This is a genomic window from Microbacterium sp. FW305-3-2-15-F-LB2 (assembly GCF_058787255.1).
Window position 1 is genome coordinate 615377 of the sequence record NZ_JBYSZO010000001.1, and the last position, 111155, is coordinate 726531.

Here is a 111155-nt window from a genome sequence, read left to right on the forward strand (position 1 = left end):
CGGCCCCCGCGATGAGGAGCGGCGGGAGGCGCCGCTCGCGGACCGCGACGGAGTAGAGAGCGATCGGCGCGGCGATCGTCATGGCATCCACCACGAGTCCGGGCAGAACCAGCGCAAACGCCACCCAGGGCAGCCGCCGGCGGACCAAGAGTCCGAGCACCGCGATGGCGGCCAGGGCGATTTCGAAGGGCGTCCAGCGCGGGAGAAGAACGATGACGTCGACCACCGCCGCCGCGGCGAGCGCCACGTCGGTCACGACCGCGAACCACCTGCTGCCGGTGACCTCCGCCAGCCGATCGCGCGCGACGCGGGTCACTTCCGGTCGCCGCCCCGGCGGGCGCGCTCCGCGATGAGGGCTGCTTCGAGACGCGTCGATACAGACAGCTTCGCGAGGATGGCGCTCACGTGGTCCTTGACCGTCGCTCCGCTGAGATGGAGGCGTTTGCCGATCTCCGCGTTGGACTCGCCGGTGGGGAGGTGCTGCAACACGTCCCGCTCTCGTTCGGTGAGCAGCGCCACGCGTTCCACGGCGTCCGGGTCGGGGGCTCCGACGTACCCTTCGACGAGCGTGCGCGAGACCTGCGGGGAGAGCACCACGCCGCCGGCGGCGAGGGAACGCACCATCGCGGCGAGATGTTCTGGAGGGGTGTCCTTGACCAGGAACCCGGACGCGCCGTCGTGGAGCGCGCGGGCGATGTGGTCGTCCGTGTCGAACGTGGTGAGGATGCCGATGACGGGGCGGTCGGGGTCGTCGCGGAGATCGGCGAGCACATCCAGGCCGCTGCGCCCCGGCATCCGGATGTCGAGGAGGACGACGTCCGGGCGTTCGCGACGGATGGCTTCCACGGCCTGATCGCCGTCGACCGCGGCCACCACCTCGATGTCGTCGGCGGCGCCGAGGATCAGTTCGAAGCCGGAACGGACGAGGGCCTCGTCATCGACGACTACCACGCGGATCACGTCTGTCACACTACGACGGCGCGTGCCGTGCCGTCCCTGTGTGAACGGCGAAGGGGACGCCGTGTGCGCGGCGTCCCCTTCCTGCGAGCGGTGTCAGTCGTCCGAGACGGTGACCGTAACGTCGATGTTGCCGCGCGTGGCGTTCGAGTACGGGCAGACCTGGTGAGCTTCGTCGGCGAGCTGCTGGGCGAGGTCGTGCTCGACGCCCGGAAGCACGACCTCGAGCAGGACGGCGAGCTGATACCCGCCCTGGCCGTTCGGGCCGATCTGGACGCGCCCGCCCACCGAGGAGTCCTCGAGCTTGACCTTGTGGCCGCGGGCGACGGCGTGGAGAGCGCTGTGGAAGCACGCGGCATACCCGGCGGCGAAGAGCTGCTCGGGGTTGGTGCCGTTGCCGGAGCCGCCCATCTCCTTAGGGACGGCGACGTCCAGGTCGAGGTCGCCGGCGACGACGTGGCCGTTACGGCCTTCCCCGGTCGAGAGGGATTCGGCGGTGTAGAGGACGTCCATGGGTGAGGTTCCTTTCTCGAGGACGAACGGATGCCGGGAGGCACACGTGGGCAGGGACGGGCGCGCGGTGCGCCGGTCGATCAGGAGGCGAGTGTGCGCCCGCCGACCGCGTCCACCACGGTCTGCGGGTGGTCGCGGAGGTCGCGCATCGCGGCCGTCAGCTGCTGCAGGGCGCTGATCAGCTCGCGGGCGCTGTCGGCGTCGGTGAGGCCCGATCCGACCGCGATGCAGCGGGGGACGTGGGCGAGCTCTTCGCGCATCTCCCGTCCGCGCGAGGTGAGCGAGACGGTGACGACGCGCTCGTCGTCGGCGCGACGCTCTCGCGTGATGTAACCCGCGGACTCCATGCGGGCGAGCATGGGCGAGAGCGTGCCGGAGTCGAGCTGCAGGGCGTCGCCCAGGCCGCTGACGGTCTGGGCACCGTCGTTCCACAGCGTGACGAGGGCGAGGTACTGCGGGTAGGTGAGGTCCCACGGGTCGAGGAGCACGCGGTACGCCTGCGTCGTGGTGCGGCTGGCGGCGTAGAGGGCGAAGCACACGAGGGAGTCGACGGCGGGCATGGCAAAAGAGTTGCACACAATTCAATTGTGCACAACATGAATCAACGATCGCCCCCGAAGTCAACCCCTGCCGACGGCCGTTGGTTCGATCCGACCATGGGTCGCATGACCCCCCGCAGCGACGCGAGCGCCGTCTCTCCGTCGGGCTTCCTCCCCGACGCAGACCGCGACGTCCTCGCCATCAACGGGCACCACTTCGACCTCGGGATCCCCGGCCTCCCGGGTCTCGCCGACTCGGCCTGACGTACCCCGTCGTCAGTCCTCGGTGCGTACGATCGCGCCGTCCGTCGCTGCCACGGCGACCTCGCCGCCGTCGACGAATTCGATCGTCCACGCGGCGGCACCGCCATCGCGATCGAGCGCGACCTCGTCGACGCTGCGGTTCCCGTCGTAGGCTGCGGCGGCGATGCGGATCGCGTCCGCCAGCGGCGTCGACGCCGCGCTCAGGGCCGCGCGATCGTCCGCGTCGAGATCCCCGCCTTCGTGCCGACCCGCCACGGTGGGGCCGGCAGGCTCGACCTCGACCTCGACGTCGCGATCACCGACGGCGACGCGAATCCGGGACGTCCCTCCTTCGGTCTCCAGGGCGAAGGCGCGGCCGCCGGCATCCGACTCCGCCAGGACGACCGCGGCGATCGTCGACTCGTACCCCTCGTCGCCCGGGGTGCCCGAACCTGGCGAGGGGGCGCATGAGGCGAGGGCGAGGGCGAGTCCGAGCGCCGAGAGCCCGGCGGCGAGAACGCGGAGGGATGCCATGGCGCGAGGCTAGCGACCCGCGTGCGACCGCTCCCGGTCGTTGCGCCGGAGTCGCTGATGTGCCAGCCGTTCGACCCGGGGGTTAGCAATTCGTCCCGCGATCGTCAACCGCGGTCTCCGCTCCAGGTCGGCGTCCAAACATGGCGGACATGAGCGAGATCACCGCACACCACGGACTGCTGACCGACATCGACCTCCACGTCGACGACACCGGCGGGGCCGGCCGCCCCGTCGTCCTCATCCACGGCTGGCCCCTCTCGGGCGAATCGTGGGCCCACCAGGTCCCCGCCCTCGAGGCTGCGGGCTACCGCGTCGTCACGTACGATCGCCGCGGTTTCGGGCGGAGTGACAAGCCCCGCACCGGATACGACTACGACACGTTCGCCGACGACCTGCACGCGGTCCTGGAGGAGCTCGATCTGCGCGATGCGACGCTCGTCGGATTCTCCATGGGCGGTGGCGAGGTCGCCCGCTACCTCACGCGCCACGGTGCCGACCGCGTCCGCAGCGTCGTCTTCGCCGCGGCCGTCCCGCCGTACCTCGCCCAGACCGAGGACAACCCCGAGGGGCCGCTCGACAAGGACACCGCCGACGGCATGGAGAAGGGCCTCAAGGAGGACGAGAAGGCCTTCTATCACCAGTTCACGACCGACTTCTTCTCGGTCGACGGAACGCTCGCCGTCCCGGCCTCCGAGCAGGCCGAGGCCGAGCGGCTGGCGAACCAGGCCGACCACCACGCGGCGCTGAAGGCCATGGAGGCCTTCGCGACGACGGACTTCCGCGACGACCTGAACAACGTCACGGTTCCGGCGCTCATCCTTCACGGCGACAGCGACGGGACCGTCCCGTTCGAAGGCTCGGGCAAGCGCACGCACGAGGCCATCCCCGGGAGCGAGCTGCACGTGGTGACGGGGGCTCCGCACGGCGTCAACGTCAGCCACGCCGACGAGTTCAACCGCGTGCTGCGGGACTTCCTGCAGCGCTGACCGCCCCTGTCCGCCGCGTCCTCGACCTCGCCCGCGACCCCGCGGAGGACGCCTCCCGCACCCCCGGCACTTCGGTACCGGGGGTGCGGCCGTGCGAGGAGGGCGGATGCCGGCCCCCCGCCGGCCGGCCCGCGTTTGGCCGTCGCATCCCGATGCCGTAAGCTAACCCTTTGGTGCCCGCCTCACTGCGAGCGGGTTACCCGAACGTGAGCCCTCCACCGGCCCAGTTCCCCGGTCATCGACCGGAGAACCGACCACCGGAGCGGGATTCACGAACTCCTCCGTTCGATCAAGAAAGCAGCACTACTGTGACGCGCACTTTCACCCCCAAGGCCGCTGAGGTCACGCGCGAGTGGGTCGTTATCGACGCCACCGACGTCGTCCTCGGCCGCCTGGCCTCGCACGCGGCGGTCCTCCTCCGCGGCAAGCACAAGCCGACCTTCGCCAACCACATCGACTCCGGCGACTTCGTCATCGTGATCAACGCCGAAAAGGTCGCGCTCACGGGTCAGAAGCTCCAGAAGAAGATGGCCTACCGTCACTCGGGCTACCCGGGCGGTCTGAAGTCGGTCAGCTACGAGGAGCTCCTCGAGAAGAACCCCGTCCGCGCGGTCGAGAAGGCCATCCGCGGCATGCTGCCCAAGAACAGCCTCGGCGCGGCGCAGCTCAAGAAGCTCAAGGTTTACCGCGGCGCCGAGCACCCCCACGGTGCCCAGCAGCCCACCGCGTACACCTTCGACCAGGTCGCCCAGTAAGCGCCGCCGGATAAGGACGAAACAGTGTCGAACATCGACCCCAGCAACTACAGCACCGAGACGCCGGCCGAGCAGACCGTCGTCGCGGCCGAGCGCCCCGTTCTCTCGGTCCCCGGCGCAGCCGTCGGCCGCCGCAAGCAGGCCATCGCCCGCGTGCGCCTGGTCCCCGGCTCCGGCACGATCACGGTCAACGGCCGCACGATCGAGGACTACTTCCCGAACAAGCTCCACCAGCAGCTCATCAATGACCCGTTCACGGTCCTCGAGCTCGCCGGCGCGTACGACGTCATCGCTCGCATCTCCGGCGGCGGCCCCTCGGGTCAGGCCGGCGCGCTGCGCCTGGGCATCGCCCGCGCGCTCAACGAGATCGACGTCGAGAACAACCGTCCGGGTCTGAAGAAGGCCGGCTTCCTCTCGCGCGATGCTCGCGTGAAGGAGCGCAAGAAGGCCGGTCTCAAGAAGGCCCGCAAGGCGCCTCAGTACTCCAAGCGCTGAGTTCGACGCTCCGGATGCCTCTTTTCGGCACGGACGGGGTGCGGGGGCTGGCCAACGGCCTCCTCACCGCCGAACTCGCGCTGCACCTGGCCCAGGCGACCGCTGTCGTCCTGGGCCAGGGCCGTTCGGCGGAGGCGCGAAAGGCCGAAGGCCGTCGCCTCACCGCCGTCATCGCGCGCGACCCGCGGGTCTCGGGGGAGTTTCTCTCCGCCGCGGTCGCCGCGGGCCTGGCCTCGTCGGGCGTCGACGTGCTCGACGCAGGCGTCATCCCGACCCCCGCGACCGCGTTCCTGATCGCCGACCGCGACGCCGACTTCGGCGTGATGGTCTCGGCCTCGCACAACCCCGCGCCCGACAACGGGATCAAGATCTTCGCCCGTGGCGGCACCAAGCTCCCCGACATCGTCGAAGAGCGCATCGAGCGTGCCCTCGAGTGGGAGCGGCTGCAGCCGACGGGTGCCGGCGTGGGGCGGATCCGCCGCTTCGCCGATGCCGAAGACCGCTACGTGGTGCACCTGCTCGGATCTCTGCCGCACCGGCTCGACGGCATCCACGTGGTTCTCGACTGCGCGCACGGCGCAGCCGCGGGTGTCTCGCCCGAGACGTTCCGCGACGCCGGTGCGACCGTCACCGTGATCGGTGCCGATCCCGACGGTCTCAACATCAATGACGGCGTCGGCTCGACGCACCTCGAGGTGCTGTCCGAAGCCGTCGTGCGTCTCGGCGCCGACGTGGGTATCGCTCACGACGGCGACGCCGACCGGTGCCTCGCGGTGGACGCGCAGGGCAACGTCGTCGACGGCGATCAGATCATGGCGATCCTCGCCGTGGCCATGAAGGAGCGCGGCGCCCTCGCGCACGACACCCTCGTGGCGACGGTCATGAGCAATCTCGGACTCCACCGCGCGATGGCCGAGCACGGCATTCAGGTGAAGCAGACGGCGGTCGGCGACCGCTATGTGCTGGAAGCCATGGACGAGGGCGGATACTCCCTCGGCGGTGAGCAGTCCGGGCACGTGATCATGAGCGAGTTCGCCACGACCGGCGACGGTCTGCTCACGGGCCTGCACATCGTGGCGGAGATGGCCCGGCAGAAGAAGACGATGGCCGAGCTCGCCGCCATCATGACGGTGTACCCGCAGGTGCTGATCAACGTCCGCGGAGTCGATCGCGACCGCGTGTCCGACGATGTCGTGCAGGAAGCGGTTCGCTCCGCGGCGGCCGAGCTCGGCGACTCCGGTCGTGTGCTGTTGCGCGCGTCGGGAACCGAGCCGCTCGTGCGCGTCATGGTCGAGGCCGCGTCCGAGGACGTCGCCCGCGCCCACGCCGACCGGCTCGCCGAGGTCGTGCGGGAGCGCCTGGCCCTCTGACCCACGGCCCCCAAACCAGAGGATGCCGCGGCCGCGGCACTGAGGAGGGTCAGTACTCCAGCGACTCGATGTAGCGCAGGAGCACGCCCTCGCGCAGCGCCCAGGGGGAGACCTCGAGCTCGTCGACGTCCATCGCCTTCATCGCCCGCTCCACGACGATCGCGGCCGCGACGATCTGGAAGGTGCGGTCCGCCGTGATTCCGGGGAGGGCTTCGCGCGCGTCCGCGGGGATGCGCGCCAGTCGCGGGATCCAGTCCTTCAGTTCTCTGCGGGGCAGCACCATGCGGTCGATTCCCGACCACCCCGGAACCGGATACCCGGCGAGCTTCGCCAGCGACCGGATCGCCTTCGATGACCCGATGACGTGGTCCGGGCGCGGGAGGGCGGAGAACCGTTGGGCGACCGGCGCGAGGACGGATGCCGCGTGCCGGCGCAGCGTATCGATCTCGTGCTCGCCGGGCGGGTCGTGGGGGAGGAACTGCACCGTGGAGCGCCCGGCGCCCAACGGCACCGACTCGGCGAGCTCGGGCAGTTCGTCGGCGCCGCCGGCGATCTCGAGCGACCCGCCGCCGATGTCGAAGAGGAGGATCTGGCCCGCCGACCAGCCGAACCAGCGCCGCACCGCGAGATAGGTGTACCGAGCCTCCGTCTCGCCACCGAGCACCTGCAGCGGTTGGCCGAGGACATCCTCGATGAGAGCGATGACCCGCTCGCCGTTGGTGGCCTCGCGCACCGCCGAGGTCGCCGTGGCGAGCAGTTCGTCCACGCCCTCCGCGCGCGCCTTCTCGCGCGCCTGGGTCACGGCATCCACGAGTCCCTGGACGCCCTCGTCCGAGATCGAGCCGTCGGGTTCGAGGTAGCGCATGAGGCGCAGCACCGAACGATGCGACGTCGTCGCGGTGGGCCGTCCGCCGGCCCGCGCGTTCGCGACCAGCAGGTGGACGGTGTTGGAACCGATGTCGAGTACCCCGAGTCGCACGCTCCGAGCGTAGTGGGAGGCCACGGGTAGCATGGGCGGGTGTCCGCCGCCGAGACCGCCGTGCCCGCGCCGTCGCTGAGCCCCTATCGTCAGATCGACCGTGCCGACTGGGCCCGCATGGCCGGGGGCATCGAGCAGCCGCTGACCGAGACCGAGGTGGTGCAGCTCCGCGGTATCGGTGACCGGCTCGACCTGCGCGAGGTCGCCGAGGTCTACCTGCCGCTGAGTCGACTGCTGAGCCTCTACGCCCGCGCCACGCGTCGGCTCGGCGCCGACACGAGCGAGTTCCTGGGCGAACCGGATGCCACGACCCCCTTCGTCATCGGGGTCGCCGGGTCGGTGGCGGTGGGGAAGTCCACGATCGCGCGGTTGCTGCGCGAGTTGATGAGCCGCTGGCCGGACACTCCGCGCGTCGCGCTCGTGACCACGGACGGATTCCTCTACCCCAATGCCGAGCTCAAGCGGCGGGGACTGATGGATCGCAAGGGCTTCCCCGAGTCGTACGACCGCCGGGCGCTGGTGGAGTTCCTCAGCGAAGTCAAGTCCGGAGCCGAAGAGGTGCGGGCGCCGTTCTACTCGCACGTGCGGTACGACATCATGCCCGACGCCCACGTCACCGTGCACCGTCCCGACGTCGTCATCGTCGAGGGGCTCAACGTCCTGCAGCCTCCGCCGACGCCGAACGACGTCGCGGTCAGCGACCTCTTCGACTTCTCGATCTACGTCGATGCCGAGGCCGCGCACATCGAGCGGTGGTACGTCGAACGGTTCCTCGCGCTGCGCGACAACGCGTTCACGAACCCCACGTCGTTCTTCCGCGTCTTCGCCGACATCAGCGACGAGGAGGCGGTGTCGCGCGCGCTCGGGTTCTGGCGCGATATCAACCTTCCGAACCTCGAGGAGAACGTGCTGCCCACCCGCCACCGCGCGAAACTGGTGCTCCAGAAGGGCGCAGACCACACCGTCGAATCGGTGCTGCTGCGCAAGCTCTGACGCCCCCGGCCCACGGGGGATCCCCCAGGCACGGCCCCGTAGACTCGGAGGCTATGTGCGGAATCATCGGATACGTGGGTCCTCGTCAGAGCCAGGACATCCTGCTGGCGGGCCTGTCACGGCTGGAGTACCGGGGATATGACTCCGCCGGCATCGCCGTGATCGACGGCGACGGCGGCCTCGGCATGCGTAAGCGCGCCGGCAAGCTGTCCGTTCTGCGGGACGACCTGGCATCCACGCCCCTCGCCGACGGCACCACGGGCATCGGACACACACGCTGGGCGACGCACGGTGGACCCACCGACGCCAACGCGCACCCGCACCTGGCGGACGACGACAAGCTCGCCGTCATCCACAACGGCATCATCGAGAACTTCGCCGAGCTCAAGAGCGAGCTGGTCGGCGAGGGCATCACGTTCCGCAGCGAGACCGACACCGAGGTCGCCGCCGCCATGATCGGGCGCGAGTACGCCCGCACGGGCGATCTGGTCGCGGCATTCCGCGCCGTCGTGTCCCGTCTCGAGGGGGCCTACACGCTGCTCGCGATGCACAAGGACCACCCCGGCCTCGTCGTCGGTGCCCGCCGCAACTCGCCGCTCGTGATCGGCCTGGGCGAGGGGGAGAACTTCCTCGGCTCCGACGTCGCCGCGTTCGTCGAGCACACCCGCAAGGCCCTCGCGATCGGTCAGGACGAGATCGTCGCGATCACGCCCGAGGGTGTCGAGGTCACCGACTTCTCCGGCGCCGCGGTCGAGGTCGAAGCCTTCGACGTCACCTGGGACGCGTCGGCCGCCGAAAAGGGCGGATGGTCGTCGTTCATGGCCAAGGAGGTCTCGGAAGAGCCCGAGGCCGTCGCCAACACCATCCGCGGCCGGATCCACGAGGGCCGTGTGGAGATCCCCGAGCTGGACGGCATGGACGAGTTCCTCGCCGACATCGACCGCATCCTCGTCATCGCGTGCGGCACCGCCGCGTACGCCGGCATGGTGGGCAAGTACGCGCTCGAGAAATGGACGCGCGTCCCCGTCGACGTCGAGCTCGCGCACGAGTTCCGTTACCGCGACCCGGTGCTCTCGCCCCGGACGCTCGTTGTCTCGATCAGCCAGTCCGGCGAGACGATGGACACGCTCATGGCCGTGAAGTACGCCCGCTCGCGCGGCGCGAAGACGCTGTCGATCTGCAACACGCAGGGCGCGACGATTCCGCGCGAGTCGGATGCCATCGTCTACACGCACGCCGGCCCCGAGGTCGCGGTCGCCTCGACGAAGGCCTTCGTCGCGCAGATCACGGCGCTCTATCTCCTCGCGCTGCACGTCGGCCGCGTGCGCGGCGCCGTCGACCCGGTCGTCGCCGTCGAGGCCGTGACCGAACTCGAGGCCGTCCCCGGCAAGATCGCGCGCGTGCTCGAGACCGAGCAGGCCCGCATCGAGCAGCTCGCGCACTGGATGGCCGACACCCGATCGGTGCTGTTCCTCGGCCGTAACGTCGGGTACCCGATCGCGCTCGAGGGCGCCCTCAAGCTCAAGGAGCTGGCGTACATCCACGCCGAGGGCTTCGCGGCCGGCGAGCTCAAGCACGGCCCGATCGCCCTCATCGAGCCCGGCCAGCCGGTGTTCGTCGTCGTGCCGTCGCCGCGCGGGTCGGGCGAGATGCACAAGAAGGTCGTGTCGAACATCGAGGAGATCCGCGCCCGCGGCGCCCGCGTCATCGCGATCGCGGAAGAGGGCGACGTGGCGGTGCTCCCGGCCGCCGACGAGGTGCTGCGCATCCCGCTCGCCGCGCCGATGTTCGAGCCGCTGCTCGCCGTGGTGCCGCTGCACATCTTCGCCATGGGCCTCGCCGAGGCCAAGGGCCTCGACGTCGACCAGCCGCGCAACCTCGCGAAGTCGGTCACGGTCGAGTAATCCGCGGGCTTTTCGGGGTCGGATGCCACGGGCATCCGGCCCCTCGCCGTTTCGCCGGGCGACGGCCGGCACCGGCAGAATGGACGGGATGCCAGGGAGGGAGGGCGCATGATCGTCGGAATCGGCGTCGACCTCGTCGACGTGCCGCGCTTCGAGCAGCAGCTCGCGCGCACGCCCCGGCTGCTCACCCGCCTGTTCGCGCCCGCCGAGCGGCTGCTGAAGCCCCGGTCGCTCGCCGCGCGGTACGCCGCGAAGGAGGCGCTGATCAAGGCCCTCGGCGGCTCCGACGGCGTGTACTGGACCGACATCGAGGTGACGCCCGAGCCCTCGGGGCGTCCGACGTTCACGCTCACCGGCGAGACCGCGGCGACCGTGGCCGCGAGGGGGATCACGGCGCTGCACCTCTCGATGTCGCACGACGCCGCGCTCGCGACGGCGTACGTCATCGCGGAGGCCGGACCGGCTGCACCCGAGGCGGGGCCCGCCGAACCGATCCGGGAGGAGCGCGCATGAGAATGGCATCCGGAGTGCTCCGCGAAGCGTTGATCGACGTCGACGCGATCACCGAGAACGTGCGGCACCTGCGCCGACTGACCGGCGTCGAGGTCATCGCCGTGGTCAAGGCCGAAGGCTACGGGCACGGCGCGCACCGTGCGGCGGTCGCGGCGCTGCGCGGCGGCGCGACGCGGATCGGCGTCTCCGATATCGACGAGGCGCTGGCGCTGCGACGCCGGGGCCTCCGCGCACCGGTCTTCGCGTGGTTGCACGCGCCGGGGGCGTCCTTCGTCGAGGCCGTGCGGGAGGACGTCGAGCTCGGGATCTCCGACATCGACCAACTGCTGCGGGCCGGGGAGGCGGCTCAGGGCGGCCGTCCCGCCGCCGTGCACCTGAAGATCGAGACGGGGCTGTCGCGCAACGGCATCCCGCCCGCCGACTGGCGCGTGGTGTTCTCCGAGGCCGCACGCCTCGAGCGGATCGGTCGTCTGCGGGTCGTGGGGCTGTTCTCGCACCTGTCGAACACGAGCGAGGCCGACGACCGCGCGGCCCTGGCGAAGTTCGAGGAGGGTGTCGTGCTCGCGGCCGCGGCCGGGCTCACCCCGCCGCTCCGGCACATCGCCGCGACCCACGCCGCGATCGCCCTTCCCGAGGCGCGGCTGAACGCCGTGCGCATCGGCATCGGCATCTACGGCATCTCACCGTTCCACGACCGCAGCTCGGCCGACCTCGGCCTGCGTCCCGCGATGACGCTGCGCGGGGCCGTCGCCGCGGTACGCCGCGTCCCGGCCGGCACGGGGGTGTCGTACGGCTACGCCTACCGCACCGAGACCGACACCACTCTCGCGCTCGTGCCCCTCGGGTACGCCGACGGCGTTCCGCGGCAGGCGTCGGGTCGTGGACCCGTGTCGATCAACGGCCGCCGCTTCACGGTGGCCGGGCGCATCGCGATGGACCAGTTCGTCGTCGACGTCGGAGATCACCCGGTCGCCGTGGGAGACGAGGCCGTGCTGTTCGGCGATCCGACGCTGGGCGTGCCCGCGGCGCGTGATTGGGCGGATGCCGCGGACACGATCGACTACGAGATCGTGACCCGCATCGGTCCGCGGGTGCCGCGACGGGAGGTGGGCGCGTGAGCGTTCCCGATGAGCTGCTGGGTGAGCGCGAGATCGCCGGACCCGCCGACATGGAGGAGCTCGGACGCGCGCTGGGCCACGCCCTCGAACCCGGTGACGTGGTGGTGCTCACCGGTCCGCTCGGCGCCGGCAAGACGACCTTGACCCGCGGGATCGGCGAGGGGCTCGGCATCCGGGGTCCGGTCCAGAGTCCGACGTTCGTCATCGCTCGGACGCACCCGTCGCTCGTCGGCGGGGCACCCCTGGTGCACGTGGATGCCTATCGGCTGGGCGCCGCCGTCGAGCTCGACGACCTCGACATCGATGTGGAGCACTCGGTCGTGATCGTGGAGTGGGGCCGCGGTGTCGCCGACCACCTCGCCGACTCCTGGTGGGAGATCGAGATCTCGCGTCAGACCGGCGGTCGAGGTGTGGACAACGCGTGCGGCGAGATCGCCCCGCACACTCTCGACCTGGACGCCGACGCCCCTCGGACGGTGACCATCTCGCGTCGCCCCTGACGCCTCAGGTCGGCTGCCGGTCGCGCCGCGAGGGCGAACGGCGGTCGGGCTCGGCGGTCCACACGTCGCGCAGGGCGCGCAGGGTCTCGTACGCCTGCTCGACGTGGGCGAAGTGCCCGCTGTCCTCCAGCACTGTCTCGCGATACCCGGGGATGCGCCGGCGGGCGTCGCGCGCGTCCTGACGCCCGGCGAACACGTCGTGCCGGCCGCGTACGGCGCGAACCGGTGCGGTGATCCGCTTCCACGCGGCGTCGTCGTGGGTCCGGGCGGCACGGGCGGCGGCGAGGAAGGCCGCGGGCCGGATCTCGTCCGCCAGAGCGTCGGAGACCGCGGTGTCGACACGATCCGGATGCCGGAACAGCGGGCGCGCGAACAGCCGCAGGGCGCCGATGCGACGCAGTCCTCGAAGGAGGGGACGCGCGAGGGGACCGATACCGCGGAGGATGCCCATCGCGGCGACCATGCCGCCGAATGCCGGGAGCACGGTCCACCCGGAGACGGGCCGGCGCATCACAGCGCGCACCGCCGCACCGGTGGGGGAGACGAGCCCCACGGCCACGGTCTGCGCGGGGAACGCCGCGGCGACATCGAGGGCGACGACGGCGCCGAGGGAATGGCCCACGACGCGCCAGCGCGGATACCCCAGGGCGCGGGCGACCGCGACCACCGCTTCGGCGGCATCGGTGGGGCCGGGGACGGGACCGGGCGACTCGCCCCACCCCGGCAGGTCGATCGCGATGACGTCGTCGAGGGGGATGCCGAGCCGTTCGGCGGCGCTGAGCAGTGGCATCCACGTCCGCCACGATCCGGCGGCGCCGTGGAGGAGCACCGTCGCAACGGCTCCGGCAGAGCTCCGACCGGCGTGCACGACGATCGGGCCCGCGGCCGTCGGCACCACCACGCGGCGCAGCTGTCGTTCCATACCCCTTCTTCGGAGCCGAGGGCCTCGCCGGATGCCCTTGGTCCGGGCTGTTCCCCACCCATGTCCCACTTATGGCCGGTGGGGGCCGCCGGAAGTCGCCGAAAGTGGGACATGCACCGCCAGAAGGGGGACGAGGTACGCCGGACGGGCGGTCGGGCCCCCCACCCATGTCCCACTTATGGCTGGTGGGGGCCGCCTGAAGTGGCCGAAAGTGGGACATGCACCCCCAGAAGGGGGACGAGGTACGCCGGACGGGCCGTCGGCGGCACCGGTGTCGGGCGCCCCGGATACCCTGGAACGGTGATCCTCGGCATCGACACCTCCCTCGGCACCGCCGTGGCGGCGATCGCGCGCGACGGCGAGATCCTCGCCGACGAGCAGAGCGCGAACCCGCTCGGGCACGCCGAGGTCATCGGCGATCTGCTGAGCCGAGCCGTTCGCGTGGCCCCGCACCCGACGCACATCGCGATCGGCATGGGTCCGGGTCCCTTCACCGGTCTTCGCGTCGGGATCGCGACCGCGCGCGCGTTCGCCCTCGGGCGTGGCATCCCGGTCGTCCCCGTCCCGAGCCACGACGGCATCGCGCTCGGCATCCTGCTCTCCGATGCGCTCACCGGCACCGACACCCCGCGCTTCGCCGTCGTCACCGACGCACGGCGAAAGGAGTTCGCGTACAGCGTCTTCGACGGTATCGACGACGACGGACTCCCCGTGCGGATCACGGATGCCATGCTCAGCCCCCGCGACGATCTCGATGCCCGGCTCGCCGAGGCCGGAGCGGTGCGGTACGACGCCACGAGCGTCTCCGCCGCCATGATCGCGCTCGCGGCGGCCCGGGCGCTCGACGCCGGCCGCGTCCTCGCCGGATCCGAGCCGTTGTATCTGCGCAGCCCCGACGTCGTGGCCGCGCATGCGCCGAAGCGGGTGAGCGCGTGACGACGCGCGCCGCGACCCTCGACGACCTCGACGCGATCATGGCGCTCGAGCACGCCTCGTTCCCCACCGACGCGTGGAGTCCGGCGATGATGCGCGAAGAGCTGGCGTCTCCGCACGGTTGGTATGTCGTGGCGGAGGAGGCGGGGCGCCTCGTCGGGTACGCGGGGCTGCGGGCCGTGCGCGGGGCGAGGGATGCCGACATCCAGACCATCACGATCGCCGAGACCGCGCGCGGACGCGGGAGAGGCCGCGCCCTGCTGACGGAACTTCTCGCCGAGGCCGAGCGCCGCGGGGTGCACGAGGTGTTCCTCGAGGTCCGCGCCGACAACCCCGTCGCGCAGACGCTGTATGCCTCGGAGGGCTTCGCCGAGATCGGCCGTCGCCCGCGGTACTACCAGCCCGACGACGTCGACGCGATCGTCATGCAACTCGACCTGCGGGCGTGGACCGCGCGCCGCACGCCCGATGACGCGGCGACGACCGGAAAGGGATGGTGCTGATGGACGCGCCCCTCGTCCTGGGTATCGAGACCAGCTGCGACGAAACCGGCATCGGTATCGTCCGCGGCCGTCAGCTGCTCAGCAACACGATCGCCTCGAGCATGGACGAGCACGCCCGCTACGGCGGCGTCGTCCCCGAGGTCGCAGCCCGGGCGCACCTCGAGGCGCTCCAGCCCTCGATCGACGCGGCGCTCGCCGAGGCCGGGGTGACCCTCGCAGAGATCGACGCCGTGGCCGTCACGAGCGGTCCCGGACTCGCCGGTGCCCTGATGGTCGGCGTCGGAGCGGCGAAGGGTCTCGCGGTCGCCCTCGACAAACCGCTCTACGCCGTGAACCACCTCGTCGGACACATCGCCGCCGACATCCTCGATGCCGAGGCGGGGGAGCTGGACTACCCCACGGTCGCGCTCCTCGTGAGCGGCGGACACACCTCGCTGTTGCTCGTCCGCGACCTCACCAGCGACGTCGAACTGCTCGGCGAGACGATGGACGACGCCGCCGGCGAGGCGTTCGACAAGGTCGCCCGTCTGCTGAAGCTGCCGTACCCGGGCGGTCCCGAGATCGACCGCGCCGCCGCCGACGGCGACCCCACCGCGATCCGCTTCCCGCGCGGGCTCTCGCGCGCCTCCGACATGGCATCCCACCGGTACGACTTCTCGTTCTCGGGCTTGAAGACCGCGGTCGCGCGCTGGGTCGAGCAGCACGAGGCAGCGGGCGAGCCGGTGCCCGTCGCCGACGTTGCGGCGTCGTTCCGCGAGGCCGTGGTCGATGTGCTCGTCACGAAGGCGCTGGACGCCTGCGAGCGGTACGGCGTGCCGCGCCTGCTCCTGGGCGGTGGCGTGATCGCCAACAAGCGCCTGCGCGACGTCGCGATCGAGCGCGCCGCCGCCGCGGGCGTGGCCGTGCGGATTCCGCCGCTGCGGCTGTGCACCGACAACGGCGCCATGATCGCCGCGCTCGCCGCCGAGCTCATCGCGTCGGGCCGCCGCCCGTCGACCCTGGCGTTCGGCGCCGACTCCACCTTGCCGGTGACCGAGATCCAGGTCGCCGAGGATCCGGATGCCACGGCCCCCGGCCCCGTTCCCGTCGGGGCCGCCTCGTGAGCGAGCCGGAGCCGCTGAGCCGACGGGAGCGCGCGGCGGGCGAGAGCGCGCCGATCCCCACCGCCGCGGAACAGATCGCGGCCGGCGACGCTTTCGACGGCGAGCGCTTGCCGACGGCCCAGCTCGAGCGCGCGGCGTTCGGCGAGCACGTTCTGCCGTGGAGCCCCCCGACGCCGACGGCGCCGCCCTCCGTCGCACCGTGGGCCCTGGCCGTTGCGATCACGGCACTCGTCGCCTCGCTGTTCGCGGGCGTGCTGCTCCCGCTCGGCGTGATCGCGCTCGTCATGTCGGTCATCTCGCTGCGTCGCGCGCACGACAGCCGGAGGGTGGCGATCTGGGCTCTCGCGCTCGCCGTCCTCTCGATCGTCTTCAGCGCCGGATGGCTCCTGTGGGCGCTGCCGCAGCTGTCGCCGGTCTAAGCCCCTTCCACGGCGCTCGCGCTCATCAGATCGCTGACGATGTCCCGGATGCCGGGACGCTCACCGGTGCGCCCGACCACCCGCGGGCCGGGGGTCGGCCCCGGCACGGTGTGGCCCCCGCCGCGCACGACGTGGAGGGTCACCGGAGCACGGCCCTCCTGTCGGTAGGCGACAGTGTCGATCGCCGCACGCCCGGGCGCCGGGGCGGGGCCGTGGTCGGTGGACGGCGCGTCGGCGATGTCGTTGCGGCGCGCGAAGTACTCGGCGGTGGCCGTGGCCGACAGGGAGGCGCCGCCGACGCGGAACAGCGCGCGCGCCCACCACGCCATCGGTCCGCCCTCGAACGGGACGATGGGGTCCGCGGTTCCGGCCACGATCGCGATCGGCACGGGGCGAGGCGTCGGCGCGCCGAAATCACCGAGGAAGTTCTCTCGCTCGGGCATCGTGGCCGCGACGATCGCCGCTCCCGCGAGCAGGTCGTCCGCCTCGTGCAGCAGGCGAATCACCATCTGGCCCCCGTTCGAGTACCCGACCCCGATGACCCTCGCGGTGTCGATGCCGTGGCTGCGGGCGAGGGATCGGACGACATCGCGGGCGAAGGCGACGTCGTCGATGTTCTCGCGGCGCGCGGGGAACGCGCTCGCCGCGCGCGCGTCGTTCCAGTTGCCGCGGTAGCCGTCGAGATACGCGATCACGGCGCGACCCTCGTCGGCGAGACCGTCCAGGGTGCCGCCGGTGAAGCGGCGGTGGATGTCGCCGCTCTGGCGCGACCCATGGAAGACGAGGACGACAGGGCGAGCGGGCGGGCCGTCGGGGTCACCGACCACGACGAAGGTGCGCGTCCGGCCGGCGACCGAGATGGTGTGGGTCATGCGAAGTCCTCCTCACCCCGGGCGCCTCGCCACGGGGTCGGGGCGAGCGTATAGATTGACATCGTGTCAAGGTCAAGGCGGTGGGTATGAGGATCGGCGAGGTCAGTCGGCGCAGCGGCGTCAGCCCGCGCTCGCTGCGGTACTACGAGCAGCTCGGGCTCATCGACTCCGAACGTGAATCCAATGGCTACCGCCGCTACGACGACGTCGCGGTCGAGCGGGCGGTCGTGATCCACATGCTCTTCGAGATGGACTTCTCGCGCGAGATCGTCACGTCCGTGCTCGCGTGCACCGGCGACGCCCCCGCCGAGGCTCACGATGCGCTCGCCGTCCAGCTCGCCCGCGTGCGCGAGGATCTCTCCACGCGCATCGAGACGCTGATGGCGACCCGGCACCGCATCGATGATTTCCTCGCCGCCCGCGCCGCGGAGACCGCGGCCTGAGGACGCGGTCCGGGCTTCGGCGAGCGTCTGCTTCAGCGCCCGCGCGTCACCCCACGCGGTCGGCCAGCAGCGCCACGCGGCGGCCACGGACGCGCGTCACGAGCAAAGTCGCCGACTCGTCGCCGCGCAGCGAGAGGCGCGTCCGCAGTGCGGCGGGGTCGATGTCGACCCCGCGCTTCTTGATCTCGAGCGTTCCGATGCTGCGATCGCGCAGGGCGCGCGCGAGCTTCTTCGTGTCCGCGGGGAGCTCTTCGCGTACGCGGAACGACGACACGAAGGGGCTCGTCAGAGCCGCGTCAGAGGTCAGGTACGCGATGCCCGGGGCCACCATGCCGGCCTCGAGCGATCGCGCGACCTCGCCGATCAGGCGCGCGCGGATCACGGCGCCGTCGGGTTCGTGGACGTACGCACCGAGCTCGCGGGGCTCGACGTCGGGAGCATCCGAGGGTGCCGTCAGTTCCCAGGCGTCGTCGCCGCGCACGACGAGCGCAGCGCGGCGGACGTTGTCGCGCGCGAGGCTCCCCGCCCAGAGGACGAGTTCGATCGTCGAACCGTCGGCGCTGATCCACTGCGCTTCGACGTCGTCCGGGATGAGCTCACGGTCGAACGCCGGCCCGAGCTTCACGCCGCCGGGCCGGTCGCGGAGCAGCTCGAACACCCACTCGAGTGACGGCGACCACTGGTCGGCCGATACGCGCCGGGTCTCGCCGTGGCCGGCGGTGCGCCTCGCGGGGTCCAGCCAGACCGCATCCACGCCGCTCAGGTCGGCATCCTCCGCTCGACCGTGGGCGACCGTGACGGCGTCGCCGAAGGGGGCGAGGTTGTAGGCGGCGATCGCGGCCGTGACCTCATCGGCGTCGACCGCGTGCACCCGGATGCCGAGCCCCGCGAGGCCCAGTGCGTCACCGCCGATGCCACAGCCGAGGTCGGCCACCGAGCTCACGTCGGCGGCCCGGAACCGACCCGCGTGCCGTGCCGCGATCGGCAGGCGCGTCGCCTGTTCGAGCCCCGCGCGGGTGAAGAGCATCCGGTCGGCGAAAGGACCGAATTTCGCGCCCGCGCGCACGCGCAGCCGGGCTTGGCTCACGACGGCCGCGACGAGGTCGGGGGAGTGGCCCGCCGCGCGCAGCCGCGACACCGCGCGGGCGGCGTCGTCGGTGGTCGTGAGCGGTCCCACTTCGTCGAGCAGGGTGAGCCCGTCGGGCGTGAGCAGGGCGGTCAGCTCGGCGATCTCCACCGGGCCAGCCTAGGTGTCGAAACTGTTGGCACTCGCGTTGCATGAGTGCCAGCACTTCTCTACACTCGGATTAGCACTCTCCTGGTGTGGGTGCTAACGAGTCTTCTGTAACGAGAAAGAAGAGGTAGACCGTGTCGGTTTCCATCAAGCCGCTCGAGGACCGCATCGTCATCAAGCAGGTCGAGGCTGAGCAGACCACCGCGAGTGGTCTCGTCATCCCCGACACCGCCAAGGAGAAGCCGCAGGAGGGCGAGGTTGTCGCCGTCGGACCCGGCCGTATCGACGACAACGGCAACCGTGTCCCCCTCGACGTCACCGTCGGCGACCGCGTTCTGTACAGCAAGTACGGCGGCACCGAGGTCAAGTTCGGCGCCGACGAGTACCTGGTGCTCTCGGCTCGCGACGTCCTCGCGGTGGTCGTTCGCTGATCGCGTTGCGATTTCCTCAGAGCCCCGGATGCCTCGGCACCCGGGGTTCTGCTTTGTCCAGCGGCGTCTTACGCCCCGTGACCGACCGCGGGGGGCTCTGGTCCGGGGCTGAATACGCTGGTTCGGTGACCGCCGATCTCGCTGTGCGACTGACCGAGACCCTTCCCGCCGGACGCGTCATCGATGACCCCGCCCTCGTCGCGGCGCACGCGACGGACGCCTCGCGTCTTCCGGCCCCGCGGGCCGCTCTGGTGGTGCAGCCGCGCACCGCGGAGGAGGTCTCGGCCGTCCTCCGCGTCGCGAACACGACCGGGACCCCGGTCGTTCCCCAGGGCGCGCGCACGGGGCTCGTCGGCGGCTCGGCCGCGATCGAGGGAGCCATCCTCCTCGATCTGTCGGGGATGGATGCCATCCTCGCCATCGACGCGGTCGAGGGCACGGCCACGGTTCAGCCCGGCGTGGTCGTCGCGGATCTCCAGCGCGCGGCGGCCGAGCGGGGGCTCTTCTACGCCCCCGATCCGGCATCGGCCGAGTGGGCGACGATCGGCGGCACGATCGCGACGAACGCCGGTGGCATGCGGTGCATCCGGTACGGCGTGACCGGAGACGCGGTGCTGTCGCTCCAGGTCGTCCTGGCCGACGGCTCGATCGAACGCACGCGCCCCGCCACGGTGAAGGGCGTCGCGGGCCTCGACCTGACGAGCCTCGTCGTGGGCTCGGAGGGAACCCTCGCGGTCGTGACCGAGGCGACGCTCCGGCTCCTCCCCGCACCGGGACCCGCCCGCGGCGTCCTGGGCCTGTTCCCCTCGACAGCGGCAGCGCTCGCGGCCGCCGCGGCATTGACGACCGGACCCCGCCTCCCCTCGACGCTGGAGTTCCTCGATGACACGGCGCTCCGCGGCATCCGCATCGCCCGTCCCGACATGGATCTCGACCCGGCGGCGCGGTCATGGCTGCTCGCGATCACGGACGCGGTCGAGGGAGCCGATCGCGACCTCGACCACTTCGTTGCCACCTTCCGCGCGCATGGTGCGGTCTCGGTCGATCGCGCCGACGACGAAGAGCAGCTGGACCGGCTCCTCGCCGCTCGCCGCGCTCTCAACCCCGGGCTGCTCGCGCTGCGCGGCGCCGCCACGCACGGCGACCTCGCGGTGCCACGGTCGCGTCTGGCGGCCTTCGCCGAGGAGGCCGAGCGCATCGCGGAAGAGCGGGGCGTCGAGATCAGCCTGGCCGGGCACGTCGGCGACGGGAATCTGCATCCCACGGTGGTCTACGACGCTGCCGATCCGGTCGCTACCGCCGCGGCGCACCGGGCCGCGGCCGACCTGCTGCAGCTCGCGCAGCACCTCGGCGGCACCGTCGCGGGCGAGCACGGCGTGGGCACGCTGAAGCTCGACGACCTCGACGGGGAGCTGTCGAGCCGCCTGCGGGGTCTGCAGCGCGAGATCAAGCGGGTGTTCGACCCCCGCGGCATCCTGAACCCGGGGCGGAAGCTCTAGCGCACCAGGTCCGCGGCGGACGTCAGCGCCGCGAGGCGATCGATCAGCTCCTGCAGCGTGGCGTCGTCCACGACCAGCCCGAGGCGAACGTGCCCGCGCCCGCCGGCGCCGAAGCCGTCGCCGGGCGCGATCCCGATCCGCGCCTCTTCTCGCACACGCCGAGCGAACGCGACGGCGTCCGTGCCCTCGGGCAGACGCACCCACACGAAGAACGTCCCCCGCGGCTCGATCACGTCCCACCCGATGCCGCGCAGACCCGTGATGACGAGGTCGCGGCGCCGTCGGTACACCTCGACCAGATCGGCGGCGGCTCCCTGGTCGCCGAGCAGTGCTTCGGCCGCGGCCTCCTGCGTCGCGCCGAACATCGTGCTGAAGGCGTGCGCCTGGTAGCGGCGCATGGCCGAGATGAGGGAGGCGTTCCCGGCGGCGAAGCCGACGCGCCATCCCGCCATGCTGTAGGTCTTCGACAGTGTCTGCACCTCGACAGTGCGGCCCTCCGGACCGTCGATCGCCAGGGCCGACAGCGGCCGTTCGCCGAACCCCAGCGAGGCGTAGGCGAAGTCGTGCACGAACGCCGCGCCGACCCGCTCCGCGAAGCCGATGGCGGCGGTGAACGTCGCCGGCGTCGCCAACGCTCCGGTCGGGTTGTTCGGGTAGTTCAGGAGGAGCAGTCGCGCGTCATCGACGTGGTCGAGGGCGGCGAAGTCGGGCTGATAGTCGGGTTCGGTGAGGGTCACCGTCTCCGCCCGTGCCTGCGCGAGGTCGATGGCCGACGTGTACAGCGGGTATCCCGGGTCGGGGAGGACGACGGTCGCGCCCGGGTCGGCGAGACCCAGGACCGCGGCCATCAGAGCCTCGTGGGAGCCGTGGAAGATGCCCACCTGCGCATCGGGGTCGAGCTCGAGCCCGTGGTCGTCGCGGTAGCGGCGCACGACGCCCTCCCGCAGCGAGCGCCGTCCGGCGTACGACGGGTAGCGGTGGTTGACGGGATCGTCGACGAAACGCTGCATCGCGCGCACGATGCGCTCGGGCGTCGGAAGGTCGGGGTTGCCCTTCGAGACGTCGATGAACCGCGGCCCGGGAAGCGCCGAGAGTCGGGCGTTCTCGGCATCCATCGCGCCCCAGAAGTTCGGGGGCAGGGCCGCGACGCGGGCGGCGGGCGCGAAGTCGACCATGCTCACCGCCGCCGGAAACGTCGCGCCAGCGAAGACCCGATCGCCTGGATCCCCTGCACGAGCACGATCAGCGTGACGCAGGTGATCACCATCGCGAATCCGTCGTAGCGCTGGTAGCCGTACGAGAGCGCCAGGTCACCGATGCCGCCGGCTCCGACGGTCCCCGCCATGGCGGTGGCGTCGATCAGACCGACGGTGGCGATCGTGATGGCCAGGATGAGCGAGCCACGCGCCTCCGGAAGAAGGAACCGCCAGAAGATCTGCAGAGGGGACGCACCCATCGAGCGCGCCGCCTCGACGACGCCGGCCGGGACCTCGAGCAGGGAGTTCTCGACCAGCCGGCCGATGTACGGCGCGATCATCACGGTCAGGGGGACGATCGCCGCCCAGACGCCGATGCTCGTTCCCACCAGGAGCCGGGTGAAGGGAAGGATCGCGACGAGCAGGATGATGAACGGCAGCGAACGGATGAGGTTGACCACGGCGCCCAGGACCAGGTTCACGGGCGTGTTCTGCAGCACACCGCCCCGACGCGTCAGGGCGAGGATCGCGCCCAGGGCGATACCGAGGATCGACCCCAGAACGAGCGAGACCCCGAGCATCTGCAGCGTCTCGCCGAGAGCGCGCAGATAGATCTCGGGGGTGACGAGTGTCCACTTGCCGCCGTTCACGCCACGACCTCCTCGAGCTCGACGACCCGCTCGGAGAGGTAGCGGTGGGCCTCGCGCATCTTCTCGGGACTGCCGGTGACCTTGATGATGAGTTGCCCCACGGTGTGATCCTGGATCTGGGTCATGTCCGCGTGGAGCATGTTCACGTCCACGCCGACATCCCGGATCAGGCCCGTGATGAGCGGCTGCTCGACCTCGGCATCCAGGAGGAGCATGCGCCAGAGTCCCTCGCCGCCGAGCTGGTCGACGACACGGCGCGGCAACCCGCGCGGGACGATCGTGTCGACGAAGTCACGCGTCGCCGCCGCACGGGGGCGGACGAACGTGTCCAGCACGCTCCCGTGCTCGACCACCTCACCGTCGGCCATCACGGCCACCTCGTGAGCGAGATCCTTGATGACGTCCATCTCGTGGGTCACGACGAGGATCGTCGTGCCGTACTCGCGGTTGATCCGACGCAGCAGGTCGAGGATCTGCGCGGTCGTCGAGGGGTCCAGGGCGCTCGTGGACTCGTCCGAGAGCAGGATCTTCGGGTTGCGGGCCAGCGCCCGCGCGATCCCGACGCGCTGCTTCTGACCGCCCGACAGATCGCCGGGGTGGCTCCCGGCCTTGCCGCTGAGCCCCACGAAGTCGAGTACCTCGTCGGCGCGACGGCGGGCGTCGGCGGGCGAGACGCCGTCCAGCCGCAGGGGGAGGGCGACGTTGTCGCGGGCGGAGAGGGTCTCCAGCAGGTTGAACTGCTGGAAGATCATGCCGGTGTTCTTCTGTGCCGCGCGGAGTTCCCGCCCGCGCAGCGAGGAGATGTCGAGATCGTCGACCAGCACTCGCCCCGACGTCGGCTTCTCCAAGCCGTTCACCGTGCGGATGAGCGTGGACTTCCCCGCTCCGCTGTATCCGATGACGCCGAAGATCGTTCCGGGGGCGACCTGAAGGGAGACATCCCGGAGGGCCGTCGTGGTGACGGCCCTCCGGGTGTAGCTCTTGGTCACCGCGTCGAAGACGATGCCTCCGCCCGCGGCGCCGCTCACTCGAACCAGGCCGGGAGCTGGTAGCCGGCGTATTGGGGGTTCGCCTTGATGAAGTCGATGAACTCCTGCGACTGGTACGCGGCTTTGATCGCCTGCGCCCACGGGGTGTCGACGTCAACCGAGCGCACGGTGACGACGTTCGAGAACTGCACTGGCTGGTCCTCGACGGCCAGGGCCTTGTCGTAGTCCAGGCCACCCGAGACGATGAAGTTGCCCTGGATGGTCGCGTAGTCGACGTCCTGGAGGGCCGGGACCTGCTGAGCGTTCTCGATGGGCGTGATGTTCAGGTTCTTCGGGTTCGACGTGATGATCGACAGGTCGGCGGTGTTGGGGTCATCGACGTCGTCGAAGTCGATCCAGCCGACATCGCGCAGGATCAACAGCCCGCGGTAGAGGTTGGCCGGGGAGTTCGGGACGGTGACGGTGGACCCGTCGGCGACGTCGGCGAGAGACGTCTTCTTGCCGCCGAACAGCGCCATGCGCGGCGTCGGCACCTGGACCAGGGCGGCGTTGTCGATGCTCTCCTGTTTGTTGACGAAGTCCATGTACACCGGGTGTTGCATGATGTTCGCGTCGATCTCGCCGGAGTTCACGGCGACATTGACGACGATGCCGTCGGTGAAGTCGACCGGTTCGACGGTGTAGCCCTCGGACTCGAGGATGGGCTGGATGCCACCCTGGAACATCTCCTCGTACGGGCCGGGGTTGAAGCCGATCTTCAGCGCGGTCTTGTCCGTGGATGCCTCCGTCGGGGACGAGGTGGACGAAGCGCCGCACGCGGCGAGGCTCACCGCGAGAAGGGTCGCGGTCAGGGCGGCCGCTGCGGTACGGGCGATACTCATGGATCCTCCGGGACTCGGATGGTGCAGGGCGGTGCTGCGCTCGGTGCGCGAGAAGTGAGGGGATGTCGGCGCGAGGCGACTCCGTGACGCTAGCGAGCGGGCGCGACCGCAAGCGAAACGCGGCGTCACACGGGGCAACACTCGCCGCGGACGATCACCGCGAAAGCGTGACGCACTCGACACATACGCGACTTGTCCGACAAGTATGGTGGTGTCGACGAAAGGGAGGACCCCGCCCGTGAAAGCCCTGGACCCGACGGCGCCGCTCGCGGTGAATGTCATGCCCCACGACGCACGCCACGTCGTCGCCCGCGCGGTCGAGGCGGATCGACGGGGAATTCCCCGCTTCGTCCTGCCGGACGCGGGCCGGTCCACGCGCGATCCCTGGGTGACGCTAGGCGCGGCGGGCGCGATGACGGATGCCATCCGCCTCGGCGCGATCACGAATCCGCTGACTCGTCGGCCCGAGGTGACCGCCGGCGCGCTGCAGACACTCGCCGAGCTCACCGGTGGGCGCGCGTTCGTGATCCTCGCCGTCGGCGGTGCGGTGCAACTCGCGGGGATGGGTGTGCCGCGCCCGGCGGATATCGAGACTCTCGCGGAGGCGGCGGCGCTCGTGCGCGCCGCCGACGCGGGGGAGGTCTGGGTGGCGACCAAGGGGCCGCGAACGATCCGCGCCGTGTCCGGGACCGCCGACGTCATCCTGCTGTCGGGAATCCCGTTCCCCCTGATCGCCGAGGTCGCCGCCCGGACGCGGGAGATCACCGGCGCGAGGGTCGCCTTCACGCTGCACCACTTCTTCGACGCCGCTTCGCGGGCGGCATCCGGGGAGAGGCTGGTCTACGAGATGACGAACATGCGTCCCGAGTATGCGGCGGCCGGCGGTGTGGATGAGGCTCTGCGCGCGGACGTGCTCGCGACCCTCCGCACAGCGGGTCCCCTGGCGGCGGGCGCCCGCATCCCCGACGACGTACTCGGCCGGTTCGCTCTCGGTCCCGACCACCCCGACCCGGTCGGGAGTTCCGCCGAGCTCGCGGCGGCTTTCGGGGTCGATGAGCTCGTGCTGCCCGAGGCCTCGATCTTCCGGTCCGCATGATCCGCGCGACGTGGCTCCACGCGAACGGTCTCGACGCCTGGTGGGGGCACACGCACGCGCTCGCGCGCCGCGGTGCGGAAGACCACTTCAGCTCCGCACTCCACGCGCGCGCGTGGAGCGACCTCGGCGAGGGCGAGCGCTGGCTCGAGGCGGCGCGGGAAGCGGGGGCGTCGTCCGACGTCGTGTTCGTCTGCGACGCGGCCGTCGAGCCGCTCGTGGCGGAGGTGGCCGAGGAGTTTCCCGCCGTGCGCTTCGTGCACTGCCAGGGGCGGCGCCCCACCGAGAACGTGTCGGTCTACCGCGCCGCACGCGATCAGCACGCGTTCGTCTCGGGGATGCTGGCCGGGGCCGCGACCCGCAGCGGGGTGATCGCCGCGATCGAGGGGATGCCGTCGCCGCACGATCGACGATTCACGGGAGCATGGGTCCTCGGCGCGCGGGCCACCCGCGCCGATGTCCGCGTCCTCGTCGAGTGGGTCGGCTCCTACCGCGCCCACGATCAGGACGAGCGCGAGCGCACGGCGGTCGAGCGGGTCCGCGCGGCGGGGGCGGACGTCGTCGGCGGCAACCTCACGGAGAACCCCGCCGCGGTGCGAGCCGCGCTCGAGGCCGGACTGAGGGTCAGCGGGCACGATCCACGGGGTGCCGACGTCCCCGGCATCCTGGATTGCGCCTTCCTCGACTGGACCCCCTTCGTCATCGACGTGATCGAACGCGTCCGAGCGGGACGCGCGATCCCGAGCGACAGATGCCTCCGCGCGTCGGACGGCGTCGTGCGCAACTCCGCTCCCGCCGCGGATCTTCCCGTCGCGGCTCGGGACGCGGCCGACCGGGTGTCGCGTGCGCTGGCGGCGGGGCGCTTCGACATCTGGGCAGGACCCCTCCGCGACAGCGGCGGCCGACTCCGGGTGGCGGACGGCGAGAGTCTGGCGGTCGGAGTCACGGAGCCCCGGGACGCCCCGTCGGCGCGGGAGAGGTACCTGGATTCGCCCGCGTTCAACTGGTTCCCCGAAGGGGTGATCGAGCTGCCGCCGCTCGGGCGGCCTCTAGGCTGACACCGTGACCCCCGCCCCACAGCCCGCCTCGGGAGCCGTCCGCGGCGGCCTCTTCGCTTTCTCCGCGTACCTGCTGTGGGGGGTGCTTCCGCTGTACTTCTTGCAGTTGGCGCCGACCGGTCCGTGGGAGATCGTGGCGTGGCGCATCGCTCTCTCGCTGGTGTTCTGTCTGCTCCTGCTCACGGTGCTGCGCGCGTGGCGTCCGTTCCTCGCGATCGTCCGCCAGCCCCGGTTGCTCGGGCTCACCGCGCTCGCGGGCCTCCTCATCTACGTCAACTGGCAGACGTACGTCTACGGGGCGCTCACGGGCCACGTCATCGAGACGAGCCTCGGCTACTTCATCAACCCGATCGTCACCGTGCTGCTCGGTGTGACCGTTCTGCGCGAGCGGCTGCGCCCGGTCCAGTGGATCGCGATCGGTCTGGCCGTCGCCGCGGTGATCGTGATCGTCGTCGGGTACGGCAGCTTCCCGTGGATCGCACTCACCCTCGCCGTGTCGTTCGGTGTCTACGGCCTGGTGAAGAAGCAGATCGGGCCCTCGGTGGATGCCGTCAGCGGCCTGACGCTCGAATCCCTCTGGCTCCTCCCGGTCGCGGTGGTCCAGCTCGTCGTCGTGGGTGTCACGACGGGGCTGACGATGGGGGCCAACGGCTCGGTGCACACGGTCCTTCTCCTGGCGGCCGGTGCCGTCACCGCGATACCCCTGCTGCTCTTCGCCGCGGGAGCCCGCCGTGCCCCGCTCACCGTGATGGGACTGATTCAGTTCGTGGCGCCCATCATCCAGTTCGCGATCGGCGTGTGGCTCCTTCACGAGCCCATGACGCTCGAGCGCTGGATCGGGTTCGGTCTGGTCTGGGTCGCCCTGGTCGTGCTGAGCGTGGACTCGTTGGTCGCGGCGCGGCGGCGCCGCGCCTCCGTCTCGGATGTCACGGAGCCCGTCTAGGGGCGTTATGCCGCTGTGACCTGGGCGACCCACATCGTTAACGAACGGCAACACGGCGAAAACGTGGGGGCCGTTAGGTTTAGGACACCAGACGGCACCCCTGTGCCGTCGAACGTTCATCCACAGCAAGGAGCACTATGAGCGTCTTCACGCGCACGCGTGCCGGCAAGGTCCTGGGCGGCATCGCCCTGGTCGGTGCCAGCGCGCTCGTCCTCGCCGGTTGCGCCGGTGGTGGCGGCGACGCCGCAGACCCCAGCGCATCGTCCGACGGGGGCGCCGTGTCGAAGTCCGACGGGACCTTCAGCGTCGGCACGATCCTCCCCGCCACCGGAAACCTCGCCTTCCTCGGCCCGCCCGAGGTCGCCGGCGTGAAGCTGGCGATCAAGGACATCGAAGCCACCGGCGACGCGTTCCCGTTCACCACCAAGCTCACCGAGCGTGACTCGGGTGACACCACGACCGACATCGCCACCCAGTCGGCGACCGAGCTCGTCGACGCCGGCGCCGATGTCGTCATCGGTGCGGCTTCCTCGGGTGTGTCGTTCACGTTCGTCGACCAGCTGGTCAACGCGGGCATCGTTCAGATCTCGCCGGCCAACACGTCGCCGGACTTCACCACGTACGCCGACGACGGCTACTACTGGCGCACGGCTCCCTCGGACGTCCTCCAGGGTCGCGTGCTCGGTAACCTCATGGTCGGTGACGGTGCGGCGAACGTCGGCATCATCTACATCAACGACCCGTACGGCACGGGCCTGAAGGACAACGCCACCAAGGCCATCGAGGCCGCCGGCGGCGAGGTCTCGGTCGCTGTCCCGTACAACCCGGGTGACACGGTGTTCACCTCGCAGGTCGACCAGCTGCTCGCGGCGAAGCCCGACGCCATCGCCGTGATCGCGTTCGAGGAGACCTCGTCGATCATCCCGCAGCTCGTCAACACGCAGGGCTTCCCGGGGTCGAAGGTCTACTTCGTCGACGGCAACCTGTCGAACTCGTACGAGTTCCAGCCCGGCACCCTCCAGGGTGCCAAGGGCACCCTGCCCGGTAACCCGGCCGACACCGAGTTCCAGAGCCGCCTCCTCGAGATCGACCCGTCGCTGACCGACTTCAGCTACGCGCCGGAGTCGTACGACGCGGTCATCGTGGCGGCCCTGGCCGCGGCTCAGGCCAAGGACGACTCGGGCACGGCGATCCGTGACAACCTGCAGTCGGTCACCGAGGGCGGCGAGAAGTGCACCACCTTCGCCGACTGCCTCGCGCTGATCAACGACGGCAAGGACGTCGACTACGACGGTGTCTCCGGCCCGATCACGTTCGACGAGAACGGTGACCCGACCGAGGCGTACATCGGCATCTACCAGTACGGTGCCGACAACAAGTACACCCTGCTGAACACGGAGTTCGGCTCGCTCAACGAGTGATCTGACCCGTTCGAAGGGCCCGGATGCCACGGCATCCGGGCCCTTCTTCGTTGCCCCATCAGCGCGAAACCGCATCCAGCCGACATCCCCCGTGCGGTCTGCCGCGGTCTTGTCGGCGAGATGAAGTCTCGACGTGTCATGGGCGCGGCGTTGGGCCGGGGAGGGGCGCCGGTGCCGGGGACGGAGTCGGGTCAGGGGGAGGGCGTGAGGCCGCAGGCAGCGGCCGTGAACTCCAGCAGAGCGTCGGCGACGGACTGCGGCCGTTCGAGCGACACGACGACCTCGCGACCGTCGACGCGGGCGACGAGGTCGAACAACGTGCCGACCTTGTCCTCGGCGATCGCGTGCGGGTCGCATCGTCGCGGCGTCACCGTGACGGAGATGGTCGAGGGGCCGTCGTCGGCGGCGACGGGCGTGTCGAGCGTCGCCTCCTCTCCCGCGGCGAAGTGCAGGAGGGGAGTACCGCGCAGGGCGACGAGTTCGATCCGGCCGTCGCCCCCGGCGGTCGGCGTGATCGAGAGCGTGAGATCGGCCGTGCCGTCCGCCCGCGCGGACACCGCCGTGGCCTCGATGCGGGCAATCGCGCCCAGGGCGTCGCGGTCGCACTGCGCCGCGCCCAACCGCGGCAGGATGCCGAGCGGGTCGTCCGCCGTGACGTCAGCGCTTCTCGTGCCGCCCGTGGAGTCGATCTCGAGGGTGACCGACGCCGTGCCGCCGTCCGAGGCGCAGCGAAGTGCGGGGAGAGCCACGGGGAGGTCGATGACGCGGCCGGGGCCGATCACCTCCGTGCGATGCGCCGCCCAGGCCGCGGGCTCGGACAGGGCAGCCCAGGTGAGCGTCGCGCCGGAGACGACGAGTGTCTCGGTCGAGCCGTTGTCTACCCGCAGCTGGACGCGTCCGGGGGCGATGTCGCCGCGCTGCTGGATGACCGAGACGGTCAGCCCCTCAGGGAGTGCGGGAGGAGCGTCCGCGGAGCATCCCGCGAGGGCGACACCCACCAGGGTGAGCGTCGCCCCCACGGGGCGCGCGCGGCTCAGGCTTCGCTCTCCCGTGCGTCGCGCTTGGCGTCCTCGTCGGCCGCCAGGGTGCCCAGGTACAGCTCGATGACACGGGGGTCGGTGAGCAGTTCGCGTCCGGTGCCGGTGTATGCATCCTTGCCCTGGTCGAGGACGTACGCCCGGTGGCAGATCTGCAGGCAGCGGCGGGCGTTCTGCTCGACCATGATGATCGTCACGCCGGCGCGGTTGATCTCCGCGACGCGCAGGAACGTCTCGTCCTGCCGGACCGGGGACAGGCCCGCCGACGGCTCGTCGAGGAGCAGGACCGACGGATCCATCATGAGCGCGCGGCCCATCGCGACCATCTGACGTTCACCGCCGGACAGCGATCCGGCCCGCTGTCGCCGTCGCTTGGCGAGCTCGGGGAAGAGGCCGGTGACGAACTCGAAGCGCTCGGCGAAGACCTTGGGGCGCTGGAAGAGCCCCATCTGCAGGTTCTCCTCGATCGACAGGCTCGGGAACACGTTGTTGTTCTGCGGAACCATGCCGACGCCCTTGCCGACGAGCTTGTCGGCCTTCAGCGCGGTGATGTCCTCGCCGTTGAGCAGGACGGCTCCGCCGCGGATCTTCACTTGACCGAAGATCGCCTTCAGCAGCGTCGACTTGCCGGCGCCGTTCGGGCCGATGATGCCGATGAGGTCGCCCTGGTAGGCATCCACGGTGCAGCCGTTGAGGATATTCACCCCGGGCAGGTAGCCGGCGACGAGGTCGTCGGTGCGCAGCACCGCGGTGCGGGTGGCGGTGTCGGTCATCAGAGCTTTCCGTCCTTCTCGTCGGCGACGAGAGCGGCCTCGGCCTCGGCGGCGGCCTCGGCCTCGATCGTCTCGATCTGCGAGGTGGTCATGTCGCCGAGGTCGGTGTCGTGGTGCGCGCCGAGGTAGGCGTCGATGACGGCCTGGTCGCTCATCACGGTCTCGGGCGGACCCTCGGCGACGACGCGTCCTTCTGCCATCACGACGACCCAGTCCGAGATGTGGCGGACCATGTGCATGTCGTGCTCGACGAAGAGCACCGTCATCCCCTCCTTCTTGAGGTCGAGGATGTGACCGAGGAGGCTCTGCGTCAGCGCGGGGTTCACGCCGGCCATGGGCTCGTCGAGCATGACCAGCGTCGGGTCGCTCATGAGGGCGCGAGCCATCTCGAGGAGCTTCCGCTGACCGCCCGAGAGCGATGCCGCGAAGTCTTCGCGCTTGGCATCCAGCTTGAAGCGCCGCAGCAGGTCGTCGGCACGCTCGGTGTTGGCCTTCTCCTGCGAGCGCCAGATCGAGGGGATCAGGGCGCGGAAGATGTTCTCACCCTTCTGCCCGCGGGCGCCGAGCAGCATGTTCTGCAGCACCGACAGGCGGCCGAGCGACTTCGTCAGCTGGAACGTGCGGACCATGCCCTTGCGGGACACCTTGAACGCGGGGACGCTGGCGAGGTTGGATCCCTCGAAGCTCCACTGTCCGGTGTTGGGCTTGTCGAACCCGGTGAGCAGGTTGAACAGCGTGGTCTTCCCGGCGCCGTTCGGTCCGATGAGGGCCGTGATCTGCCCGCGCGGGATCTCGAGGTGGTCGACGTCGACGGCCTTCAGGCCGCCGAACTGACGGGTGACTCCGTCGGCGACGACGATGGGATCGACCTTCGCGCAACCGGGGCCGACCTCGCCCTTCACCAGGGGGTGGGTGACGGTCGTGTCAGACATTGAACGACAGCTCCTTCTTGTTGCCGAAGATGCCCTGTGGTCGGAAGATGACCAGGAGCATCAGCCCGATCCCGACGAGGATGAAGCGCACCTGACCGGTCTGGGTCGAGCTCATGAAGCCCAGGATGCCGACATCGCGGAGTCCGACGATGATGCCGTTCGACAGCGACAGCAGCACCCAGAAGAGCGCGGCGCCCACGATGGGGCCGAGGAGGGTCGCGGCGCCGCCGAGCAGCAGTGCGGTCCAGATGAAGAACGTCAGTGCGGTGCCGTAGTTCCCCGGTTGCACGGCGCGGGGGAGGATGAAGACCACTCCGGCGAGACCGCCCATCACACCACCGAGGACGAGCGCCTGCATCTTGTAGGAGTAGACGTTCTTGCCGAGGCTGCGCACGGCATCCTCGTCTTCCCGGATGCCCTTGACGACGCGGCCCCACGGGCTCCGCATGAGCAGCCAGACGAGCAGGGTCGCGAGGATCACGAGACCCCAGCCGAACACGCGCACCCACCAGTCGTTCGCCGAGTAGGTCCACGGCCCGATGCCGTAGGTGCCGCCGGGCAACGGGTTGAGGTTCTGGAACTCGCGGTTGTAGCCGTTGAGGCCCTGCGAGCCACCGGTGATGTCGGTGAGTCCCACGGTCGAGACGACGTAGCGGACGATTTCGGCCGCGGCGATGGTCACGATCGCGAGGTAGTCCGCTCGGAGCCGCAGGGTCGGGATGCCGAGGATGAAGGCGAACAGCACCGAGGCCACGATCGCGATCAGGATCGCGAGCCATACGGGCGCCGAGAACGACAGCGTGGCGATGGCGAAGGCGTACGCGCCGACCGCCATGAAGCCGGCCTGGCCGAAGTTGAGCAGGCCCGCGTAGCCGAAGTGGACGCTCAGGCCGATGGCGGCGAGGGCGTAGGCCGCGGTGGTCGGGCTGATGAGCTCGCCCGCGGCGTTGTTGAGAATCGAAAGCCAGTCCATGTCGTTCTTCCTCAGCCGATCCGCTCTTTACGACCGAGCACACCTTGCGGCCGGAACAGCAGCACGCCGATGAGCACGATCAACGCCACCGCGTACCGAAGGTCCGGGGGGATGACGATGGTGGACATTTCCGTGATGATGCCGATGATCAGCGAGCCGACGAGAGCACCGAAGGCGCTGCCCAGGCCACCCAACGTCACGGCCGCGAACAGCAGCAGCAGGATCGCGAAGCCCATGTCCCACGTGACACCGCGGTAGAGGCCGTACAGGACGCCGGAGAGGCCCGTGAGCGCTCCCGCCAGCACCCACACGATGCGGATGACCCGGTCGACGTTGATTCCGGATGCCGCCGCGAGCGAGGCGTTGTCGCTGACCGCACGCGTCGCCTTGCCGATCCGGGTGCGGGTCAGGAAGTAGGCCACCGCCGCGAGCATCACGACGCTGACGCCCATGCTGATGAGGGACGTGAGCGTGATGGTCACGGGACCGATCGTGACGTTGTCGGTGATGCCCGTGTCGATGTTCCGGGTGCCGCCGTCGAAGAAGTACAGGTACAGGTATCGCAGAACGATCGACAGACCGATCGTCACGATGAGCACCTGGACCAACCCCACCCCGCGTTTACGGAGGGGTTTGAACAGCACGGCATCCTGCGTCCATCCGAGCGCCGCGGACAGGGCAACGGTGAGCAGGACCGCGAGAAGCAGGTTCCACCCCAGCGACGTGAAGACGTAGAAGATGATGGCGCCGAAGGTCAGCATCTCGCCGTGGGCGAAGTTGTTGACTCCGGTCGTTCCGAAGATGAGCGAGATGCCGATCGCGGCGAGAGCGAGCAGCAGACCGAAGTTCAGGCCGTAGATGAAGCGCGAGAACAGCGTGTCCCAGATGGACCCGGTCGCCACGGTGCCTTCGCCCGTCGGGAAGAGGACGTTCACGGTGTTCGTGGTTCCGACCGTCACTTCGCGCGTGACGTTGTCGGGGTCGCGCGGAGCGACGCCGTCGGGCAGCGACTCGACGTTGAGCTCTGCCGTGTACGTGCCCGGTCCCGGGACGGCCACCGACCAACGCCCGTCCGCTCCGGTGGTGCCGACCTCCGAGAAGCCGGAGCCCTCGACGGAGATCTCGACGCCCTCGACGGGTTCGCCCTCGGATTGGATGATGCCGCCGATGGTGAACTGCGTCGCCACGTCGACCGCGCCGGGGCTCCCGGACGGTGTCGGCGAAGGCGTCGTCTGGGCATGGGCTGGTGAGGCCAGGACGAGGCTCAGCACGGCGATCGCGCTCGCGAGGAGCGAGACGAGCAGGACGGCTGGGCGGGCAAGGGTGCGCGATCGTGTCGCGGTGGGGGAGGAATGACCCACGGAGTCTCCAGTTCGGCAACGCTGACGAGGTCGTTTCGTCAGCTTCGACGATCGACGCTACGAGCGTAATGTGTCATCGGTGTTTCGCAGACCGCCTCGTTAGCGAACCGTGTCGTGGTGACGGAGCTCCCGGGGCGGTTTCCCGGGAATGTTTCCGCCGTCCGGGCGCTTAGAATTCAGGGCAGGGCGCGTTGCGCGCACCGGCCGACGTCGTCCTTTTCGAGCAGGCGCCGCGCGCGCAGGAGGATCCATGGAGCAGCACGACCCCTTCGGTTTCATCGGACTGACGTACGACGACGTCCTTCTCCTGCCGGGACACACCGACGTCATCCCCAGTGAGGCCGACACGTCGTCGCGCCTCACCCGTCGGATCACCGTGGCGACGCCGCTGCTGTCTTCCGCGATGGACACGGTGACCGAGGCGCGCATGGCGATCGCGATCGCCCGCCAGGGTGGCATCGGCATCGTGCACCGCAACCTCTCGATCGAGGACCAGGCGGCCATCGTCGACCAGGTCAAGCGCAGCGAGTCGGGAATGGTCTCGAACCCCATCACCACGACCCCGGATGCCACGGTCGCCGAGGTCGACGCGATGTGCGCGCAGTACCGCATCTCCGGTCTCCCGGTCGTCGACCCCGACGGTGTGCTCGTCGGCATCATCACGAACCGCGACATGCGCTTCGTGTCCGGCTTCGAGCGTCAGACCACCCTCGTGAAGGACGTCATGACCAAGGACGGTCTGATCACCGGTCCCGTCGGCATCCACGCGAACGACGTCATCGCGACTTTTGCGAAGCACCGCGTCGAGAAGCTGCCCCTCGTGGACGACGAGGGCAAGCTCGCCGGGCTCATCACCATCAAGGACTTCGACAAGAGCGAGAAGTACCCCCTCGCGACCAAGGACGAGCAGGGCCGCCTGCGCGTCGGCGCGGCGATCGGCTTCTTCGGTGACGCCTGGCAGCGTGCCGAGGCCCTCCGCGACGCCGGTGTCGACGTCCTCGTCGTCGACACGGCCAACGGCCAGTCCGCGGGCGTCATCGACATCGTGCGCCGTCTGAAGGCCGACGCGTCGTTCGACCACGTCGACGTCATCGGCGGCAACGTCGCCACGCGCGAGGGCGCCCAGGCGCTCATCGACGCGGGTGTGGATGCCGTGAAGGTCGGCGTCGGACCGGGCTCGATCTGCACCACTCGCGTCGTGGCGGGCGTCGGCGTGCCGCAGGTCACCGCCATCTACGAAGCGGCGCAGGCCGCGATCCCCGCCGGCGTCCCCGTGATCGCCGACGGCGGGCTGCAGTACTCCGGTGACATCGCCAAGGCCCTCGTGGCCGGTGCCGACACCGTCATGCTCGGTTCGCTCCTCGCCGGCACCGACGAGTCGCCCGGCGAGATCGTCTTCCAGGGCGGCAAGCAGTTCAAGCAGTACCGCGGCATGGGGTCGCTGGGTGCGCTGCAGACCCGCGGCAAGAAGACCTCGTACTCGAAGGACCGTTACTTCCAGGCCGATGTCCCCAGCGACGACAAGCTGATCCCTGAGGGCATCGAGGGCCAGGTTCCCTACCGTGGGCCGGTTGCCGCGGTGGCGTACCAGCTCATCGGTGGCCTGCGCCAGTCGATGTTCTACGTCGGCGCGCGCACGGTCGAAGAGCTCAAGACCAAGGGCAAGTTCGTGCGGATCACCTCCGCGGGTCTGAAGGAGTCGCACCCGCACGACGTGCAGATCGTCGTCGAGGCGCCGAACTACAAGAAGTAGTCGCTTTTCTTCGACGGGCCGGGCAGGCGACTGCCCGGCCCGTCGTCGTTCACCGGCGGGTCTACGCTGTCCGCATGATCCGGCGCGAGAGGCATCCTTCGGTCACCGTTTCGGCGCGACGAACCGAGGCGTACACGGACGGCGTCTTCGCGATCGCGGCGACGCTGCTCGTCCTGGACCTCACCTCGAAGTCGCTCGGAGAAGTGACGTCCGATGCCGATCTCGCGAACGGGCTCCTGGATCTCCTCCATCCGGTGTTCTCGTTCGTCATCAGTTTCCTCGTGCTGTGCATCATGTGGATGACGCATGTGCGGCAGTTCGAGTGGATCGTCCGAATCGACAACGCGGGGATGTGGATCAACAACCTGCGGCTGCTTCTGGTCGTCCTGGTCCCCTTCACCACGTCGCTCGACACCGATTACTCCGACTATCTGCTCGGCCGCGTGCTGCTGCCGGTGAACTTCTTCCTCGCGATCCTGGTGGGCTGGCTGCAATGGACGTGGGCCCTGCGTTCGGGCGCGATCCCCGATCTCTCCCGCGAGGACGCGCGCCGGCTCGGCCGAGCCGCGCTGAGCGCGGTCATCATCAGTGGGATGGCGGTCGCGGTGAGTCCGCTGGTGGGGTCGGCTGGATTCCTCCTCTTTTTCCTCGACGGCCCCCTCACCCGCGTTCTGCGTGGAGCGGACGCCCCGACGGATTCCGTCACGTCGGACGGGTCTGAGCCGCGAGAGACCTGAGCGGATCGGAGATCTTCGACGCGTGCTTCCCCACAGGCAAGGTGCGGGTGCTGCCGATGGCGCCGCGCGCGGATGAACCGTGGTGACGAACCAGACGAGGACGCGGACCGGCAAAATGTGGGCGGGTAGGCTGGGGGAGTGACCATGGAGATCGATCTCGGCCGCGCCAAGCGTGCCCGCCGCGCCTACACCTTCGACGACATCGCCGTCGTTCCGTCGCGCCGCACGCGCAACCCGGAGGACGTGTCGACGGCGTGGACCATCGATGCCTTCCCCTTCGAGATCCCGGTGCTCGGCGCGCCGATGGACTCGGTCGTGAGTCCGCGCACGGCGATCGAGCTCGGCCGTCTCGGCGGCCTCGGCGTGCTCGACCTCGAGGGACTGTGGACGCGCTACGACGACCCCGAGCCGCTGCTCGCGGAGATCGCTGGCCTGCCCGACTCGGCGGCGACGCGGCGGATGCAGGAGCTGTACTCCGAGCCGATCAAGCCCGAGCTCGTCCGCGACCGCCTCGCCGAGGTCCGTGCCGCCGGAGTCACCGTCGCCGGCGCCCTGACGCCGCAGCGTACGCAGGATCTCTATGAGACCGTCGTCGCCGCGGGCGTCGACCTCTTCGTCATCCGCGGTACGACCGTCTCGGCCGAGCACGTCTCGAGCGTCGCGGAGCCGCTGAACTTGAAGAAGTTCATCTACGACCTCGATGTCCCGGTGATCGTCGGTGGCGCAGCGACCTACACGGCGGCCCTCCACCTCATGCGCACGGGGGCGGCGGGCGTGCTCGTCGGCTTCGGCGGCGGCGCCGCATCGACGACCCGCGCGACCCTCGGACTCCACGCGCCGATGGCGACCGCGGTCGCCGATGTCGCCGGCGCACGTCGCGACTACCTCGACGAGTCGGGCGGGCGCTACGTGCACGTCATCGCCGACGGTGGTGTGGGAACCTCGGGCGACATCGTGAAGGCGCTGGCCATGGGTGCCGACGCCGTCATGCTCGGCGTGGCGCTCGCTCGTGCGACGGATGCCCCGGGTCGCGGGTTCCACTGGGGCCCCGAGGCGCACCACGCCAAGCTGCCGCGCGGTCATCGCGTCGCCGTCGATCGCGTCGGTCCCCTCGAGCAGATCCTCTACGGCCCGGCCCCCGTGGCCGATGGCACCGCGAACCTCATCGGCGCGCTGAGGAAGTCCATGGCCACGACCGGATACTCCGACCTGAAGGAGTTCCAGCGCGTCGAGGTCGTCGTCGCCCCCTACGGACACTGACACCGGTGACCGTGTGACCTCCCCCACTGCGATCGAGCAGGAGCCCCGGCAGGTCTTCCCGCCGACCCTGCGCGAGGTCATGCTGCGCCCGCGCTGGCTGGCGCTGCTGGCGTTCTCGCTCGTGGTGGCGGGCGCCTTGGCGTGGTTGGGGCAGTGGCAGCTCGGACGTGCGATCGATACGGCCCCGTCCGAGCCGGGGCAGACCGAGATCGTTCGCCCGCTCGCGGATGTTGCCCAGCCGGGGCAGTACCTCGCGGATCCGCTCGTCGGTCAGCGGGTGGAGGCGACGGGGCAGTGGATCCCGGGAGACTTCCTGGTCGTCGCGTCTCGCTACAACGACGACGTCGAGGGGTACTGGGTCACCGGACAGCTGCGGCTCGACGGGGTCCCGTCGCCGACCTCGATCGCTGTCGCCCTCGGATGGACGCAGGATGCCGCCGCCGCGCAGAGCGCCGCGAATGAGCTCGAAGCGCAGGTCTCCGCCGACCCGAACACGTCGACCACGGTGACCGGTCGCCTCATCGCCGACGAGGGCCCCGCCCGGCCGCCGGCCGGAACCGATCCGCAGACCATGACGCGCATGTCTCCCGCGGTGCTTCTCGGGCGGTGGCACGACATCGACGGTGTCGCCGTGTATCGCCCGTACCTCGCCTCGCAGACGGCCATCGGGTCTGTGGATGCCATTGACTCCCCGGCCCCCGATGAGCGCTCCCGGGTCAACTGGCTCAACATCTTCTACGCCGCCGAGTGGGCCATCTTCGCCGGTTTCGCGTTGTACCTCTGGTACCGCCTCGCCCGTGATGCGTGGGAGAAGGAAGTGGAAGATCTCGAGGACGAAGAGTCCGGGGTCCTCGCGGCGGGTTCCGCGGAATCCCGCGACTAGACTGGCATCCATGCCCCGCGCCCCCAAGCTCGCCTCGTTCCCGGCGATCCGCGGAGCCCTGAAGTTCTACCAGATCTGCTCGATCATCACCGGTGTCGGCCTGCTTCTTCTGGTCGCCGAGATGATCGTGAAGTACACGCCCATCCACAAGGAACTGTTCCTGGGCGGGTCGGGTGGCTTCCTGTGGTTCGCGGATGCCATCCCCGGTCCGGGATGCCAGTGGTTCTCGCTGTTCGTTCCCGGCGGCAGCGGCTGCGAGATCCTGTCCACCGGCGACGGCCTGAACATCTCGCTCGCGATCCTCGTGGTCCACGGCTGGTTCTACGTCGTGTACCTGTTCTCGTGCTTCCGCGTGTGGAGCCTCATGCGCTGGCCGTTCTCCCGCTTCGTGTTCCTCGCGCTCGGCGGCGTCGTGCCCTTCCTCTCCTTCATTCTCGAGGTGCGCACCGCCCGCCGCGTGCGCGCCTATCTCGCCGAGCGCGAAGCCGCCGAGGCATCCGCTCCCGTCCCCGCCCCGGAAGGACCCCGGTGACCGAACAGACCGAAACGTCGCAGCGTCCCGTCCTCGTCGTCGACTTCGGCGCCCAGTACGCCCAGCTGATCGCGCGCCGCGTCCGCGAGGCGGGTGTGTACAGCGAGATCGTCCCGCACACAGCCACGGCCGACGAGATCGCGGCGAAGAACCCGGTGGGGATCATCCTCTCCGGCGGCCCGTCGTCGGTATACGAAGAGGGGGCGCCGCGCCTCGACGAGGCCGTGTTCGACCTCGATGTCCCGACGCTCGGCATCTGCTACGGCTTCCAGGTCATGGCGCAGGCGCTCGGCGGCGAGGTCGCGAACACGGGCCTGCGCGAGTACGGCGCGACGGATGCCACGGTCGTCACCGAAGGCACGCTGCTCGAGGGACAGCCCGCCGAACAGAACGTGTGGATGAGCCACGGCGACCAGGTCTCGCGCGCCCCCGAGGGCTTCGAGGTGCTCGCACGCACCGCGCACACTCCGGTCGCCGCCTTCGCGAACGACACCCGTCGTATGTACGGGGTGCAGTGGCATCCCGAGGTCAAGCACACCGACCACGGCCAGCACGTGATCGAGAACTTCCTCCACAAGGCCGCCGGTCTGCCGGCCGACTGGAACAGCGGCAACGTCATCGCCGAACAGGTCGCGCGCATCCGCGAACAGGTCGGCACCGGTCGCGTGCTGTCCGCGCTGTCGGGCGGCGTCGACTCCGCCGTCTCGACCGCTCTCGTGCACGAGGCCGTCGGCGACCAGCTCGTCGCGGTGTTCGTCGACCACGGCCTTCTCCGCAAGGGTGAGCGCGAGCAGGTCGAGAACGACTACGTCGCCTCGACCGGCGTGCGTTTGATCACGGTCGACGCGCGCGAGACGTTCCTCAACGCCCTCGCCGGTGTCAGCGACCCCGAAGAGAAGCGCAAGATCATCGGCCGCGAGTTCATCCGCGCGTTCGAGAAGGTGCAGGCCGACCTGATCGCCGAGGCGAAGGCCGATGGCGAGCCCATCCGCTTCCTCGTCCAGGGCACGCTGTACCCCGACGTCGTGGAGTCGGGCGGGGGCGCGGGCACCGCGAACATCAAGTCGCACCACAACGTCGGCGGCCTGCCGGAAGACCTGCAGTTCGAGCTCGTCGAGCCGCTGCGCACCCTCTTCAAAGACGAGGTCCGCGCGATCGGTCGCGAGCTGGGCCTCCCCGAGGCGATCGTCGGCCGCCAGCCCTTTCCGGGGCCCGGTCTTGGCATCCGCATCGTGGGCGAGGTCACCGCTGACCGCCTCGAGATCCTGCGTGATGCCGACGCCATCGCCCGCGCCGAGCTGACCAAGGCCGGCCTGGATGCCGAGATCTGGCAGTGCCCCGTCGTGCTGCTGGCCGACGTGCGCTCGGTCGGCGTCCAGGGCGACGGCCGCACCTACGGTCACCCGATCGTGCTGCGTCCCGTCTCCAGTGAGGACGCGATGACCGCCGACTGGACGCGTCTGCCCTACGACGTCCTGTCCAAGATCAGCAACCGCATCACCAACGAGGTGCGCGAGGTCAACCGCGTGGTGCTCGACGTGACGTCGAAGCCGCCGGGGACGATCGAATGGGAGTAGGCGTTCCGCCTGCTCCCGCGCCGACATCGTCGGCCGACTACGGGGCATCGTCCTCGGATCGAGAACAGGGCCCCTACCCCGATCGACCCGAGGACGATGCCCCTTCGTCGTCCGTCGGTGTCGGCGCTCTGTCGGTCCGCTGAGTGGGGAGCGCGGCCGGTAGGCTGACGGCGTCGGCGATCAGCCCTCGGGAATCTCCCGGGTTCGTCCGGCCAGAACGGCACAGGTCTCCCATGGCCCGTATCGACTTCTCAGGCTACCGCGACGTGCTGCGGGCCACCGGGGCTCCGTGGTTCACCCTCGCCGGATGGGTGGCTCGCTTTCCGCGCGGCACCCTGAGCCTCGGGATCATCCTTCTCGTCCAGACCGCGACGGGGAGCTTCGCGCTCGCGGGCGCCGTGGGTGCGGCGTTCGTGGTGGGCATGGCGCTCGCCGGGCCCCTCTGGTCCCGGACCATGGACCGGCGCGGACAACGGTCCGTGCTCCTGATCTCGGCGGGCACTCTGACGGTGTCGGTCTCGGCGCTCCTGTGGGCGGTGCTGTCGGCGACGCCCGTGGCGACCTGGTTCGTCCTCGCGGTCATCGCCGGGGCCGTCTCCGTCGACGTCGGACCCGCGGTCCGCGCGCGCTGGAGTGCCCTGGTACCGCGCACGCAGCGCCACAGCGCCTTTGCTCTGGAATCGATCGCCGACGAGAGCGTCTTCGTGATCGCGCCGCCGGTGCTGACCTTCATCGCCGCCGCGTCGGCGCCGCAGGCCGGGATCGCCGTCGTCGTCCTCGTGGGGGCGGTGGGCCTCGTCTGGCTCGGCCTCCTGAGCCGGTCGCAGCCGCCCCTCGTCCCGGCGAGCGGACGCCGCGTCCGCCTGGTCCCACCCGTCGGCATCCTCCCGGTGACGATCGCGTGGATCGGGGTGGGCGCGATGTTCGGCTCCTTCGACGTGACGAGCATCGCGTGGGCGGAACGCTCCGGCACACCGTGGCTCGCGGGGGTCATGATGGCGTCCCTCGCCGTCGGGAACACCGCGGGCGCGCTGGTGTACGGCGCGCTTCGCCCCCGGGCGTCGCTGCGGTCCCGCTGGCTGTGGAGCAGTGCGGCGCTCGCCGTGGCGTGTCTCGCGCTCCCGGTTGCCGCCGACGGTGCGCTCGCGCTCCTCGTGGCCGCGGTGGTCGGCGCTCTCGTCGGCCCGGTCCTGGTGACGGGGTTCGCGCTCGTGGAATCACGCGCAGACCGCGATCGCGTCACGGAGTTGTTGGCGTACCCGTCCCTCGGCGTGGGAGCCGGCATCCCGATCGGCTCCACGGCCGCCGGCCTGGGGCTGGATGCCGCGGGTCCCGCCCTCGGGTTTACCGTGATGGCCGTGAGTTGCGTGGCCATCCTCGTTTTCGGGGTGGTCGGGGAGCTCCTGCTGTCGATGAGGTCGCCGGAGGCATCCGTCCGCACGTCGTGACACGAGCGAGTGCGGGAGGATGGGGGCATGAGTGAGAGGTTCGTGCGCCCGACCCGGGTCGACACCGTTTTCAACGCCGCGGTCGCGGCCCTCACCCGGCTCGGTCTGCCCCTCGCGGGCAGTCGTGTCCTTGCGGTGCGCGGACGCGCCTCGGGGGAGTGGCGGACCACCCCGGTGAACCCGCTGCGGGTCGGCGGGGAGCGGTATCTCGTCGCTCCGCGCGGCACCACGCAGTGGGTGCGTAATCTTCGGGCGGCCGGTGGCGGCGAGCTGCGAGCCGGTCGGTCGGTCGAAGTGTTCCGAGCAGAAGAAGTCCCGGATGCCGAGAAGCCGCCGATTCTGCGCGCCTACCTCGTCGCGTGGGCGTGGGAGGTCGGCCGCTTCTTCGAGGGCGTCGACAAGAACTCCCCGGACGAGCGGCTGCAGGAGATCGCCCCCGGATTCCCCGTCTTCCGGCTGCGCTCCGAGGGTCGTCGATGACCGGGTTCCCCGACGCGTGGTACCTGATCCTCTCGAGCCGACTCATCCCCGACCTCGACGGCGGATACACGATCTCGACGCTCGCGCGGGCACGACAGATGGCGGATGCCGGGGCCTCGGCCTTGCTGCTCACGGTCGATCCCGGCCCCGCCGAGGCCCACGCCGAGCACCGCGCCGAGTTCGTGCGCCGCGGTGCGGCGGGGGCATCCGAGGTGTTCCGGAATCTGTTCGACGAGGCCGCCGATCCCGACGGTGGGGCGGCGGAGTGGCTGCGCGCGGCCGCGCGGACGGGGGAGGCCGACCCGGCGCTCGAGTACCGGAGCGTCGCAGCGGGGGCGATCGATCTGCCGAACGTCGTCGACCCGAACTGGCACCTGGCCACGGCCCCCATCGTCGTGCGGGACGGGGCAGGGCGCGCGATCGGCGTGATCGACGGGTTCGGCGCGCTGTACCGCGCGTGGCTCGGCGACGTCGTCGCAGGACTCCGCGCCGAAATCGAGCGCCCCGTCGTCGTGATCTGCGAGTCTCGGCAGCTGGGCGAGCTCATCGTCGGTTGGCAAGACCGCGACGTTCGCATCCTGCACACGATCCACACGATCCACCTCGAGCCCCCGTACACGGCGGATGCGTCCATGAACGCCCTGTGGGAACGGTGGTTCGCGGTGGCCCCGCGGTTCGACGCGGTGCTCTGGCCGACGCCCTGGCAGTTCGACGACGTGCGCGCCCGCTTCGGCGACGACCGGGTCGACGTCGTCGCACCGCACGGCATCTCGGCACCCGACGAGGTCGCGTACGCGGAGGACGGTCCCGTCGTGATGCTCGGGCGCCTCGCGCCGGGGAAACGTCTCGACCACGCGATCCGGGCTTTCGCGCACGTCGTCGACCAGTTGCCCGACGCGCGGCTGGAACTCTGGGGCGCGGGTGCGGGACGCGATTCACTCGAGGCGCTGGTGGCCGACCTGGGCCTCGAGGATGCCGTGTCGCTCCCGGGGCTGACCCTCGATCCGGATGCCGTTCTCGACTCCGCGGCCGTGTACCTCACGACGTCGGCGTTCGAAGGGCAGGGGCTCGCGCTCGCCGAAGCCCTCGCGCACGGGGTCCCCGTCGTGGCCTACGACATCCGCTACGGCCCGCGCGACATGCTCGCCCGAGGGGGCGGCATCCTCGTGCCCGACGGCGACGAGCGAGCGCTCGCCGACGCCCTCGCGCGCCTCCTCACCGACGCCGCGTTGCGTCGGCGGCTCGCTGCCGAGGCGCGCGCGGCCGCCGCGGCGCTCGCCCCCGAGCGCGCGATGGAGACCCTCGCCGCCGCGACCGCCGAGGCGTTGTCACGCCCGACGCGGCGGTAGCTCCGCACTCGAGATCGATGCGAGGGGCGGGTCAGGCGCGGCCGGCCCAGGGATCGTAGTCGGCGATCAGGGGCTCTTGCGGTGGGCGGGTGGCATCCGGGACGTGCTGAAGGTTCACGCGTACCCGGTACCAGAGCGAGCTCGAGCCGCGCATGCCGTCGACGAGGATGTCGGCCGGATGCAGCGCCGCCGTCGCCTCGGGATACCGACGCTTCCACTCCTCGAGGGCGTCGAGCGCCTCGGGCTTGGTCTTCGTGCGCGCCACCTCGATGAGCGGCATCGTCGATGCTCTCCGTCCCGACCCGTCGGAGCCGCGCGGGGGCTTCTCAGCGGGTCCCATCTCTTCGGCGAGGGCGAGCAGGCTCTCGAGCGATCCGGCGGCGGAGTCGATGCCCGCGTGGGGGTCGCCGATCGCGGCGAAACGTTCGGGCACGGTCAGCACGGTGAACTCCTCGGGTCGACGACCCCGCACTTCATCCCACGTGAGCGGCGTCGACACGCGAGCGTCGGGGAGCGCACGGACGGAGTACGCGGATGCCACCGTGCGGTCCTTCGCGTTCTGGTTGAAGTCGACGAAGACGCTCTCGCCGCGCTCCTCCTTCCACCACCGCGCCGTCGCGAGGCCGGGCGCGCGGTTCTCGACCTCGCGGGCGAGGGTCTCGGCGGCGCGACGCACCTCGGGGTACGCCCAGTCGGGTCGAAGACGCACGAGGATGTGCAGTCCACGCGAGCCGGAGGTCTTCGGCCAGCCGACCAGGCCGTGATCCTCGAGGACGTCGCGGGCCGTGAACGCCACGTCGACGATCTGCGCCCAGTCGACGCCGGGCATGGGGTCGAGGTCGATGCGCAACTCATCGGGGTGGTCGAGGTCTTCGGCGCGCACCGGATGCGGGTTGAGGTCGAGGCATCCGAGGTTCACGATCCACGCGAGACCCGCGGCGTTGCGCAGGACCGTCTCCTCGGCCGACGTGCCCGAGGCGTAGTGCAGAGTCGCGGTGTCGATGAAGTCGGGATGGTTCTCGGGCACCCGCTTCTGGAAGAACGGCTCCTGGTCGAGGCCCTTCGTGAAGCGCTTGAGGACCATCGGACGGCCGCCCGCTCCGCGCAGCGCTCCGTCGGCGACCGCGAGGTAGTAGCGCACGAGGTCGAGCTTGGTGAGACCGGGCTCGGGGAACACGACGCGGTCGGGACTCGTGACGCGGACCTCGTGATCGTCGACGTCGAGAACCGTCGGGGGCGTCTTGGCGGGGCTCATGCCGCGAGGTTAGTCCCGTGGCATCCGCGGCGTCCGCCCCTTGCGGGACGCGCGGCGCGCAGGCGTCGAGTGTCCAAGACGCGCCGTGTGCCGCCGACCGGATACGGCGTGTCTTGGACACTCGATGAGAGGAGGACCTGAGGAAACGACGGAGGGCCGCCCCAAATGGGACGGCCCTCCGCGTGAAGCGGTGCGTCAGTTGTTGCCGCGGAGGATCGCGAGGATGCGCAGGATCTCGACGTACAGCCACACGACGGTGACCATGATGCCGAAGGCGCCGACCCAGCCGTAGACCCGCGGGGCGCCGTTGCGGACACCGCGCTGGATCTGGTCGAAGTCGAGCACGAGCGAGTACGCGGCCATGATGACCACGAAGACGCCGATGATGAGACCGAGCGGGATGCCGAAGATCTCGATGCTGCGCAGGCCGAACGCGCCACCGGCGAGCGGGACGTTGAAGAGCATCAGACCGAGGTTGACCAGGCTGAACACGAGGTAGCCGACCATGGCGATCAGGAAGATCTTGGTGGCGCGGGCGGAGGCGCGGATCTTGCCGCTCGCGAAGAGCGCGAGGGTCACGCCGACGACCGACAGCGTGGCCAGGGTGGCCTGGACGACGATGCCCGGGTAGAGGAACTCGAAGAACGCCGAGATGCCACCGACGAACAGGCCCTCGAACGCTGCGTAGGCGATGAAGACGGGGACGGACGGCTTCTTCTTGAAGATCGCGACCATCGCCAGCACGAAGCCGCCGAGACCGCCGATGACCATCGGCAGAACGTTCGGGCTGGGGTTGGCGACCGTGACGGTGCTCATCGTCCAGATCCAGCCGACGACGGCGGTCACGATGAGAACGGCGAAAAGGCCGAGGGTCTTGAAGACGGTGTCTTCGACCGTCATCCGGTCGGTCTGCACCGCGCCCGCGGACGGGGCCGAGTACATGCCCTCGATGTTCGCCGTCTCAGCGGCCGCAGCGGCTGCGGTCGTCGACGCGGCGGGCGGGGGGCTGTAACGGGTCTGGGCTCCGCCACGAGGGTCCTGGAACGCCGGGGTATTGAATGCCGGGTTGTTGAGGGCCACAGGGACTCACACTCCAATTGCTGGTGATCACAGCACCGTGCTGTGAAACAACACTAGCTGAGCAGGCCGTGAGAATCCTTGTGTCGACTGGGATTCTGCTTTGAGCGCAGGACCCTCTGAGGGGCCGCCGGTAGCCTGGCGCGGTGCCTGTCGAGCGCCCCCTGATCATCGGCCACCGCGGTGCCCCGGGCTATCTTCCCGAGCACTCCCGCTCGTCCTATGCGCGCGCAATTTCCGCGGGAGTGGATGCCATCGAGCCCGATGTCGTGCCCACGAGAGACGGCGTGCTCGTGGTGCGGCACGAGAACGAGATCGGCTCGACGACGAATGTCTCCGCGCGGACGGAATTCGCGGAGCGCCGCCGCACCGCGGTCGTCGACGGTGAACGCCTGGACGGCTGGTTCACCGAGGACTTCACCTGGTCGGAGCTGCGGACACTCCGCTGTCGCGAGCGCATCCCGGCGATCCGTCCCGAGAGCGCGGCTCACGACGACGAAGACCCGGTGCTGTCCCTGCGCGACGTGCTCGACCTCGCCCGCGCCGGTGGTGTCGGGGTGGTGCTCGAGATCAAGCACGCGGCGTACTTCGCGCGCGCCGGGTCCGACATGGCGGAGCTCGTCGAGAGGGAGCTCCGGGATGCCGATTGGTGGGACGATCCGGCCCTGGTCATCGAGTCGTTCGAGCCGCTCGTGCTGCAGCGGCTGCGGGAGCGTGGCATCCCGGCCCCCCTCGTGCAGCTGATCGAAGCCGAGGGTGCGCCCTGGGACCTGCGCGAGCGCGACGGGTCGCGGGCGACGTCGTACGCGTCGATGCTCACCCCCGCGGGGCTGGACGCGCTCGCCGAGGCCGTCGACGGGATCAGCCCCGACAAGCGGCTGATCCTCGCTCCCGATCAGCGGGGTCGCATCGGCGGTCCCTCGCCGTTCGTCGCCGAGGCGCAGGGGCTCGGGATGCGGGTGTTCACGTGGACGTGCCGCCCCGAGAACCTGTTCCTGTTGCCGCCCTTCCGGCGCCCCGGGGATGCGGCGTCGTTCGGTGACTACGACCGCGAGTGGGCAGTGCTGCGCGACGCGAGGCTGGACGGGGTGTTCGTCGACCACCCCGACCTGGGCGTCGCGTTCTTCGGTTCCTAGGCGCAAGCCCCGCCCGCCGCGGGCTCGTCGCCGCCAGGATGGCGGGATGACGGTGGACGTGACGGTGGTCGGGGTCGGCATCTCGGGTCTCGCGTGTGCGCGGGTCGTGCGGGATGCCGGTCGGTCGGTGCGGGTGATCGACCGCGGGCGCCGGCCGGGTGGCCGGCTCGCGAGCCGGACCCTCGACGGGCGTGCCGTCGACCTCGGCGCCTCGTACTTCGTCGTCGGCGATGACGACGCCGGGTTCGCCCGTGTTGTGGCCGGCTGGGAGGCCCGCGGGATCGCACGCGCCTGGACGGACACGTTCTCGGCGTTCGATGCGGACGGCGCTGAGACACGGAAGACCGGGCCGATGCGATGGGCGGCCCCGGGCGGATCGCGGTCGCTCGTCCTGGATCTCGCCGACGGCGTGGATGTCGAATCGGGTCGCGAGGTCGAGAGCGTCGCCCCGTTCCGCGTCGACGGGGAGGATGCCGGTGAGGTGGTGCTGGCGATGCCCGAACCGCAGGCGCGGCGTGTGGTCGATGGCATCCCGGTCGCCCGGCAGGAATGGGAGGCCGTGATCGCCGTCGCGCTGCGGTGGGACGAGCGGCGTTGGCCCGCGGACCTGCACGGGGCCTTCGTGAACGACGATCCCGACGTCTCGTTCATCGCGGACGACGGCGACCGGCGTGGAGACGGGGCGCCGGTGCTCGTCGTCCACACGACCGGCGCCGCGGCGCGGCGGCACCTCGACGACCCGGACCGGGTGATCGCGCCCGTCGTGGCAGCGACCAGAAGGCTCCTCGGGATCGGGGTCGAGCCGGTCACGACGTTCGCGCACCGGTGGACCTTCGCCCGCCCCGCGGCGGCGACGGGAGAGCCGTTCTTCCGTTCCCCCGGCCTCTCTCTGTGCGGTGACGCGTGGGGCGCATCGGCGGCCGTCCGTACGGCGTGGTCGTCGGGCGACGCTCTGGGACACGCGATCGCGGCATCCTGAGTCCTGTCCCGGAAACCGCGGGGCGTGTCGGAGTGCGCCCATAGGGTGGAGGAATGGACGCAGGGGGCGCGGGCATCGAGGCACGACAGGTCAAACGGGCGTTCGGCGCCGTGACGGCGGTGGCGGACGTGACGTTCACCGCCGAGCCCGGGCGGGTGACGGGCCTGGTCGGGCCGAATGGGTCGGGCAAGACGACGCTGTTGCTCATGCTCGCGTCGCTGTTGCGGCCGGACCAGGGAGAGATGCGGATCGGCGGTGTCGACCCGGTGTCCGATCCGGCCGGCGCGCGCCGGCTCCTCGGGTGGATGCCGGACTCTTTGGGCGCGTGGCCGAGCCTCACCTCCCGCGAGGTGTTGATCGCCACCGCGCAGCTCTACGACCTGTCGCGCGCGGAGGCCCGAGAGCGCGCCGACCGCCTGCTCGACCTCGTCGATCTCGCCCCGCTCGCCGGTTCCGCGGCCCGCGTGCTCTCCCGCGGGCAGAAGCAGCGCCTGGCGCTGGCGCGGGCGCTCGTGCACGAGCCGCGCGTTCTCTTGCTCGACGAGCCCGCGTCCGGGCTCGATCCGCAGGCTCGCATCTCTCTCCGTGTGCTGCTGCGGCGACTCGCCGACGAGGGTCGCACGATCCTCATCTCCAGCCACGTGCTGTCGGAGCTCGAGGAAGTCGTCGACGACGCCGTATTCATGCTCGACGGTCGAACGGTCGGCCGCGATCGGGTGGCGGCGGCGACCACGCGCGTCCGCGTCTGGCGGGTGCGCATGGCCACCGACGCTTCGAGAGCGATCGGCTCCGACCGTGATGCCGTCGCCTCGGCTCTGGGCCGCGCGGTCGACGACGTCGGCATCGACCGTCGCGACCTGCTCGTGCCGTTCGCGGACGAGTCCGCGGCCGTCGCGGGCCTGCGCGCGGTGGTGGGAGCCGGCATCCCTGTCGTCGAGTTCGCCCCCGCCGTCGGCGATCTCGAACACGCTTTCCTCGACCTCCGAGGGGATGCCGCGACCGAGGGGAGCCCCGAATGAACTTCCGTCGTCTCGGCACCGTCATCGGTATCGACCTGCGTCAGCGGGTGCGCTCGGTCGGCTGGTACGTCCTGCTCGGCATCTTCGCCGTGATCCTGCTGGCCCTGCTGATGCTGTCCTTCTCGTCCTTCTCGCTGAGCACGGGCGGCAACGGCTGGTTCTATTCGCTGGTCATCATGTTCGTCCTCCTGCTCGTGCTGCTCGTGTCGCCCACGCTCAGCGGCAGCGCCGTCAACGGTGACCGGGATGCCGCGACCCTCGCGCCCGTGCAGGTGACGCTGGTGACGACGGCCGAGATCGTGCTCGGGAAGTTCCTCGCGGCGTGGATCTCGGGCCTGGCGTTCCTCGTCGTCGCGCTGCCGTTCCTCGTGATCGCGACGTTCGCCGGTGAGCTCAACCCGGCGGTCATCGCCTCGTCGCTCGGCATCCTGATTCTCGAGGTCGGCGTCGTGGCGGCGATCGGCGTCGGGGTGAGTGCGATCGTGGCGCGCCCCGTCTTCTCGGTGGCTGCGACGTACCTGCTGGTGGCCGCGCTGACACTGGGGACGCTGATCGCGTTCGGGCTCGGCGGGACGGCGCTGCGCACGGAGCAGACAGTCACCACGCGGGATGTGAACTGGGACGCCGTTCCCGTGGGCTGCGACCCCTTCCTCGAGAACGATGCGACCGAGTGTCCGCGGCCCGACGAGCTGGGGTGCACGACCTCGACCTACACGAGTGAGGTGCCGCGCTTCGACCGCGTATGGGGCGTGCTGGCGGCGAATCCGTTCGTCATCCTGGCGGATGCCACCCCGCCGACCTACGACGAGTACGGCAGCCCGTCCGACCTCTTCTCGCAGATCGCGTCCGGTGTCCGCCTCGCCCAGATCGCGCCCGACCCCGCGCCGTCCTACGACTCCTGCAATGGCGCGACGCTCACGAACGAGTCGATGGAGGACCGTATCGCGGGCACCGTTCCGAGCTGGTTCGTCGGCCTGTTCCTGCAGCTGCTGCTCGCTGCCGGACTCCTGGCCTGGGGCATCGCCCGCACGCGGACGCCCGCGCGGCGGCTGCCGCCGGGGACGCGTATCGCCTGACGCGTGTTTCGAGCGGACGGCGCGTCAGCGAAGTCGCGCGTCCAGCGCGACCGCGTCGTGGGGCGCCCTGCCGCGCGCGTCGTTGTCGAAGTAGACGTAGACGTCGCGCGGCATCCCGTCTTCCCCGGTACCGTCACGCCACTGCCGGACGCGGTCGGCCCAGGTGTCGAGTTCGGCCGACGTGTACCCGCTCGCGTACAGCTCGGTCGAGCCGTGCAGGCGGACGTACACGTGGTCGGCCGTGACCGCATCGAATGCAGGCCAACGCCCGGCCGTGTCGGCGAGAACGAGGGCGACGCCGTGCGCACGGAGGATTTCGACGGCGTGCGGGTCGCGGAACGATTCCGACCGCGGCTCGATCGCGTAGCGCAGAGGGACGTCCGACTCGATGTCGAGCCACGCGCGTCCGTTGAGGCGAGCATCGTGTTCGCGGGCGAGAGCCAGCGCCGAGCCGGTGGTCCGGGGGAGGCTGTCGAGGAACGCGTCGAGTACCTCGGGGTCGAACTCCACGCGTTCAGGCAGTTGCCACAGGATCGGACCGAGGGTCGAGCCGAGCGCGAGGACGCCGGAAGCGAAGAAGTTGGCCAGCGCAACACCGACGTTCGTCAATCGAAGCATGTGGGTGACGTAGCGCGAGCCCTTCACCGCGAAGACGAAGTCCTCGGGCACGGAGTCGCGCCAGCGCCGGTAACTCTCGGGGCGCTGCAGGGAGTAGAACGATCCGTTCAGTTCGACGCTCGGGAGACGCTCGGCGAGGTATTCGAGCTCGCGGCGTTGCACCAGGCCACCGGGATAGAAGTCGCCCCGCCACCTCGGATACCGCCACCCCGAGGTGCCGACGAAAGCCGTCCCGCTCAGGCGTGACCCTCCGCGGCGGGGGCGTCGTCGTCGGTGATGGCGTCGCCCGTGTGGTCGTCGAGGTCGACGTGCTCCTCGGCCTCCGCGGCATCCTCGCGGACGTCGTCGGTGACGGCGTCGGTGGGTGCCGCGTTGTCGGCGTGTGCGTCGTCGGAGTGGCGGGTGGGGAGATCCGGTGTGCTCATGCCGCCACGGTGCCCCATCGCCGCCTGGTGGACGAGCCGCTTGACAGGACCGGGGCGTTAGTCGTTGGCATCCGGGATCGTCAGGTCGACCGTCGGCCAGGCCGGGAGCGGGTCCGGGTACGTCGTCCACGCCTCGGGCCCGGCGGCGAGCTCCTCGTCGGTCAGGGCGGCGAGGTCGAGCACGTGCCGGAGGCGTGGTGCCGAGAGGTCGAGGCCCGTGAACGCGATCTCCTGCCCGAGGCCCATGCGACCGTCATCCGTGCCGATCGGTTCGATCCACATGGCCGACCCGACGTGCTCCCAGCGGGCCAGGATGCCGGGGCGTGAGGCGATCCGGCAGAACCCGGCCGAGCGGATGAGGCGCCCGGCGGCTCCCTCGTCGAGACGGTCGAGCGCGGTCTGCAGCCGCTCGGGGTGGAAGGGGCGCACCTGGTCGTAGCGCAGCGTGCTGACGCGGTTGTCGCGCATGTAGGGGTCGTGCTCGTCGTTGAGCGCGCGGACCCAGCCGGCGCGCTCCAGCACCTCGGTCTCGGGCGCGCGTGGGGTGCCGGCGTGGAGGTCGGCGCGCGAATCGCGCGTGAGCCGCAGCGTCGCGCCGGGGTTCAGGTGCGACGCGAGCGCCATCCGCACCGCGAGGGCTGCGGTGGGCACCTGCTCCCAGTTGACCCAGACGATGCGGGTCGCGATCTCGAGGGCCAGGGCCGCCTGCCGGGCGCGGGCGCCGACGTCGCCGCGCGGATCGCCGGCCACGGTGGATGCCACGAGCGGTGCCTCGTCGAGAAGGTCGCCGATCATGTGCCGCGCGTCCACCACGCACACCGCTTCGACGTCGACCCCGCCGCGCGCGACGACCGCGTGGAGCAGGTCGACGTCGGTGCCGAGGTCGACGACGACACGCTCCCCGTCGGCTCGGACGTGTGGGTGGGGGAGCGCGTGCGCGGCGCGGAGATCGCGGTATCTCACGAGGTGAAGCGGGCGGCTCAGGGCGACGGCGGTGCGTTCTGCGTAGGCCTGGCGTTCGGGTGCGCACACGCCCATCGTCACGATCGTCGTCTCCACGGCATCTGCCCTTCGTTTGTCGGGAATCGATCGCCAGCCTATCTTGTTATTGAGAACGGTTATCAACAGGAGGATGCCATGAAGGTCCGCAACTCGATCAAGTCGCTGAAGAACCAGCCCGGCGCGCAGGTCGTCCGCCGCCGCGGGCGCGTGTTCGTGATCAACAAGCTGAACCCGCGGTGGAAGGGGCGGCAGGGCTAGGGGGTTTCTCCGGACGTCGGTGCGTGCGGCGCTCGCCCTGCGGACACACTCGGCCGGAACGCGGCGGCGAAGTCGGGCGAGGTTTCGCCGAGATGCTCGGATACGTTGTGATTTGTGATTCAGAACGGTGATCATCAACGCGTTTCCTCGATTCCGCGATGGTTCGAGTTTTTCCGTCCTCTTCTCGAGGTGCTGTCCGACGGACACGTGTGGCGGAAACGGGACCTTGAGCGTGCGATCGTCGAACGCGTCGGGCTCACCCCCTCTGAGATAGAAGAAGTTCTTGATTCGGGTCAGTCTCGAGCGCTGAATCGCATCGGGTGGGCCACCTCGGCACTTCGGCGGGCAGCAGCCGTCGAATCTCCCTCGCGAGCACAATTCCGGATCACTGATGTTGGCAGGCAACTTCTCGCCGATCATCCCGGACCGATTCCCGAGCCTGCCGTCTACGCGTTGCCGGCGTATATCGACTACGTGCCTCGAAACCGGGCGTCGTCGGAGTCCAAGATGGAATCGCACTCGGGCGTTCTCGAAGAGGCGCGGTCCACCGACCCTGACGAGCTCATCAACCTCGGTGTTCGAGAGATTCAGGAGAACACCAGACTGACGCTTCTGCAACGACTCAAGGAAAGTGATCCTTACGACTTCGAACGGGTCGTCCGACAGTTGCTCGTCAAGATGGGATACGGGTTGGACAGCCGGATGACTCCGCTGCGTGGTTCGGGCGACGGCGGCTTGGATGGCGTCATCGATCGCGACGAGCTCGGGCTCAGCAAGATCTATGTTCAAGCGAAACGCTATGCGGAGGCGACGGTCGGACGTCCGAAAATCCAAGAGTTCGTGGGTGCTCTTGCGACGAGGGGAGCGACGGTAGGCGTGTTCTTCACGACGAGTCGATTCACCGTCGAGGCGATTGACGCTGCGGAACGGGTACCGCAAGAGATCGCCCTCGTCGACGGCGATAGATTGACGGCGCTCATGATGCGTCATCGAGTCGGCGTGCAGGTGGCCAATTCGATTGAGTTACTGAAGGTCGACGAGGACTTCTTCGAGGGGGAGTAGCGGCAGCGTGTCGCGTGGAACGGCCGCTCTGGCTAGTGGTCAGCGGGCATCTGCCACGCTTCTCCATGTCATCTCGAGCCGATAAGGTTCGCGGCATCAGAGGAGGTTCACGGTGGCGCGGCGAGTACTCGTTCAACGAGACGGGCAATCTTTCGATCTCGTGGAGGTGCCCGCCCCCAACGAGCATCACCTGCAGGAGATCCTCAAGGCTCAGCCTCAACTCATTCCCGCAGACGACATGGGATTCGACGGTGATCTCCTCGTCGTCGGCCGCGAGACGAGCCTGGCGTCGGGCTACATCGATCTGATCTGCCTCGCGTCATCCGGCGACATCGTCCTGATCGAATTCAAGACCGGCCCGCAGAATCCGGATTTCCGGCACGCACTTGCGCAGCTCATCGACTATGGCTCAGACCTGTGGAGGCTTTCGGTCGAAGACTTCGATCGGGGAGTCGTCCAGCGTTACTTGTCCAGCGATCGGGTGGATGCCGGGGCGAGGGGTGCCTCCACACTCGCGGACGTCGTCGCTCGGTCCGGTTGGCACTTGAGTGAGGAAGGTGGCGCGGCGCTCCTGGCGCGACTGGAGGACGTTCTCGCAACGGGAGACATCCACTATGTCGTCGCGGCCCAACGCTTCACCCCCGCGATGCAGACGAGCCTCGAGTACCTCAACGCGACAATGAGGTATGGCAAGTTCTACCTCGTCGAGATCGTCCGGATGCAGGGGCAGGAACTGGTGGCACACGCGGCTCAGGTCGTCGCCGCCCCCTCGCGACGCTCGCAGAGCGGGGCATCGGGTTCGGTTGTGCAAGCAGACGAGGCGGCGTTCCTCTCCGGGCTCACGGACGGCGCTTACCGAGACGCGATGCGCGACGTGATCGCGAGCTGCATCGCCCTGGGCGTCGAGGTGAAGTGGGGGTCGAAAGGTGCGTCCTTTCGAATCGCCGCTCCCGACCGACGTCAACCGCTGTCGATCGGCTGGGTGCTTCCCGACGACAGCCACTGGCAGGGTGCCCGCTTCGCCACGTTCGGGGTCGACCCGGGTTCGCTCGCCAAGACGCCGGTCGTCGAGCAGGCGGTTCGTCGCTACGTGGATCGTCTCGCGCTCATCCGCGGTGGGCGCGCGACGCCGTCCAAGCTGGAGGCATTCACCTTCGGGGTCGACGCATTGCCTGGGGCGCACTCGGACATCGTCTCGGCTATTGAAACCTTGGTGAACGAGATTCAGGAAAGCGGCTCCGGGGAGGGCTGATCCCCGCTCGACCGATTCCTCGCTTGGTCGTGTTCGAGCGGTCTGAGGTCAACCGAGGCGCTGGTCCGCGTACCGCGGCGCCATCGACTCCATCTGGTCCATGACGAGCTTGATCGCCTCCGGCTGCTTGTCGGGCGGGTATTTGTACTTGACGAGCAGACGCTTGATCGACGAGCGCAGCTTGGCACGGACGTCGTCGCGCACCGTCCAGTCTGTCCGCACGTCTCGACGCATCACCGCGACTAGTTCGCGCGCGATCTGGGCGAGCACATCTTCGCCCTGGACATCGACCGCGGACTCGTTGGTCGAGACGGCGTCGTAGAACGCGAGCTCGTCGCTCGACAACGGTGGTGCGAAGGTCGCTCCACGCGAGGCTTCAGCGGCGACGTCCTTCGCCAGCTCGACAAGTTCGGCGATGACCTCGGTGGCCGTGAGCTGCTGATTCGTGTACCGGTTCATGATCTCGGCGATGCGCTCGGAGAAAGCGCGCTGCCGCACGAGGTTCCCGCGCGTCGCCGTAGCTCCGGCATCCACGAGTGAGGCGCGCAGCGCCTCGATCGCGAGATGCGGGTTGGGAGCAGCCTGCGCCCGCGCCAGGAACTCCGGCCCGAGGTTGTCGAGCGACAGCCGCGGCAACCCCGCAGCTTCATAGATGTCGAGCACTTCGCCGGGAGCTATCGCCTCGGCGACCAGCCCGCTGAGAAGCCGCGAGATCTCCTCGGGGATCGGCTCGTCACGCGCTTGCCGATCCCTGGCGTCGAACTTCGCCATCCAGACGCGCACCTCTTCGTAGAAGGCTATCTCCTGGTGCAGCTCCGCGAGTCCCTCGCGCCCGGATGCCAGTGCCCACGCTCGCGCGAGCTGGCCGGTCGCACTGCGATACCGCACCGCTAGCCTGTCGTTCTCGAGGTCCGGAGCGTTCAGGGGGTTGGCGGGGTCGCGCAGGTAGTTCGTCGTCGTGGTGGCGGCGGTCCGCAAGGCGCGGGGACCGCCGCGCGCGACGATCGCCCGCCAGTCGCAGCCGAGGAGCATCTCGCGGATCTGCGCCACCAGTTCCATGGCGATCGTCACGGCTTCTTCGATGTCGCGCCCGATGGGCCGGTTCTCCCGGTCGGAGCCGGTGTACTCCGCGAGGGCGTTCGCGAGGTTCTCAGCGAGCGGCGCGTACGCCACCAGGAGCCCGTCCTCCTTGCCCCGGAACGTCCGGTTCACGCGCGCCAGGGTCTGCATCAGCAGGGCGCCCTTCAGCGGGCGGTCGAGGTACAGGGTGTGCAGCGGGGGAGCGTCGAAGCCCGTGAGCATCATGTCCTTGACGATCACGAGCTCGAGTTCGTCGTCGGCATCCTTCAGGCGGGCCTTGATGGCCTTGTTCTCGGACTCGCGCCGGACGTGGTCGCTCACCGGGGGCTGGTCGGTCGCCGAACCCGAGTACACGACCTTGATGCGCCCGGAGTCGAGCGCGGGGGAGTGCCAGTCCGGGCGGAGCGCGACGATCGCCGAGTAGAGCCGGGCGCAGATCGCGCGCGTGCCGCCGACGATCATCGCCTTTCCGGGGGACTCGATGAACGGCTTCATCCGTTCACGTCGCTCCTCCCAGTGCTGCACGATGTCGGCCGCGAGTGTGTCGATCCGTTCGGGCGCGCCGTACACGGCGTTGACGACGGCGACGGATGCCTCGAGCCGGGCGCGTTCGGTGTCGTCGAGGCCGAGCGTGTATTCGTCCGCGGCGCGGTCGATGTCGTCCTGGCTGGCACCCTCGGCGAAGGCGACCTTCACGAGTCGGGGCTCGAAGTACACGGGAACCGTGGCCCCGTCGTCGACGGCGCGGGACAGGTCGTAGATGTCGATGTAGTCGCCGAACACCGCCTGCGTATTGCGCTCGGTGAACGAGATCGGCGTGCCAGTGAAGGCGATGAGCGTGGCATGCGGCAGGGCATCGCGCAGGTGGCGGGCGTAGCCGTCGAGGTCGTCGTAGTGGCTGCGGTGCGCCTCGTCGACGACCACGATCACGTTTCGTCGATCCGTCAGGAGCGGGTGTGCGGTGCCCGAGAGCTTCTCGGCCTCGGTGAGTCCGAACTTCTGCAGCGTCGTGAAGTAGATGCCGCCCGTGTTGCGGCTGTGCAGTTCGTCGCGCAGCTGGGCGCGCTCACGCACCTGGATGGGCTTCTCGGCGAGCAGCAGGCTCTGATCGAACGTCTGGAAGAGCTGTCCGTCGAGCTCGGTGCGGTCGGTCACGACGATCACCGTGGGATTGCGCAGCTTCCGGTGCCGCGACACCAGGTTGGTGTAGAGCTCCATCTCCATGGACTTGCCCGAACCCTGAGTGTGCCAGACGACTCCGGCCTTACCGTTCGTCTCGACTGCCTGCACCGTGCGGCCCACGGCCTTGGTCACGGCGAAGTACTGGTGCGGCTTGGCGATGCGCTTGGCCAGCCCGTCGGCGTTCTCGTCGAAGGCCGTGAAGTTCCGCACGAGCTGCAGGAACCGCTCCTGGTTGAACAGCCCATCGAGCGCGTCGTCGATCGGCTCGACCGAGACGCCGCCTTCGACCCGCGGTTGTGGGAGCGGGATGCCGTCGTCGTCGACGTTCCACGGGGCGAAGTGGTTCAGCGGGGTGAAGGGCGTGCCGTATTTGGCATCCAGTCCGTCGCTGGCGAGCGTGAGCACGCAGAATCGGAAGGCCATCGGGAACTCGCGCAGGTACGTGCGCAGCTGGTCATGCGCGTCGGCGACGCCAGCAGACTCGGCGCCCGCCCGCTTCAGCTCGATGATGCTGAGCGGCATCCCGTTGACGTAGAGAACGATGTCGAAGCGACGATGCGCGTCGCCCTGTCGCACGGTGACTTGGTTGACGGCGAGCCAGTCGTTGTCCGACGGGTCGGAACCCAGCAGCCGGAGCCGCGGGTTCTGCTCGCGACCGTCCGTATCGATGTAACTGAGCGGGTACCCGCTCACCAGATATTGGTGGATCCGGTAGTTCTCCGTCAGCGCGTCCTGCGACTTCGGGGACGCGATCTCGGCGACCGCCTGGCGGAGATACTCGGCCGGGATGCCAGGATTCAGGCGCCGCAGCGCGTCGAGCAGGCGCGGGCGGATGAGGGGGTCGTCCCACGTGTCGCGCTCGCCGCTTCCGGGCGCGATCCCTTCGCCGCGCACCGGCCGCCAGCCCAGCGGCTCGGCGAGGCGGTCCATGGCGTCCTGCTCCCAGGTGGATTCGGCCAGGAGGTTCATTTTTCGGGACCGTCCTCCGTGTTTGACCCTCCGGCGTCCGCCGAGTCGCCGGAACGCTGCAGGCGATGCGCGATTCTCTCGGCGAGGCGGCCCGTGGATTGCCGAGCGTTCTCGATGGTGTCGCCGCCGAGACGCCCCAGCGTCTCGAGACCTCCCTTGCCCGCATCGAGGACGTCGTCGCGGACGTCGGCGACCGCCGCCGACCACTTTCGTGCTTCGAGAGCTGTCTGTTCGTTGCTGAGGCCGAGAGTGGCGTGAAGCTCGGTCACGCCTGAGGCGACGGTGTTGCGGGCGCTCACGACGACCCTGGTCGACTTGGGGTTGAGAAGCACCTTCGCGTTGGCGCGACTCGCGGCCGCGTCCATCCGCGCCACCAGGTGAGCGGTGGTCGATCCGATGAGGTCCCGTCGCCGCTGGCGCGCCGTTTGCAGAGCGGTGCGGTGCTGGTCCAGATCCTCCGCGGAGGAGTCGAGCACTCGGTCCAGCTCCAGGATGCTCATCCCCTCCTGCAGCTGGAAGCAGCGCGCCAGGACCGCCAGCCATTCGCCTACCTCGGTCTGTGCCGACGTTGCGAGATCGGCCAGTTCGCCGATCTTCGCCTCGCGCTCGAGCTTGTCCGCGATGAGCTGGAGCTGACGCAGGGCATAGGCCTGTGTCCGTGCGACTGTCGCGGCCGAACCCTGAATCTTCGACCACGTGACCTCGGACACGCGTCCGACCTCGGCGCGGACGACCATCGCCTCATCGAGCATCATTTCGACGCCGATCATGTCGGCGAGCACCGCGTCCTTCTGCGAGCGGAGTACCTCGTCGACCTTCGCGTCGATCTTCGCCAGGTAGTCGGTGATCTCCTCCATCTGCTTCTGCATGGCGTATTGCGCCATCAGCCCGCCGATGCCGGCGAGTGTGGCCGGGTTGGTGAGCATCGCGCCGGGCTTGGCGACGAACTGCAGATTCTTCGTGAACTGCCCGTTCGTCCCGCGGGTGGTGGCCTGAATGAATCTTCCGCCGGAGCGTTGGACGAACGTCGCACGGTGCGCCGCGCGAGCTGACTCTTCGGTGAGCTTCATCCAGCGCCCCGCATTCGCAGATACTCCCGACGCGACCTGCAGGACGCTTCCCGTGCCCGCTGCCAGCCGGTCGAAGTCCAGGGGGATGGAGGGCACACCCGCCGACAGTGTGAATTCCGCGACGGCGGCGGGCGCGCCCAAGACGACCAGCCCGTCACCGTCGGTGATCAGCTCGATGTCGTCACCGGCGGCGGTCCCGGGAACTTCCTCACTCGATGGGGCGGAGGTTTCTTCTGCGGTGGGTTCGGTGTCCGAGGTCATGGTGTGTCGCTTCCGTGGGGATCGGTGGGTCAGCCGGCGAACTCGAACGTGAGCTCTGCATCGGGGTCGATGCTGTGGGCGAGTTTGGTGAAGTGGAACTCGGCCTGATTCCGGAGCGCTTCGTCATTGGCGCTCAGATACTGGTTCTTCAGTTCGTCGTCGACGATGGCGTTGAACTGCTCCGACTCCGACATCTGCGCGGTGAACGCGCTCAGCACGCCGTCGTCGCTGATCACCCGATCGATGTTCGTGTCTGCCTCGCCGATCCAGGTGAACGGCGGGACCTTCACCGTGAATTGGTGGTCGCCGGTGGCGTCGATGGTCACGGCATCGACGCCGAGCTTGGCGGTCAGGCTGTACTGCATCAGCCGGACCTTCTTCAGAACCGGCACGTCCTTCAGGATCTCGGGCGGGATTCCTTCCGCCTCGGAGATCCCCTCGACGCCGAGCGTGAGGAGCACCGTCTGCTCCTCCTTCGTGATGAAGGTCACGACCTGCTCGTTCCGGACGACGCTCTGCGGTCCCAGAGCGGATGCCAGCCACGGCGGGGTCAGCAACGCCGCTGCCACGCCGACCGCCAGACCGCCGAGTACGAGCACGACGACACCGAAAGTGGCCAGGTGAGACCACAGCGGCACGGGCCTGCGCAGGAATCTCATGACGCGCGTCCCGTGGTGAGTCGCGGAAGCGCGGGCGTGGCAGTCATGCGGCGAATCCCCCCAGATTCGTGCGGCGGTGCAATGGTGCGAACATACCGGCTTTCCGTTCCTCAGGCCCCGGCGTCCGCGGCGATCGTTTCGGCATCGCGGACGCGCAGCTTCCCCGACATGAGCTGGGGGAGGAGCGCGTCGCGGGTCGCGGCGAGCGTGCGGTTCTCTTTCGCCAACGCCACTCGAGCCTCGTAGAGGGGCTCGGCAAGGCGCTCGAATTTCAGCATTGCCGTTTCTACAGGCATCACTACTGACTTTCGTGCGAGGTCGGACTTGTTCAGGTGGATCACCGTGGTTGCCGACTTCTCGTTCTCGATCTCGCTGAGGGGCAGCCTCAGGACTTCGCGGACGAGAGCATTTCCGTAGCGCTCGTGGCTCGCGCGAAGCACTCGCTGGTTCAGCACGCCCCGTTCTCCCAGCCACGTGGTCGCCCTGAACTCGGCGTCCATTCCGACCAGGACATCACCAGCATCGATCGCTGTCTCTCGGCTTCTGGACTCCGTTGTCCAGACCTGCGAGTCGAACGACTTCAGGTCGCGGATACGGATAAGCGGTCGACCGCAGCCCGGAGCACTGAAGAACTTGCCGCCAAACGGTTCGCCGAACTCGATTGTGATTTCCTCAAGTAATGGCGTGGATCTGGCACCATCCATCATCGCCCGATCGAACTCGGTAGTGATCAACTCATCAGCTCGAGTCGATGCGCAGATGTTCGCGGCGATCTTGTCGTCTAGGGCGCCCAGAACTTCCGTGATTGCGTGTTGCTCGCGGCGAGGAGGCACTGTGACGTTCATGTGCTTCAAATGGGTTGGCCCGAAGTGCTTCATCACACTGCCCACGCCCATGGCCTCGATCTGATCCTTGAACGACTGCTCGCGGAGCATCAATGGAATGAAGCCGGGAGCTACTCGATCATCCTTCGGTCGGAATGTAATTATGCCGGTGTACGGCACGGCTCCTACGCCCGCGGAATCGACCACCGCCACCTCGCCCAGCGAAGCAGATGTGCTTAGTAGCGTGTCGCCGAGGCGGGTCCGGAATTGAGACCAGCGTCGTTCGACATCATCTTCCGCGAGGAAGTTGCACCCCTCTACTACAGATCTCCCTTTCAGCCCGGCAAGCCGAATGAGTGGAACGCCCTCGTCGCGGAAGTCGCGCGCCATAATTCCGGGGCCTTCCCTGAAGTCCAGTACTTCGGGCAGCGGAACTTTCTCCCACATGTCAGACACGCCCCAACTGCTCCCGCACGACCTCGGCCAGCCGCGCCGACTCCGCGAACTGCGCCTCCAGCTCCGCGCGCAGCCGCGCGAGCTTCTCCTCGATCGGCTCGCCGTCGTCCTCGACTTCCGCGGCGCCGACGTAGCGGCCGGGGGTAAGGGCGTAGTCGGCGGCCTTGATCTCGGCGAGCGTCGCCGAGTAGCAGAAGCCGGGAACGTTCTCGTAGTGATCGAGGGCGGCATCCGATTCGATCCCGCGCCAGGCGTGGAAGGTGCCGGCGATCTTGGCGATGTCGTCGTCGCTCAAGGCGCGCTCGGCGCGGTCGACCATGTGACCGAGGTTGCGGGCATCGATGAAGAGCACCTCGCCGGCGCGCGCGCCCTTGTCCTTCGCGAAGAACCAGACGCACACCGGGATGCCGGTCGAGCGGAAGAGCTGGGTCGGCAGGGCGACCATGCACGACACCAGGTCGGCCTCGACGATCTCGGCGCGGATGCGTCCCTCGCCGCCGGAGTTCGACGACATCGAGCCGTTCGCCATCACGACGCCGGCCTGACCGCGGGGGGCGAGCTTCGACAGGATGTGCTGGATCCACGCGTAGTTCGCGTTGCCCACGGGCGGGACGCCGTAACGCCAACGCGGGTCGTCTTCGCTGCGCGACCAGTCCTTGATGTTGAAGGGCGGATTGGCCATGACGAAGTCGGCCTCGAGATCGGGGTGCAGATCGCGCGCGAACGTGTCGCCCCAGCGTGACCCCAGCTGGCCCGTGAGGCCGTGGATCGCGAGGTTCATCTTCGCCATGCGCCACGTGCGCTCGTTCAACTCCTGTCCGTAGACGGAGATGTCGCTGCCCTCGCCGTGGTGCGCGTCGATGAACTTCTCGGCCTGCACGAACATGCCGCCCGAACCGCAGCACGGGTCGTACACGCGACCGTGCGTCGGCTGCAGCAGCTCGACGAGCACCCGCACGACGCCGGCGGGCGTGTAGAACTCGCCGCCGCGCTTGCCCTCGGCGGCGGCGAACTTCTCGAGGAAGTACTCGTACACCTCGCCCAGCAGGTCACGGGCGCGACGTCCGTCCGAACCACCCTGACCCTGGGCGGCGAAACGCGCCGAGTTGAAGAGGTCGACGAGTTCGCCGAGGCGCCGCTGATCGACGCTGTCGCGGTTGAAGATGCGCGGCAGGGTTCCGTTGAGCTGCGGGTTCGCTTGCATCACGGCATCCATCGCCTCGTCGATCAACGCTCCGATCGACTTCTCGGGAGCGTTCATCGACGGTCCGATGCCCTTGGCGTTCTCGGCGAGGAAGCCCCACCGCGCCTGAGCCGGCACCCAGAACACGCCGCGCCCGGTGTACTCGTCGGTGTCGTCGATGAGGTCGGCGATCTGCTCCTCGTCGTACGACTCGGCCAGCAGCTCGGCGCGGATGCCCGCGCGGCGCTCGTCGAAGGCATCCGACACGTATTTGAGGAACACCAGGCCGAGGATCACGTCCTTGTACTGCGAGGCATCCATCGATCCGCGCAGTTTGTCGGCGGCCTTCCAGAGCGTGTCCTTCAGCTCTTTCATCGTCGACGGCGCCTGCGGCGCGGCTTTCGGTGTGCGGGGCATGGGGTTCCTTACGGTGCTTCGGATGCCGCGTCGGCGGCGGGTTCGGTGAGGGTCACGACGCCCGCGGCGACGCCGTGGGCGAGGAGGTCGGAGTAGGCGTCGAGCGCGTCCATGCGTTCCGCGAGGGCGAGACGCTGCGCGGCGATCTCCGCGAGGGCACGATCGAGGGACCGGGTCGAGGGCGGGGCGACGCGGCGAAGCCGCCAGCGACGCCAGGCACCGGGATCGCCCGTGGCGCGCGCGATGTCGAGCGCGACGAGGTGCGGCACGAGTCCGCCCGGGTCGGCCGGAGAGATGCGGAGAACGCGCGCGGGATGCACGACGACGGACGAGCCCTCGCGATCCACCCAGGCTCGCGGTGTCGGCGACGTGCGGAAGACGACATCTCCCGACAGAGTGAGGCGGGCGTTCGGATGCCGCTGTGCGAACGCAATCTGGTCGACGCGGCGGCCGCCGATCGCCGCGGTGTCATCGAGGTCGTCGGCGGTGACGACGACCAGCCCCGCCGTGGTGAACTCATCGGGTTCCATGCGCGTCCCGGGCAGGACGCGCAGGTGCCCTTCGTCGATCATGGTCTCGATCGCGCCGGCGTCCGGCCCCGGTCGGGTCCGCTCCGCGGGGACCGTCGCGGGAACCGGATCGACCATCGCCGCCCGCGCCTGATCGAGCAGCGCCGGGATCTCCCGGCGCTTGGGAGCAGAGACGGAGCGGACCACCGAAGCCACCAGGCCTTCACGAGAGGCCAGCAGCGACGTCGTTCGCACGAGACGCGTGAACCGGAACGCGTGTCCCCGGACGGCCCGTGCCCCGCCCATCGCGGCGACGACGTCGCTCACGAGGTCTTGGCGCGCGGCCGTCGTCCAGCTGGCGTCCGTCAGGTCGGCGACGGCGGTCAATCGCTCGGCGACCGGAACGTCGCCGGTTTCGCGACCCATCACCCAGACGGCGAGCGGTTCGCGCACGGCAGAGGTGACCAGACCCCGGGGGAGTCGGGCGATGGCCCGCACGCGACCGGTGCGCAGCGCGTCCGCCCGGACGAGATCCTCGGCTGCGGGGAGCGGCCCGATCAGGACCGCGGCGGGCCCGAGGACCACCGCCCGATCGTCGTCGCGCATCCCGAGCGTCAGCTCGTTGACGGCGTCGAGCATGTCCGCCGAGAACCGGTGCTCGGACGACGGGAGGCGAAGGATCGTGAGGCGCGCGGCCCTGTCGCTCGCCCAAGCCCCGGGAAGCGGCATCCCTTCGAGCACCATGCGTCGCCGAACGGCCCGGCTTTCAGGATGGGTAGGGAGGCGGAGCTCGTGCTCCTCGGACCGAGCGGCGAGCCGGACGGCGAGGGGCGGAGACATGCCGGGGGTGACGGCGAGGATGGAGTGGCCCGCCGGGAGGAGCGCGGTCCCCAGGGTCACGACGAAGTCCTCGGCCTCCGGGGTCAAGGGCCCCGCCGACCCCGCCGACGAGCGGGTCGCGGCGTGGCGACGCTCGAGGAGGATCGACGCCTCGAGAGGCGAGTAGGCGGCGTCCGCGAGCAGATCGGCCCACGCCGTCCAGTCTGCCGAGACGCCGACGATCTCTGATGCGAGGAAGAGGTCGTCCTCATCGGACGAGTGCGCGAGAGCACGCAGGTCGTCGGTGCTCCGTTCGGCGAGGGTTTCGCCGGTGAGCGTGGACAGTGTGAGCAACGCGTCGACCGTGGCCACGTGCGCGGGGTCGGCGATCTCGAAGCCGGCGGGCGCGGCCGAGGCAGCGGCATCCGCCACAGCCGAGGGGTTGTTGCCGTGCGACGTGCGCGCCAGCCACTGGGCGACGGACGCGGCATCGAAGTAGGGACGGCCGTTCTTCTCCGTCCGGACGGGTGGGAACGGGTCGGGCTCGCCACGGAACCGCTTCCGCCACATCGACGGCACGGCGCGCCGCACGCCCGCCAGGCGGGCGACGCCGGGCAGGTCGATGAGGAGCGGATCGGATGCCATGGGGCCAACCTAGCGATTTTCGCGGCTTTCGCGGGCCGAAAAGTGATAAGGGGTCTTATCAATGCCGTGCGGCGCCGAGAGCCCGAGAGTGGCCACCATCGTCCTTGCCGGCACTCGCCGCGCGGCCCCACGCCGGGGATCACCGATGAACGGAACACAGCATGAACAAGATCGCCCCTCTTGCCGCGGCATCCTTCGCCCTCACTCTGATCCTCGCGGGCTGCTCGCCGGCCCCGCCGGACGACACGGGGAAGACTCCGGAAACGGCACCGGTCGCCTCCGCTGACCCGACCGACGCTCAGCCCGAGGCGCAGGCGTCGGCAGAGCCCGCCAAGAGCTCCCGCGGGAACCTCGTGAAGCAGATCGGGGAGCTCGCCGGAACGACCTCGATCCCGTCGGGCGTCGTGACGTCTCGTTTCGCAGTCACCGACATCGTGGTGGACCCGGAATGCACGAGTGGATTCGCCGACGCCCCTGCGAACGGTCACTTCCTCGGCATCCACATGAACATCGAGACGACGCCCGAACTCGCCGACGAGGCCGTGCCTTTCATGCTCTTCGGGCCCTACGACTGGCAGGCCTACGACGGCGAGGGCAAGCGCCTCAACGACCCGATGGGACACGCATGGTCGTGCTTCGATAGTGGGCAGCTGCTGCCCGCGCAGATCGGTCCGGGGCAGAGCGTGTCCGGGTGGGTGGTGCTCGACGTCGCGGCGACGACCGGATCCGTGGTGATGACGATGGCCGGCGGCGCGACCGGGTGGGAGTGGAGTTACTGACGGAGCCTCACCGCCCCCGCAGCACCGCCTCCGCCTCGTCCCACAGCCGCGAAGCCGCGTCTGCGTCGAGCGCGTGCGCGGCGACGCCCCTCGCACGGCCCGCCGTCTCGACGATGACCTCGGCTTCCTGGTTGTCTTCGAAGTAGCGTCCGGTGACGCCGTCGAGCAGCGGGGATGCCACGACCAGCACCGAAGTCGACGCACCCTGTTCGACGGTCTTGAAGTGGTCCTGATCGATGCGGTTGCCCTCGGCATCCATCGCTCCCATCGAGCGGAGCGTGTCATCGTCGAGGTGGCGCTGGAGGTTGGTCGTTATCCACCCGGGCATCAGGGCGTTCGCGGTGATGCCGTCCGCAGCCCAGCGATGGGCGATGCCGACGGCGAGGAGGACGTCGGCGGTCTTGGACTGCGCGTACGCGCTCCACCGGTCGTAGGGGCGGAGGGTGAACTGCGGGTCGTCGAAGACGAACGGAGATCGGAGGTGGGCGGTCGAGCTGACGATGGCGACCCGCGCGGTGCCCGCGGCGGCCAGGGCGTCGTGCAAGCCCAGGATCACCGCGAAGTGGCCGAGGTAGTTCACCGCGAGCTGGCGCTCCCAGCCTTCGGGCGTGCGCTCCAGATCGGGGAGCGCCATGATTCCGGCGTTGGCGACGAGGCCGTTCAGCGGCCCTCGCCAGTCGTCCGTGAAGCGCCGCACCGACGCGAGGTCGGCCAGGTCGAGGGGGGCGGCAATGACGTGACCGGAGCCCGTGGACGGCTGGAGGTCGCGCACGATGTCGGCCACTCGGGCGGGATCACGGACGCCGATGGTCACCTCGGCGCCGGCGCCCGCGAGAGCACGCGCGGTCTCCGCGCCGATGCCCGATGCGCCGCCGGTGACGAGGAAGCGCTGGCCGTCGAGTGAGACGCCGTCGAGGATCTCGCGAGCAGTCGTTCGCGGGCCGAAGGGTGTGGTGAGCAGTTCGGAGGGCGTCATGTCTCTTCCGGTTTCGTGGGTGGTGTTCAGTTCGTGCTGGCGGTGGGACGCCGCTGCCGCGGACGGCGCCGCGTTCGGCACGTCGGGGCGCATCACGCGTGGGAGGGTCGGCGGTCGACCCAGTCGAAGACGAGTCGTCGATCGGCGATGAGCCACCCGTCCGGCGTGCGGGCGAACACGTCGAGGTAGCGGATCGACATCGTGAGCAGCTCGCGACCGGCGCCCTCGTCGAGGACGTGCATCGCGAGGCAGTACGTCTCGCCGGTGGCGGCGTCTCCGTCGACCGTGATCAGGGACTGACCGTTCAGGTAGGTCGTGACGTCGTATCGCGCGATCAGCTCGGCGAACGTGCGAGCGAGCGCCGCACGCCCCGTCACGACGTCGACGGGTTCCGTCGCGTCGGGATCCCCCTCGTAGAGACGCACCCGGCCGTCGACGGTGAAGACCTCGGACTGCTCCGTGGGCTGCTTGCGGTCGGCGTGGTGGGCGTATCGGGCCACCAGGTCCCGAAGGGCGATCTGGTCGGCCGGGTCGTCGACGTTCATGGCGTCCTCCCGGCGGGCGAGGGTCGGTCGTCGTTCGACCTTGACCCCGGGACCCCGCGCGTCCTATTTTAAGTGAAAGTTCACGTAATTGGGTGGAGACGGAAATGGCGCACGCGGATCTGAAGTCCCTGATGGAAGCCAACCTGCGGGAGGTGTTCGGCGAGCGCGACCCCGAGGCTCGCCGTGAGGCGATCCGTCGCACGTACACCGAGGACGTCGTGTTCGCGGATCCGGATGCCGAGGTGCAGGGCCACGACGCGCTCCACGCGAAGGCCCAGGAGATCCTCGACGGGGGCGGGCCGGACTTCGTCTTCGCGCCCGACGGGCCGTTCTACCAGGTGCAGGATCTCGGCTACCTCGCCTGGGCCTTCGGTCCGGAGGGGGCTCCGGTCGTGCGCGGCGCAGACATGGGTATCGTCCGTGACGGTCTGCTCGCGAAGGTGTACACCGTGCTCTTCACATGAGACAGCGCGGCGGCCGTGGTTAGCCTGAAGGGCGGCCCGCTCGGATGCCGGGGCGCGGAACGCCGATGGACGGAGAACCCATGAGTCGATACGACGTGCCCGCCGAGTCGCCCTACGCGTTCCTCGAGGACGACGACGTCCGAGCCTGGTTCGCGTTCATGAAGGTGCAGTTGCGCCTTCGCTACGAGATGAACCGGCAGTTGCGCGACGACAGCGGTATCTCGCTGGCCGACTACGACGTTCTCGTCGCGCTGACGAGCGAACCGTCCGGGACGATGACGGTGTCCGACCTCGCGATCCGCATCGGAGCGGAGCGCAGCAGGGTGTCGCATCAGACACGCCGTCTCGCGGGGGACGGCCTCGTGGACCTGACACCGAACGCGAACGACCGGCGAGCGACCGACGTGGCTCTGACCCCGGCGGGGCGCGACCTGCTCCGTCGTGCCTCGCCCGGCCACATCGCTTTCGTTCGGAAGGTCTTCTTCGACGCGCTCGACGAGGAGCAGAGCGCACACCTGGCCGGCGCCTTCGAGAAGATCTACGAACTCCTCATCGCGCACGGCAGCCTGCCGCGGCCGGCGGATCACCCCTGACCCCTCGTGAGTCGTGATTCCGACGCCCGAGTTCGCGCGCGGTGCATGACGACGGACGTCGGGCGAACGTGGGTGCGTCTCGCTAGGGTGGTGAGCTCCGACATCGTCTGGAGGTTTGAGTGTTCGAACTGAGATCGTGGATCGGTGTGGCGGTCGCCTCGGCGATTGCGCTTGCTGCAGCCCTTGTCGTCGCGGGGGTCATCTCGCTGGTCGTACGAAGGATCGCGCGGCGGCACGATTGGCCGCAGACGCTCTCGGCCACGGTGCGCGGGCCGTTCCGCGCGCTTCTGACCGTGGTCGGTCTCTGGGCTGTGTTCATCTTCACCTGGCCCGACCCCGACACGAGCGAGCAGGTCACTCACCTGCTCGTCATCCTCACGATCGCTGCGAGCGCGTGGTTCGTCGGTGCGATCCTCGCATTCGCGATCGGCGTCGGCATGGCCAGGCTTCCGCTCGAAGTGGCCGACAATCGTGTCGCTCGCAGCCGCCAGACCCAGTTGATCCTCATCCGTCGCCTGCTGATCGTCTTCATCATCGTCTTTGCCCTCGGGTCGATCCTCATCACCTTCCCCGCCGTCGCCGCGCTGGGCACCAGCATCCTCGCCTCCGCAGGCGTCGCCGGAATCGTCGCCGGACTTGCTGCGCAGTCGACCTTGGCGAGCGTGTTCGCAGGAATTCAGATCGCGTTCAGCGGGGCGATCCGTGTGGACGACGTCGTGGTGGTCGAAGACGAGTGGGGTCGCATCCAGGAGATCACCCTCACGTATGTGGTCGTGCACATCTGGGACGATCGTCGACTCGTGCTGCCTTCCACGTATTTCACAACGACGCCGTTCGAGAACTGGACCAGGCGGTCGAGCGAACTTCTTGGCGCGGTCGAACTCGACGTCGACTGGCAGGTGCGCACTTCTGAGATGAGGAACGAGTTCGACCGCATCCTCGAACGCACGCCTTTGTGGGACGGTCGCACGAGCGTTCTTCAGGTCACCGATGCCACCGGCGGACTCGTGCGTGTCCGTGTGCTGGTGTCGGCCGCCGACGCGGCCAAGCTGTTCGACCTGCGCTGCTTCGTCCGGGAAGAACTCGTGGAATGGGTGCGCGAGTCCAGAGTCGCGCTGCCGCTGTCGCGAGTGCAGATCGTGACTGGTGAGGAGGAGCCGACAGCCCCTGAGGCCCGTTCGGCCGACCAGTCAGGGCTGTTCTCGGGCTCGGAACAGAGCCAGGAGCGAGCAGACCAATTCACCGGGGCTGTTCCGACAGTGACGAACTCCCGAGCAGAGTCGCCCTCGCGCTAGGCGATGACGTCACGCTCGGTGGCGCGCATCGTTGCCCTCCGGGAGTGGACGCGACGGCGGGAGTCGAACCCGCCACGCCTTCGGTTATGAACCGAGGCCCGGGACCGCCCGGATCGCCGCGATGTGCCCCCACGCTAACCCGGGGCGGCGATACCGCAAACGGTCGTTTCGAGGCATGACGAGATATGTCGTCGTGTGGCACGGCGGCGTGCGTTCCGATGCTTGCGCTCGGCATCGCGAAGGGCGTTCAATCGGTGGCACATCGCAGTCGAAAACTTTGGGGGCATCATGAGCGACGCATCGGCTTACGACCCGGATGGCGGGTATGACCCGGATGCTGGGTATGACCCCGATGGGGGTTATGACCCGGATGGTGGTTACGACCCCGATGGGGGTTATGACCCCGATGGGGGTTACGACCCGGATGGTGGTTACGACCCCGACGGTGGATACGACCCCGACGGCGGTTACGTGATCTGAGGCGGGAGCAGCTCCGTCAGGCGAGCGCCTGCCGGAGAACCGCTCGATCGTCGTACGGCACCGTCGTCGTGCCGACGATCTGAGTGTCCTCGTCGCCCTTCCCGGCGACCAGGACGAGATCGCCCGCCCGCGCCATGTGGAGCGCGGCGTGGATGGCATCCGTTCGCGAGGGGATCTCAATGCAGTCCGGGATCCCCGCCCGGACTTCGGCGCGGATGCGCTCGGGCGGTTCGCGGCGTGGGTTGTCGTCGGTCAGCACCACCACATCGGCCAACTCCGCGGCGATCGCGCCCATGGGGGCTCGCTTGCCGCGGTCGCGCTCGCCGCCGGCTCCGAACACGAGGATCACCCGGCCGGCGGTCCGTGCTCGAGCCGCGCGCAGAGCGACCCTCAGCGCGCCCGGATTGTGGGCCGTGTCGACCATTGCGGTCACGCCGTCCTTCTCGCCGATCACTTGGAGTCTGCCCGGCGGCGGCTCGACCCGCGAGAGCGCATCGGTGACGGCCGCGGGGTCGCCGCCGGCAGCGATGACGGCTGTCCCCGCCAGGAGCAGATTCGTCACCGCCACCGCGTGCACCGTGGGGAGGGAGACGGGATGGGCCCGTCCCTCGACGCGCAGAGTCCCCACGAGTCGACCCGACCGTTCCTCCAGGCCCTCGGTGCTCACGTTGCCGCCGTCGCCCACGACGACGAGGCGGATCCCGCGCAGCGCGACGGCCTCGCGCACGAGGTCCCCTTGCGCAGAGTCGGCCGCGATGACGGCGATACCGTCTGGGCGCAGATACTCGCGAAACAACCGCAGTTTGGCGTTCCAGTACCCCTCGACGCTGCGGTGGACGTCGATGTGATCGCGCTCCAGCCCCGTGGAGACGGCGACGTCGACGGGCACGCGTTCGAAGAGTCCGTCCGCGAGGATGCCGACGAACGCTTCCAGCGACACCGCGTGCGCGCCCGCGCGCGCCTGAGCGTCGATCAGGTCGGGGAGGTAGTCCGGGGAGCGGCGGACGCGGCTCTCCCGCAGGGTGCCGTCGACCTCCGTCACCCCGGTCGAGTCGTACCCGGCGGCCCGCCACCCGATGAGGTTCATCACCTGACGTGTGGCCGTGGCGACGGTCGTCTTCCCGTTCGTGCCCGTGACCGCCGTGATGATCGGCCGTCCCACCGGCGGCTGGATGTGAAAAGTCATGGTGCCCCCACCGTTCCCCTTCCCGTCATCATGTCATCCGGGTCGATCGGCCGCCCGGCGTCCCTCGATGATCATGCGCGTCGAGTGGTCGAGGTGCTCGCGGACCGCGCGCCCCGGATCCGCCAAAGCCGCCTCCACGTAGGCGCGGTGCTCCGTCGCGAGTGCGCCCGGGGAGTACGCGGGTCGAACGTGCGTCAGCAGCAGGTGCATCTCGGAGTCGAGGCGCCGGTACTCCTCGGCGATGCGCGGGGAGCCCGCGGCGTCCACGAGCGCGCGGTGCACCCGCGCGTGGGACTCGAGGGTGGCCGGCCAGTCCTCGGAGGCCTCTGCGGCGGCCAGCGCGTCCAGTGCGGCATCCACATCGGGCGGACGGATGCCGCGGTCGCGGACGATCCGGAGCGCCTCGGTCTCGAGGGCGCACCGCAACTGCTGCAGGGCGACCAGCGCGGCATCGTCGAGCAGTGAGACGCGCACGCCGCGGTACGGTTCCGCAGTCACGAGGCGCTCCGCCGTCAGCGTCGCCAACGCCGTGCGGGCGGTATGACGCGAGACGCCATGCGTCGCGCTCAGCTCCTCTTCCCGCAGAGGGGTTCCCCGGTCTCGCCCGACAGGATGCCGGTCCGCACCGCATCCGCGACGACGTCCGCCGCACGTGGGCCCGGTGTGCCGTCACGGCGAGGGCCGTGACGGATCGACGCGGAGCTCGCCGTGCTGGCGGCAGTGGGCGGAACCATCGGGGGATCACGCCGGGGCCGTGGCATCCGGAACCCCCTCCCGCCGACGAGACGGGGCGGACACGACGGCGAGGCCGACGGCGATGAGCGCGAGGCCGACCGCGCTCACGGCCGTGAGCTGCTCGTGCAGCACGAGGAGCCCGAGGAGCGTCGCGCCCAGCGGCTCGGCGAGGGTCAGCGTGGACACGGTCACCGCCGTCAGTCGTGCCAGGCCCCACCCGAACAGCAGGTAGGCCACCGCGGTGGTCACGACGCCGAGCCAGAGCGTGAGCATGACACCGTTCGGCGTGGCCAGCCAGGACGTTCCCGCGGCGAGTAGCACCGGCACGCTCGCGACGGCGGCCGCGCCGAAGACGGTACCCATGACGCGTGTGGAGTCCCACCCCCTCTCGATGAGCGCCTTGCCGCACACCGTATAGAGGGCGTACGACATTCCTGCCCCGGCCGACGCGAGCAGGCCCGCCGGGGCGAGTGTCACGGCGCCGCCTGTCACGCCCGAGACCAGGACGACGCCGGCGAGGGCGATCGCGGTGGCGAGCATCCACCGGCCCGAGGGCAGGCGACGTGAGCGGATGGCATCCACGATTCCCGTCGCGATGGGGGCGGAGCCGAGCGCGACGACCGTGCCGATCGCGACACCGTTCTCTCGTGTGCCGAGGAAGAACAGCGGCTGGTAGGCGAGAACCCCCGCGGCGCCGATGGCGATGAGCAGCGCCGTCGGGCCCTTCGCCGTCGGGCCCAGCGCCGTCGGGCCCTTCGCCGTGGGGCTCTTCGTTCCGGGCGATCCGGTGCGCGGGCGAACCCGCAGCAGAGCGATGACCCCCAGGATGCCGCCACCCACGACGATGCGCGCGGCTCCGACGGCCAGGGGAGACGCGTCGACGTCCGCGAGCGCCTGGGCCGTGCCGGTCGTGGCGAAGCACAGGGCGGCCGCGAGAACCGCGAGGGCGGGAAGCATGAGCAGATTGTTACACAATCTGCTCCTGTCCGTCAGTCGCGCAGGGACTGCACCATGGACCGAAGGGCTTTTCGCGCCCCGATCTGCTCGGCATCCGTCATCCCGCTCAGCATGCGCCGCTCGACCGCCCGCACGGCCGCGCTCGCACGAGCGAGGTCGCTGCGCCCCTTCTCGGTGAGCCTCGTGGGAAGAGCCTTGCCCGTGGGGGCGCTCTCGGCGCGCTCGACGATGCCATCGCGCTCCAGTGCTTGCAGGAGCACGTTCATCGACTGCCGCGTCACGAAGGCCCCGCGGGCCAGGTCCGAGTTCGACGAGCCGGGGCGCTGGGCCAGCTGCTCCAGGCAGGAGTAGTGAGTGATCGTCATCCCGAGGGGGCGCAGAACGTCTTCCATCGCCACGCGAAGGGCGCTCGACGCTTCTTTCACGAGATACCCGAGTGACGTGTTCAGATCGATTCCCTCTTGCGCCATGTCAGTAGTCTGACATACATTCGGTGTCAGTTATCTGACACAAGGAGAATCCCATGCCCGTCACCGGACCCGACTTCATCTCCCTGCAGGTGCGCGATCTCGACGCCTCGCAGTCCTTCTACGAGAAGTACCTCGGCCTCGTCCGATCGCCCGCCGGTCCGCCGCACGCCGTCGTCTTCGACACCGCGCCGATCGCCTTCGCCATCCGAGACCTCGCACCCGGTACCGATCTGACCGGTGTTACGCAGCCCGGCATCGGCACCGCCCTGTGGCTGCACGCCACCGACGCGCAGGAGATCCACGACGCGCTCGCCGCGGACGGCCACCGCATCGTGGCCGCGCCCATCGACGGACCGTTCGGCCGCACCTTCACCTTCGCCGACCCCGACGGCTACCACGTGACCCTCCACGACCGCGCGTGAATCCGGGCCGCCGGTGAGGCCGGGCCGTCGGTGGGGGCCGGGCCGCCGGTGAGGCCGGGCCGTCGGTCGGGGCCGGGCCGTCTCGCGGAGTCCGGTCCCGACGCGCCGGTGGCGGATGCCGCTGGCCCGGCGTGTCGGCGACGAACTCCGCCGGAGGGCCCGGGGTCTCGTCGCGGCGCCCGCGTCGAAAAACGCCCCGCGCGGCCCGGTAACGTGGGTGCATGGCGACGACGGCGGGGCGAGGCATCCTGGCCCTGAGTACCGTCGCCGCGCTGCTGATCATCGGGGCGGTGCTCGCGCTGGTCGTCGATCCGTTCACCCGGACGCCGGTCGAGATCGACGCGGCGACAGCGTGGATCGCTCGCGCGCTGCTCGTGCTCGGGGCGGCGTGGGTCGTCATCGGCATGGTCGCGGCCCGGACGCGATTGGTCGGCCGGCCCGGCGCCGCGGCCGCCCGCGCGACCTGGATCGCATCGACCCGCCCATGGCGTGCCCGCGAATCGACGCTCGGAGTCCTTCCGCTCGACCGGTGGTTCATGATCGCCATCCCGGGCGGACTGCTCCTGGCGACCCGCATCGTGCAGGCGCCGGGCGAGGGCGTCGGGAGTGTCATCCTCGCCGTCGCGGGTTGGCTCCTGTTCGCGCTGGTCGTCCGGCTGCTGCTGGGATCGCGGTCGCCGTGGCCGATCATCGCCGCCGTCGGGGGCGCCCTCGTCTTGCGCTGCATCGTCGCGCTCGCGCCCCTCGCGCTCTCGGGCCCCGGCGGCCCGTGGCCCGCACTCTGGAGCATCCTCGTCGTGCGGATCGTCTACCTCACGGCAGCCTTCGCGCTCGTCGCGTGGGTCTTCGTCGTCGCCGGATGGTCGCTCGCCGCGCAACTCGGACGACGTCGAGCCGCCGGTGTCGCGATCGGCGGGGTGGGCGTCGCGTTCGCGCTGCCCGCGATCACGGCGGCCGTCGTCGGTGCGGGCGACGCCCTGCAGTCGTGGAACAGCGAGATCGGCGTCCTTCCGTGGCACCTGGCGCGCCTGTCCGGCATGTACGAAGAGCACTTCCCCGCGGGGATGACGGTCGCGGTGGCCACCGTGGGCAGCATCATGACGATCGTCGGTCTCGTCCTCGCGGTGCCGTTGCGCGCGGGGGAGCGCCGACGTCACCTGCCGCCGGCCTGAGTCGGCGCGTCAGCCCGCGAGCGTGCGGTCGAACGGTCCGCCGCGTCGGATCTCGCGCACCTCTTTGCCCAGCGGCATCAGCGACACCGGCACGAGCTTGAAGTTCGCGATCCCGAGCGGGATGCCGATGATCGTGATGCACAGGGCGAGGCCCGTGACGATGTGGCCCAGGGCGAGCCACCAGCCCGCGAGCACCACCCACACGACGTTGCCGAGGAAGGACCCGACGCCGGCCGTCGGCTTCGCGACGATCTCGCGGCCGAACGGCCAGAGGGCGTAGAGCCCGATGCGGAACGACGCGATGCCCCACGGGATCGTGAGGATCAGGACGCAGAGCACGATGCCCGCGCCGAGGTAGCCGAGGAACAGCCAGAACCCCGAGAGGACGAGCCACAGGACGTTGAGGATCAGGCGCATGTGTCCATGATCGCCGAACCGGGCGGGGTGTCGGAGCCCCCGCCTAGACTTGAGATCGCCATGACCGACGCCTCCACCCCCCTCATCGTCGGCGGCTCCGCCCCGTCGGAAGCCCGCCCCGACGCCGACCTGCTCGAAGGGCTGAACGGACCGCAGCGCGAGGCCGTCACCTACCGCGGACAGGCGCTGCTCATCGTCGCGGGTGCGGGATCGGGCAAGACGAGCGTGCTGACGCGGCGCATCGCCTCCCTTCTGCGGACGCGCGAGGCGTACCCCAGTCAGATCCTCGCGATCACGTTCACCAACAAGGCCGCGGGCGAGATGCGCGAGCGCGTCCACAATCTCATCGGGCAGCGCGCCGACGGCATGTGGATCTCGACGTTCCACTCCGCGTGCGTGCGCATCCTCCGTCGCGAGGCGCAGCAGTTCGGCTTCACGAAGGCCTTCACGATCTACGACTCGGGCGATTCCCGCGCGTTGATCAAGCGTCTCGTCAAAGAGCACGAGGGCGACGCGTTCGGGCTCACCCCGGCCGGAACCCAGAGCCGCATCTCCAAGCTCAAGAACGAGCTCGCGGATGCCGAGTCCTACGCGCGACAGGCCAACACGAGCGACCCCGCGGAGCGCGTGTTCATCGAGATCTTCGCGGCGTACCAGCGCGAGTTGCAGCGCGCCAACGCGTTCGACTTCGACGATCTCATCGCCCAGACCGTCTACCTCTTCCGGGCGTTCCCGCAGGTGGCCGACGTCTACCGCAAACGATTCCGCCACATCCTGGTCGACGAGTATCAAGACACCAACCACGCGCAGTACGCGCTCATCCACGAGTTGACGCGCCCGCCCGGCAGCGACGCCGAGCCGATGTCCGCGGGCGGCGGCATGATGATCTTCGAGGCCGAGCCCTCGGCCGAAAGCGGTGCGTCGCTCACCGTCGTCGGTGACTCCGACCAGTCCATCTACGCCTTCCGCGGCGCCGACATCCGCAACATCAGCGAATTCGAGCGCGACTACCCGGGCGCCAAGGTCGTCCTGCTCGAGCAGAACTACCGCTCGACGCAGAACATCCTGTCGGCAGCCAACGCGGTCATCTCCAACAACTTCGACCGCAAAGACAAGAAGCTGTGGACCGACGTCGGCGCGGGCGACCCCATCATCGGGTTCACCGGCTACTCGCAGCACGACGAGGCGCAGTTCGTCGCCGACGAGATCGAGGCCCTGCACCGCAAGGGCGTCGACTATGCGCAGATGGCTGTGTTCTACCGCACGAACTCCCAGTCCCGCGCGCTGGAAGAGATCTTCATCCGTTCGGCGGTGCCGTACAAGATCATGGGCGGCACGAAGTTCTACGAGCGCGCCGAGATCAAAGACGCCCTCGCCTACCTCGTCGCGGTCGCGAACCCCGCCGACTCCATGGCGCTGCGGCGCATCCTCAACCGCCCGCGCCGAGGCATCGGCGATGTGACCGAGACGGCGATCGCGCGCTACGCCGCCGAGCACGACATCACCTTCCGCGACGCCCTCGCCAACTCCGATCAGCTCGGTGTGGGCCCGAAGCTGCAGAAGGCGATCGATCAGCTCGATGCGGTGCTGAGTGAGGCGTCGGCGCTGATGCTCCCGGCATCCGGTGAGCTCGCTCCCTCGAGCTCGGTCACCGAAGGTCTCACGCTGCTGCTCAACAAGAGCGGGTACTTCGACGCTCTGCGCGCCAGCCGCGACCCGCAAGACGAGGCGCGTCTGGAGAACCTCGACGAGCTCGTCGCCGTGACCCGCGAGTTCGCGAGGAACAACCCCGACGGCACGATCATCGACTTCCTCACGGAGGTCGCCCTCGTCGCCGACGCCGATGACCTCGACGATGCGTCCGGCTCGGTCTCTCTCATGACCCTGCACACGGCCAAGGGTCTCGAGTACGACGCCGTGTTCCTCACCGGCGTCGAAGAAGACCTGCTGCCGCACCGTATCTCGGCCGGTGAGCCGGGCGGCCCGCAGGAGGAGCGTCGGCTCTTCTACGTGGGCATCACGCGCGCGCGCAAGCGCCTGCACGTCTCGCTCGCGATGACCCGGGCGCAGTTCGGTGAGGTCACGGTCGCGATGCCGAGCCGGTTCCTGCAGGAGATCCCCGCCGATCTCATCGACTGGCGCCAGTCGCCCGGCGACGTCAACGGTCGCGGCGGAACGCAGTCACGCGCGCTCAACGCGCGCGGGCGCCGTCCTGGGCAGCCCGGCGGCGGCGGCAACCGGTACGGCGACGACCTCGTGCCGCTGCCCAAGCGCGCGCCCGCCGATCCCAGCAAGTTCCCGAATCGCATCCCCGCGAAGGTGCGCGACAACGGCGACATGGAGCTGTCCGCCGGCGATCGCATCCGACACGACGATTTCGGCGAAGGACGCGTGGATGCCATCACGGGCGAGGGCGCGAAGAGGGTGGCGCACGTGCGCTTCGAGACGGTCGGCGCGAAGAAGCTCCTCGTCAAGATCGCGCCCATCTCCAAGCTGTGAGGTCCCGGCGACACGCCGGGGGCTGTCCGCCCACGGATAGGGTCGAACAATGGCACTCTTCTCGCGCCGCAAGAAGTCCGATTCCGATGACGTGTCGGCCGACCGCCCCGAGGGCGTGATCGAACCGGGCGAGCAGCCCGTCGATCCCGCGAGCCCCGACGACGCGACCGCGTCCGCGGCGCCCGTGCCCCAGGTCACCATCTCGACTTCGTCGTTCCGTGGCGTCGGCGCCCCGGCCGATGCGACCCCGGTCGCCGACTCCACCCCGCCGGTGGCCGCTCGCCCGTCCGCGCGGCAGCCGGGACCGATGGAGGCGCCCGAGGGCTTCGAGTCCATCCCCGGCCTGCGCGACAACGCGCTTCTCGCGGTCGCGCTGGCCGAGATCACCGGTCAGGCGGAGCCTCCGCAGCTCCTGAACGTTGCTCGTCAGCTCTTGCAGGGCCACGTCTTCCTGCGCGTCAAGGGCGATGCGCGCGCGCTCCTCGCCGAGGGCAAGGACCTGCCGCTCGCGGTCGCCACGCGCGGCGACGAACAGCTCGTGCTGGCCTACAGCAGCGGAGACGCGCTGACCAAGAGCGTTCAAGAGGACGGCGATCGTGACACGTCGGCCATGGGCCAGCCGGTGATGGCGCTCATGCAGCATGCGCTCAGTGGCCCCTACGCGGGTGTCGTCCTCGACCACGCCTCCGGTGACGCGCGCGCCGTCCTTCCCACGGCGCTGCTCGAGCGGATGGTGTCCAAGGCCGACCCCGAACTTCGGATCAAGACGGCACTCAGCGAGAAGCGCACCGAGCAAACGGCATCCACGATCGTCGAGGCCATCGTCGCGGGTGCCCCGCTGTGGATCGCCGTCAGCCAGGCCGAGGGCGGACCCGTCGGCGTGGCCGAGTCGCGGACGGCGTCGGGCGAACGCTTCCTCGAGGTGTTCTCGCATCCGCTCGAGCTGCTTGCCCTCGGCAGAGGCGATCAGGCGGTGCCCCTGAAGAACGAGCAGCTTGCGAAAGCACTCATCGGCGACGAGGGGCTCACCGGTCTTCTCGTCGACCCGGCCGGTCCGTGGATCCGCCTGACCCGCGACGACCTGGCCGCAGTGCTGGAGCTCGCGGAGTAGTTCAGCCGGCTCCGCGCCGCGGCTGGTGCGGGGATCTGGCGGCGCTGCGTTGCGGACCGAACTCCTGAGTTCTCGGCCTCGCGGGGTCGCGACGGCCGGTTCCGCGCGCTCCGCGCCGGATTTCTCAGGAGTTTCGCACGGTGGCGGATGTCACATGGCGGGCGAGGCCGGCCTCTCGATTGTGGGTGCGGCCGCGACCGCATCGACCGGTGTTGCGGACCGAACTCCTGAGTTCTCGGCCTCGCGGGGTCGCGTCGGCCGGTTCCGCGAGCGGAATCCGCGATTCTTCAGGTGTTTCGCTCGCGGGCTAGACCCCGTACAGCTCCCCGACCGGAACGGTCACCGGCAGCACGTTGCCGACCGGAGCGAGGGGGCACGCCCACGCCGGGTCGTACGCGCACGACGGGTTGTACGCGAAGTTGAAGTCGATCACGAGGCTGTCCGGGGCCGCGGCGACGCCAAGATCCGCACCCTTGATCGTGTCGAGGAGGTAGCGACCTCCGCCGTACGTTCCGCCCGGTCGCCCGGCCGAGGCATCCCGAACGGGCACGAACAGGCCGCCGCCGTACGAGGTGAGCCGCCACACGTCGAGCGATCCGGTGTCGGGCAGCTCGACGCGGCCGATGCGCTCGAACCCGACGTCGCCGTCGGTGCCGGTGGTCGCGACGAAGGATGCCTCATCGGCGTCGAGCAGTGTGACCTCGAACCGCCACGCGGCGTCGTACGGTGCCAGCGGCAGCCCGGTGAATCCCTCGCGCTGCTCGGGCAGCAGAGGAGTGGCGGGGTGGTCGGCGAAGAGCGCATCGCGCTCGATGCGCCACAGCTCGTGGGCGTCTTCGGGATCGTCCGCCTCACGGATCGCGGCGTAGAGCGCGAAGACGCGCCGCCGCCAGTCGGCGACGTCGAGGGCAGTGCGGGCGGCGCGGGAGGTCATGGCATCGAGCGTACGGGCGCTATCGGCCACCCGGGTCGCCGTGGGGGGAGCTTTGCCCCGCCCCGGGCCGCACGATAGCCTTCGGACAAAGGAGGGCCGACTCGGTGACATCAGGGGTGCCATCCGCGCCGTGAGGGTGCCGATCCGCCGTACATCTCTTGGGGGGACGATGTTCGACGTACGACAGCGCGCTTTCGCACGCCGCGCGGGGGTCGCGGCCATGGGAGTGCTCGTGGGGATACTCTCCCTCGGTGCCGTTCCCGCAGTGGCAGCGACCGAATCACCCTCGCCCACGCCGACTTCCGTCGGCGCCGGATCGATTTCGGGAACCGTCACCGACACCCAAGGAGTGGGCATCGCCGATGCCGACGTGTCGGTCGTCCCCGCGGGCGGCGGCGCAGCTACCGAGGTGACGACGGGATCTCTCGGCGGGTACACGGTGGCAGGCCTTCCCGCGGGGACGTTCTCCGTGTCGGTTGTCGCGGACGGGGCCGGTCCCGTGTTCTGGCCGGATGCCACGACCCTCGGCGATGCGCGCACTGTCGAGGTCTCGGACACCGCGGCGGTGACGGGCATCGACGTGGTGGTCGGGGCGGGACGGGCGCCCGTGCCGAGCCCGACGGGGGCCGCACCGAGCCCGACCGAGGCCCCGGCCAGTGCGAACGAGGCCGCGCCGGACGTCGCGACCGCGCGCGCGGCAGCCGAGCCCGCCGCGGTACCCGGGGTTTCCGCGACGTACAGCGTGAACGTGCGCCTCACGGGGGGAGTGGGGGCTCGCTGGATGCCTACGTCACGCTGATCAATGATTCGGCCTCGTCCGCAGGCTTCACGGACGCATCCGGCGAGACGCTCCTCACCGATGTGCCGCCGGGCTCGTACAGCCTCGACATCTACCCCTCCGACGTGACCTATGCCCCGTATTGGCAGAGGCTCGAGGTCACGGGGGACACGACCACCGACGTCGTACTGCAAAGGCCGGGGACCGTCAGCGGCCACGTCGCCTCGACGGATGCCAGTGCCATCGACGTCCGATTGCTGCGCATCGAGGATCTCGAAATGGAGAATGAGGTGCGGGCCGTCGGCGGTCAGTTCACGATGGACCATGTGCGTCCTGGCCAGTACTTGCTCGAGGCCGATGCCGACGGCGGTTCGCAGGCACCCACATTTTCTCCGGGGGTGTTCGACCCCCATGACGCGGCGGTGGTGACGGTCGGCCCGGGGGCAACCGTCGAGGGGCTCGATTTCGCCCTCCTGGCCGGTCACAGCATCACGGGAACGGTGACAGGAGTGCCGCTGGAGTCCGGCCATGCCAGCGCGACCTCCGCTCCCATCGAGTGGCAGGGACAGTCGATCCACCTGACTATGCGTCGGGGCGACGCGACCGCGGGCCGAGACGGCAGCTACACCATCGAGGGACTCGCCGATGGCGATTACCTCGTGTCCGTGCAGGGGTTTCGCCAGTTCGATGACGATTCCAGTGGGCCGTACCTCTTGTACAGGGGCTACTACAAGGGTTCCCCCACGGCCTCCGGGGCCACGCCCGTCCCGGTGCACGGCGAGAACGTGAGCGGAATCGACATCGTCTTGTTGGGCTACGGGACGGCCTCCGGTGAGGTCGGCGTGGAGGGCGGCGCGGCACCGCTGGAGAACACTCTGGTCACTGCCTACCGCTGGAATGGCGCCACCTGGGATGAGGTTCTCTCTGTCTCGGGATGGGGGCGCTACAGCTTGGGAGCGCGGCTCACCGACACCAGCTACGGGCTCCCGGAAGGCACGTACACCGTCGGTTTCTCCGACCCCGATGCCGTCTTCGGGGATGACGGCGTCGACTACCCGTACTGCCCGCAGTACTGGAACGGCGAGGATGCGTTCGGATCCGCGGACCACTTCGAGGTCGTGGACGGCGAGGACACTCCCGGCATCGACGCCACCCTCCGACTGAAGTCGAGCGGGTGCGTCGCCAACGGTGTGGTCGCCGGCGCGCCGATGATCGTGGGTACCCCTCAGGCGGGTGGCTTGGTCACCGCCGACTCCGGTTCGTGGGCGCCGCTGCCGATTCAACTGGCCTACCAGTGGCGGGCGAACGGTGTCGACATCGACGGCGCCACCTCCAGAGCGTTCACGCCGACGGCCGCGCAGGCCGGAACGAAGCTCACGGTCGCCGTCACGGGGTCGCGTCCCGGCTTCGACAGCGTCACGGTTGTGAGCCCCGAGTCGGCGCTCGTCCTCGCGGGCGCTCCCGGAACGCTCCAGCCGGGTCGGCCCGGGCTGTCGGGACCGGCGCTCAGCAGCGTTCCGCTCGTGGTGAGCCCCGGTGACTGGGCGCCACCTCCGGTCGACCTCACCTATCAGTGGTCCCTCGACGGCAAGCCGATCGACGGGGCGACAGGGGCGGGGTACACACCCACCGCCACGGATGTCGGTGGACACTTGACGGTGTCGGTCACGGGAACCAAGTCCGGCTATACCCCCGCCACCGTGATCGTGGACGCGGGGACGGTTTCGGCATCCATCGCGCTCGACTCGTCGTCGGCGTTGCCGGGCGGCGCAGTCGTGGTCGCCGGGTCCGGCTACGAGCCAGGAGAGACCGTTCGTGTCGAACTGCATTCCACGGTGATCCAGCTCGGCACGGCCGTCGCGGACGCGGGAGGGAACTTCCGCCTCCCGACCACGCTGCCGCTGACGGTGGTCCCCGGGGAACACCACATCTTCGCAATCGGGGAGCGAAGCGGCCGCGAGGCATCCGTGCCGATCACGGTCGGTTCGCCGACGTCCATCGGCGGAGGAACCGCGTCGTCCCCGGTGAGCCCGCCGGCGCTGGCCGACACCGGGGTGACTGTGCCGCTCGCGCTGACGGTGCTCGGCATCATGCTCACCGTCGCGGGTGCGGTGCTGCTGCGCCGCCCCGGGCGACGCGGAGCGTGACCCGAGCTCGGGCGCGGCGCCGCATTCGGCGGTCACCGCCGCCGTTGGCATGATGGGCCGCGGGACAACGGGGCAGACACGGTCCGCCGCGACCGTTAGCGTCGGGTCATGGCATCCCCGCGCATCACGCTGACCGTGCCCGGCCCCGACGGCGATCGTGAGATCGGCGTGTCCAACCCCGACCGTGTGCTGTGGCCCGAGGTCGGGATCACGAAACGCGAGCTCGCCGAGTACTTCGTCGCCGTCGCCGAGCCGTTCCTCGCGGCCAACGGCAACCGCCCCGTCTCGTTGGAACGCTTCCCCGACGGTGTGGGCGGCGAGAGCTTCTTCTCGAAGAACCCGCCGAAAGGGTCTCCGTCGTTCGTCGAGGCGGTGACCGTGACGTACAACAGCGGGCGTCGGCATCCGCAGCTCGTCCTCACCGAGATCGGATCGGCCGTGTGGGCGGCGCAGATGAACACGATCGTCTTCCACCCGTGGGCGTCGCTCGCGAGCGACCCCGACCATCCGGTCGAGCTGCGCATCGACCTCGACCCGCAGCCCGGCACCGGTTTCGCCGACGCGGTCGTGGCCGCGCACGAGCTCCGGAAGGTCCTGCGCGAAGCCGGCCTCGAGGCGTGGGTCAAGACGAGCGGCAATCGCGGTCTGCACGTGTTCTGCCCGATCGAGCCCTCGCACGAGTTCCTCGACGTCCGGCACGCCGTGATCGCCGCGGCGCGCGAACTGGAGCGCCGGATGCCGGATGCCGTCACCACCAACTGGTGGAAGGAGGAGCGCGGCGAGCGGATCTTCGTCGACTTCAACCAGGCCAACCGCGACCGGACGATGGCCGGGGCCTATTCGCCGCGGGCGCTCCCCGCCGCAACGGTCTCGACGCCGGTGACCTGGGACGAACTGGATGCCGTCGACCCGGCGGCCTTCACCGTGCGCTCGGTGCCGGAGCGGCTGGCATCCGTCGGCGATCCGTGGGCGGACTTCGGTGCCGCACCCGGCCGCATCGACACGCTGCTCGAGTGGTGGCAGCGCGACCTCGACGCGGGACTCGGCGAGCTGCCCTTCCCGCCGGAGTTTCCCAAGATGCCGGGGGAGCCCCCGCGCGTGCAGCCGTCGCGCGCGAAGAACCCGACGGAGTAACGCCCCGGCCGTCAGTCCAGGACGTCGCCCAGGTCGTAGGCGCCGACCGTCTCGAGCTGGTCGAACGAGCACGAGGTGGCGTCGCGGTCGGGACGCCAGCGCTCGAACTGCACCGTGTGCCGGAAACGCATGCCCTCGAGCTGGTCGTAGCGCACCTCGAGCACGCGCTCCGGCCTCAGCCGCACGAACGACACATCCTTGGATGCCGAGAAGCGCGACCGATCGGTCTCACCGACGACGGCCTCGCCGTCGGCGTCCCGTTCGACGAGGGGCGCGAGGTCGTCGATGAGTTCGAGGCGGCGCTTGTCGGTCCACGCCGAGACCCCGCCGACGCCGTGCAGCCGGCCCGCGTCGTCGTAGAGGCCGACGAGCAGCGACCCGACTCCCTGGCCCGACTTGTGAATGCGGTAGCCCAGCGCCACGACGTCCGCCGTGCGCGCGTGCTTGATCTTGAACATGGTCCGCTTGCCCGGGGCGTACGGCTGCGCGAGCGGCTTCGCGACGACGCCGTCGAGACCCGCGCCCTCGAACTCGGCGAGCCAGCGGCGGGCGAGGTCGGGGTCATCGGTCGTGCGGGTGACGTGCACGGGGTGCGGGACGGAGCCGAGGAGGTCGACGAGCTGGGCGCGGCGCTCGGCGAACGGCTCGTCCCGGAGGTCGCGGTCGCCGCGGGCGAGCAGGTCGAACGCGATGAACATCGCCGGGGTCTGCTCCGAGAGCAGTGTCACGCGGGACGCGGCGGGGTGGATGCGCTGCGACAGCGCCTCCCAGTCCAGGCGTTGGGCGCCGGACTCGCCCCGCGCCACGACGACCTCGCCGTCGATGAGGCACGGTTGGGGGAGCAGACGCGCGAACGCCTCGACGAGTTCGGGGAAGTAGCGCGTGAGAGGTTTCGCGCCGCGGCTCCCGATCTCGATGTCGGTGCCGTCCCACGACACGAGCGCGCGGAACCCGTCCCACTTCGGCTCATACGACAGGCCGCCCGCGACCTTTCCCGGCTCAGGCACGTCGGGCACGGCTTTTGCCAGCATCGGCGCGGGGATGTCGTACGGCATCGGCTCAGCCTTCGCTCTCGCTCCCGGCAAGCGGCACGGGGTTGCGGCGCTTCTTGCGGCGCGCCCACTCCGCGGGCTGGTCGGGACCGTTCCAGACGGTGATGATGCCCCACGCCACGGCCGTGAGCGGCACGGCGAGGAGCGTGCCGAGGATGCCACCGATCGCGGTTCCGCCGGCAAGGGCGACCAGCACGACGAACGAGTGCAGCTTCATCGAGCGACCCATGAGGACGGGCTGGAGGAAGTTGCCTTCGAGCTGGTTCACGAGCACGACGATGCCGACGACGATGAGCGCGACGACCCAGCCGTTGGTGACGAGTGCCACGAGCGCGGCGAGGATGCCGGCGGTCACGGCCCCCACGATGGGGATGAACGCCAGCAGGAAGACGAGGACCGCGAGCGGCAGCGCGAGGGGCACCTGCAGGATCGCAAGACCCACGCCGATGCCGATCGCGTCGACGGCCGCCACCGAGGCGGTGCCGCGCACGTACGAGCCGAGCACCGTCACGGTCTTGTCGCCGATGCGTCGGGCGCGGTCGTAATCGCTGCCACGGAACGGACGCAGCACGAACTCCCACATGCGCGGTCCGTCTTTGAGGAAGAAGAACAGGATGACGACCAGCAGCACGAAGCCCGTGACGAACGAGGCGACGGCGCTGACGCCGGCCAGGGCTCCCGTGCCGAACTGCGCGCTGGTGACGAAGTCGCCGATGCCCTTCAGAGCCGCGTCGACCTGATCGGGCGGGATGGCGAACGGCAGGGTGTGATACCAGTCCTGCGCCTGCTGGAAACCTTCGACGGCCTGCGAGCTGAGGTAGCTCCACTGGCCGATCACGGCGTTGACCACCAGCCACCCGAGGGCTGCCAGCACCGCCACGACCGCGAGCAGAGTCAGCAGGGTCGCGAGGACCGCGGGGACGCCCTTGCGGCGCAGCCACATGGTGACCGGTCCGAACGCGGAAGCGAAGATGAGCGCGAGGATCAACGGGATGATCACGAGCGATACCTGCCGGATGCCCCAGATGAGGCCGGCGAGCAGGAGCACCACGATGATGATCTGCACCGCCCGGACGGCCAGGCGGCCGAACCCGTCGGCCCAGAGGCTGTGCGGCGGGGTCTGCTCGGTATGGGTGATCGCCGACGCCACGGCGTCGCGGTGCGGCGGGCGGCGAGAGAACAGGCTCATGTCACGAAGGTAGCGGGGGTGCCCGACATCGGGCACTCGGGTTGCGCGCGGCCCCGGGGCGGATTAGGCGCCGGGGCGTGGCATCCGGGATCAGACGAACGCGCTCATGCCGGTGATGTCGCGGCCGAGGAGCAGCGCCTGCACGCTCTCGGTGCCCTCGTACGTGTGGATCGCTTCGATGTCGGCCATGTGCTGCATCACGCCGTTCTCGAGCAGGATGCCGTTGCCGCCGAGCAGGTCGCGCGCGATCGCCGCCACCCGGCGTGCGGCGCGGGTGTTGTGGTACTTCGCCAGCGACGCTTGCGTCGGACGCAGCCCCCCGGAGGTCTCGAGGTCGGCGAGGCGGCGGCAGAACAGCTGCATCGCGGTGAGCTCGTCGAGCATCTGCGCGAGGCGCTCCTGCACCATCTGGAACTTCGCGAGCGGCTTCCCGAACTGCATGCGCTCGGTGGCATATGTCCGCGCGGCCTCGTAGCAGGCCGTCGCGTGGCCCAGTGCCGACCAGGCGACGCCCGAGCGCGTGGCGAACAGGACGGTCGACGCGTCCTTGAAGGTGTGGGTGCCGGGGAGTACGGCATCCGCGGGAAGGCGCACGTCATCGAGCGCGATGTGGGCCTGATGGATGCCACGCAGCGACACCTTGCCGGTGATGACCGTGCCCGTGTACCCGGGGGTGTCCTGCTCGACGAGGAAGCATCGGACCTTGTCGTGGTCGTCGTCGCCCTCGGCATCCACGCGCGCCCACACGAACGTGATGCCGCCGGAGGCGCCGTTGCCGATCCACTTCTTGGTGCCGGACAGCGACCACCCGTCGGCGGTGCGGGTGGCGGCGGTCTCGAGTGAGACGGAGTCCGAGCCGTGGTCGGGCTCGGTAAGGGCGAACGCGCCGAGCACCGTGCCGTCCGCGAGCGGCTTCAGCCAGCGCGCCTGCTGCTCGGGGGAGCCGAACAGGGCGAGCGTCCGAAGGGCCAGGCCGCCCTGCACGGCGAGCGCCGTCGCCAGCGAGCCGTCGCCCCGCGAGACCTCCATGTTCACCAGGCCCGCCGCGAGCGGTGAGGAGGCCGGGAGGTCGGGGTGCTCGACGCCGTCGGTGAAGAGTTCGAGCTCGCCCATCCGCCGCAGGAGCTCGACCGGGTAGGTCGCGGCATCCCACTCCGCCTGCATGCGGGTGCCGACTTCGTCGACGAACGTCTTCGCGCGGTCCCACGCGTCGCGGTCGGCGTCGGGGACGTCGGCGAATACGGCGTAGTAGTCGGTGTCGCGTCGGCCGAGGAGGGCGTAGGAGGCGATGCGCTCGCCGGGGAGCGTGCGGGGCTGGGCGTCGGTGCTCATGTACTCAGTATCGCGCATGGTGGTACTGAGTGTCAGCCTCGGTTCCCGGTTTCTGCGCGCGGGGTGAGGGAGCGTCAGTGCGGCAGCTCGGCCCGCAGGCGCCGCGTCACTTCGGCGGCCGGCATCCGGCGGGGGAAGGCCGCGACGATGAGGTCGTCGCCCGCGGCATCGTTGCCGTCGGGGTGCACGCCGTAGCGGCGCAGCACGTCGTCGAGTGCACGACGGAGAGTGGATGCCGGCACCCGCGCGCCGCGCATCAGTCGGCGCAGCACATGGTTGTGTACGGCGGTGACGAGGGCCGCGAAGCCGACGGCATCCAGGGGGTCGAGTCCGGGGAGGGCCTCGCGCAGGTACTCGTCGAAAACGCGCTCGTACCGGAACACCGTGACGATCTCGCGGTCGCGGAGCACGGGCACCTCGCGCACGATGGCGTAGCGGCTCCGAGCCAGCTCGGGGTCGGCGGCGAAGTGCCGGAACACCCGCATCGACGCGTCGCACACCGCGGCCCAGGGGTCGTCGTGCGGCTGCGAGAGGAAGGCGCGCGTCTCGTCGATGAGCACCTCGTGGTCGGCGAACACCACGTCCTCTTTGCCGCCGAACTGCCGGAAGAACGTCGACCGCGACACGCCCGCGGCCTGCGCGATCTGCTCGACCGACGTTTGGTCGTACCCGCGCTCCGCGAACAGCGCGATCGCGGCGGCCGCGACGGCGGTGCGGCCGGGAGGGGCGGGGACGTCGGTCATGAGGGGAAGCCTAACGGCGGGTTCTTCGACCGATCGTGCGCGACCGGCGGCTCGCCGCGTCGGGGTGCAAAGCTCACATGGTCCGCGCGCTGTCGTGAGAGAAAAGTTCGCCGGAGGTAACGCGGGCGAAGAGGTCGGCGAAACCTCACCTGTCTACCGTCGAGGCATGGTCACTTCGAACTCGTCGTCCGGTTCCGTCGTCGTGGTCGGTGCGGGAATGGTGGCGCACCGCTTCGTGGAGAGCCTGACCGCCCGCGACACCGAAGGCCGCTGGTCGGTCACGGTGCTCGGCGACGAGAAGTACGAGCCGTATGACCGCGTGGGTCTCACGGGATACTTCGGCGGCAAGACCGCCGAGGATCTCGCTCTCGACGCCCGGGTCCTCGCGCACGATCGGGTACGCGTGCACACCGGTGCGCGCGTGGTGAAGATCGACCGGGCGCAGCGCGAGGTCACCACCGTCGGTGGCGGCACCCATCGGTACGATCGCCTGGTCCTGGCCACGGGCTCGTTCGCGGCCCGGCTGGCGCTGGACGGCTTCGATCACGAGGGCTGCTTCGTCTATCGCACGCTGGACGACGTCGAGGGGATCCGGGCGTGGGTGGCACGCCGGGGTGCACAGCTCGGTCGCCCTCTCCGCGGTGCGGTGGTCGGTGGCGGTCTGCTCGGGCTCGAGGCCGCGGGAGCGCTTCAGGCCGAGGGCGTCGCCCCCTTCGTCCTCCAGTCGAACGAGCGCCTGATGTCGGCGCAGCTCGATCTCGGCGGGGCCAAGGCGCTGGAGCGTCTGATCGAGGCGCGGGGCATCGACGTCCGCACGTCCTCGGTGACGACCCGGGTGGATGCTGACCGGTCGGGGGCCGTGCGCGGACTGGAACTGCGCGACGGCAGCTGGGAGCCCGTCGACATCGTCGTCTTCACGGTCGGCGTGCGGCCCCGCGACGAACTGGCCCGCACCGCCGGCCTTCGTGTCGACCCGCGGGGCGGCGTCGTGATCGATGCGGGCTGCGACACCTCCGACCCGGCGATCCTCGCGATCGGCGAGGTCGCCAGCTTCGACGGCCAGTGCATCGGCCTGGTGGCCCCGGGCTACGCGATGGCCGAGGTCGCCGCGACTCGCCTCCTCGGCGGAGAGGCGGCTTTTCCCGGCTTCGACACCTCGGCCAAGCTCAAGCTCTCGGGTGTCGAGGTCGCCAGCTTCGGCGACGCGTTCGCCGAGACGCCGAACGCCCTCGACGTCACCTACGCCGACCCCGTGTCGGGCGTGTACAAGAAGCTCGTGCTGAGCGACGACGCGCAGACTTTGCTCGGCGGCATCCTGGTCGGCGACGCTTCGGCGTACACCTCGCTCCGCCCGCTCGTCGGTCGCGCGCTCGGCGGCGACCCGGCGGCCTACCTGCTGCCCGAAGGTCTCGCGCCCGCACCGCAGGGCGACCTGCCCGCCGACGCGATCGTCTGCTCGTGCAACGGCGTCACCGCCGGGACGGTCCGGGCTGCCGTGACCGAGCACGACTGCGCGGATGCCGCCGAGGTCAAGGCGTGCACGAAGGCCGGGGCGGCGTGCGGTTCGTGCTTCACGCTGGTCAAGAAGCTCGTGGCGACCGAGCTGGCGGCATCCGGCAAGGAAGTCTCCAACGGGCTGTGCGAGCACTTCTCGTTCACCCGCGCGCAGCTCTTCGACGCCGTGCGAGTGTCGGGGCTCAGAACCTTCACCGCCATCGTCGAGCGCTTCGGCACCGGCCGCGGCTGCGATATCTGCAAGCCCGCGCTCGCGAGCATCCTGTCGAGCCTCTACTCCGAGCACGTGCTCTCGGGTGAGCTCGCGACGATGCAGGACACCAACGATCACGTCATGGCGAACATCCAGAGGGACGGCAGCTACAGCGTCGTGCCGCGCATCCCGGGCGGCGAGATCACGCCCGAGGGGCTCGTCGTGATCGGCGAGGTCGCGCGCGATTTCGGGCTCTACACGAAGATCACCGGCGGCCAGCGCATCGACCTGTTCGGGGCCCGCCTCGACCAGCTGCCCGCCATCTGGAAGCGACTGGTCGACGCCGGGTTCGAGTCCGGGCACGCGTACGGCAAGTCGCTGCGCACCGTGAAGTCGTGCGTCGGGTCGACGTGGTGCCGCTACGGCGTGCAGGACTCGGTCGGCATGGCCGTCCAGCTCGAGCTGCGGTACCGGGGCCTGCGCTCGCCGCACAAGCTGAAGTTCGGCGTCTCGGGCTGCGCGCGCGAGTGCGCCGAGGCCCGCGGCAAAGACATCGGCGTGATCGCGACCGAGGCCGGGTGGAATCTCTACGTCGGCGGAAACGGCGGCTTCACGCCCCGCCATGCGGTGCTGTTCGCCGAGGGACTCGACGATGACGGGCTGCTGCGTGCGATCGACCGCTTCCTGATGTTCTACATCCGCACCGCTGACCGGCTGCAGCGCACGGCGCCGTGGGTCGAGGAGTACGAAGGAGGGCTCGAGGCACTCAAAGGCGTCGTGTTCGACGACACGCTCGGCATCGCCGACGATCTCGACCGGGCCATGGCATCCCATATCGACGCGTACGAGGACGAGTGGGCAGCGACCCTCGCCGACCCCGAAAAGCTGAAGCGCTTCCAGAGCTTCGTGAACGCCCCTGAGGTCGCCGACCCCTCGCTCGCCTACGTCGCCGAGCGCGGGCAGGCCCGACCCGCCACTGCAGACGAACGCAGCGCGGGCGCGGTCTTCATCGGTGGCACGACCCTGGCGGTGCGCTCATGACGATCCTGGATGCCACGCCCCCCGAGGCCGACACCATGACCACCGACCCGTGGACCCGCGTGTGCCGCGTCGACGACTTGCTCGTCGAGCGCGGGGCCGCCGCGCTCATCGACGGCCGTCAGATCGCGCTGTTCCGCACGTTCGACGGTCGCATCTACGCCACCGACCAGATCGACCCGTTCAGCGGCGCGGCCGTCCTCTCGCGGGGGATCGTCGGCGATCGTGCGGGCGTGCCGACCGTGGCATCCCCGATGTACAAGCAGGTCTTCGACCTGCGCACCGGCGTGTGCCTCGACACGCAGGGCAAGGAGCCGCTGAGCATCCGGGTGCACCCGGTCGCGGTGACCGACGGCGACGTGTTCGTCCGAATCTCAGGAGACCCCCGATGATCGCACTCGCAGGACTCGACTTCACTGACCGCCTCGTCGTGTGCGTCGGCGCAGGCTCCGTCGCCGAGAAGCGCATTGCACGTCTCCGTGCCGCCGGTGCCCGCGTGCGCCTGGTCGCCCCGGTCGCGACCGCGGGCCTTGCGGCGCTCGCCGCTGCCGGCGACATCGAGTGGCGCGGGCGCCCCTTCGCTCCCGAAGACCTCGACGACGCGTGGTTCTGCCACACGGCGACCGGGTCGGCATCCGTGGATGCCGCCGTCGTCGCTGCCGCCGAGGCGCGGCGGGTGTGGTGCGTCAACGCGGGGCACGGCGGCAAGGGCACGGCGCGCCTGGCCGCCGAGACCACGAGCGGTGACGTCATGGTCGGCGTCGTCTCGGCCGCGGGTGCCGACCCGCGCCGCACGGTCGCCGTGCGCGACGCCATCGCCCAGCGCCTCGCCGAAGGCGCCCTTCCGCTCCGCCGCCGACGGCGCCCGCTCGTGGGGAGCGTGGCGCTCGTCGGCGGCGGCCCTGGCCCGGTCGACCTGCTGACCGTGCGTGCCCGTGCCCTGCTGGCCGAGGCCGACGTCGTCGTGCACGACCGGCTCGGGCCCACGGGCGTCCTCGCCGAACTCGGCGACGACGTCGAGCTCATCGACGTCGGAAAGCGCCCACAGCACCACCCCGTGCCGCAGGAGGAGATCAACGCGATCCTCGTCGACCGCGCGGCCCGGGGGCTTCGTGTCGTGCGGCTGAAGGGCGGCGACCCGTTCGTCTACGGGCGGGGCGGGGAAGAGGTCATCGCCTGTCGCGCCGCCGGCATCCCGGTCGAGGTAGTGCCCGGTATCTCGAGCGCGATCGCGGTACCCGCGGCCGCCGGCGTGCCGGTGACCCACCGGGGCGTCGCCGGTACCCTTCATGTTGTGAACGGTCAGGAGCACCCCGGTGAGGCGACTCTCGCTGCACTGCGCGATGACCGCGCCACCGTCGTGGCGTTGATGGGCGTGAGCGCGCTTCCCCGCTTCGCCGCGGCGGCGCTGGCCGCCGGTGCCCCGCCGTCGCGCCCCGTCGCCTTCGTCGAGAACGGCCACACGCCGGCGCAGCGGACAATTCGTACAACGCTGGGATCGGCGGTTCAGGATGCCGAGGCGCAGAGCCTCGCCAATCCCGCGGTGCTCGTGTTCGGCGACGTCGCGCGCCCTGATCTTCTCCTGCCGACGTCGGACGCGGCGCCCGTGGCCGTGCTCGTCCGGGCGGCACCTTCGCAGGGCATCGGGTGACGGAATCTCCCCGCGCGATCAGCACGGTGCTCCTCGGATGCACCGTGCTGCTTCCCGTCGACCGGCGGTCGGGGGAACTGTCCGCCGCGCTCGAACGCCACGGGGCGCGCGTCCGCGTGGCGCCGGCGCTGACGATCGTGCCGCACGTCGACGATGAGGAACTGATCGCGAAGACCCGGGCGCTCGTTGACGACCCGCCCGACGTCGTCGTCGCCACCACGGGAGTGGGGTTCCGCGCCTGGATGGAGACGGCCGACGAGGCGGGGCTCCACGACGCCCTCGCGCCCGTGCTCGACACCGCGCGCATCGTCGCCCGTGGCCCCAAGGCGCGCGGGGCGATCCAGCAGGCGGGGTTCGAAGCCGACTGGGTGGCCGAGAGTGAGACGGCGGCGGAGCTGCGCGACTTCCTCGTCGCCGAGGGCATGGACGGCCTGCACGTCGCCGTCCAGCACCACGGCTCGGGTGCCGACGGCCTGGACGATGCCTTTGAGGCCGCCGGGGCGCGCGTGACGAGCCTGACGATCTACCGGTGGGGCCCGCCGCCCGACCCCGAGGTCGTCGCGGCGTCGACGCAGCAGGTCGCGCGCGGAGAGATCGACGCGGTGCTCTTCACCTCGGCGCCCGCGGCCCGCGAATGGATCCTCGCCGCCGGACGGGCTGACGCGCTCGAGGGCGTGGCATCCCGTGCCGCGCGGGGGCAGGTGCTGGTCGCCGCGGTCGGCCCCATCACCGCGGGCCCCCTGATCGAGGCGGGAATCATCCCGCTCATCCCCGACCGGGGCCGCCTCGGCGCGCTCGTGCGCGCCGTGGTCACGCACTACGGCGGGCCCGGCGCACCGCTCATCCCGACCACGGCCGGTCGACTCGGCATCCGCTCCTCGGGGATCGTGCTCGACGGGACGTTCACCGCCCTGCCACGCACGGGGGTGGAGCTGCTGCGCGCCCTCGCGATCCAACCCGGGGCCGTCGTCTCGCGAGCAGACCTGGTGGCCGTGCTGACGAATGCGGGGGCGTCCGCTCACGCGGTGGAGGTCGCGGTGGCCCGCACGCGCGAGGCACTGAACGGCACCGACCTCATCCGCACCGTCTACAAGCGGGGATATCGGCTTGATGTCGTCGAGGAGGCGGATTCGTGACCGCTGTGCTCATCGCCTGCGCCCACGGGACGCGATTCGAAGAAGGACGCGTGGTCGTCCGCGAGTTGCTCGACATCCTGCGCGCCACCGCGCCCGATGACGTCGAGGTGCTCGAGGCCTACGTCGACGTGCACGGGCCTTTCGTCACCGACGTGGTCGAGACGGCGCGCGAGCGCACGTCCGACATCGTGATCGTGCCGCTGCTGCTGTCGACCGGCTACCACACCGAGGTCGATCTGCGGGAGGCGGCGGCCGGCCTTCCCGTCGCTGCGCCCCTCGGCCCGCACCGGCTGCTCGCCGAGATCCTCGCCGACCGCGTCCGCGACGCCGGAGCGGGGCCGGACGACACCGTGATCCTCGCGGCCGCCGGTTCCACGCGGCCCGGCGCGGTGGTCGATGTCGAGGGCATGGCGGCGATGATGGCGAATGCCGGGGTGCGCGGGCCCGTCGTCGCGGCCTACGCCGCCGCATCCGAGCCACGGATCCCCGACGCCGTGGCGTCGGCGCGGGCCGACGGGCGGCGGACGGTGGCGGCGAGCTACGTGCTCGCGCCCGGGCATTTCTCGCGCGTCATCGAGACTGCGGATGCCGATCTGACCTCGGCCCCCATCGGGGCGGATCCGCGCGTGGCGGCCGTGGTGTGGGAGCGGTGGCGCGCGGCGCGCGAGGGCGCATCTCTGCCCGACAGCGGCGACCGGCCCTGACCCGCGCGTCCGCGCGATGCTCTCGCGCGCAACGGACGCTCAGACGGTGACGGTCTCGCGGGCCAGCAGTTCGGTGATCCGTCCGACGCACCCGCCGCATCCGGTTCCGGCGCGTGTGGATGCCCTGACGCAAGCGACCGTCGGCTCTCCGGCCGCGGCGGCGTCGCGAATCGCGCCCGCGCTGACGCCGTTGCACCAGCACACGGTCGCATCCGCGGCGAACGGGTCGGCGCTCACCGCCATTCCGGCGTCGTCCGCGTCGAGCCGCAGCAGTGACGACCGGTCGGCGGGCAGCTCCGACCCGCGCTCGAACAGCAGGGTCAGCTCGGCGCCCGTGCGCGGCATCCCGACGGCGACGAAACCCGTCAGAACGCCCTCGACGGTGATCAGCTTGACGTAGGCGCCGCGCGCGGGGTCCGCCCAGATCGTGACCTGGGGGCCGTGGCATCCCGGGGCGTGCGTGAACGGGTCGGCGTCCACCGCTCCACCAGCGACGACATCGATGCCCTCGGCTTTGAGCATGACCACCGCGGGGCGTTCGGCGGGTGCCGGGGCAGCGGTCGGCGCCGTCTCCGACGACAGCAGTGCCGCGAGTCGGTCGGCCTGCCGCCACCCCGGCCCGACGAGTCCGCTCGGCCCACCCGGCACGTGGCCGTGCGCGTCGGCGTTCGCCGGGTCGGCGACGTGCGCGCAGTCGCCGATCGCGTAAACCCGCTCATCGCTCCATGACCGCGACGCGACGTCGACCAGGATGCCGGTCGAGGTCGCGAGCCCGGCGTGGAAGGCGAGTTCGGTGCGCGCGCCGACTCCGCACGACAGCACGAGCAGGTCGCCCGCGAGCACTCGGCCGTCGGCGCACGCGAGGCCGTCGAACCAGGCCTGGCCGTGATCGTCGTAGCGGTGCACGATGCTCTCGGCGCGCGCGTGATGCGCCATCGTGACGCCCGCCGCGCTCGCCGCGGCCGCCAGCACGCGTCCGCCGTTCTCGTCGAGGGTCCGGTTCATGGGAGCGGCGGAGTGGTACGCCACGGTCACCTCCGCACCGGCCTCGGCCGCGGCGAGGGCCAACTCCATTCCGAGCACGCCCGCACCGAGAACGACGATCCGCCGCCCGGCGGTCACCGCGGCGCGTACCTGTTCGGCGTCGGCGAGGTCGCGGAGGGCCACGACTCCGCGCGGGAGCGGCGCGGCCCCGAGGTCGAGCGCCTCCGGGGGCGCGGGGCGCGCGGCGCGGTCGCGGCGCGATCGTTCCATTCCGGCGAGCGTCGGCACGTTCGCGCGGGCGCCGGTGGCGAGCACCAGCCGGTCGTAGGGCATCCGGATGCCATCGTGCAGGCGCACCGCACCCGGGTGGCGGTCGATCCCGACCACCGCACTCCCGAGATGGAACCGCACGCCGGCCTCTTCGGCCGCGCGGCGGTCGCCCATGTCGAGGGCGTCGCGGTCCAGGCGTCGAACGGCATACTCCGCCAGAAGCACGCGGTTGTAGACGTCGTGCGTCTCGGCGCCGACGACCGTGAGGTCGACGCGCCCGTCGCGGACCGCGGGCAGCATCCCCTCGACGAATCGCGCGCCGACCGGTCCGTATCCGACCAGAACCACCCGCTCAGGCATGCGCGCCCTCCTCGATCGACAGGCGCACGCGCGTACGTTTGAACTCCGGCATCGCCGATGTGGGGTCGACGATGGCCTCGGTGAGCCTGTTGGCGCACGCGTCGCCGGCGTAGTGGAACGGCAGGAACACGGTGTCGTGCCGGATGTCGGTCGTCACGCTCGCCCGCGCCCGCACGGTGCCCCGCGCGTTCGACACGGCGACGAGATCGCCTTCCCGGATGCCGAGACCCGACGCCGTCGCCGGGTGGATCTCGAGCCGCGCCTCCGGGCGGGCCGCGTTCAGCTCGGCGACCCGTCGCGTCTGCGTCCCGGACTGGTACTGCTGCAGATAGCGGCCGGTAACGAGGGTCAGCTCGCCACCGCCGTCGGTGGGCGTCGGGGGAGTGGCATCCACCGGCACGAGCCTGGCGCGACCGCCGGGGTGCGCGAAGCGCTCTGCGAACGGCCGCGGGGTGCTCTCCGAGCGGTACGGCCAGTACGCCTCGACGCCGGTGTCGAGCAGCGCGTGCGACAAGCCGGAATAGTCAGCGGTGCCGCCCTCGGACGCGCGGGCGAGTTCGTCGAAGACCTCTGCCGGATCGGTGGGCCACGTGGATGCCGCGCCCAGGCGCCGCGCGATCTCCGACGAGATCCACAGCTCGCTGCGTGCTCCCTCGGGCCCGGGCAGCGCGCGGCGACGGCGGATCACGCGGCCCTCGAGGGAGGTCATCGTGCCCTCCTCCTCGGCCCATTGCAGCACCGGAAGCACGATGTCGGCGATCTCGGCGGTCTCGCTGAGGAAGAAGTCGCAGACGATCAGGGTGTCGAGCGCCTTCAGCCGCGCCCGCACCGCCTCGACGTCGGGAGCGGAGACCAGGACGTTCGACCCCACGACGAGCAGCGTCTTCACCGGCCCGCCGAGTTCGGCGAGCAGAGCGGTGGCCGGGATGCCGGCATCCGGGATCTCGTCCGGGTCGATGCCCCACACCCCGGCGACGTGCCGGCGGGCGTCGGGGTCGCGGATCGAACGGTAGCCGGGGAGCTGGTCGGCTTTCTGTCCGTGCTCGCGACCGCCCTGGCCGTTGCCCTGGCCGGTGAGCGTGCCGTAGCCCGAGCCCTCGCGGCCGACGAGACCGAGGACGAGCGCGAGGTTGATCGCGGCCGTGGCGGTGGCGGTGCCGTCGACGTGCTGCTCGACGCCGCGTCCGGTGAGGATGTACGCGCCGCCCTCCGCGAGGCGCCGTGCGGTCTGCCGCAACAACGCGACCGGGACGCCCGTCGTCGCGGACGTCCGCTCGGGCCACCACGCGGCGACGCTGCGGCGGACGGAGTCGAAGCCGGTCGTGCGCTCCTCTAGATAGGCGTCGTCGGCCAGTCCTTCGGCGATCACGATGTGCGTCAGGCCGAGCAGGAGCGGCAGGTCGGTGCCGGGCGCGGGCTGCAGGTGAGTGCCGGCGCCGTCTTCGGTGAGGCGCGCGGTCGCCGACCGGCGCGGGTCGACGACGATGAGTCCGCCGTTTGCGCGCGCTCCGGCGAGGTGCGCGAGGAACGGGGGCATGGTCGCGGCGACGTTGGATCCGAGCAGCAGGATCGTCCGTGCGTCATCGAGGTCGGTGACCGGGAAGGGCAGGCCCCGGTCCATCCCGAAGGCCCGATTGGATGCCGCGGCCGCCGACGACATGCAGAACCGGCCGTTGTAGTCGATGCGGGAGGTGCCGAGCGCCACGCGGGCGAACTTGCCGAGCTGGTACGCCTTCTCGTTCGTGAGGCCGCCGCCGCCGAAGATGGCATTGGCGTCAGAGCCGTGGGCGGCGCGTGTGTCGCGGAACGCCGCGGCCACGGCATCCAAGGCGTCGTCCCAGGTGGCTTCGGCGAGGGTGCCGTCGCTCTGCCGGAGCAGGGGCATCCGGAGTCGGTGGGGGGATGCCAAGAGCTCCGCCGACGTCCAGCCCTTGGCGCAGAGTCCTCCCCGGTTGGTGGGGAAGTCGCGTCCCGTGACCGTCGTCTCGCTGTTGTGGACGACGGTCATCGCGCACTGCAGAGCGCAGTAGGGGCAGTGGGTGTCGGCGGAGCTCCTGGACATCAGATGCGGGTGCCGGTCTTCTTCGACATCGTCAGGTAGACGCCGGCGGTGATCGCGAGGAAGACGCCGTACGCGCCGATGAACCACGTGAGGGCGGGGACGTACGAACCGAACGACGTCTTCGACAGGCCGAGCAGCTGCGGGATGAAGAACCCGCCGTACGCGCCGATCGCCGAGATGAGGCCGAGAGCGGCGGCTGCCTTGCGCTGCGCGCCGACGCCGTCCGTCGCGCGGAGGGCGAAGATCGTCGGGATCATGCGGTAGGTCGACCCGTTGCCGATACCCGCTGCGGCGAAGAGCACGAGGAAGCACAGCAGGAAGATCGCGAAGTTCTGCAGCGGCAGCGTGACGACGACGCTCAGGATGCCGAGCCCCATCGCCGTGAAGGCGCCGATCGTGATGACGGTGCCGCCGAAGCGGTCGGCGAGCTTGCCGCCGTACGGGCGTGCGAGGGAACCGACGAGCGCACCCAGGAACGCGAGGGTGACGGTGGCCGTACCGATCGCGATGCCCTTGAAGTCGGGGAACGTGTCGGCCAGCAGCTTCGGGAAGACGCCCGCGAAGCCGATGAACGAGCCGAAGGTGCCGATGTAGAGGACGGCGAGGATCCACAGGTGCGGCTCTTTCAGAGCGGCGAGGGATGCCGCGATGTCGGCCTTGGCGGTCGAGAGGTTGTCCATGCGGAAGTACGCGCCGACCATGGCGACGAGGATCAGCGGAACCCAGATGAGACCCGCGAGCGGCAGGTTCAGGGTCGCCGCGGCGCCGACGGTGATGACGATGGGTACGACGAACTGCGCGACCGAGGCACCGAGGTTGCCGCCGGCGGCGTTGAGTCCGAGCGCGTAGCCCTTCTGCGCGGCCGGATAGAAGAACGTGATGTTCGCCATGGAGCTGGCGAAGTTGCCGCCGCCGAAGCCGGCGAGGGCGGCGATGAGGAGAAGCACGCCGAACGGGGTCGCGGGGTTCGACACCGCGATGGCGAGGCCGATGCTCGGGATGAGCAGGAGTCCGGCCGAGACGATCGTCCAGTTGCGGCCGCCGAAGCGCGGAACCATGAAGGTGTAGGGGATGCGCAGGGTCGCGCCCACGAGACTCGGCATCGAGATGAGCCAGAAGATCTCACCGGTCGAGAGCTGGAATCCCGCCGCCGGGAGCGAGACGACGACGACTGACCACAGCTGCCAGACGACGAAGCCGAGGAACTCGGCGAAGATCGACCACCGCAGGTTACGGGCGGCGATGGCCTTGCCTTCTGCCGCCCACTGCTGGGCGTTCTCAGGGTTCCAGTTGTCGATCCAGCGGCCGGGGCGGTGGTGGAGCTTCGCTTCGGTGCTCGTTGCGGCCGTGGGCGGCGTTGCGGTTTCGGGGCGCGGGTCGGTGACGGTCACGGGGATCCTCCGGTCGGCGATGGGGGAGGTGCAGCGCCCCGCATCGGAGGGGCGTGCCGTCAGCGTAGGGAGGAGGCGTTACCCCCGACCGCGTCGGGTGGGGCGGCGGGGTAACGATGTGCTCACCGGAGGAGGGGGTGGGGGAGAGGGGGAGTTTACGTGAGCGTTACATGCGGGGAACCGACCCAGCAACCTGGGGTGCGGCGACAAGTTCGTCGTGGCACACGTGAAGCCCCAGCAGCGACGTCGGACCCTGGTCGTAAGGTCTACTCGTCAGCATCAGAATTAGGTGTAGGAGCAGGGAATGGCTGGATTGAGTAGGGCTCAGATCGAGGCGAAGATGCGCGCTGCGCAGCGCGAGGCAGAGCGAAAGATCAAGGCGGAGGTGGATCGCGTCAACCGTGAGAATAAGCGCCGCGTGGATGAGTACAACAGAAAAGTCGATCAGCACAACCGTCAGGTCGTGCAGGCGCAGCAACGCCGTGTCGATGCCTATAACGCCGAGGTTGGTCGCGTCAACGCGTACAACCAGAGAGTGAATGACCTCAATCAGCGCACTAACGATCGGAACCGCATTACTGTTGCTGAGCTGAATCGACAGCTAAGGACCGCGGCAGTCGGACCGCGTTACACGCGCGCCGAGCAGGACCTCGCCGACAGGGTGCAGGAACAGGCATCTCGGCACCCTGAACGCGAGCACGATGCCTTCATAAGCTACGCGCGTATCGACGGTGCGGAAGTAGGTGACGCACTTCGCCGTGAGCTTGAATTTCTGGGCGCCTCGATTTGGTTCGACGAGGTGACGATCGTTCCTGGTAAGAGCCAAGCACTTCAGATGGATAAGGGTCTTCGTTTGGCGAGGTGCGGAATCGCGGTGTTGACGCCCGCATACCTGACGGGTCGATTCTGGACCGAGCGTGAACTGGGTGCCCTACTGCACAAGGAGACTCTGATCCCCGTGCTGCACAACGTCACGTTCGACCAAGTGGCGGAATACAGCGGAATACTCCCAGACTTGGCTGGGTTCGAGACTGCTCGCGACAGCGTGCGCGTGATTGCCGAAAAAATCGCCGCGGCGATCCTGCCGGAGTGATCCTCGACGCGCATCGTCGCCTGGATTGATTTTTGCACGCGGAGGGTCGGGCGCGACGTTGGGCTCGCGAAGCCTTCTGTGAGATCACTAGGTCGATGGGACTTGGGTTGCCAATGGAAGAACTCGAACCCTCATGCCATCGCGTCGCGAGCACGGCGGTCGCGGGGTTCACGAAGGAGCGTGGGGAACGCCAGACAGTTTCGCCCGGTGTAGGGGAGAACGGCACGCAAGCGTATCGAGCGCGACCAGCCAGAACAACTCCGATGACTATGCGACGGTCTTCACTGTCGCGGCTGGAGGGGGGCATAGACGCAAATGTTCTTACCGTCCTTCGACAAGTGCAGCCACGGACGGTTCCAGGTGAAGATTTGCTGGGCGGATCTCGCTTGAGAACTGCTTGCCCTCCGCGCCGACGAGACCGTGCTGCCAGGCGCGGTAATGGACGTGCCACCAGCGCATGAAACTCAGCATGAGCCGTCTGCGGCTATCCGTGAGGTGTTCCTCCGTGAGGTTTCCCCAGCCGCCTGCTTCCGTGATCGCGCGGTGCTCCGCGGCGTCCCACGATGCCCACGGCGGGTCGCCCTCGTAACTGCGACCGCGAAGCGCGTCGAGATCGCGATAACGCCCTGAAGTCGCAGCCCACCGGTCTAGCGCGAGCAGTATGTCTTTCCAATAGGGGTCAGAGCGCGCTTCCGCAATCAGCTCCCTCACATAAGGCGTTGCGGACTCCGATTCGCTGACGTAGATGTCGAACACGCGCTGGTCCAGGTCAGCAATGGCATGCCCGGCCGCGCCGGAGCCGAACCTTGAATCGACAGACCGGCCGTTGCTCGACTCGTAGACCCAGAACGTAGCTTTGAGGAGGCGTTCGACCCCCTGAGACAACTGGTTGAACGCACCGCCCGGTTGGCGGGCTTGCCATCTTCGATTTGCAACTTGATTCAGCCCTAGAGAGAGCAATTCTGTCGCTGTCGACAGCTCGCTCACGAGGTGCATGGCGCGAAGCACCTTCGAATTTGGCTTGTTCACCGCTTCTGTTTCCCGCTAGCGTGACGTTCGCAATCCTGGGCCGCGTAGTCACCGATACCGAATAACTGCTTCGCGAATGGCATCCGCGTACTGGTAAATCTCGTCCAACTCATCGATCGGGTGCCGCGTTTCGACCTTCTGCTCGTCAAGTAGCCCCAGATACTTCTGGCGACCGTTGAAGTGCAGGCGCGCGATCGGCTTGCGATTGTTGTCGTCGAGGAGCACAGCGAAGTAGCTCTTTGCGTCTCGGTGGGTGATGCGCTGCGGCTTGGTCTCGCCGCAAGCGATGGCCTTCACGATCTGGTAGCCCTCGAGCTCCTCGAGTGTTGTCTCGATCTCGGTGTCGCGGTTCAGGTCATCCTGTGCGACAGGTTCGCTCGAGACAGCGGCAGGTTCCCCGGTAACGAGGGCAACACCGGCCCCGGCGCCCAACGCCGTCTTCAGTCGATCGTTCACGCTTTCGTTGAGGAACTGGCGGGAGGCCTTGCCAACGATTGCGGTGAACTGCTCACGGACCCGCGCCGTGTACGAGCCGTCGTAAACGCGCTGGGTGAAGAACTTGATCCACTCGTCGCTCGGCTCGCGGAACTGGCCCGCGATCTCACGCTTGAGCGCGCCCACGTACTTCAGCTCTTCGGCGGCGCTGATGATCGACTCAAGATCGAAGCTGTCCTTGCTCAGCTTCTGAACCTCAGGAATCAGCGTGTCGTCGATGTCGAGCAGATCCAGAACCAGGAACGGCTTGGCATCCATCTTGTTCGGCGCGTCTAGGTCGGTGAAGAACTGCCAGACGACGCCATTGGTGAGCGCGGCGATCCGGGCGTTGGTCGTGGAGAAATAGCGGAAGAGCTGGGACGCGTGCTCGATCTTGGGGGCACCCGTGGAGGCCTTGCACTCAATGAGGATCTGCACCTCACCGTCGCGCATGATCGCGTAGTCGACCTTTTCGCCCTTCTTGATGCCGACGTCGGCTGTGAACTCCGGGACGACCTCGAGCGGGTCGAACACGTCGTAGCCGAGGATTGTGGAGATGAACGGCATGACGAAGGCATTCTTCGTCGCTTCCTCCGTGCCGATCGCGGAGGCTTGATTGCTTACCTTTGTCGCGAGCGCGGCAATGCGGTCGTGAAACTCCATTGGTCCCCCCAGAGTGACGAATATGGGTGACCATAGCGGAATCACGGCAGAATCGCGTGGGGCGCGCTCGATGGCGTTTCCGACATGCGTTGCGTGTCGAGTCCGTCTTGCACATCTCGGACATGCCCCGTCCCGAGGCTCGGCAGCACCGGCCCGGTGTTGATCTATGCGCCGCGCCTATCCGCTCTGATCAATCCCGCGGGGCCCCGGAGCCGCGTCGCGGGTAGACCCACACCCCGATCGTGATGACCGCGCTTCCGAGGAGCAGGACGAATGACGTCGAGAGCCACAGGGGAACGCCTCGGTAGTTCGTGATGTCAGGGTCCCCCAGCACCAGAAAGATCGTGAGAAAAACCAGGCCGACGAAAAGAATCATCGCTCCGACGATGATGATGAGCTGCGCTGTCGTTCGTTCGACAGGCGTCCGCTCGTTCCGGCCCACGCAGCGATCGTACCGACGCCGTCGCCAGGACGATGCCGGGAAGCTCGACCGCTCGCCGCTAAGCGATCCGCCGAAACCTGGGGCCCGAGTACCCGTCCCGCTCCACATGCCCCACGAACATTTCCACCGGACGCACCCAGTACGAGTAGTCGTCGTAGAGCTTGCGGTAGGAGGCGAAGACCTCCTCGGTCTCGGAGTGCCGCGCGATGCCGAACACCTCGTACCGCTGGCCTTTGAAGTGCTCGTAGATGCCGGGTTCGATGTCCATTCGCCCGTCCCCTTTCCGTGACGCCCCACCGAGTCTGTCAGCCGGGCGAACCTTGGCACTGTGCCCTGCCCGTGTCGAGGCTCTCCGTGATCGCCATCCTCCGCCATACGTTCTCGCGCGGACCGCCGAGGAGGACACATGGTCGATCGCATCGAGCACATCTGGGGCACCCGCACGCAGTTCGCGCGAGGGGAGTGGTGACCGGTCCGCGTCGATACGGCCTTCAAGCGCAGAGCCCGGAGGAGAAAGCCGACGAAGAACGCCGTTACGCGCGTGCGTCGGCGGCGAGTTCCGTTGAGGATTTCGAGCCCTTCTTCACCGATCCGAACCAGGCGATCCGCAACGTCGCCGCGCTGAATCCGCACGCCAGCGCCGAGGTGCTGGATCGCTTCGCCGACGACCGCTTCTGGAGCGTCAGGATCGCCGTGGCCGAGCATCCGACGACGACGCGAGAGACTCTGCTGCGTCTGCTGGAACCCGACCCGCGGCGGCGGGGCATCGTGCACCACGCCGCACGTGAGCGGCTCGAAGCCGAGGGCGTCCGGTTCGACGACGAGGGCACGATCGTCGCCGAGTGAGATTCTCGGCCGGCTGGGGCTCCGATCGCTGGATAACTCAGCTCTCGTGCACCACCGCCGTCAGCTCGGGCAGCAGATCCCGCGCGAGGAAGCCGATACCCACCCGCTCGGTGAGGCGGTCGCCCGCGCGGGCGTGCGTCCACCCGCCCCACACGGCGGCGCGTTCGGGCTCCATGCCGAGAGCCGCGAACCCGGTGATCGCGCCCGAGAGCACGTCTCCGCTGCCGGCGGTGCCGAGGCCTGAGCTGCCCGGCTCGGCCTGCCAGGTGCGGCCGTCCGGGTGCGCCACCGTGCCGAAGCAGTGCACGACCGCGTCGTATCGCCGCGCGATCTCGGCCACGTCGGCCGAGCGGTCGTCGCCGAGGTCGCGTTCGAGCAGGAGCGCGGCCTCCTCCTCGTTGGCGTTGAGCAGAAGGTCGTCGGGAAGGATGCCGCGGTCCACCGATCCCAGGATGCCGAGCGCGAACGCGTCGAGCACCAGCCGATCGATCTCGGCGTCGGCGACGGAGTGGAGCGCCGCGCGGGTGGCATCCGGGTCGTCGAATCCGGGGCCCAGGAGCACGGCATCCGCGGACCCGAGTGCGGAGCGCAGGAAGTCGTCGATGGGTGCCGAACCCGGCGGCAGGGGATAGAGGCCCGCTTCGGGCATCGCGGGGCCGAGGTACGGCGCGATGTCAGCGGGGACGGCGAGGCCTACGCGCCCCGCTCCGACGCGGAGCGTTGCTTCGGCGGAGAGCAGGACGGCGCCCGGCGAGCGCGTCGAGCCGCCGACCACGATCACCTGACCACGTGACTTCTTCGAGCCGCCGGCATCGGGGAGCCCCCACTCCCGCAGCAGGGCGAGATCGACCCTCTCAGTCGTGCGCGACATCGTCATCTCCGGAGTGCGTCGTGATGTCCGCGCCCTCGGCGGCGAGGTGCTCGACCGACGAGAACGTCATGAGCTTCCACCCGTCGTCCGTGCGCACGAGCTCGGTGACCGAGGCGTTGCGCACCGTGTGTTCGGAGGCGAAGGCGAGCAGTTCGGCTTCGCTCATCTCCAACAGCACGTACAGCGCGAGCATGATCACCGCGTCGTGAGCGACGACGAGCACGGTGGCCGGTGACGCCTCGAGCCGCTCCGAGAAGAACGACCGGAGGCGCAGCGTGACATCGGCCCATGACTCGCCGCCCGGCGGCCGGTGGAAGAACTTGCCGAGGTGCCGGCGTCGTGTCGCCTCCTCGGGGTGCAGCTCCTGGACCCCACGCGTCGTCAGGAGATCCAGGATGCCGAGTTCCCGGTCACGAAGTCGTTCGTCGACGATCGTCCGAGGCGACGCGGGCTGCCCGCCGAGCGCGAGCGACAGAGTCTGCCGTGCCCGAAAGTACGGCGACACCCAGTACTCGTCGACGGGCGCATCGAGCGAATCGACCCAGGCGCGCAGCGCCTCCGCTTGCTCCCTCCCCACCGGGGAGAGTTCCACGTCGGCATCCCGGGTGTCGAGCTCGATGACCGGCGCGCCAGTTCGCTCGGCCGCCGACGCGGCGACGTTGCCTTTGCTTTCCCCGTGCCGGATGAGCAACAGTCGTGTCACTGCCATACCGGGAAGGTAGGTCAGCGGCGGTGGAGTTCGCGCGGGCGTTGACAGAAGTCACGCCGACAGGCAGACCGCGACCATTCTGGGAGCCGGGGATGCCACGGGCTTGGGCCGGACTCGGCCTCACTCACTCGCCCGCGGGCGGGGGAGGAGTGAGACCGAGATCCTCGTCCAGTTGTTCTTCGGTGACCGTGTCGCCGGGGACCGGCGTCCGGAACGGCGGCGCCTCGGCCGACGAAGGGACCACCTCATTGCCCTCGTCAACCGCCTCGTCGAAGAGGACGTCGACGTCGTGGTCGATGTCGATCTCGCGCCCGTCCCGGTCGGGGGCGCCCCGGTGCACGGGCAGGAACGGGTCGCTCATCGCCACGGTCGTGTCCTCTCCCTCGTCGTTGGGCTCAGCCGATCTGGGCGATCGCGTCGGTGATGACCTTCGCGACCTCGGCCGGGTGCGACTGCATTACGAGGTGCGGTGCGTCGATCTCGACGACCGAACGGAGACCGGCGCGCGTGTAGCCGAAGCGTTCGACGTCGGGGTTGATGGTGTGGTCGGCGCTGGACACGATGCCCCAGGCCGGCTTCGTCTTCCACGCGGCGACCGGTGCCGGCTCGCCGAAGGCGAGCGCGGCCAGGGGCCGTTGCGACACCGCGAGCACCTCCGCCGTCTCGAGGGGCACGCCGTGCGCGAAGACGTCGGGGAAGGCCGAGATCTCCACCGTCACGTCGGTGCCGTCCTCCGCCCCTTCGACGGGGAACGGCGTGTAGACGAGGTTCTGCGCGAGGTCGGAGTCGGGAAAGCCGCCCTGGAGTTGCCCCAGGCTCTCGCCCTCCTCCAACGCGTAGCCAGAGACGTAGACGAGGCCGACAACGTTCTCTGCGACACCGGCGACGGTGATGACGGCGCCGCCGTAGGAGTGTCCGGCGAGCAGGACGGGTCCGTCGATGTGCTCGACGACCGAGCGGATGTACGCGGCGTCACCGAGGAGACTGCGGTTGGGGACGGCGGGCACTCGGACCGTGTAGCCCTGGTCGAGGAGCGTTCGCGTGACGGGCGCCCAGCTCGCGGAATCGGCGAAGGCGCCGTGGACGAGGACGATGGTGGGGGAATCGGACATGGGGAACTGCTCCTCTCACGAACGGCGGAGGTGCCGCGCAGCCGGAGGTTAAGACCTCGGCGGGGCGGGAAGCTATGGACAGGAGTCGAAATCCGGTGCGACCGGCGACGGAGGGTTCTGTCTCCTGCGCCGAACCCGCGACACGTGCCGACATCGACCTGGGATCATCGACGCATGTCCGACACCCTCACCCCGACCGAACTCGCCCACCTGCGCCGTGCGATCCAGGTGTCCGTCGATGCCCGCGCCCACGGCAACCACCCCTTCGGCGCGATCCTCGTCACCGCGGACGGCCGGGTCCTCGAGGCCGAGAACACCGTCATCACCGACCGCGATGTCACCTGCCATGCCGAGACGAACCTCGTGCGCCTCGCCTGGCGCGAACGGGATGCCACTGAGCTGGCGGCATCCACTCTCTACACGTCGTGCGAGCCCTGCGCGATGTGCGCAGGTGCCATGTTCTGGGCGGGCATCGGGCGCATGGTCTACGCCCTCTCGGGCACCGGACTCATCGCGCTCGCCGAGTCGGAGGACGGCGGGCGTGAGCTCGACCTGCCGTCGCGCGAGGTCTTCGCCCACGGCACCCCTCTCGTCGAGGTGTCGGGCCCGCACCTGGAGGACATCGCCGCCGAGCCGCATCGGGGATTCTGGGGCTGAGCGCCGTCGCTGTCGGCGATCCGCCGAAGCCTGGCAGTCGTCCGGCGGCGGAGACGCCGACGAGACCGTAGCGTCGGCGTCATGATCGTCCGTGTCTCCGAAGCGCATGTACGGCCCGGGAGGGAGACCGAGTTCGTATCGGTCCTCCGCGAGCTCGTCGCCGCGTTCCCCGCGCGGTACGCGGGGCTCCTCCGCCACGAGGTGCTCGTGGACCTGGCCGACTCCAGCCGGGTGCAATACGTGAGCGTCTGGAGCGACGCGGAGGCGCTCGTCGCCTACGCCGGGGAGGGCTGGCGCACCGACCCGGTGACGTTCCCCGACGAGGAGACGTATCTCGCCCGGCCCCTCGTGCTCCGGCACTTCGGGTCGGTCGCCATCCCGGGCTGAGGCATCCGCGGGCGTCACGCCACGGCGCGGATGACCCCCGTGATGATCAGAGTCACCACGGTCGTCCACAGGGCGATCGCCGTTGCCTGCCACGCGATGACCCGCACCGGCGGCACACCCGTCGCCGTCAGCGCGGCGGCCGTGAACTGCGTGGGCAGCAGCAGGGGGCCGAGCAGGCTCACCCCCGCCGTGCCGTAGCGGTGGTAGGCGCGGTCGAACTTCTGCCGACGCGGGGACAGCGGCTCGGCCGCGCCACCCCGGCGCGTTGTCACGGCGGTGCGGACACGCGAACTGACCAGCACGACGACAGCGACGCAGACGAGATTGCCGATCGCACCCGCCCCGGCCGAGAGGACGGGGTGGATGCCACCGACGATCCCGATCGCGGCGGCTCCTTCACCCTCGATGAACGGCACAGCGCCGGCGAGGGCGACGATGAGCGGCTGCACGAGGTCGGGCACCCCGGCGACGAGGTTCTGGAAGCCGAGGACGAGGTCCGAGACAGGGTTCGACATGAGTGCTCCTGGGGATGAGGTGCGGTGTTTTCCGCGGTGGTTCCACTTCACCGGCCCCACGCGCGTCGCGGCAGTGTCGCCGTGTCACGGGCGAGCGGGAAGATCCTCCGATTCACCCGTGACGAATGTCACGGAACTCATCCGCTCGCGCACATTCGTTTAGCCTGGGGACGTGGGTTCGATAAACAGCGCGCTCCTGACGGGGCGCTTCTTCACTTTCCGCGACCGCCGCGCCTGACGGCGCGCTCGCTCCCGCTCGCATAAGCGCGCCGTCCTTCCGAGACGTCATCCGCACCTCGGAGGGTTTTTCGCGTACCCACCGACGCTGCCCTACGGGGTGCTCCCCTTCCCACACTCGGAGCACCGCTCATGTCTCGTTCCCCCCGTGGCGGCCGCCACGAACTCGGCCAGAACTTCCTCGTCCACTCGCCGTCGATCAAGACCATCACCGACTTGGTGAGATCGACGAGCGGCCCTCTCCTCGAGCTCGGCGCCGGAGACGGTGCCCTGACGCGCCACCTCGCCGCCTTGGGGAGACCCCTCACTGCAATCGAGATCGACGAGCGATGTGTCCGCCAGCTCGCCGCACGACTCCCCACCGTCGACGTCGTCCACGCCGATGCGTTGCACGTCGACCTCGACGCGCCGACCATCGTGGGCAACATCCCGTTCCACTTGACCACACCGATTCTCCGTCGTCTCCTCCGTGCACAGCGGTGGAAGCACGCCGTGCTTCTGACTCAGTGGGAGGTCGCGCGGAAACGCGCCGGCGTAGGCGGCGGAACCCTGATGACCGCGCAGAATGCGCCGTGGTACCGGTTCGCGCTGCGCGGTCGCGTGCCACGCGGCGGATTCGCTACGGCGCCGAGCGTCGACGGAGGCATCCTCACGATCGATCGCCGAGCCTCGCCGCTGATCGGAGCCGCCGACAAGCGAGCGTACGAGCAGTTCGTCGCCGCGGTGTTCGCCGGGCGGGGCGGACGTCTCGAACGCATCGTTCATCATGCGACCCGATCGAGCCCATCCACCGCTCGGAGCGCGGTTCTGCGCGCGGACGCCCGCGGTGCGCTTCCTCGCGACCTGACGGCAGAGCAGTGGGCGCTCCTCTGGTCGGCGCTGCGCGGCTGAACGTGTGGCCTCGGCGACTTCGACTCCCGCCCGGCTTCGCACCCATGACGAATGTCACGGACGTACAGTGGCCGGGGTGAGCACACCAGCCGCCAGCACCGCGTACGCCCGCGACGTGAGCGTGACGTGGTGGTACACGGCATCCTCGATTCTGTTCTTCGTCATATTCGGCCTGGTGGTGTGGGCTTTCCCTGTTGCCGCCGACCCCGTCGTCTTGTCGGTGCCGTTCGCGATCACCGTGTACGCCGTCGGCGCCGCGGGGGCGATCGCGGTCTCCGTCCTCTTGCTCCGGAGTTACCGGCGTGAGCCCGTCGACGAGGAATCCCCGCCGCGGATGCCTCGGCTCCTCGTTCTCGCCGGAATCGCCTCCGCGGCCCTCGTCGGCTTCGGTGCCGGGTCGCTGATTCTCGGCACATGCTTCGCGGCGTACTTCCTATGTCTGGTGCGGTGGCGCAACGGCATCCGGCTTCGGCTGGTCGCTCTGCTGATCCTCGTGATCGTCGCGGTCTGGTACGTGGACGCCGCGCACGTGACGCCACGTCGCGACCAGGCGCCGATGCTCGGTCTCGTGCTGTTCATCGCGATGATCCCCGCGCTGACCGCCGCGTCGCTGTGGTGGTGGGACATCGTCCGCGAACTCGACCGCGCACGCCGTGCGGAGGGGAAGCTCGCCGCCGCCCAGGAACGGCTGCGGTTGGCCGGCGACCTGCATGACCTCCAGGGCCACCACCTGCAGGTGATCGCGCTGCAGCTCGAGCTCGCCGAGAAGCTGCTCGAACGCGACCCTGCCGCAGCCGCCGACCAGGTGCGGGCGGCGCGCGTCAGCGTCGATGAAGCCCGACGCGGTACCCGCGATCTCGCCACTCGCTTCCGCGGGGTCCCGCTCCCGGACGAGCTTGCGAACGCCGCCGATCTCCTCCGGGCCGCGGGTCTCACGGTCGAACTGCGCGTCGACGCCGAGGCTCACCGCTCTCCCGCCGACGTGCTCGGACCGGTCGTGCGCGAGGCCACGACGAACGTGCTCAAGCACGGCGGGGGAGGCGTGGCATCCCTCTCTCTCGGCCGCCACCGCGACGACTGGGTCCTCGTCGTCGAGAACGACGCGGGCGCCGAGGGGTCTCCCGTCCACGGCAGCGCGGGGCTGCGCGGGATAGCCGAGCGCGTCGGAACGGTCGGCGGATCCATGGATGCCTCCCGC

113 protein-coding genes, 1 tRNA gene and 1 pseudogene (2 of these 115 running past the window's edge) are annotated in these 111155 nt (G+C 69.8%); 60 read left to right on the plus strand and 55 right to left on the minus strand.

The window, feature by feature from the left end:
• From AC3WLZ_RS02995 to AC3WLZ_RS03010, 4 genes are all read right to left on the minus strand, one after another.
• Positions 1-316, minus strand: the 5' portion of a protein-coding gene (locus AC3WLZ_RS02995; RefSeq protein ID WP_492468997.1) for a sensor histidine kinase. It extends 815 nt beyond the left edge of the window; only the first 316 of its 1131 coding nucleotides appear in the window; its start codon is at positions 314-316; its stop codon lies off the left edge, out of view.
• Positions 313-960, minus strand: a complete 648-nt coding sequence (locus tag AC3WLZ_RS03000; protein WP_412923607.1) for a response regulator — start codon at positions 958-960, stop codon at positions 313-315. Before AC3WLZ_RS03000 ends, AC3WLZ_RS02995 begins: the two co-directional genes overlap by 4 nt.
• A 93-nt stretch (positions 961-1053) precedes the next feature.
• Positions 1054-1470 carry an organic hydroperoxide resistance protein gene (locus AC3WLZ_RS03005; RefSeq protein ID WP_412923608.1) on the minus strand — a complete coding sequence of 139 codons (417 nt, stop codon included), beginning with the start codon at positions 1468-1470 and terminating at the stop codon, positions 1054-1056.
• 80 nt (positions 1471-1550) lie between these two features.
• On the minus strand, positions 1551-2030 hold the full coding sequence (locus AC3WLZ_RS03010; RefSeq protein WP_412923609.1) for a MarR family winged helix-turn-helix transcriptional regulator: 480 nt from the start codon (positions 2028-2030) through the stop codon (positions 1551-1553).
• A gap of 105 nt (positions 2031-2135) precedes the next feature.
• Between AC3WLZ_RS03010 and AC3WLZ_RS03015 the strand changes: the two genes are divergently transcribed.
• Positions 2136-2273 carry a hypothetical protein gene (locus tag AC3WLZ_RS03015; protein ID WP_412923610.1) on the plus strand — a complete coding sequence of 46 codons (138 nt, stop codon included), beginning with the start codon at positions 2136-2138 and terminating at the stop codon, positions 2271-2273.
• Positions 2274-2285: 12 nt separating this feature from the next.
• Here the strand turns inward: AC3WLZ_RS03015 and AC3WLZ_RS03020 are convergent, their stop codons facing one another.
• Entirely contained in the window at positions 2286-2786 is a 501-nt protein-coding gene (locus AC3WLZ_RS03020) for a PepSY domain-containing protein (RefSeq protein ID WP_492468998.1), read from the minus strand.
• Positions 2787-2935: 149 nt separating this feature from the next.
• On the opposite strand from AC3WLZ_RS03020, the gene AC3WLZ_RS03025 reads away from it, so the two are divergent.
• The 4 genes from AC3WLZ_RS03025 (at position 2936) to glmM (ending at position 6392) form a co-directional block, all read left to right on the plus strand.
• Positions 2936-3772 carry an alpha/beta fold hydrolase gene (locus AC3WLZ_RS03025; protein WP_412923612.1) on the plus strand — a complete coding sequence of 279 codons (837 nt, stop codon included), beginning with the start codon at positions 2936-2938 and terminating at the stop codon, positions 3770-3772.
• A gap of 308 nt (positions 3773-4080) precedes the next feature.
• A complete protein-coding gene (gene rplM, locus AC3WLZ_RS03030; protein WP_412923613.1) occupies positions 4081-4527 on the plus strand; it encodes a 50S ribosomal protein L13 in 447 nt (148 codons plus the stop codon).
• A 24-nt stretch (positions 4528-4551) separates the two neighbouring features.
• Positions 4552-5022 (plus strand): 30S ribosomal protein S9, encoded by a 471-nt coding sequence (rpsI, locus tag AC3WLZ_RS03035; RefSeq protein ID WP_412923614.1) that lies wholly within the window; start codon positions 4552-4554, stop codon positions 5020-5022.
• Positions 5023-5036: 14 nt separating this feature from the next.
• Complete coding sequence (gene glmM / locus AC3WLZ_RS03040; protein ID WP_412923615.1) at positions 5037-6392, plus strand: phosphoglucosamine mutase; 1356 nt, start codon at positions 5037-5039, stop codon at positions 6390-6392.
• A gap of 49 nt (positions 6393-6441) precedes the next feature.
• Here glmM and AC3WLZ_RS03045 read toward each other — a convergent pair whose 3' ends face one another.
• On the minus strand, positions 6442-7371 hold the full coding sequence (locus tag AC3WLZ_RS03045) for a Ppx/GppA phosphatase family protein (RefSeq protein WP_492469000.1): 930 nt from the start codon (positions 7369-7371) through the stop codon (positions 6442-6444).
• A 39-nt stretch (positions 7372-7410) separates the two neighbouring features.
• On the opposite strand from AC3WLZ_RS03045, the gene coaA reads away from it, so the two are divergent.
• The 5 genes from coaA to tsaE all read left to right on the plus strand — a co-directional run bounded on the left by coaA (position 7411) and on the right by tsaE (position 12399).
• On the plus strand, positions 7411-8364 hold the full coding sequence (gene coaA, locus AC3WLZ_RS03050) for a type I pantothenate kinase (protein ID WP_492469001.1): 954 nt from the start codon (positions 7411-7413) through the stop codon (positions 8362-8364).
• A gap of 53 nt (positions 8365-8417) precedes the next feature.
• The gene (glmS, locus tag AC3WLZ_RS03055) at positions 8418-10268 is read left to right on the plus strand and encodes a glutamine--fructose-6-phosphate transaminase (isomerizing) (protein ID WP_492469002.1); all 1851 of its coding nucleotides are present in this window, start codon (positions 8418-8420) and stop codon (positions 10266-10268) included.
• Positions 10269-10376: 108 nt separating this feature from the next.
• Positions 10377-10781 (plus strand): holo-ACP synthase, encoded by a 405-nt coding sequence (locus AC3WLZ_RS03060; RefSeq protein WP_412923619.1) that lies wholly within the window; start codon positions 10377-10379, stop codon positions 10779-10781.
• A complete protein-coding gene (gene alr / locus AC3WLZ_RS03065; protein ID WP_492469003.1) occupies positions 10778-11899 on the plus strand; it encodes an alanine racemase in 1122 nt (373 codons plus the stop codon). The genes AC3WLZ_RS03060 and alr overlap by 4 nt, the downstream gene beginning before the upstream one ends.
• Complete coding sequence (gene tsaE / locus AC3WLZ_RS03070) at positions 11896-12399, plus strand: tRNA (adenosine(37)-N6)-threonylcarbamoyltransferase complex ATPase subunit type 1 TsaE (protein WP_412923621.1); 504 nt, start codon at positions 11896-11898, stop codon at positions 12397-12399. Before alr ends, tsaE begins: the two co-directional genes overlap by 4 nt.
• A gap of 4 nt (positions 12400-12403) precedes the next feature.
• Here the strand turns inward: tsaE and AC3WLZ_RS03075 are convergent, their stop codons facing one another.
• Positions 12404-13321, minus strand: a complete 918-nt coding sequence (locus tag AC3WLZ_RS03075) for an alpha/beta fold hydrolase (RefSeq protein WP_492469004.1) — start codon at positions 13319-13321, stop codon at positions 12404-12406.
• A gap of 300 nt (positions 13322-13621) precedes the next feature.
• Here AC3WLZ_RS03075 and tsaB point away from each other — a divergent pair, with 300 nt between their 5' ends.
• The 4 genes from tsaB to AC3WLZ_RS03095 are packed head-to-tail and all read left to right on the plus strand — an operon-like array spanning position 13622 to position 16279.
• Positions 13622-14257: a tRNA (adenosine(37)-N6)-threonylcarbamoyltransferase complex dimerization subunit type 1 TsaB gene (gene tsaB, locus AC3WLZ_RS03080; protein ID WP_492469005.1), complete on the plus strand. Its 636-nt coding sequence runs from the start codon at positions 13622-13624 to the stop codon at positions 14255-14257.
• Positions 14254-14757, plus strand: coding sequence for a ribosomal protein S18-alanine N-acetyltransferase (gene rimI / locus AC3WLZ_RS03085; RefSeq protein ID WP_492469006.1), 504 nt, complete (start codon positions 14254-14256; stop codon positions 14755-14757). The genes tsaB and rimI overlap by 4 nt, the downstream gene beginning before the upstream one ends.
• A complete protein-coding gene (gene tsaD / locus AC3WLZ_RS03090; RefSeq protein WP_492469007.1) occupies positions 14757-15860 on the plus strand; it encodes a tRNA (adenosine(37)-N6)-threonylcarbamoyltransferase complex transferase subunit TsaD in 1104 nt (367 codons plus the stop codon). Before rimI ends, tsaD begins: the two co-directional genes overlap by 1 nt.
• The gene (locus tag AC3WLZ_RS03095; protein ID WP_492469009.1) at positions 15857-16279 is read left to right on the plus strand and encodes a hypothetical protein; all 423 of its coding nucleotides are present in this window, start codon (positions 15857-15859) and stop codon (positions 16277-16279) included. Before tsaD ends, AC3WLZ_RS03095 begins: the two co-directional genes overlap by 4 nt.
• On the opposite strand, the gene AC3WLZ_RS03100 is transcribed toward AC3WLZ_RS03095, so the two are convergent.
• Positions 16276-17151 carry a CE1 family esterase gene (locus tag AC3WLZ_RS03100; RefSeq protein ID WP_492469010.1) on the minus strand — a complete coding sequence of 292 codons (876 nt, stop codon included), beginning with the start codon at positions 17149-17151 and terminating at the stop codon, positions 16276-16278. The genes AC3WLZ_RS03095 and AC3WLZ_RS03100 overlap by 4 nt on opposite strands.
• Before the next feature lie 86 nt (positions 17152-17237).
• Here AC3WLZ_RS03100 and AC3WLZ_RS03105 point away from each other — a divergent pair, with 86 nt between their 5' ends.
• A complete protein-coding gene (locus AC3WLZ_RS03105) occupies positions 17238-17594 on the plus strand; it encodes a MerR family transcriptional regulator (RefSeq protein ID WP_492469011.1) in 357 nt (118 codons plus the stop codon).
• Between the two features lie 46 nt (positions 17595-17640).
• Here the strand turns inward: AC3WLZ_RS03105 and AC3WLZ_RS03110 are convergent, their stop codons facing one another.
• Positions 17641-18831, minus strand: a complete 1191-nt coding sequence (locus AC3WLZ_RS03110) for a THUMP-like domain-containing protein (RefSeq protein WP_492469012.1) — start codon at positions 18829-18831, stop codon at positions 17641-17643.
• A 131-nt stretch (positions 18832-18962) separates the two neighbouring features.
• Between AC3WLZ_RS03110 and groES the strand changes: the two genes are divergently transcribed.
• Positions 18963-19259, plus strand: a complete 297-nt coding sequence (gene groES / locus AC3WLZ_RS03115) for a co-chaperone GroES (protein ID WP_076491199.1) — start codon at positions 18963-18965, stop codon at positions 19257-19259.
• 125 nt (positions 19260-19384) lie between these two features.
• Positions 19385-20758 carry an FAD-binding oxidoreductase gene (locus AC3WLZ_RS03120; protein ID WP_492469013.1) on the plus strand — a complete coding sequence of 458 codons (1374 nt, stop codon included), beginning with the start codon at positions 19385-19387 and terminating at the stop codon, positions 20756-20758.
• Here the strand turns inward: AC3WLZ_RS03120 and AC3WLZ_RS03125 are convergent.
• The 4 genes from AC3WLZ_RS03125 to AC3WLZ_RS03140 are packed head-to-tail and all read right to left on the minus strand — an operon-like array spanning position 20755 to position 24474.
• Positions 20755-21933, minus strand: coding sequence for an aminotransferase class I/II-fold pyridoxal phosphate-dependent enzyme (locus tag AC3WLZ_RS03125; protein WP_492470936.1), 1179 nt, complete (start codon positions 21931-21933; stop codon positions 20755-20757). The genes AC3WLZ_RS03120 and AC3WLZ_RS03125 overlap by 4 nt on opposite strands.
• A gap of 2 nt (positions 21934-21935) precedes the next feature.
• Positions 21936-22604, minus strand: a complete 669-nt coding sequence (locus AC3WLZ_RS03130) for a methionine ABC transporter permease (RefSeq protein WP_412923632.1) — start codon at positions 22602-22604, stop codon at positions 21936-21938.
• Positions 22601-23632 carry a methionine ABC transporter ATP-binding protein gene (locus AC3WLZ_RS03135; protein WP_492469014.1) on the minus strand — a complete coding sequence of 344 codons (1032 nt, stop codon included), beginning with the start codon at positions 23630-23632 and terminating at the stop codon, positions 22601-22603. The genes AC3WLZ_RS03130 and AC3WLZ_RS03135 overlap by 4 nt, the downstream gene beginning before the upstream one ends.
• Positions 23629-24474, minus strand: a complete 846-nt coding sequence (locus AC3WLZ_RS03140) for a MetQ/NlpA family ABC transporter substrate-binding protein (protein ID WP_412923634.1) — start codon at positions 24472-24474, stop codon at positions 23629-23631. Before AC3WLZ_RS03140 ends, AC3WLZ_RS03135 begins: the two co-directional genes overlap by 4 nt.
• Before the next feature lie 238 nt (positions 24475-24712).
• Here AC3WLZ_RS03140 and AC3WLZ_RS03145 point away from each other — a divergent pair, with 238 nt between their 5' ends.
• The 4 genes from AC3WLZ_RS03145 to AC3WLZ_RS03160 all read left to right on the plus strand — a co-directional run bounded on the left by AC3WLZ_RS03145 (position 24713) and on the right by AC3WLZ_RS03160 (position 28989).
• The gene (locus AC3WLZ_RS03145; protein WP_492469015.1) at positions 24713-25570 is read left to right on the plus strand and encodes an LLM class flavin-dependent oxidoreductase; all 858 of its coding nucleotides are present in this window, start codon (positions 24713-24715) and stop codon (positions 25568-25570) included.
• Positions 25567-26625: a BMP family ABC transporter substrate-binding protein gene (locus tag AC3WLZ_RS03150; protein ID WP_492469016.1), complete on the plus strand. Its 1059-nt coding sequence runs from the start codon at positions 25567-25569 to the stop codon at positions 26623-26625. The genes AC3WLZ_RS03145 and AC3WLZ_RS03150 overlap by 4 nt, the downstream gene beginning before the upstream one ends.
• 4 nt (positions 26626-26629) lie before the next feature.
• Positions 26630-27568, plus strand: coding sequence for an EamA family transporter RarD (rarD, locus tag AC3WLZ_RS03155; RefSeq protein ID WP_492469017.1), 939 nt, complete (start codon positions 26630-26632; stop codon positions 27566-27568).
• 137 nt (positions 27569-27705) lie between these two features.
• A complete protein-coding gene (locus AC3WLZ_RS03160) occupies positions 27706-28989 on the plus strand; it encodes an ABC transporter substrate-binding protein (protein ID WP_412923638.1) in 1284 nt (427 codons plus the stop codon).
• Positions 28990-29180: 191 nt separating this feature from the next.
• Here the strand turns inward: AC3WLZ_RS03160 and AC3WLZ_RS03165 are convergent, their stop codons facing one another.
• From AC3WLZ_RS03165 to AC3WLZ_RS03185, 5 genes are read right to left on the minus strand one after another with little or no spacing between them, the layout of a single operon-like run.
• Complete coding sequence (locus tag AC3WLZ_RS03165) at positions 29181-29987, minus strand: hypothetical protein (protein ID WP_492469018.1); 807 nt, start codon at positions 29985-29987, stop codon at positions 29181-29183.
• 35 nt (positions 29988-30022) lie between these two features.
• The gene (locus AC3WLZ_RS03170; RefSeq protein WP_492469019.1) at positions 30023-30799 is read right to left on the minus strand and encodes an ABC transporter ATP-binding protein; all 777 of its coding nucleotides are present in this window, start codon (positions 30797-30799) and stop codon (positions 30023-30025) included.
• Positions 30799-31731: an ABC transporter ATP-binding protein gene (locus AC3WLZ_RS03175; protein WP_412923641.1), complete on the minus strand. Its 933-nt coding sequence runs from the start codon at positions 31729-31731 to the stop codon at positions 30799-30801. The genes AC3WLZ_RS03170 and AC3WLZ_RS03175 overlap by 1 nt, the downstream gene beginning before the upstream one ends.
• The gene (locus AC3WLZ_RS03180) at positions 31724-32704 is read right to left on the minus strand and encodes a branched-chain amino acid ABC transporter permease (protein ID WP_412923642.1); all 981 of its coding nucleotides are present in this window, start codon (positions 32702-32704) and stop codon (positions 31724-31726) included. Before AC3WLZ_RS03180 ends, AC3WLZ_RS03175 begins: the two co-directional genes overlap by 8 nt.
• A gap of 11 nt (positions 32705-32715) precedes the next feature.
• Positions 32716-34065, minus strand: a complete 1350-nt coding sequence (locus tag AC3WLZ_RS03185; protein WP_412923643.1) for a branched-chain amino acid ABC transporter permease — start codon at positions 34063-34065, stop codon at positions 32716-32718.
• Positions 34066-34315: 250 nt separating this feature from the next.
• Here AC3WLZ_RS03185 and guaB point away from each other — a divergent pair, with 250 nt between their 5' ends.
• From guaB to AC3WLZ_RS03230, 9 genes are all read left to right on the plus strand, one after another.
• Positions 34316-35818 (plus strand): IMP dehydrogenase, encoded by a 1503-nt coding sequence (gene guaB, locus AC3WLZ_RS03190; protein ID WP_412923644.1) that lies wholly within the window; start codon positions 34316-34318, stop codon positions 35816-35818.
• A 74-nt stretch (positions 35819-35892) separates the two neighbouring features.
• On the plus strand, positions 35893-36555 hold the full coding sequence (locus AC3WLZ_RS03195; RefSeq protein ID WP_412923645.1) for a TMEM175 family protein: 663 nt from the start codon (positions 35893-35895) through the stop codon (positions 36553-36555).
• A 144-nt stretch (positions 36556-36699) separates the two neighbouring features.
• On the plus strand, positions 36700-37815 hold the full coding sequence (locus AC3WLZ_RS03200; protein ID WP_412926101.1) for a GuaB3 family IMP dehydrogenase-related protein: 1116 nt from the start codon (positions 36700-36702) through the stop codon (positions 37813-37815).
• A gap of 13 nt (positions 37816-37828) precedes the next feature.
• A complete protein-coding gene (locus tag AC3WLZ_RS03205; protein WP_492469020.1) occupies positions 37829-38698 on the plus strand; it encodes an SURF1 family protein in 870 nt (289 codons plus the stop codon).
• 10 nt (positions 38699-38708) lie between these two features.
• Complete coding sequence (locus AC3WLZ_RS03210; protein WP_412923649.1) at positions 38709-39230, plus strand: DUF3817 domain-containing protein; 522 nt, start codon at positions 38709-38711, stop codon at positions 39228-39230.
• Positions 39227-40807, plus strand: a complete 1581-nt coding sequence (gene guaA, locus AC3WLZ_RS03215) for a glutamine-hydrolyzing GMP synthase (protein WP_492469022.1) — start codon at positions 39227-39229, stop codon at positions 40805-40807. Before AC3WLZ_RS03210 ends, guaA begins: the two co-directional genes overlap by 4 nt.
• 233 nt (positions 40808-41040) lie before the next feature.
• Positions 41041-42255, plus strand: coding sequence for an MFS transporter (locus tag AC3WLZ_RS03220; RefSeq protein ID WP_492469023.1), 1215 nt, complete (start codon positions 41041-41043; stop codon positions 42253-42255).
• 27 nt (positions 42256-42282) lie between these two features.
• Positions 42283-42735 (plus strand): nitroreductase family deazaflavin-dependent oxidoreductase, encoded by a 453-nt coding sequence (locus AC3WLZ_RS03225; RefSeq protein ID WP_412923652.1) that lies wholly within the window; start codon positions 42283-42285, stop codon positions 42733-42735.
• Positions 42732-44084 (plus strand): glycosyltransferase, encoded by a 1353-nt coding sequence (locus AC3WLZ_RS03230; RefSeq protein ID WP_492469024.1) that lies wholly within the window; start codon positions 42732-42734, stop codon positions 44082-44084. The genes AC3WLZ_RS03225 and AC3WLZ_RS03230 overlap by 4 nt, the downstream gene beginning before the upstream one ends.
• A gap of 31 nt (positions 44085-44115) precedes the next feature.
• Here the strand turns inward: AC3WLZ_RS03230 and ligD (AC3WLZ_RS03235) are convergent, their stop codons facing one another.
• Complete coding sequence (gene ligD, locus AC3WLZ_RS03235; RefSeq protein ID WP_492469025.1) at positions 44116-45339, minus strand: non-homologous end-joining DNA ligase; 1224 nt, start codon at positions 45337-45339, stop codon at positions 44116-44118.
• A gap of 195 nt (positions 45340-45534) precedes the next feature.
• A complete protein-coding gene (locus AC3WLZ_RS03240; protein ID WP_412923655.1) occupies positions 45535-46419 on the minus strand; it encodes a Bax inhibitor-1/YccA family protein in 885 nt (294 codons plus the stop codon).
• A gap of 143 nt (positions 46420-46562) precedes the next feature.
• Between AC3WLZ_RS03240 and AC3WLZ_RS03245 the strand changes: the two genes are divergently transcribed.
• Genes AC3WLZ_RS03245 through AC3WLZ_RS03260 form a run of 4 tightly spaced genes read left to right on the plus strand, consistent with a single transcriptional unit; the run spans position 46563 to position 50626 of the window.
• Positions 46563-47552, plus strand: coding sequence for a glycerophosphodiester phosphodiesterase family protein (locus AC3WLZ_RS03245; protein WP_492469026.1), 990 nt, complete (start codon positions 46563-46565; stop codon positions 47550-47552).
• A 46-nt stretch (positions 47553-47598) separates the two neighbouring features.
• On the plus strand, positions 47599-48531 hold the full coding sequence (locus AC3WLZ_RS03250) for an NAD(P)/FAD-dependent oxidoreductase (protein WP_492469027.1): 933 nt from the start codon (positions 47599-47601) through the stop codon (positions 48529-48531).
• 53 nt (positions 48532-48584) lie between these two features.
• Positions 48585-49550, plus strand: a complete 966-nt coding sequence (locus AC3WLZ_RS03255; protein ID WP_492469028.1) for an ABC transporter ATP-binding protein — start codon at positions 48585-48587, stop codon at positions 49548-49550.
• Positions 49547-50626 (plus strand): ABC transporter permease, encoded by a 1080-nt coding sequence (locus tag AC3WLZ_RS03260; RefSeq protein ID WP_412923659.1) that lies wholly within the window; start codon positions 49547-49549, stop codon positions 50624-50626. Before AC3WLZ_RS03255 ends, AC3WLZ_RS03260 begins: the two co-directional genes overlap by 4 nt.
• A 24-nt stretch (positions 50627-50650) precedes the next feature.
• Here the strand turns inward: AC3WLZ_RS03260 and AC3WLZ_RS03265 are convergent, their stop codons facing one another.
• Genes AC3WLZ_RS03265 through AC3WLZ_RS03275 form a run of 3 tightly spaced genes read right to left on the minus strand, consistent with a single transcriptional unit; the run spans position 50651 to position 52728 of the window.
• Positions 50651-51484 (minus strand): DUF72 domain-containing protein, encoded by an 834-nt coding sequence (locus AC3WLZ_RS03265; protein WP_492470937.1) that lies wholly within the window; start codon positions 51482-51484, stop codon positions 50651-50653.
• On the minus strand, positions 51481-51669 hold the full coding sequence (locus AC3WLZ_RS03270) for a hypothetical protein (protein WP_412926190.1): 189 nt from the start codon (positions 51667-51669) through the stop codon (positions 51481-51483). Before AC3WLZ_RS03270 ends, AC3WLZ_RS03265 begins: the two co-directional genes overlap by 4 nt.
• 57 nt (positions 51670-51726) lie before the next feature.
• Entirely contained in the window at positions 51727-52728 is a 1002-nt protein-coding gene (locus AC3WLZ_RS03275; protein ID WP_492469030.1) for a GTP-binding protein, read from the minus strand.
• 78 nt (positions 52729-52806) lie between these two features.
• On the opposite strand from AC3WLZ_RS03275, the gene ykgO reads away from it, so the two are divergent.
• The 3 genes from ykgO to AC3WLZ_RS03290 all read left to right on the plus strand — a co-directional run bounded on the left by ykgO (position 52807) and on the right by AC3WLZ_RS03290 (position 55243).
• Positions 52807-52929, plus strand: a complete 123-nt coding sequence (gene ykgO / locus AC3WLZ_RS03280) for a type B 50S ribosomal protein L36 (RefSeq protein WP_022877355.1) — start codon at positions 52807-52809, stop codon at positions 52927-52929.
• 114 nt (positions 52930-53043) lie between these two features.
• Positions 53044-53991, plus strand: coding sequence for a restriction endonuclease (locus AC3WLZ_RS03285; RefSeq protein WP_492469031.1), 948 nt, complete (start codon positions 53044-53046; stop codon positions 53989-53991).
• A 112-nt stretch (positions 53992-54103) separates the two neighbouring features.
• Complete coding sequence (locus tag AC3WLZ_RS03290) at positions 54104-55243, plus strand: hypothetical protein (RefSeq protein WP_492469032.1); 1140 nt, start codon at positions 54104-54106, stop codon at positions 55241-55243.
• Positions 55244-55291: 48 nt separating this feature from the next.
• Here the strand turns inward: AC3WLZ_RS03290 and AC3WLZ_RS03295 are convergent, their stop codons facing one another.
• The 6 genes from AC3WLZ_RS03295 to AC3WLZ_RS03320 form a co-directional block, all read right to left on the minus strand.
• Positions 55292-58474: a type I restriction endonuclease subunit R gene (locus AC3WLZ_RS03295; protein WP_492469033.1), complete on the minus strand. Its 3183-nt coding sequence runs from the start codon at positions 58472-58474 to the stop codon at positions 55292-55294.
• Complete coding sequence (locus tag AC3WLZ_RS03300) at positions 58471-59805, minus strand: hypothetical protein (protein ID WP_492469034.1); 1335 nt, start codon at positions 59803-59805, stop codon at positions 58471-58473. The genes AC3WLZ_RS03295 and AC3WLZ_RS03300 overlap by 4 nt, the downstream gene beginning before the upstream one ends.
• 29 nt (positions 59806-59834) lie before the next feature.
• Positions 59835-60464: a hypothetical protein gene (locus AC3WLZ_RS03305; protein ID WP_492469035.1), complete on the minus strand. Its 630-nt coding sequence runs from the start codon at positions 60462-60464 to the stop codon at positions 59835-59837.
• A gap of 110 nt (positions 60465-60574) precedes the next feature.
• The gene (locus AC3WLZ_RS03310) at positions 60575-61735 is read right to left on the minus strand and encodes a restriction endonuclease subunit S (RefSeq protein ID WP_492470938.1); all 1161 of its coding nucleotides are present in this window, start codon (positions 61733-61735) and stop codon (positions 60575-60577) included.
• Position 61736: 1 nt separating this feature from the next.
• Positions 61737-63344, minus strand: coding sequence for a class I SAM-dependent DNA methyltransferase (locus AC3WLZ_RS03315; RefSeq protein WP_492469036.1), 1608 nt, complete (start codon positions 63342-63344; stop codon positions 61737-61739).
• 8 nt (positions 63345-63352) lie between these two features.
• Positions 63353-65317, minus strand: a complete 1965-nt coding sequence (locus AC3WLZ_RS03320) for a hypothetical protein (protein ID WP_492469037.1) — start codon at positions 65315-65317, stop codon at positions 63353-63355.
• Between the two features lie 161 nt (positions 65318-65478).
• Here AC3WLZ_RS03320 and AC3WLZ_RS03325 point away from each other — a divergent pair, with 161 nt between their 5' ends.
• The gene (locus tag AC3WLZ_RS03325) at positions 65479-66096 is read left to right on the plus strand and encodes a DUF4352 domain-containing protein (RefSeq protein WP_492469038.1); all 618 of its coding nucleotides are present in this window, start codon (positions 65479-65481) and stop codon (positions 66094-66096) included.
• A gap of 7 nt (positions 66097-66103) precedes the next feature.
• On the opposite strand, the gene AC3WLZ_RS03330 is transcribed toward AC3WLZ_RS03325, so the two are convergent.
• Together AC3WLZ_RS03330 and AC3WLZ_RS03335 are read right to left on the minus strand one after the other, a co-directional pair.
• Complete coding sequence (locus AC3WLZ_RS03330) at positions 66104-67072, minus strand: SDR family NAD(P)-dependent oxidoreductase (RefSeq protein WP_492469039.1); 969 nt, start codon at positions 67070-67072, stop codon at positions 66104-66106.
• Between the two features lie 92 nt (positions 67073-67164).
• A complete protein-coding gene (locus AC3WLZ_RS03335; protein ID WP_492469040.1) occupies positions 67165-67617 on the minus strand; it encodes a nuclear transport factor 2 family protein in 453 nt (150 codons plus the stop codon).
• A 104-nt stretch (positions 67618-67721) separates the two neighbouring features.
• Between AC3WLZ_RS03335 and AC3WLZ_RS03340 the strand changes: the two genes are divergently transcribed.
• From AC3WLZ_RS03340 to AC3WLZ_RS03350, 3 genes are all read left to right on the plus strand, one after another.
• Positions 67722-68081 carry a nuclear transport factor 2 family protein gene (locus tag AC3WLZ_RS03340; RefSeq protein ID WP_492469041.1) on the plus strand — a complete coding sequence of 120 codons (360 nt, stop codon included), beginning with the start codon at positions 67722-67724 and terminating at the stop codon, positions 68079-68081.
• 80 nt (positions 68082-68161) lie between these two features.
• Positions 68162-68674, plus strand: a complete 513-nt coding sequence (locus tag AC3WLZ_RS03345; RefSeq protein WP_492469042.1) for a MarR family winged helix-turn-helix transcriptional regulator — start codon at positions 68162-68164, stop codon at positions 68672-68674.
• Positions 68675-68793: 119 nt separating this feature from the next.
• Complete coding sequence (locus AC3WLZ_RS03350; RefSeq protein ID WP_492469043.1) at positions 68794-69969, plus strand: mechanosensitive ion channel family protein; 1176 nt, start codon at positions 68794-68796, stop codon at positions 69967-69969.
• A gap of 45 nt (positions 69970-70014) precedes the next feature.
• Here AC3WLZ_RS03350 and AC3WLZ_RS03355 read toward each other — a convergent pair.
• Positions 70015-70090: transfer RNA gene (locus tag AC3WLZ_RS03355), tRNA-Met, on the minus strand.
• A 167-nt stretch (positions 70091-70257) separates the two neighbouring features.
• On the opposite strand from AC3WLZ_RS03355, the gene AC3WLZ_RS03360 reads away from it, so the two are divergent.
• Positions 70258-70449, plus strand: coding sequence for a hypothetical protein (locus AC3WLZ_RS03360; protein WP_492469044.1), 192 nt, complete (start codon positions 70258-70260; stop codon positions 70447-70449).
• Positions 70450-70465: 16 nt separating this feature from the next.
• Here AC3WLZ_RS03360 and AC3WLZ_RS03365 read toward each other — a convergent pair whose 3' ends face one another.
• From AC3WLZ_RS03365 to AC3WLZ_RS03385, 5 genes and pseudogenes are all read right to left on the minus strand, one after another.
• Positions 70466-71635 (minus strand): Mur ligase family protein, encoded by a 1170-nt coding sequence (locus AC3WLZ_RS03365; RefSeq protein WP_492469045.1) that lies wholly within the window; start codon positions 71633-71635, stop codon positions 70466-70468.
• A gap of 33 nt (positions 71636-71668) precedes the next feature.
• Complete coding sequence (locus AC3WLZ_RS03370; protein ID WP_492469046.1) at positions 71669-72133, minus strand: FCD domain-containing protein; 465 nt, start codon at positions 72131-72133, stop codon at positions 71669-71671.
• 27 nt (positions 72134-72160) lie between these two features.
• A pseudogene (locus AC3WLZ_RS03375) lies at positions 72161-72220 on the minus strand (hypothetical protein); the annotation flags it as partial.
• 156 nt (positions 72221-72376) lie between these two features.
• On the minus strand, positions 72377-73327 hold the full coding sequence (locus tag AC3WLZ_RS03380; protein WP_492469047.1) for a DMT family transporter: 951 nt from the start codon (positions 73325-73327) through the stop codon (positions 72377-72379).
• A gap of 32 nt (positions 73328-73359) precedes the next feature.
• Positions 73360-73797, minus strand: coding sequence for a MarR family winged helix-turn-helix transcriptional regulator (locus tag AC3WLZ_RS03385; protein WP_412923670.1), 438 nt, complete (start codon positions 73795-73797; stop codon positions 73360-73362).
• A gap of 53 nt (positions 73798-73850) precedes the next feature.
• On the opposite strand from AC3WLZ_RS03385, the gene AC3WLZ_RS03390 reads away from it, so the two are divergent.
• Positions 73851-74219 carry a VOC family protein gene (locus AC3WLZ_RS03390; RefSeq protein ID WP_492469048.1) on the plus strand — a complete coding sequence of 123 codons (369 nt, stop codon included), beginning with the start codon at positions 73851-73853 and terminating at the stop codon, positions 74217-74219.
• A gap of 221 nt (positions 74220-74440) precedes the next feature.
• The gene (locus AC3WLZ_RS03395; protein WP_492469049.1) at positions 74441-75391 is read left to right on the plus strand and encodes a hypothetical protein; all 951 of its coding nucleotides are present in this window, start codon (positions 74441-74443) and stop codon (positions 75389-75391) included.
• Between the two features lie 9 nt (positions 75392-75400).
• Here AC3WLZ_RS03395 and AC3WLZ_RS03400 read toward each other — a convergent pair whose 3' ends face one another.
• The gene (locus AC3WLZ_RS03400; RefSeq protein WP_492469050.1) at positions 75401-75808 is read right to left on the minus strand and encodes a YccF domain-containing protein; all 408 of its coding nucleotides are present in this window, start codon (positions 75806-75808) and stop codon (positions 75401-75403) included.
• A gap of 60 nt (positions 75809-75868) precedes the next feature.
• Here AC3WLZ_RS03400 and AC3WLZ_RS03405 point away from each other — a divergent pair, with 60 nt between their 5' ends.
• Both AC3WLZ_RS03405 and AC3WLZ_RS03410 read left to right on the plus strand, forming a co-directional pair.
• A complete protein-coding gene (locus AC3WLZ_RS03405; RefSeq protein ID WP_492469051.1) occupies positions 75869-78307 on the plus strand; it encodes an ATP-dependent helicase in 2439 nt (812 codons plus the stop codon).
• 49 nt (positions 78308-78356) lie between these two features.
• On the plus strand, positions 78357-79418 hold the full coding sequence (locus AC3WLZ_RS03410) for an SseB family protein (protein WP_492469052.1): 1062 nt from the start codon (positions 78357-78359) through the stop codon (positions 79416-79418).
• Positions 79419-79725: 307 nt separating this feature from the next.
• On the opposite strand, the gene AC3WLZ_RS03415 is transcribed toward AC3WLZ_RS03410, so the two are convergent.
• On the minus strand, positions 79726-80352 hold the full coding sequence (locus tag AC3WLZ_RS03415; protein WP_492469054.1) for a DUF1684 domain-containing protein: 627 nt from the start codon (positions 80350-80352) through the stop codon (positions 79726-79728).
• 169 nt (positions 80353-80521) lie between these two features.
• Here AC3WLZ_RS03415 and AC3WLZ_RS03420 point away from each other — a divergent pair, with 169 nt between their 5' ends.
• The 3 genes from AC3WLZ_RS03420 (at position 80522) to ligD (AC3WLZ_RS03430) (ending at position 84411) form a co-directional block, all read left to right on the plus strand.
• Positions 80522-81151: a carboxypeptidase-like regulatory domain-containing protein gene (locus AC3WLZ_RS03420; RefSeq protein WP_492469055.1), complete on the plus strand. Its 630-nt coding sequence runs from the start codon at positions 80522-80524 to the stop codon at positions 81149-81151.
• A 104-nt stretch (positions 81152-81255) separates the two neighbouring features.
• Positions 81256-83277 carry a hypothetical protein gene (locus tag AC3WLZ_RS03425; protein WP_492469056.1) on the plus strand — a complete coding sequence of 674 codons (2022 nt, stop codon included), beginning with the start codon at positions 81256-81258 and terminating at the stop codon, positions 83275-83277.
• 108 nt (positions 83278-83385) lie between these two features.
• Positions 83386-84411, plus strand: a complete 1026-nt coding sequence (gene ligD, locus AC3WLZ_RS03430; RefSeq protein WP_492469057.1) for a non-homologous end-joining DNA ligase — start codon at positions 83386-83388, stop codon at positions 84409-84411.
• A gap of 11 nt (positions 84412-84422) precedes the next feature.
• On the opposite strand, the gene AC3WLZ_RS03435 is transcribed toward ligD (AC3WLZ_RS03430), so the two are convergent.
• From AC3WLZ_RS03435 to AC3WLZ_RS03450, 4 genes are all read right to left on the minus strand, one after another.
• Positions 84423-85466 (minus strand): ATP-dependent DNA ligase, encoded by a 1044-nt coding sequence (locus tag AC3WLZ_RS03435; RefSeq protein ID WP_492469058.1) that lies wholly within the window; start codon positions 85464-85466, stop codon positions 84423-84425.
• Positions 85467-85470: 4 nt separating this feature from the next.
• Entirely contained in the window at positions 85471-86652 is a 1182-nt protein-coding gene (locus AC3WLZ_RS03440; RefSeq protein WP_412923680.1) for an AI-2E family transporter, read from the minus strand.
• Positions 86653-86742: 90 nt separating this feature from the next.
• On the minus strand, positions 86743-87984 hold the full coding sequence (locus AC3WLZ_RS03445) for an acyl-CoA dehydrogenase family protein (RefSeq protein ID WP_492469059.1): 1242 nt from the start codon (positions 87982-87984) through the stop codon (positions 86743-86745).
• Positions 87985-88058: 74 nt separating this feature from the next.
• Positions 88059-88727 (minus strand): TetR/AcrR family transcriptional regulator, encoded by a 669-nt coding sequence (locus AC3WLZ_RS03450; RefSeq protein WP_492469060.1) that lies wholly within the window; start codon positions 88725-88727, stop codon positions 88059-88061.
• Positions 88728-88893: 166 nt separating this feature from the next.
• Here AC3WLZ_RS03450 and nirB point away from each other — a divergent pair, with 166 nt between their 5' ends.
• Genes nirB through AC3WLZ_RS03475 form a run of 5 tightly spaced genes read left to right on the plus strand, consistent with a single transcriptional unit; the run spans position 88894 to position 94964 of the window.
• The gene (gene nirB / locus AC3WLZ_RS03455) at positions 88894-91476 is read left to right on the plus strand and encodes a nitrite reductase large subunit NirB (RefSeq protein ID WP_492469061.1); all 2583 of its coding nucleotides are present in this window, start codon (positions 88894-88896) and stop codon (positions 91474-91476) included.
• The gene (gene nirD, locus AC3WLZ_RS03460; RefSeq protein WP_412923697.1) at positions 91473-91865 is read left to right on the plus strand and encodes a nitrite reductase small subunit NirD; all 393 of its coding nucleotides are present in this window, start codon (positions 91473-91475) and stop codon (positions 91863-91865) included. Before nirB ends, nirD begins: the two co-directional genes overlap by 4 nt.
• The gene (gene cobA, locus AC3WLZ_RS03465; protein ID WP_412923698.1) at positions 91862-93124 is read left to right on the plus strand and encodes a uroporphyrinogen-III C-methyltransferase; all 1263 of its coding nucleotides are present in this window, start codon (positions 91862-91864) and stop codon (positions 93122-93124) included. Before nirD ends, cobA begins: the two co-directional genes overlap by 4 nt.
• Positions 93121-94260, plus strand: a complete 1140-nt coding sequence (locus tag AC3WLZ_RS03470; RefSeq protein WP_412923699.1) for a uroporphyrinogen-III synthase — start codon at positions 93121-93123, stop codon at positions 94258-94260. Before cobA ends, AC3WLZ_RS03470 begins: the two co-directional genes overlap by 4 nt.
• Positions 94257-94964 carry a sirohydrochlorin chelatase gene (locus tag AC3WLZ_RS03475; RefSeq protein WP_492469062.1) on the plus strand — a complete coding sequence of 236 codons (708 nt, stop codon included), beginning with the start codon at positions 94257-94259 and terminating at the stop codon, positions 94962-94964. Before AC3WLZ_RS03470 ends, AC3WLZ_RS03475 begins: the two co-directional genes overlap by 4 nt.
• A 39-nt stretch (positions 94965-95003) precedes the next feature.
• Here the strand turns inward: AC3WLZ_RS03475 and AC3WLZ_RS03480 are convergent, their stop codons facing one another.
• From AC3WLZ_RS03480 to AC3WLZ_RS03490, 3 genes are read right to left on the minus strand one after another with little or no spacing between them, the layout of a single operon-like run.
• A complete protein-coding gene (locus AC3WLZ_RS03480; RefSeq protein ID WP_492469063.1) occupies positions 95004-96578 on the minus strand; it encodes an FAD-dependent oxidoreductase in 1575 nt (524 codons plus the stop codon).
• Positions 96571-98640 (minus strand): molybdopterin oxidoreductase family protein, encoded by a 2070-nt coding sequence (locus tag AC3WLZ_RS03485; RefSeq protein WP_492469064.1) that lies wholly within the window; start codon positions 98638-98640, stop codon positions 96571-96573. The genes AC3WLZ_RS03480 and AC3WLZ_RS03485 overlap by 8 nt, the downstream gene beginning before the upstream one ends.
• Positions 98640-100037 carry an MFS transporter gene (locus tag AC3WLZ_RS03490; RefSeq protein WP_492470939.1) on the minus strand — a complete coding sequence of 466 codons (1398 nt, stop codon included), beginning with the start codon at positions 100035-100037 and terminating at the stop codon, positions 98640-98642. Before AC3WLZ_RS03490 ends, AC3WLZ_RS03485 begins: the two co-directional genes overlap by 1 nt.
• A gap of 298 nt (positions 100038-100335) precedes the next feature.
• Here AC3WLZ_RS03490 and AC3WLZ_RS03495 point away from each other — a divergent pair, with 298 nt between their 5' ends.
• Entirely contained in the window at positions 100336-101124 is a 789-nt protein-coding gene (locus tag AC3WLZ_RS03495) for a toll/interleukin-1 receptor domain-containing protein (RefSeq protein ID WP_492469065.1), read from the plus strand.
• Between the two features lie 321 nt (positions 101125-101445).
• Here the strand turns inward: AC3WLZ_RS03495 and AC3WLZ_RS03500 are convergent, their stop codons facing one another.
• The 4 genes from AC3WLZ_RS03500 to AC3WLZ_RS03515 form a co-directional block, all read right to left on the minus strand.
• Complete coding sequence (locus AC3WLZ_RS03500; RefSeq protein WP_492469066.1) at positions 101446-102153, minus strand: hypothetical protein; 708 nt, start codon at positions 102151-102153, stop codon at positions 101446-101448.
• A gap of 48 nt (positions 102154-102201) precedes the next feature.
• The gene (locus tag AC3WLZ_RS03505) at positions 102202-103290 is read right to left on the minus strand and encodes a type I restriction endonuclease (RefSeq protein ID WP_492469067.1); all 1089 of its coding nucleotides are present in this window, start codon (positions 103288-103290) and stop codon (positions 102202-102204) included.
• 190 nt (positions 103291-103480) lie between these two features.
• Positions 103481-103732: a hypothetical protein gene (locus AC3WLZ_RS03510; RefSeq protein ID WP_492469068.1), complete on the minus strand. Its 252-nt coding sequence runs from the start codon at positions 103730-103732 to the stop codon at positions 103481-103483.
• A gap of 58 nt (positions 103733-103790) precedes the next feature.
• Positions 103791-104000 (minus strand): DUF1653 domain-containing protein, encoded by a 210-nt coding sequence (locus AC3WLZ_RS03515; protein ID WP_492469069.1) that lies wholly within the window; start codon positions 103998-104000, stop codon positions 103791-103793.
• Positions 104001-104197: 197 nt separating this feature from the next.
• Here AC3WLZ_RS03515 and AC3WLZ_RS03520 point away from each other — a divergent pair, with 197 nt between their 5' ends.
• Entirely contained in the window at positions 104198-104578 is a 381-nt protein-coding gene (locus tag AC3WLZ_RS03520) for a hypothetical protein (RefSeq protein ID WP_492469070.1), read from the plus strand.
• A gap of 37 nt (positions 104579-104615) precedes the next feature.
• Here the strand turns inward: AC3WLZ_RS03520 and AC3WLZ_RS03525 are convergent, their stop codons facing one another.
• The 4 genes from AC3WLZ_RS03525 to AC3WLZ_RS03540 all read right to left on the minus strand — a co-directional run bounded on the left by AC3WLZ_RS03525 (position 104616) and on the right by AC3WLZ_RS03540 (position 107270).
• Positions 104616-105449, minus strand: coding sequence for an ADP-dependent NAD(P)H-hydrate dehydratase (locus AC3WLZ_RS03525; protein WP_492469071.1), 834 nt, complete (start codon positions 105447-105449; stop codon positions 104616-104618).
• The gene (locus AC3WLZ_RS03530; protein ID WP_492469072.1) at positions 105433-106158 is read right to left on the minus strand and encodes a histidine phosphatase family protein; all 726 of its coding nucleotides are present in this window, start codon (positions 106156-106158) and stop codon (positions 105433-105435) included. Before AC3WLZ_RS03530 ends, AC3WLZ_RS03525 begins: the two co-directional genes overlap by 17 nt.
• Before the next feature lie 124 nt (positions 106159-106282).
• Positions 106283-106525 (minus strand): hypothetical protein, encoded by a 243-nt coding sequence (locus tag AC3WLZ_RS03535; protein WP_492469073.1) that lies wholly within the window; start codon positions 106523-106525, stop codon positions 106283-106285.
• 28 nt (positions 106526-106553) lie between these two features.
• The gene (locus tag AC3WLZ_RS03540) at positions 106554-107270 is read right to left on the minus strand and encodes an alpha/beta hydrolase (RefSeq protein ID WP_492469074.1); all 717 of its coding nucleotides are present in this window, start codon (positions 107268-107270) and stop codon (positions 106554-106556) included.
• Between the two features lie 174 nt (positions 107271-107444).
• Here AC3WLZ_RS03540 and AC3WLZ_RS03545 point away from each other — a divergent pair, with 174 nt between their 5' ends.
• Together AC3WLZ_RS03545 and AC3WLZ_RS03550 are read left to right on the plus strand one after the other, a co-directional pair.
• Entirely contained in the window at positions 107445-107927 is a 483-nt protein-coding gene (locus tag AC3WLZ_RS03545; RefSeq protein ID WP_492469075.1) for a nucleoside deaminase, read from the plus strand.
• Positions 107928-108008: 81 nt separating this feature from the next.
• On the plus strand, positions 108009-108314 hold the full coding sequence (locus tag AC3WLZ_RS03550; RefSeq protein ID WP_492469076.1) for a putative quinol monooxygenase: 306 nt from the start codon (positions 108009-108011) through the stop codon (positions 108312-108314).
• Positions 108315-108328: 14 nt separating this feature from the next.
• Here AC3WLZ_RS03550 and AC3WLZ_RS03555 read toward each other — a convergent pair whose 3' ends face one another.
• Positions 108329-108829, minus strand: a complete 501-nt coding sequence (locus AC3WLZ_RS03555; protein ID WP_412923714.1) for a small multidrug efflux protein — start codon at positions 108827-108829, stop codon at positions 108329-108331.
• Positions 108830-109198: 369 nt separating this feature from the next.
• Here AC3WLZ_RS03555 and erm point away from each other — a divergent pair, with 369 nt between their 5' ends.
• On the plus strand, positions 109199-109957 hold the full coding sequence (gene erm, locus AC3WLZ_RS03560) for a 23S ribosomal RNA methyltransferase Erm (RefSeq protein WP_492469077.1): 759 nt from the start codon (positions 109199-109201) through the stop codon (positions 109955-109957).
• A 76-nt stretch (positions 109958-110033) separates the two neighbouring features.
• Positions 110034-111155: the 5' portion of a sensor histidine kinase gene (locus tag AC3WLZ_RS03565; protein ID WP_492469078.1), read on the plus strand. Its footprint extends 54 nt past the window's final position; the window shows 1122 of its 1176 coding nt (coding positions 1-1122); the start codon lies at positions 110034-110036; its stop codon lies beyond the right edge, outside the window.

Coding starts and splice junctions, on each gene's coding strand:
- AC3WLZ_RS03005 (WP_412923608.1), bottom strand. CDS start 1,470: ATGGACGTCCTCTACACCGCCGAATCCCTCTCGACCGGGGAAGGCCGT.
- AC3WLZ_RS03010 (WP_412923609.1), bottom strand. CDS start 2,030: ATGCCCGCCGTCGACTCCCTCGTGTGCTTCGCCCTCTACGCCGCCAGC.
- AC3WLZ_RS03015 (WP_412923610.1), top strand. CDS start 2,136: ATGACCCCCCGCAGCGACGCGAGCGCCGTCTCTCCGTCGGGCTTCCTC.
- AC3WLZ_RS03020 (WP_492468998.1), bottom strand. CDS start 2,786: ATGGCATCCCTCCGCGTTCTCGCCGCCGGGCTCTCGGCGCTCGGACTC.
- AC3WLZ_RS03025 (WP_412923612.1), top strand. CDS start 2,936: ATGAGCGAGATCACCGCACACCACGGACTGCTGACCGACATCGACCTC.
- glmM (WP_412923615.1), top strand. CDS start 5,037: ATGCCTCTTTTCGGCACGGACGGGGTGCGGGGGCTGGCCAACGGCCTC.
- glmS (WP_492469002.1), top strand. CDS start 8,418: ATGTGCGGAATCATCGGATACGTGGGTCCTCGTCAGAGCCAGGACATC.
- AC3WLZ_RS03060 (WP_412923619.1), top strand. CDS start 10,377: ATGATCGTCGGAATCGGCGTCGACCTCGTCGACGTGCCGCGCTTCGAG.
- alr (WP_492469003.1), top strand. CDS start 10,778: ATGAGAATGGCATCCGGAGTGCTCCGCGAAGCGTTGATCGACGTCGAC.
- AC3WLZ_RS03075 (WP_492469004.1), bottom strand. CDS start 13,321: ATGGAACGACAGCTGCGCCGCGTGGTGGTGCCGACGGCCGCGGGCCCG.
- tsaD (WP_492469007.1), top strand. CDS start 14,757: ATGGACGCGCCCCTCGTCCTGGGTATCGAGACCAGCTGCGACGAAACC.
- AC3WLZ_RS03100 (WP_492469010.1), bottom strand. CDS start 17,151: ATGACCCACACCATCTCGGTCGCCGGCCGGACGCGCACCTTCGTCGTG.
- AC3WLZ_RS03105 (WP_492469011.1), top strand. CDS start 17,238: ATGAGGATCGGCGAGGTCAGTCGGCGCAGCGGCGTCAGCCCGCGCTCG.
- AC3WLZ_RS03125 (WP_492470936.1), bottom strand. CDS start 21,933: ATGGTCGACTTCGCGCCCGCCGCCCGCGTCGCGGCCCTGCCCCCGAAC.
- AC3WLZ_RS03140 (WP_412923634.1), bottom strand. CDS start 24,474: ATGAGTATCGCCCGTACCGCAGCGGCCGCCCTGACCGCGACCCTTCTC.
- AC3WLZ_RS03150 (WP_492469016.1), top strand. CDS start 25,567: ATGATCCGCGCGACGTGGCTCCACGCGAACGGTCTCGACGCCTGGTGG.
- AC3WLZ_RS03160 (WP_412923638.1), top strand. CDS start 27,706: ATGAGCGTCTTCACGCGCACGCGTGCCGGCAAGGTCCTGGGCGGCATC.
- AC3WLZ_RS03170 (WP_492469019.1), bottom strand. CDS start 30,799: ATGACCGACACCGCCACCCGCACCGCGGTGCTGCGCACCGACGACCTC.
- AC3WLZ_RS03175 (WP_412923641.1), bottom strand. CDS start 31,731: ATGTCTGACACGACCGTCACCCACCCCCTGGTGAAGGGCGAGGTCGGC.
- AC3WLZ_RS03180 (WP_412923642.1), bottom strand. CDS start 32,704: ATGGACTGGCTTTCGATTCTCAACAACGCCGCGGGCGAGCTCATCAGC.
- guaB (WP_412923644.1), top strand. CDS start 34,316: ATGGAGCAGCACGACCCCTTCGGTTTCATCGGACTGACGTACGACGAC.
- AC3WLZ_RS03195 (WP_412923645.1), top strand. CDS start 35,893: ATGATCCGGCGCGAGAGGCATCCTTCGGTCACCGTTTCGGCGCGACGA.
- AC3WLZ_RS03200 (WP_412926101.1), top strand. CDS start 36,700: ATGGAGATCGATCTCGGCCGCGCCAAGCGTGCCCGCCGCGCCTACACC.
- AC3WLZ_RS03210 (WP_412923649.1), top strand. CDS start 38,709: ATGCCCCGCGCCCCCAAGCTCGCCTCGTTCCCGGCGATCCGCGGAGCC.
- AC3WLZ_RS03220 (WP_492469023.1), top strand. CDS start 41,041: ATGGCCCGTATCGACTTCTCAGGCTACCGCGACGTGCTGCGGGCCACC.
- AC3WLZ_RS03225 (WP_412923652.1), top strand. CDS start 42,283: ATGAGTGAGAGGTTCGTGCGCCCGACCCGGGTCGACACCGTTTTCAAC.
- AC3WLZ_RS03230 (WP_492469024.1), top strand. CDS start 42,732: ATGACCGGGTTCCCCGACGCGTGGTACCTGATCCTCTCGAGCCGACTC.
- ligD (WP_492469025.1), bottom strand. CDS start 45,339: ATGAGCCCCGCCAAGACGCCCCCGACGGTTCTCGACGTCGACGATCAC.
- AC3WLZ_RS03250 (WP_492469027.1), top strand. CDS start 47,599: ATGACGGTGGACGTGACGGTGGTCGGGGTCGGCATCTCGGGTCTCGCG.
- AC3WLZ_RS03255 (WP_492469028.1), top strand. CDS start 48,585: ATGGACGCAGGGGGCGCGGGCATCGAGGCACGACAGGTCAAACGGGCG.
- AC3WLZ_RS03260 (WP_412923659.1), top strand. CDS start 49,547: ATGAACTTCCGTCGTCTCGGCACCGTCATCGGTATCGACCTGCGTCAG.
- AC3WLZ_RS03270 (WP_412926190.1), bottom strand. CDS start 51,669: ATGAGCACACCGGATCTCCCCACCCGCCACTCCGACGACGCACACGCC.
- ykgO (WP_022877355.1), top strand. CDS start 52,807: ATGAAGGTCCGCAACTCGATCAAGTCGCTGAAGAACCAGCCCGGCGCG.
- AC3WLZ_RS03295 (WP_492469033.1), bottom strand. CDS start 58,474: ATGAACCTCCTGGCCGAATCCACCTGGGAGCAGGACGCCATGGACCGC.
- AC3WLZ_RS03300 (WP_492469034.1), bottom strand. CDS start 59,805: ATGACCTCGGACACCGAACCCACCGCAGAAGAAACCTCCGCCCCATCG.
- AC3WLZ_RS03305 (WP_492469035.1), bottom strand. CDS start 60,464: ATGAGATTCCTGCGCAGGCCCGTGCCGCTGTGGTCTCACCTGGCCACT.
- AC3WLZ_RS03310 (WP_492470938.1), bottom strand. CDS start 61,735: ATGTGGGAGAAAGTTCCGCTGCCCGAAGTACTGGACTTCAGGGAAGGC.
- AC3WLZ_RS03315 (WP_492469036.1), bottom strand. CDS start 63,344: ATGCCCCGCACACCGAAAGCCGCGCCGCAGGCGCCGTCGACGATGAAA.
- AC3WLZ_RS03320 (WP_492469037.1), bottom strand. CDS start 65,317: ATGGCATCCGATCCGCTCCTCATCGACCTGCCCGGCGTCGCCCGCCTG.
- AC3WLZ_RS03325 (WP_492469038.1), top strand. CDS start 65,479: ATGAACAAGATCGCCCCTCTTGCCGCGGCATCCTTCGCCCTCACTCTG.
- AC3WLZ_RS03330 (WP_492469039.1), bottom strand. CDS start 67,072: ATGACGCCCTCCGAACTGCTCACCACACCCTTCGGCCCGCGAACGACT.
- AC3WLZ_RS03335 (WP_492469040.1), bottom strand. CDS start 67,617: ATGAACGTCGACGACCCGGCCGACCAGATCGCCCTTCGGGACCTGGTG.
- AC3WLZ_RS03340 (WP_492469041.1), top strand. CDS start 67,722: ATGGCGCACGCGGATCTGAAGTCCCTGATGGAAGCCAACCTGCGGGAG.
- AC3WLZ_RS03345 (WP_492469042.1), top strand. CDS start 68,162: ATGAGTCGATACGACGTGCCCGCCGAGTCGCCCTACGCGTTCCTCGAG.
- AC3WLZ_RS03360 (WP_492469044.1), top strand. CDS start 70,258: ATGAGCGACGCATCGGCTTACGACCCGGATGGCGGGTATGACCCGGAT.
- AC3WLZ_RS03365 (WP_492469045.1), bottom strand. CDS start 71,635: ATGACTTTTCACATCCAGCCGCCGGTGGGACGGCCGATCATCACGGCG.
- AC3WLZ_RS03380 (WP_492469047.1), bottom strand. CDS start 73,327: ATGCTTCCCGCCCTCGCGGTTCTCGCGGCCGCCCTGTGCTTCGCCACG.
- AC3WLZ_RS03385 (WP_412923670.1), bottom strand. CDS start 73,797: ATGGCGCAAGAGGGAATCGATCTGAACACGTCACTCGGGTATCTCGTG.
- AC3WLZ_RS03390 (WP_492469048.1), top strand. CDS start 73,851: ATGCCCGTCACCGGACCCGACTTCATCTCCCTGCAGGTGCGCGATCTC.
- AC3WLZ_RS03395 (WP_492469049.1), top strand. CDS start 74,441: ATGGCGACGACGGCGGGGCGAGGCATCCTGGCCCTGAGTACCGTCGCC.
- AC3WLZ_RS03400 (WP_492469050.1), bottom strand. CDS start 75,808: ATGCGCCTGATCCTCAACGTCCTGTGGCTCGTCCTCTCGGGGTTCTGG.
- AC3WLZ_RS03405 (WP_492469051.1), top strand. CDS start 75,869: ATGACCGACGCCTCCACCCCCCTCATCGTCGGCGGCTCCGCCCCGTCG.
- AC3WLZ_RS03410 (WP_492469052.1), top strand. CDS start 78,357: ATGGCACTCTTCTCGCGCCGCAAGAAGTCCGATTCCGATGACGTGTCG.
- AC3WLZ_RS03415 (WP_492469054.1), bottom strand. CDS start 80,352: ATGACCTCCCGCGCCGCCCGCACTGCCCTCGACGTCGCCGACTGGCGG.
- AC3WLZ_RS03420 (WP_492469055.1), top strand. CDS start 80,522: ATGTTCGACGTACGACAGCGCGCTTTCGCACGCCGCGCGGGGGTCGCG.
- ligD (WP_492469057.1), top strand. CDS start 83,386: ATGGCATCCCCGCGCATCACGCTGACCGTGCCCGGCCCCGACGGCGAT.
- AC3WLZ_RS03435 (WP_492469058.1), bottom strand. CDS start 85,466: ATGCCGTACGACATCCCCGCGCCGATGCTGGCAAAAGCCGTGCCCGAC.
- AC3WLZ_RS03440 (WP_412923680.1), bottom strand. CDS start 86,652: ATGAGCCTGTTCTCTCGCCGCCCGCCGCACCGCGACGCCGTGGCGTCG.
- AC3WLZ_RS03445 (WP_492469059.1), bottom strand. CDS start 87,984: ATGAGCACCGACGCCCAGCCCCGCACGCTCCCCGGCGAGCGCATCGCC.
- AC3WLZ_RS03450 (WP_492469060.1), bottom strand. CDS start 88,727: ATGACCGACGTCCCCGCCCCTCCCGGCCGCACCGCCGTCGCGGCCGCC.
- nirB (WP_492469061.1), top strand. CDS start 88,894: ATGGTCACTTCGAACTCGTCGTCCGGTTCCGTCGTCGTGGTCGGTGCG.
- nirD (WP_412923697.1), top strand. CDS start 91,473: ATGACGATCCTGGATGCCACGCCCCCCGAGGCCGACACCATGACCACC.
- cobA (WP_412923698.1), top strand. CDS start 91,862: ATGATCGCACTCGCAGGACTCGACTTCACTGACCGCCTCGTCGTGTGC.
- AC3WLZ_RS03480 (WP_492469063.1), bottom strand. CDS start 96,578: ATGCCTGAGCGGGTGGTTCTGGTCGGATACGGACCGGTCGGCGCGCGA.
- AC3WLZ_RS03485 (WP_492469064.1), bottom strand. CDS start 98,640: ATGTCCAGGAGCTCCGCCGACACCCACTGCCCCTACTGCGCTCTGCAG.
- AC3WLZ_RS03495 (WP_492469065.1), top strand. CDS start 100,336: ATGGCTGGATTGAGTAGGGCTCAGATCGAGGCGAAGATGCGCGCTGCG.
- AC3WLZ_RS03505 (WP_492469067.1), bottom strand. CDS start 103,290: ATGGAGTTTCACGACCGCATTGCCGCGCTCGCGACAAAGGTAAGCAAT.
- AC3WLZ_RS03515 (WP_492469069.1), bottom strand. CDS start 104,000: ATGGACATCGAACCCGGCATCTACGAGCACTTCAAAGGCCAGCGGTAC.
- AC3WLZ_RS03525 (WP_492469071.1), bottom strand. CDS start 105,449: ATGTCGCGCACGACTGAGAGGGTCGATCTCGCCCTGCTGCGGGAGTGG.
- AC3WLZ_RS03530 (WP_492469072.1), bottom strand. CDS start 106,158: ATGGCAGTGACACGACTGTTGCTCATCCGGCACGGGGAAAGCAAAGGC.
- AC3WLZ_RS03540 (WP_492469074.1), bottom strand. CDS start 107,270: ATGTCCGATTCCCCCACCATCGTCCTCGTCCACGGCGCCTTCGCCGAT.
- AC3WLZ_RS03545 (WP_492469075.1), top strand. CDS start 107,445: ATGTCCGACACCCTCACCCCGACCGAACTCGCCCACCTGCGCCGTGCG.
- AC3WLZ_RS03550 (WP_492469076.1), top strand. CDS start 108,009: ATGATCGTCCGTGTCTCCGAAGCGCATGTACGGCCCGGGAGGGAGACC.
- AC3WLZ_RS03555 (WP_412923714.1), bottom strand. CDS start 108,829: ATGTCGAACCCTGTCTCGGACCTCGTCCTCGGCTTCCAGAACCTCGTC.
- erm (WP_492469077.1), top strand. CDS start 109,199: ATGTCTCGTTCCCCCCGTGGCGGCCGCCACGAACTCGGCCAGAACTTC.